Raw genomic sequence first — 113,840 nt, forward strand, 5'->3', positions numbered from 1 at the left:
CACGGATGCGGCAGGTCAGCTCTCGGCGAAGCTCGCCGACAAGGCCATCACGGATCTCTTTTCCGGTAACTTCGTGCAGGCCGGCATCGAGGGCGCGTTGGCGATCGGGACGGCGATCTTCGCGGGCGATCAGAAGGCCAAGAAGGCGCTGCAGGAGGCGCAGGACCAGTGGCGAAAGATGGCCGACCAGGTAGCCAAATTCAACGCTGCCGCGGCAGGCTTCGATGTTGGTCCTCTGACCAACGAACTGCAGTCGCTGTTCTCGACCCTGCAGCAACTGCAGGGCGCGGCCATCAAGGCCAAGGATATGGCTGGCGTGGCCAAGCTTTGGGAATCGGTGGGCCGCGGGATCGTGCGTATTGTCGACGAGTTCGGGACGGCCGATGACGCTTTGTCCCCGTTGCAGAAGGCGATCAAGGGCGTCAACGATGAAGCCCGTGGGCTCAAGGAAACCCTGGACCAGTTCTACGTCGCTGGGTTCAGGGACGAGATCGACGCCGAGGCCAAGGCGCGGATTCAGGCGCTGATCGCGCAATACACGGACGCGCTGACCTCCGGTCTCGCGGAGCGCCTCAACACGGCGCAGGGCAAGGGCTATCTCAACGATGCCACCGCGCTGCTCAAGCAGCATGCGACCGACCTCTCGAGCGCGGCCGAACTCGGCAACAATCCGGCCATCCTGGCGCAGATCTCGGCGACGTTCGGCGCCGAGGCGCAGAAGATCGTGCAGGATGCCGGCCTGGTCGGCGACCAGTTCCAGAACTTCATCAAGCTGTTTCCGGATCTCGCCGGCGTCGTCCACGAGGTGACAATCGACATCACGGACTCGATCAAGACCATCAGCGACTATCTCGCCAGTCTCCAACTGGGCTCGAACTCGATCCTGTCGCCGCAGGAGCAGCTCGCCGCCGCGCAGGCGCAGTTCAGCCAGCAGCTGGTGCTGGCCCAGGGCGGCAATGCCGACGCGATCGGGTCCATCACCAAATATGCGGATCAACTGCTCGGGCAAGCCAAGAGCTACTTCGCATCCTCGGACGGCTACACCGACATCTACAAGGCGGTGACCGCGGCGCTCTCGGGGCTCACCGGCGCCGGCGGGTCAGGCTATTCCGCGTCGGCCACGACGAGCTCGGTTGCGTCCGTCTCGAATATCCAGGCGATCACGCCGATCGTCTCCAACGGCACCGCGGCCGCCAACGACAACGGGGCGCATTTCGCGCAGCAGACCAACACGCTGGTGCAGGCGATCGCCGCGGCCGCCAGCGCCGAGGTCGCCGCGATCCAGGATCTGCGCGATGCGCTCAAGGCCGAATTGCGCGGGGTCAGGTCCGCGGTCGAGAGCAAGGGCGGCAAGCCGCTGCGGCCCGCCGACAAGACCGACAGGAAGGCCAGCTGATGAGTGCGACCTCCTATGGCCGCAGGAAGACCGTCGACGATTTGACCGGCGTCGCGCCCTATAGCCCGCCGCCGCTCTATCTGTCGGCGCACACGGCTGATCCCGGCGCCGCCGGATCGCACGCGAACGAAGTGTCGGGCGGCGGCTATGCGCGCCAGCCGCTCGCTGGCGTCATGGGTGCGGCCGATGCCAGCGGGATCAGTGTCAACACGACCGTGATCACCTTCGGCCCGGCCACCGCCGACTGGGGCACCATCAGCTATTTCGGCATCGAGGACGCCCTGAGCGGCGGCAACATGCTGTGCCCCGGCGTCCCCGCGATGCCCCGCACCATCACCGCCGGCCAGCCGCTGCAGATCCCCGTCGGCCAGCTCCGGCTTCGGCTGTCCTGATCTTCCACAACGCCGTCCGCAAGGCCTCGCGCCCGCGCGGGCCGATCTTTTCCTTTTGAAAGGAGCCCGGCATGGGCAAGTCGAACACCTTCATCAACGATTTCCTCAAGCTGATCTTCAATGCGACGGCGATCGCGAACATCGCCGACAATGCCGCGTCCTCGCCGCTGACGACCTTGTACGTGGCGCTGCACACCGCCGATCCCGGCGCGGCCGGTAACCAGAGCACTAGCGAGATCTCCTACACCAGCTATGCCCGGGTCGCGGTCACGCGCAATTCGGGTGGCTGGACGGTCACCGGGCAGACCGTATCGCCGACGCTCGACGTCGATTTTCCAATATCGAGCGGCGGTACCGGCGGCACGGCCACGCATGCCTCGATCGGCACCGCCTCGAGCGGCGCGGGCAAGATCCTCTGGAGCGGTGCCTTGTCGCCGACTATCGCGGTGAGCACCGGCGTGCCGCCGGTCCTGGTGCAGGGCTCGACCATCACCGAAACCTGATGGGCGCCCCCTAAAGTCGAGGGAGGCTGCTCATGTTCCTGAGTGGACCGTACAGCGCATTTGCCTTCTCTGAAGACGGGCTTCGTCTCGCGGCGAACCAGACGGTGCTGCAGATCGGCGGCGCCGGCACCGCCGCGTTCAAGGGCGCGCGCGGCGCGGTGCTGGCCGTCACGGGCGCAGGCACAGCCGCGTTCAAGGGCGCCGGCGCCGGCCGGCTCGGCGCCTCCGGAGGCGGCAGCTTCGTCCCGAAAGGCAGCGCCGGTGCGATTCTCTCGATCGCCGGCGGTGGCAGTTTCGCGCCCATCGGCGGCCGCGCAGCCCGGCTGTTCGCCAGCGGCACGGCGAGTGCCGTGCTCTTCACGGGCAGCAGCGCGCGCTTCCTGATCTCCAGCGGCGCCGTCGTGACGCTCGGGGGCTCGACCGCCTGGGACCGCATGCTGCGGCGAGACGAAACGCCGATGGCCTATTTCGCCGAGATCGAACCCTGGGTTTTGACGGACCGGTCATGATGTACGGCGCAGCTCCCATGTGTGCGTTGCCCTGGTCCGCCGATCGGCGCGACCTGCGCGTCTATTGCGACATGACGATGGATCTGTCGGCCGAGCTCACGCTCAAGATCTACGTCACCAGCTCCGCCGGCTACGCCACCGAGCCGACCGACACGCCGGCGAACCAGCCATTCCGCGGCGTGCTGAAGAGCTTCTCGTTCTCGCGCTCGATCATGCAGGGCGACATCGGCCGTTTCACCACCGGCACCGGCAACCTCAAGATCGACAACGCGGACGCGGAGTACGACTTCCTGCAGCTGTCCTACGCGATCGACGGCCGTCCCATCGCCATTCGCATCGGACGGCCGGACCAGCCCTATGCCGAGACCTATCCGCTCGCCAAGCTCACGGCGACGGGGTGGAACGTCGACACGGACGCAATCTCGATCGACCTGGTCGACTATTCCTACAAGCTCGAAGTGCCAATGCAGCCGCACACCTATGGCGGCACCGGCGGCGCGAACGGCGGTGCGGATCTCACCGGGAAGCGCAAGCCGCTGGTGTTCGGCAATGCGCAGAACATCTCGCCGGTGCTGCTGGTGCCGAACCTGCTGATCTACCAGGCCCATGACGGCGCGATGCAGTCGATCGACGCGGTCTACGATCGCGGCGTGCCGCTCACCGGCGCCGGCGACGTCGCCAATTACGCCGCGCTCGCGGCCGCCTCCGTGACGTCGGGCCAGTTCAAGACCTGCCTTGCCGCCGGGCTGCTCAAGCTGGGCTCGAGCGCCAACGGCACGGTGACCGCGGACGTCAAGGGCGACGCCACCGACGGCTATCTGGTCCGGACCGCGGATATCGTGCGCTGGGCGCTGCGTCACCGCACGGTGCTGTCGGATCCCGTCGATCTCAGCGTGCTCTCGTTTGATCAGGTGAACCTGGCGCAGCCAGCGCCGATCGACTATTTCATCGGACCCGACGACAACCTCACGGTCGCCGCCTTCATCGACAACATCATGGGCGGCATCGGAGGCTGGGGCGGCCACCGGCTCGACGGCACTTTCGAGGTCCGGATCTTCCAGGCTCCGTCCGGAAGCCCGGCCGACGCCTTCACGCGCGCGGACATGCTGGGCGGCGACATCAAGAAGGAACCGCTGCCGGAATCCTACCGACCGCCGCGCTGGCGCTGGCGCGTGCCCTATCAGCGTTGCTGGACGGTGCAGACCGACCTGGCCGGCGCGGTCACGGCCGCGCGCAAGGCCTTCGTGGCCGAACCGTACCGCCTGGCCGAGGCGACCTCGAGCACGATCCAGCTTGACCATCCCTTCGCCCAGGATCGCGATCCCGTGCAGTCCTACTTCTCCCAGGCGTCGGATGCCGCGGCCGAGGCGGCGCGGCTGATCGATCTGTTCAAGACCACGCGCGCGATCTACCGCATGTCGCTGCCGCGGCGCGCGCTGCGGCGCGAGATGGGCGACGTCATCAGCGTCACGCATGAGCGCTTCGACCTTCGCGCCGGCCGCCTGATGGTGGTGCTGGAATGGGACGCCAGGGTCGAGTTCGAGAACGGCGGCATGGATACCGTGGAGATCGCCGCCTATGGCTAATGCAGCTCTGCTCCTGGACAACGTCGCCGAGACGGCCGCGATCGCGGCATCGAGCCAGGTGCTGACCATGCCGGCGTCCAACCTACGGACGCCGCATCCCTCGCAGCGCTGGCGCAGCCTCAGTTCGGCCGATTATTTCGTTGCCGACAAGGGGGCGGGGATTGCCGCCGATACCGTGCTGATTTGCGGCCTTACCTGCGGAGCAAACGCGCAGCTGCGACTGCGGCTGTCCTCGATCGACGCCACCGGCGTCGCCGGCGATATCCTGGACACCGGGCCGATCGGCAGCGGCACAGTCCCGGCCTTCGACGTCGCTTATGGCGCGTTGCTATGGCTGCTCCCGACAACCGCGACCTGGCGCTTTACACGCCTCGACATCAGCGATCTGGACGCGGCCTTTGTCGAGGCGGGCTGCCTGGTCGAGGGCGTCCGCGAAAGCCTCGCCTACAACTTCGCCAGCGGTGACACCATCCAGCACGTCGATCGCAGCCGCGTGTCGCCGACCTCCTCGGGCATGACGCTGACCTGGGACGACAACACGTTCCGGCGTCTCGGCCTGTCGTTCAACGCCGTCACCACCGATCAGCGCTTCGGCCTGTTCGAGCGGCTCGACCGCGTCAAAGGCAGGAAGCGCAACGTGCTGCTGATCACCGATCCCGACAGTTCCAACCTGACGCGGGATTCGATCTACGGGCTCGTCACCGACCAGACGCCGATCGCATTCAACAATGCCTTCGCCGTCGACGGCAAGCCGCTGTTCGGCAAGCAGCTCCGCATCGACGAGAGGATTTAGATATGGCGTTCGTCCCGCCCAAGGACCGTGTGCTGGAGCAATCCAGCTCCAACAGCCAGACCGTGTTCACGGTCACCGGCGCGCTGGACCTGTCCTACAACGCCTTCAGCGCGGCGATGAGCGTCGGCGACACCACGATCGGCGCCGTCGTCGAGCCCGGTGTTGCCTTCAAAGCGGGCATGCTGACCTATAGCGCCACGAACGAAGTCACGGTTTCGAGCGCCTTCGACAGCAAGGGCACGTTCTCGTCGGGTGGCATCAAGCAAGTATTCATGGGCCTGCCCGCCGGCAGTGCGCCAAGCCTCGACGGTCCGCAAACCCTAACGGACGCCAAGAGGGCACAAGGGCGCGTCAATCTCGGGGTTGGCACTGCCACGCGCGCCATCACGGGAGCGAGCGACACACTGGTCGCCTCCGACTTCGCCAAGCTCATCAAGCTCAACCGGTCATCGGCGATCGCGCTGACCGCCACGGCCGCGGCAACGCTCGGCGACGGCTGGTATTGCGACATCATTAACGTCAACACCGGGATCGTCACGTTCGACCCGAACGGCGCGGAGACCGTCGACGCCGCTGCGACCGCGCTTATCTACCAAAGCGAAAGCATGCGCATCTGGTGCGACGGCACGGGATTCTACACCACCAGCCATGCGGGCGATTGGGTCGCATTTGCCCCCACGCTGGGGGCGTCTGGCGGCGGAAGCTTCGGCTCGGCGAGCGCGGCCGCGCGCTTCAAGAAGATCAGAACCTCAGTCCAGATCGAGATGTCGGTGACCATCACGACGGTCGGCAGCGCGACAGGCAATGTCCAGGCAACGCTTCCAGTCTCGTCGTCGGTCGGCGCACTGCTTCAGGAACTGAGCGGCGCCGAAACGGCTGTCAACGGCGCTTCGTGCCGCGCGCTGATCGCCGGCAACAGTTCGAACTGTGCGTTCGGATACTACAACAACACCAGCACCGCGACGGTGGCTGGTGCCTTGTACGTCGTCACTGGCATTTACGAAGTCGGAAAGTAGGACAAACCCGATGACCTCCGTCCGCCCCAAGGCGCGCATCCTTGAATTGTCGACCACGTCGGGCAGCGGCCCATTCGCGCTCGCCGGCGCGCCCGACGGCTCCTACAACACGTTCGCTTCCTTCATGGCGGTCGGCGATCAGACCTATGTGACCGTCGTCGAGCCGGGTGTCGCGTTTTGGAGTGGCGTTGCCACCTATAGCGCGACGAACCAGCTGACGCTGACCACGGTCGAGGAGGTTAAGGGCACCTTCGGCGCTGGCACCAAGGAGGTGATGGCGGGCTCACTGGCCTCGACGTCGATGCTGCGCGAAGACACCGCTGGGGGCATCATCACGGGTGGGACGTCGACAGCGTACACCATGTCGTCGTTTCGGAAGTTTTTATCCAAAGCCGCGATGAACGGAGCAGAGGTGGCGTTCACCGTTCACGCGACCAACGGCGCAAATCCCACACTCAATGTCGATGGCCTGGGCGGGGACACGATCATCATTGACACAGCGAGCGGCATCACGCCCGTGCCGCCAGGCACGCTGATCACCGGTGGTGTCTATAGCGCCGTCTATTACAACACCGGCAACAATTGGCGACTGAAGGATTTTTATCAGCTTCCGTTCACGGTCCCCATTGGAGGGATGATCGACTATTTCGGCATCTCTACCCCGTCAAGCAACTTCGTATTCCCGTTTGGGCAAAACGTAAGCCGGACTACCTACGCTGCATTGTTTGCGCTGTTCGGTACGGCTTTTGGCGTCGGAGATGGCTCCACGACATTTGGTCTTCCTGACTTGCGCGGGCGTGTCACGGCCGGCGCCGACAATATGGGCGGGTCCGCTGCTGGTCGCCTTACCGATGCCGTTGCGGGTATAGATAGCCTTGGCGATGCAGGAGGTGCTCAATCGCGCACTCTCATCACTGCCAATCTTCCGCCGTACACGCCTTCCGGTGCTCTCTCCATTTCGAATGGAGCTATCACGATCAACGGCGCCGTAAACTATGTCTATAGCGACTCTGGCGGTGGTGGCCTCGGTGGCGGCGGCAACTTCGGTCACGCCGGCTACAATAACCTTTCCGCATCGCAAGCTGCTTCGACGGGTACGCTGGTAGGTGTGGCGCAGGGTGGCACCAGCACGCCGGTTCTAAACGTTCAACCGACGATAGTTGTCAACAAACTCCTTAGGATTATTTAGGAAACTGGCGGTAGATCGAAGGCGGTATGGTTGAGCCGATGGCTTCAGGCGGGAAAAAAAGATAATCCCGATGGCCCTCTAGGCCAAATTTGTAGTGCTCGACGCGATCGGGATTTGAGCAAGGCAAGTAGCGATTGCCAAGAAACATGACACCTGAATATCCAAGGGCCTCGAAAAAGCTGAAGAGCTTCGCAGTTTCGGCGGGCAGGGCTTCGAATTGCACGATCGGGCGGAGAGCTCTTAATGTTAGTTCCGCTCCTGAAAAGACGTTCATCTCGTGTCCTTCAACGTCGCACTTGATGAATCTCAGATTGGGTATGCACATGCTGTCGAGCGTCGTGAGCGGGACGTTAAGTTGATCAACTTGCAATCGGCTCGGCTCCAGAGACGCGCTCCCGTCTCCAACGCGAGCTCGCGTTAACGTCGCTGTACCGGGCTCTTTCGAGAGTGCGGTGTTCATAACTCTGACGTTTACCAGTTTGAAAGTGCGCTTCCTGTCGTCGATGTAGCGCGCCATCTCCGGTTGGGGCTCGAAAGCTACGACATTGCCGGACGGTCCTACAGCGCGCGCCAGCCAGTACGAGTAGATGCCTTTGTTCGCGCCGATATCGAGAACGGTAGCGCCCTTCAATCTAAGGCCCGCCAGCGTCTTTAGCTGAAGACGTTCTGTTCTGAACCGATACCGAAGGCAGCGCGACATGAAGCGCGCATCCTCGTACGCATCTAAAAACGGCATCTAAGGGCCCCTCGAAAGGGTTCAACCTAGCATTGTGACTGCCCGACGGCGAGCGCGCTCTCATCGGTTTTCCACCCACGAAAGTATGACCTCATGACCGAAACCACTTTCGGCCAGGCGCTCGCGCGCCTGTGGCCGCATGCCACCCAGGACCTGCGCGACGGGATCACCGCCCGGGCGCCGGAGGTGTTCGCGAAATACGGCTTCACGCCGCTCGTCATCGCGATCTTCATGGGCCAGATCACGCACGAGTGCGGCGCCGGCCGCGAGCTGGTCGAGAACCTGAATTATTCGCCCGAGGGAATCGTCAAGACCTGGCCCAGCCGGTTTGCCTCGCTCGCCGAGGCGATGCCGTTCGCCCACGCGCCGCAGAAGCTCGCCAACAAGGTCTATAACGGCCGCATGGGCAACCGCCCGGGCTCGAACGACGGCTGGTCGTTCCGCGGTCGCGGCGGGACCAACACCACCGGGCACGACGGCTATTTCCGCCTGGCCCAGAAGATGGCGGTGGACCTGCTGGGCGATCCCGGCCTGGTGAACCGGCCGGATCTGTTCCTGGAATGCGCCGTGGTCGACTTCGTGCTGTGCGGCTGCGTGCCGTTTGCGCAAAGGGACGATATCCGCGGCGTCACCTACCACCTCAACGGCGGCTATATCGGGCTCGCCCAGCGCGAGGATCTGACCAAGCGCTGGAAGACCGCCCTGACGGCCGAGCATGGCCAGGCGGCGCTGTTTCCGGCCCCTGTGGCACGCCCCGCGGGCGAGCTGGGTTATGGCGACAGCGGCTTCGAGGTGAAGGGCCTCCAGGGAGAGCTGAAGGCCAAGGGCTACGGCGTCGGCAAGGACGACGGCGAATTCCACGAAAGCACAAGGGGCGCCGTAGCCAAGCTCCAGCTGGACCACGGGCTGCCTGCCACCGGGGTGGTCGACCACGCCACCCGGGAGGCCCTGGCGCGCTCCACCGGCGCGCCGGTGGGCGAGGCGCGGGCGACCGACACGGTCCAGGATCTTCGCCAAGCGGGCTCGCGGACCATCGCCGGCACCGATCGGCTCGGCTTCCTCGGCAAGCTGAAGGTCCTTCTGGGCCTGACCACGCTCGGCGGCGTCGGCGCCGACCAGGGCGGGGCGTTCGACCTCGACAGCGTGCAGGCCGGAATCGACAAGGCGCACCAGGCGGCAGGCATGCTCGACCAGGTTCGCCCGATGCTCAAAGCGCTGTTCTCGAGCTCCTGGGCGCTGCCGATCGGCGCGCTCGCGGCGGTGATCGGAATCCTGGTGCTGATCGATGCCGCGCGCATCGCCCGCATCCGGCTCGAGGACCACCGCTCCGCCGCCAACATGGGGCGCTGATCAATGCTGGCAACGATTGCGGGCGCCATCGCGCTCATCCCCGGCGGCGGTTCCGCCGCCGGCGCGGCCGTCAGCGCCGTCGGCTGGCTGCTGCGCTGTGGCACCTGCCTGAAGATCCTGGCGATGCTCGCCGCCATCAGCTTCACTGTGCTTCACGTGCACCGGGAAGAGGTCTCGCGTTGCGGCGAGCGCATCGCTGCGGATCACCGCAAGGCGGAAGCTGCGGCCGCGCAGCGCGATCGCGACGTCGCCGCGGATCTCGGCGGCTTCTTCACGCCGAAGCTCAACGCGCTGCGCGCGGAGAACGATGCCCTCCAGAAGAAGGTCAACGACTATGCGAAACGAAAGGCGCCGGCCGCCGGCGCTGGCAAGCAGGGTGCTGGCAAGCCTTCTGCTTGCCGCCTCGGCGACGCTGCTGGCCTGCTGCGGCCCCCAGCATCTCGCTGACCTGGCGCCGCCGCTGCGCGTCGAGGTCCCGACGACCTGCGAGGATCTGCTCGAGCAGATCCCGCTGCCGGCGTTCGGTCGCGACGACGATGCAGTTCAGGCGTTCCTGTGGCTTGAGGCGATCGTGATCGAGCAGCACGGCGTCATCGCGCTCGGGCGAGAATGCCTGCGCCGGCAGCGGATGGACTATGCCGGCAAGGAAAAGCACAAGGGAGCCAAGTGATGCGTTCGCTGACCTCGGTCAAACCGCCGACCCAGCTCGAGCGCATCGCCGCGCTCGAGGAGCGCGACAGGGCGCGTGAAGAGCGGGAGCAGCAGCGCGAGGCGCGCCTGGAGAGCATCGAGACCAAGCTCGGCGAGCTCGTGGATCTGCTGAGAGGCGCCAAGACCATCAAGGCTCTGATCGATGGCGGCTTCAAATATGTCGGCTACGCAGCGTCGATCGGCGCCGCCGGCGTCGGCATCTGGAAGTTCTGGCACTGATCAGTAGATACGGATCAGCTATCAACGCTGTGTTTTCATTTTGGCGGCTCACCACTGGCCGGTGGGCTCGGCGGCGGAAGGCCGTACTCCTTGGCGCGCTTAGCCGCCAGCTTCCGGTACGCCGCGGCTTGCTGCAACAGTTGGGTTTTGAAGGTGGAATCCTGTTCGCCTGCCGCCATGCTCTCGAGGCTGACCGCGCGCTCCAGATATTCTTGGAGGAGTTTCATCGAGATGGGCTGCTACTAAGGACTATACGTTCGAGTCCTATGCGCGGCGGACCGCCATCCTGTCAACAACGCCCTCAGCGCACCCACGCCGGCGGCGTTGTCATTTGGTCGTCGAGACCTTCTCGAATCGATCGCAAACGCGGCACCAATAGATCTTCAGCACCGTGGCTTCGTCTCGTCCCGAGATCTCGCCCAAGGGCGTCGTGAGGTTGCCGCACTTTTCGCAGGATACTCGTTGCTGCGGCGGTTCAGGTTTGCTGCTCATCGCGTCGAGCGTGGGACATCCTGGTCTAGGGATCAAGCCTATCGAACAGGCCGGGCTGCGCGTCGGCGCGCAAGCTCTCGATCGAGAGCAGCTCGACGTCGGCGCCGGCGTGGACGATGGCCTGGGTGACGCCGCGCGCGCGGTCCTCGAGCGTGCCGGCGATCGATCCGCGGCGGCCGCGGAGGCGGCCAGCCGTGATGATGACGGCGGTTCTCAGGCGGGAGGCGCGAAGAGCTTGACCTCTGCGCGGCCGTGATAGGCGCCCTTGATGGTCGGCTTGATCTCGACCAGGCCCTGCTCGAGCAGCTTGTCGCGGCGCGACTGGGGAAGACCCTGCCAGCTGACGATGACGAGCGCGGGCGCTTCGCCAGTGACCTGCTCCGGCGCGGCGGGGGAAACGGCGACGTAACCGAGGCCGACGAAGGTCTCGCGGAACTTACCCTCCACAAGCGCCCGGGCCTTGAGCTCGGTCTTGATGGCGTCGATCCGGTCGAAGACGGTGCGGTTGGCGAGCTGGATATCGAGCAGCTCGCGGCAAAGCTCGAGGCGGGTCTTTGGCTTCGGCGGCTTCGCCATGATTGTCCTGGGCGCGCGGAACACGGGACAAGGGCCGCGCGCTGGCGGAAATGTTCCATAATCCCGTTAACGAGAGGTTGCCGCGTCGTCGTTCCAGGCGTTCAGGGAGCAATTGGTGGCGAGTTCGGAACGTTGTCCCTCGGCCTGGGATGGACCCGGGAATCGACCAGGACCTCGGTGATCGCATCGCGCAGCCCGTCGCGATCGAGGATACGGATCAGCGCGTCGATGGTGGCCGTGGCATCGCGCTCGTGCGTGAGGTAATCGGCCAGCGCCATCATGGCGAGGTCGTAGCTCTGCTCGATCTGCTCGGCGGGGGTGAGGTGGGCCACGCTCAGAGATCCTCCCGCAGGCCTTTGAAGAACGGATGCCGCAAATGGCCATTGGCCGATTTGGCGCGGTACTCCACCTCGGCGGCGAGACGCGGCTCGACCCAGACGCCGCTGTTGCGAATGCGTTTGGCGAACGGCTGCGTCTTGCGCACCAGCTTCTGCAGCCGGCGCTGCAGATCCTTGACGGCGGCGTCCTCGAAGCCGTGCTCGACCTTGCCTGCATAGAGCAGCTGGCCGCCCTGCTGCCGGCCGACATAGATGCCGTCGAAGCGGTTGTGCTTGATCTTGAAGCCGGCGATCGCCAGCGTCTCGCGATGCTTGCACGTCGTCTTGACCCAGTAATTGCCGCGCAGACCACCATAGGGCGAATCCGCGATCTTGGAGACCACGCCCTCGAGCTCGCCGGCGCAGACACGGCGGAAGAGCTCGGCGCCGTCCATATCGAAGTGCTCGCTGTAAGCGATCGGCGTGTTGGCGATCAGCCGTTTCAGAGCGGCCTTGCGTTGGAGCAGCGGCACGCGGCGCAAATCGCGGCCGTCGAGATAGAGCAGGTCGAAGGCGATCATGCCGATATTGTCTGCGTTGCCGGCCAAGCTCTTTTGCAGGATCGCAAAGTCGGTCTTCCCGCTTTCGCCAGGCACGACGATCTCGCCGTCGATGATCGCCGAACTTGCGCTGATCAGGTCGGCGTCGTGCGCGACCTTGCGGAATTGTCGCGTCCAGTCGACGCCGTTCCGGGTGAATATCTTGATGTCGTGGTTGGCGATGTGGAGCTGGCCGCGATAGCCGTCGTATTTAATCTCATGGATCCAGCGCTCGCCGCGCGGCACGCGGCCGACCTGCTCGGCGAGCACCGGATCTATGAATCCGGGTAACGGCGCCTTTGCGCCGATCGCTTCCTTCTTTTTTCGCTGAAAAGCCACCGCTAGACCAGGCGCAGGCTGAACTGCCGCAGATCCTGCGCGGCGTAACGGTCGACGAACTCCTGCAGGTGAGAGGGGACATCGGTCAGTTGCAGATTGCAGCGGTGCTGAATTTCACGGGCGATGTCCTCGGACACGTCCTGGGACCAGCGCTCGGCGGTGTTGAATGCGACGACCCTGATCGGCCGCTTGTATTCTCCCGCCATCAGATCCTGGATAACCGTTTCCAGATCCGCAGTCTCGAGGTCGGCTTCGCGCCAGGCCCGGCCGGCGCGTCCGAAATCATCGGCGACCAGGTACACGGTGGGTTCGTCATCGGGGACGATCGACGGCATCCAGCGGGACTGACGCATACACAACTCCAACGCCACAGAACCGGGATTCAATTTGACGCGGTCTGATTCGTTCCCGATGCTCGGCAATGCCGTTTAGCAATCATGAGGAGGAACAATGGCCGTCAACAAGCCCGCCGGTGACAACGCTCGCAAAGGCGCCGTGAAGAAGCGATCGCAAACCAAATCGACGCTGGGCGGCGCATCCGCCTGGACCAAGCGCGACAAGAGCTCTGGCGAGTTTATGGCGGTGAAAAAGCCGAAGAAGGGCAAGAAGGCCGCCAAGAAGTTCAAAGGGGTTCGGGTGGAGAAGAAGGCCGCCAAGAAAGCGAAGAAGGCCAAGCGATAGCCGGGCTTCATTTGCGTTTGTTCCAGGGCCGCGTCGACTCGCGCGGATGACGCAGCTGCTCGACGTCGGCATCAGTGAGCTTCGGATGCAGAGCCGACCACGCGACCCGGAAGCGGCGCTTGCAGTCCTCGAGATCACTGCAGGTTCCGCGCATCCAATCGTGCTGGGGCTTGTTCGGCAGGATGACGCCCCAGGACCAGTTCGGCCGTCCGGACGGCATGCCGGGCTGCCTCAGGATGCGGCCGATCGAGATGCCGTTCCAGATCACCAGCCAATCATCGGGCGCGGTTTGGCCGCCGATGACGGTCTTGCGCAGGGAGAGGGGTTCGGGTGGAGCGACCATGCCGGCGTCAAAGCATGCCGACGGCCGAGAGTCGATTCTAGAGAGGCGCTGCTTTAAGTTCGACCGTAACGCCGCAGCATTTCGGCCAGCCCTCGCGCAGGCACTTTGCCGCCTCGATATGGCGCGACTTGCCGCACCGGGCGCAGTACACCTTGCCCTCGAGAAGCGAAGGATGCGACCGCGCGATCTCCTCGTAGAGCACCTGGTGCCGGGCGAAAACGTCGATGGCGGTTACGGTCACGCGGCTTCTCCTGTTTGCTTGATGACAGTTTCAAGATCGTCGGCAATACCCTGGGCGAGATCCGGAGCAGAGTTGCCGAATTGGTAGGACCGCAGCGCGCACATCGCCGCGGTGAGCGTTCTGGTGATCTGCTCGTGCGCGTTGACGTAACGGATCAGCCGATCGGCGAGATCCAGCGCGCCCTCGCACTGGATGACGATCGTCTCGTCCTCGTTGCCGTTGATGGTCAGTACGGCTTCGTCGAAGACGCAGATCTCGCCGTCCATCTTGAAGGTGGACAGGTTGTCCGGATCCGCGAGCTCGAGGCGGGGAAAGGTTGTCATGCCGCGCGGCCAGGTATGCCATTGTGCTCGATGCCGTCGAGCAGCCGGCCAGCGCGCTTCTTGCCAACCTCGAACATCAGCATCGCGCCCGAGCCGCCGGCGTACGCGAGCGGCTCGGCCGCGTCGCGGAATTGCGTTCCGTCGGCGTGCAGCACCATCTGGTCCACCTTGCAGCGGCGGCTGGCATCCGGGTTTCGCTGCGGGGCTGGGTGGTACAGGGTGTCCGTAAACTCCTCAGTGGTCGCGCAGATCGGCACCCACGCGCCCCATTGCTTGAAGTGGAATGCGACGCCGGCAACCGCGCAGTCCGCCTCGATCGCGCGCGGCCAGGCGGGATGCATCGGGCGCGCACCATCGCCGCTCTCGCCGCCCACGATCACCCAATCGAGCCCCGACCATCCGGAGAACGCCGGGTTGACCGAGAGGCCGCTAAGCGCGTCGAGGATCTGCCCGCCGCCAGGATGAAGTTCTCCGAGGTGTATCGGCCCCAGAAGCGGCTCGAGCGAAACGAAACGGACGGCCGCAGGCGTCGCGAGGAGATAGGGGATGCGCTCGTTTGCTTCCTCTTGGCGCTCGGCCGAAACGCCGAGCCAGACGTTCGACAGAGGCCACATAGTCCTTTCAAACACGATGTGGCTTGGGGCTTCGGCCTGCTCGACGATCGGGAAGCGCATAGCCTGCACGATGCGGGTCGGCGTTCGGAAATCGCCGAGATACTTGCGCATCCGCTGCGCGCGCTTTGTCAGCACCTGAAACGTGTGATGCTTCGCGAGCGCCATGACCGCAAATACCTGGTCGATCCACTCGTCGGGCACGCTTTCGTGAAAGAGATCGCCGTGGGCGCAAACGAAGATGTTGCGCGGGCGCTTCCATTCCAGCGGCTGGCATAGCCACTCCCCGTTGAAGCGCACCTGGCCGTTCCAGACAGGGCCGGTCTTGCTGCCGTTGGTAAGGCCTGCGCGCGAGGGATGGCTGCGCAGCCGCGTGCCGGCGAGCTTCATCGCATAGCAGTGCGCGCAGCCAGGCGAGAGGATGGTGCAGCCGGTGATGGGATTCCACGTCGCGTCGGTCCACTCGATCTTGGAATTGTCGCTCATGGGAAAAGGCTCTCGCCGGCGCGCACGCTTTTCGCCGCGGGATAGGTGATGAAGCCGAGCGTGCGGAGCCGGCCCAGGTTGTTTGCGAAGGCTGAGGACGTGGCGGAGGCGCCGACCTTCTCGGCCAGCTCCTCCTTGCCGAGCTCGTCGGGGAACGCCTCGGCCGCGGCCGCGAGGATCCGCATCTGTGCCGGCGGCAGCATCGCGCCGATCTTCTCCATGACGGCTTCATGCGTGGGCGCGCCGGCGGGCGAGTTGGCGGTGGCTTCGCCCTCGGGCGTGAGTGCCACCATGCCGCCACTCGGATAGTCGATCAGGCCGAAGGAACGGAGCGCTCCGAGGTTGTTCGCGAAGGCCGATGACGTCGGCGAAGCGCCGGCGAGGATGCCGACCATGTCTTTCGGTACCGCCGGTTTGCCGAGCGAGGCAGCCCACGCGATCGCGTCAAGGATCCGCTGCTTCGCGGGTGTGACGTTGCCATCGCCACCTGCAGACGCAGGCGATGGCTTGCGCGGTGCCGGCGAAGCAGCCGGCTCGCGCTTCGGAGCGCCCACGGGGGTTTGCTTTCCCGTCTGCAGGCCCGATTTCGTGATTTGCTCGATGACGATGCCGTGGCGCTTTTCGGTGTCGGCGATCGCCCGCTCGATGGGCGCCTGGATCATGGCGAGGATTTTGGTGAAGGCGCCATAGGCTGCTGCGCATTCGTTCAGTCCTCGGCGATAGCCGAGCGCTTCGCCTTCAGCCAAGCCGCGGGCATGGCCGCTGCTGTCGGCAATCTTGATCGCCGCAACACCGGCAGGCGTCTCTTTGCCGCCCTTGCGCAGTTGCTGCTCGAGCTCGGTGATGCGCTTCTGCAGGACCTTCGGGTCTCTCGCTTCGGCCTCGGTCTTGACCTTGGCGAATTTCTCCTGGAGCTGCTCGACGTCGATCGGGGAGAGGCGCCGGGCGGTCTTTCCGCCGGCCTGCGGCTTGCTCGAGTCGTACGTCGTCGGCATGGGAAACTGGACGCGCTTGAGGAAGCGCGCCTCCGGAGACCAGCACCAGGCCTCTCCAGCCTTGAGGGAGGGCAGGGAGGCGATGATCTCCTTGCCGGTTTCCTTGTCAGCCTGGTCGGCGATCCATTCCTCGATCGCCTTGCGGTCTTGGGGCGCGATCAGGCGCATGGCGACCAGCGTCTCAACCTGGGTGAGGCTGTCCTTGTGCAGCTTCGCCGGCCGCTGGCTGATCAGCACGATGCGCAGCCCGGAAGAGCGGCCGAGGCTGATCAGGTTGTTGGCCGCATGCAGCATGTCCGGCATGGCGCCGGCGCCCCGCGTGCCGGCCTGAGGCGCGAACAGATGCGCTTCGTCGATCACCAGGCGCAACGGTCCCTTGTTGGTCCGCAGGATCGCGTCGGCAAAGTCGGTGAAGAACCTCATCCGCTCGCCGGTCTTGAGCAGCTTGGTGTCGAGAATGACCGGGGTGTTTGAGCTGCCGATCGCCTCGGCCATCATCTCGCCCTGGTTGGCCGCGAGCGGGAAGTCGCCATGGTCTCCACCGAAGACGTAGATCGGGAAGCCGGGCTTCTTGCCGTCGGCTGCCAGGCGCAGGCCCCACCAGGCGCCGGTGGGATCGATGACGGCGACGCGGCCGCCGGCGGCGAGATCCGGCTCGACGATCGCGCTTTTGGTGGAGCCGGTCTTTCCGCTGCCGGTTTTGCCGAGTACCGCGACATGGTGATCGAGCGCCGATTTGGGGAGCTGGGTGCGCGTGCTCATGAAGGTTCTTTCAGTGCGAGGAGCGGCGCCGCAGATCCGGGCGCGGGAACGCTGGTGATGACGGGCAGGGTGGTGTCGCCGCGGCGGAGGAAACAAAGCTCTGGCCGGCCGACATAGCCGTGCTCCCAGACAGCCCAGGAATAGTCGGTGGTGCCGTTGCCGATCTTTTGCTTGCCGGCCATCACCACCGGGCCGGGCGGCATCGAGGGGCGCGGCGACAACTGCCAGACCCGGCGCAGCGGCGTGCGCTCGAGCCAGCGCGAACGGCCGTCGCCGCCGACCCACGCCGTCGGCACGATCATCGCGATCTTGCGCTCGGCCAGGTTCAACGCATGGCCGATGAACGCCATGGCAAAACGAAACGGCAGGTTGCAGACGATGTTGTCGACGCCGCGCGTCTGCTCGAAGAAGCTGCCGACGCGGAATCCGGGCGCGCGCAGCACGATGTCGCAGCCGGTGGCGCGCAGGCCGGCCCGCCTGGCGGCCCGGACGATGCGGCCACTGCCGCAGGCCGGATCGTGGACGCGGCCGACGAACTGCTCCACCGCGAACAGCCGGTCGTTGACCCACTCCTCCTCGATGTACCAGTCTTCGGGGTGGCGGACCCACATGCGCTTTTTGGTCGAGCGCCTGCGGGCGTGCGCGGAGGGGGCGTGCTTCTGGCTCAACTCCGCTTCCCCTTGCCGTTGGCAGGTTCAGCCTTGCCGCGCTCGCTAGGCTTGATGTGGAAGTTCAGGCCAATTCGTTTTGCTGTTGCGGCGACGTTCGGATAGGGCCGCGAGACGAGCGCGGCCGCATCCGCGAGCGATTTGCCTTCATGCCAGGCCGCCTCGAGACGCTGGAAGTCGTCATCGCTCCAGGCGGTGCGCTGCTTCAGGCCGAACTTGCTAGCATAGGCTGCCACGGCAGAACGCGTTTTGCCGAGCTCCTCGGCTATGTCCCGAGTATGCTTGCGCTCGCCGTAGAGCACCTTGAGCCGCTCGATTTCCTCGGGCGTCCACGCATCGGCGCGGCGATCGTAGCCGTGCTTTTGCGCAAACTTGGAGATTGAGGTGACGCCACGCTGATAACCGGCCGCTGCGAGGTCCTGGATGACTTCGCGGTTCGACTTGCCGGCCTCGAGGCCGGCCTTGGCGATCGCGGTCTCTTCCTCGGTGTAGTAGTTGACGCGATCGCGCGTGATGCCCAGCGCGATCGCGCGCATCTGGACGGACACGCGGCCGCGGTCGAAGCCGGCCGCCGCGAGCATGGCGACGATCTCCATAATCTTGACGTCCGGATCGGCATACGCTTCGATCAGGATCTCGTCTTCCGGAGGCGACCAGCTGCCCTTCGCGATCGGGGAATTGCTTCGGCAGCCGAGGGCGCTCGCCCGCATACTGATCGAGCCCATGGTGCGGCGGCGGTAGCCGGCTTCGGCAAGCTGACGCGCGATATCGTTGAGCTTGGTGGTGTTGGCGTAACCGTCCTTGACAATGCGATCTTCGTCCTCGCTCCAGTAGCGACCGCTGCCTCGTGTGTCGGCCTTCTCGGGAGGCGTGAACCGGGGCTCTGCGACCGCGCCTGGTACCGCACGGAGCAGCTCGGCGGCCGCCGCGGCCGATATCGCCGGCGGCGCCTCGACTTCAGGCGTCTTGCCCTTGTGCACCGAGAGCACCCCGGCGGCCTTGAAGCGAACGCGGCCGGCGCCCAGCGCAGGGCCGATGCCGATGAATTCGCCGTCGGACAGCGATCGCAGGGGGCGGCTTTGACCGACGGTAAAGCCAAGCAGATTGCCGGCGCGATCGACGTCACGATCGAACACGGTTCGCCCGACAATGATGTTCGTGGGCTTGGAGACGACCGGCGTGGAGGTCTCGGCGATCCGGCTGGTGGCGACAACGCCGGCCAGGCCGCGCTTCCGGCCCCGGTTCATCAGGTCGGCGAGGGCACGGATTGTGCGCTTCCGCGTCTCCTGGTCGACGTCGCCTGGGTCATAGCGCGGCACCAGGCGCTGGGACTCGTCGATCAGCACCAGCATCGGGTGCCAGTGCTCCGGCGGCGCCTCGATCAGCGCGGTGGCGAGATCCGCGACGATCGCGGCGCTTTCCTCCGCGGTGGCATCGGAGAGGTCGAGGACGGCGCTGTAGCGGTGCTCCCGCAGATGCGCCGCGAATGCGGCGCCGCCGATCCGGAGCACGTCGGCGGAGGTGATGACCGCCACGTCGAACTTGTCGGCGAGCGTCGAGAACTCGCCGTCGACGTCGATCAGCAGCTGCTGGACCTTCCCGTGCGCCTGCTCGAACAGGCGGCGGAGCAGCATCGACTTGCCGGCGCCGCTATTGCCCTGGATCAGGAGCCGGCCTTCGATCAGCTTACCGAGGTCGAGCCCGACCTCGTCGCGGTTGCCGGCGTGGCCAAGCAGAATCTGGCCCGCCCGGATCGATCGCGGCGGTGCCGGCGGTGGCGGCAGCGGAATTATGGAACCTGCGGCCGCGACGACGCCGCGCTGCAGGGCCTGAAGAAGTGGGTCGACGCGCGCGGGTGCGCCCATCGGATGCCTCCATTGGTTCGGGTGAGGTGGGAATAATGCGACGCAACAGACGCAACAGGACGCGCGGAGCCGTTTCGACGCCCGGTGGTTCAGGAGTCGAATCGTGGGGCTTTGCTGCCGGCGATTTCTCGCGAGGAGTCGAACCGGGTGTTGAAAGGATTAGAGGAGCACCGGCCTGACTTTCCGGCGCTCAAGCCGGTTCCGTCCTGCCAGAATCGCCGGGCTCCGGAACCCGTCAGAATCGGAGGTTGTGCCGATCCGGTCAGAATCGCCCTAAGCGATTCCAAGAAGTGGGTGCAGGTTCGAATCCAGCTGCCCCGACCAGTCCGGAGGTGGGTCGGAACGGCACCAGAGAACAACAGCCATTCGGCGAGGCGCCAGGCGATCCAGGCGAGCGCGGTTTCCAGCCGAGCGCGGCGATCCAGGCCAAGCCGACCAGCCGCGTTCGATGCAGATGCCGGAGCCGCCAAAGCCTTCCTAACCCTCGGCGCTCATTCCCTGCGCAACGCGACTTCCGCGCGATTTTTCAAGGCATTGGGCGGGTCGGACGGCGCGGAAATCGTAAAACTTTGTCGAACCTTTAGGCGTCGCCCTAGACATATAGGTGTTGGGGGATTTCAGCGCCCAATGCCTAACGGACGCCGCCAAGCGATGATATTCCGCTTGCGCGGCGTTACGCTTTTCCAACCATCAGTTCGTCGCGTACCAGCCGAACGGAAACGGCAGGAACGGCCAGGCCAGCTGATTGTCGTTCGCGACCTTCCGCGGCTCTTGCTCCGGCGTCTTGGCGGGCAGAGCAGGCGGCGTCGAATGCAGCGCCAAGCGCAGACATGCACATTGCAAATTCATCGTGGTGGCCCCCGCCCATCAATCGTTTTCAAAAATTTGCGTCAGCCTGGAAATCACCGCGCGTCCTCAAAACGACGCGCTCATTCTCAAATCGCACACAGTCTAGGAAAATCGGCGAGCGCTTTCAACCGGTCTTGCCACGCGCTCACAGGAAGTAAGGTTGACCGGTTAGGTTAAGGGCGAGCGGTTGTTGCGGCCGCTTTCGCGGCTGTTATCAGATCGGTCCGGCTCGCGATGGGCTGCCTGAATTCGTGCTCACACGACATCACAGTTCGTCGCAGTGCTCGTATCCTGTGAGTTCTGCATCATGTCTTTCGATCGCAACGTCCGAACCACCGGTCCGCAGGCGAGCTGGACCGAGATCTGGCACCTCTGGACCGTGCTCGTGCCGCGCCGCTCGATCAACGGGCAGCTGGTTTACGGCAAGGTCTGGCGCCGCCACGACGGCCGCGACTGGATCTATAAGAAATTCACCGAGTACGATAGCGAAGCGGCGGCCTGAAGCGGCGTCGCTGTCGTCCGGCGCGGTATCGCTGCTGCCCTTCAAGCGGCCTTTGCGGCCGCAGGCTTGGGCGGCGGCGGCTTCAGCGGCTTGTCCTGCTTCTTCGACCAGGAGATGTAATACGCCACCGTCGTCATGATCGCGATGCCGGCGACGCTGACGAAGATCTGCGCGAACAGCGAGCCCGAGCTCATCGACAGCTCGAAATGACCGACGAAGGACAGGAACACGCCGACGCAGAACACGGCGAGCGACTGCTGGCCGCACACGATGATGGGGTCGAACCCTTTCCATTCCAGGCCCGGCCAGTCCTTCGGCACGAAGCGGATCACCAGGATCACGATCACGACGAAGTGGATGAAGCGGTAGGGCGCGAGGTTGGTCTTGTCGTTCGGGTTGAACGCCGAGAACAGCCATTCCGGGAACATGCCGCCGAGGGTCGGGAAACGACCAGCCATGGTCATGACCAGCGCGAACAGCATGTAACCGAGACAGAGCCACAGCGTGACCGGCGCGTTGATCAGCGTCATCGAGCGCCGCGCGCCACCCATGGCGCACCAGGCGCCGAATACGAACAGCACCTGCCAGGCATACGGGTTGAAGTACCACTGGCCGGCCGGATAGGCGGTCAGGTTCAGGCCGAAATGCCGGGCGGCGAGCCACAGCACGATTGAGAGCGCCATGGTGAGGTCTGGCTTGCGCAGCATGAACCAGAGCACCGGCGGAAACAGTCCCATCAGCACGATGTAGAGTGGCAGCACGTCGAGATTGAGTGGCTTGAAGCGCAGGAACAGGCCCTGGCGCAGCGTCTCGGTGGCGTTGTCGACCAGGCCGGCGACGTTGAACTCGTTGATCATCTCTGAATCGCCGAAGCGCAGCGCCAGATAACTGATCGAGGCGATGTAGATCACGAACAGGATGATGTGAGCGACGTAGAGCTGCCAGACCCGCTTGGTTAGCCTGGTGGCGCCGACCAGGAAGCCGCGCTCGAGCATCATCCGCGCATACACGAAGGATGCGGTGTAGCCGGAGATGAAGACGAACAGATCGGCGGCGTCGGAAAAGCCGTAATTGCGGGTGGTGATCCAGTTCACCACGTTGTCGGGGATGTGGTCGAGGAAGATCGCCCAGTTCGCAATGCCGCGAAACAGGTCGAGCCTGAGGTCACGGCCCTTCTCGGGGAGCGTGGCGTTGATGTTCAGGAAGGACATGCGACGGGAGCTTTCGGAGGGGACGGACAGGGAGATGTCAACGAAGCAGGGCCGCCGGGCGAGACCCCGGCGCGGAAGGCGGGTACGCAATTGTCACGATGCAGCATAATGATTATACCCATCGGCGAGCCATCCCGGGGGCCGGAATCACCGATCAGTTCCCAAAAGGTGTCTCTATACTATGCCCGCGGTTTCCACCAACTGCTACCGTGACGCATCGAAATCGGACGAAAAGACGAACAAGAGGCCGGACCATCCATGACCGCACGCATTTTCAAGCCCGCCAAGAACGCGATGCAATCCGGCCGGTCGAAGACCAAGGAATGGCAGCTCGACTACGAGCCCGAGCAGCCGCGCGCGGTCGAGCCGCTGATGGGCTGGACCTCGTCCGGCGACATGAAGCAGCAGATCACGCTGCACTTCCACAGCAAGGAAGAGGCGGTCGCCTATTGCGAGCGCAAGGGCATCGCCTACCAGGTGATCGAGCCGAAGGAATCGGTGCGCCGTCCGGTCGCCTATGCGGACAATTTCTCGTTCCGCCGCGGCGAGCCCTGGACGCATTGAAGGCGGGCCACGCGTCGAGACTCTCGTCGCGCCCGGGCTTGCAGTCTTCGCTGAAGCTTCGCCGGCCCAACACCGAATGCCCGGCAAGCCTTGGCGGAGCCGGGTCCCGGGCATCTACGTTTTAGCCTCCGCGTGAAAAGGCGCGGACGGCCGGGACAAGCTCGGTCAATCACGCGGGTTCTTCCCATGGTCCTGCCCTTGGCAGCCATTCCGCCCCGTGCTTCGCTGCCGCGCAAGACAGGCTCATGGCGAGGTGGGGTATGGCGGGGCGTGACCAGCTCGACGGCGTCGATCTGAAAATACTCTCCGAATTGCAGCAGGACGGGCGGGTTCGCAACAACGAGCTGGCGCTGCGCGTCGGGGTGTCCGGGCCCAACTGCGTGAGGCGGCTGAGATCGCTGTTCAGTCGCGGCGTGATCCGGGCGGTGCGCGCCGTCATCGACGAGCGGCTGCTCGGCTACGAGGTGGTGTCGTTCGTCTCGATCCAGCTCGGCAGCCAGGCCCAGCCGGTGCTGGCGGCGTTCGAGAGCTCGATCGCCGCGATCCCGCGCATCCAGCAGTGCTGGCGGATTTCGGGCGACACCGACTATCTTCTCAAATGCGTGGCGCCGAGCGTCGAGAGCATGCGCCAGCAGCTCCTGCATTTCGCCGCGATGCCGAACGTGAAGAACGTCCGGAGCTTCCCGGTGCTGGGTGTGGCGAAGGACGTGCCGCTGCCGTTGCAGGAGATCGCGGCGGCAGGATAGTTCGGCGGGGACGGGTGCCAAAGCGTGGCGGGCACAACGACATCCAAAACTCCGAAGGCGCGGAGTGATCCCCTTGCCGGGATACAGGTTCGGATAAGACGGATAAAACATAAGTAACTCACCTAACTGTGACATGTGATTTGGGAAGTTCTGCAATGCGCCGAGCCGTGATTGCCGGTTCCTGGCGCCGGCCTACATGCGAGCTGTGAACCTCAGCCTGCGTCGCATGCCGAGGCCTCTTTTGTGGGACCCTGAAGCAGGAAAAGACAACATGACCCCGACCTCGAAGACGTTCGTCGCATCCGCTGCGACGCTGTTTGCATCTGCGTTTCTCATGATGACCGCGCCGGCTGCCCAGGCAGAAGACTACTGCATCACCAATGGCGCCCAGGCCGCACACGGCTGCGGCTATCCGACGATGGAGGCCTGCCGGGCCGCGGCCGGCGGCATCGGCGGCTCGTGCTCGCAGAGCGGCGGCGCGAAGACTTCGACCGACGCGCTTGCCTTCCAGCCGAAGCAGACGCAGTCGCGCACCAAGCTTCGTCCGGGTGGGCAGACCAACTCGAATTGATCGAGACCGGTTTCGAAATGTTGCGGCCTCCGAGTTGGATCTCGGAGGCTACAACAGCATGACAGCCCGCGCGTCAGCGATACCGTCAGCGATACCTGCCGCGAAACTCGCGCGGTGAGGCGCCGGCCCAGGTGCGGAAGGCGCGGGAAAAGCTCTTCTCGTTGCGGAAGCCCGCGATCTCCGCGATCCGCTTGATCGGGTTACGACCGCGCATCAGCTCCTGCTTGGCGAGCTCGAATTTTGCCTCTTCCTTGAGATCGCGCAGCGAGGTCGCTTCATCGCGCAGGCGCCGATGCATGGTGCGGGTGGAGAGCGCCAGCTCGCTCGCGACATCCTCGGCTCCGAGGCTGCGTCCGCGCGCATTGCGGAGCACGCGGCGAACGCGCTCGACCAGGAGCCGGTCGCGCCGATAGGGTAGCACGGTCAGCCGCAGCGCGCCCTTGAGCATGTTGTCGAGGTCCGCCGCGCTACGGGTGAGCGGTAGCGATAGATAATGCTTGTCGAAGGTGATGGAAGCTCGGTCCGCATCGAAGCGGATGTTTCGGCAAAAGATGGTCGGATAGACCGAGACGTGGCCGGGCTCGGGGTGCGGAAATTCCGCGGCGCGAAGCGCGATCCTGGAATCCACGGCCCAGCAGGAAAAGCCGAGAACATAGCGGAGCAGGGTGACCAGGCAGAATTCGCGTAAAGGCCCGAGGTCGCGCAGCTCGCGGATGGACACCACGGCGGTCTCCTCGCCGACGGCGAGATCGAGCAGCACGTCCTCGGTCAGCAGGCGGTGGTGCCGGCACCAGCGCTTGAGCGCGACCTCCAGCGTCGGGGCGGTGATCGAGGCGCGGCACAGCATGCCGTAGGTGCCGAAGGGCAGCCGCCGCGAGAACCAGCCGAGCGCCTCGTCGTCGAGTTCGCGCATGGCATGACCGGCCAGCGCCTCGAACTGGCCGGCCGTGACCCGCCCATCCGGAGAATTGACAAGGTCTGGCGTTACCTGACCCCGGCTCAGCGCCTCGGTCGGATCGCGGCCGTAGCGTTCGTAAGCGGCAACGACGCCGCGGACGAAGGCGGCAGGGGTCACGGCACGGCGCGGGATCGCGGTTGCGACTTGAAAAGGCATCGGACATCCTCTGGAAAAATCCTCGCCAAGTTTGGCGGAAAATGCAACCTTTTCGACCGCAGAAGGGCCCCGATGCCGCTAGGTTTGGTCCCCAAAATACGGAGGAATCGCCTTGAATATCCCGAGCATCGATTTCGATCTGGGCGAAGATATCAGCATGCTGCGCGACACGCTGCGCGCCTTCGTGGAGGCGGAGATCGCCCCGCGTGCCGCCGATATCGAGAAAGCCAATCTGTTCCCGGCGGACCTCTGGAAGCGCTTCGGCGACCTCGGCCTGCTCGGCATGACCGCGCCGGAGCAATATGGCGGCTCCAACATGGGCTATCTCGCCCATATCGTCGCGATGGAGGAGATTTCGCGCGGCTCGGCCGCGGTCGGGCTCTCCTACGGCGCGCACTCCAATCTCTGCGTCAACCAGATCCGCCGCAACGGCAATGATGCGCAGCGCGAGCGCTATCTGCCAAAGCTGATCTCCGGCGAGTTTGTCGGCGCGCTCGCGATGTCCGAGCCCGGCGCCGGCTCAGACGTCGTCTCGATGAAGCTGCGCGCCGACAAGCGCGGAGACCGCTACGTACTCAACGGCTCGAAGATGTGGATCACCAATGGCGGCGATGCCGACGTGCTGGTGGTCTACGCCAAGACCGATCCGGAAGCGGGCCCGCGCGGCATGACCGCCTTCCTGGTCGAGAAGGGGGCCAAGGGCTTCACCCACGGCCAGCATCTGGACAAGCTCGGCATGCGCGGCTCCAACACCTATCCGCTGTTTTTCGACGAATGCGAGGTGCCAGAGGAGAACGTGCTCGGCAAGGTCGGCGAGGGCGTCAGGGTGCTGATGTCCGGGCTCGACTATGAGCGCACGGTCCTCTCGGGCGGGCCACTCGGGATCATGGCGGCCTGCATGGACGCGGTGGTGCCCTACATGCACGAGCGCAAGCAGTTCGGACAGCCGATCGGCGACTTCCAGCTCATGCAGGGCAAGCTTGCCGACATGTATGCGACCTGGCAGGCCACGCGCGCCTATGTCTATGCGGTGGGGCGTGCCTGCGACCGCGCCGATCACGCGCGCAGCTTGCGCAAGGACGCCGCCGCTGCGATCCTCTATTCCGCCGAGAAGGCGACGTGGATGGCGGGTGAGGCGATTCAGGCGCTGGGCGGGGTCGGCTACACCTCCGAATTTCCGGTCGGGCGTCTGTGGCGCGATGCAAAGCTCTACGAGATCGGCGCCGGCACCTCGGAGGTCCGGCGCATGCTGATCGGTCGCGAATTGATGGCTGAGACGGCTTAAAACCTTCACGCAATTGGAATCAACATGCCGCTCCATTCCAGCATCGATACGTCTTCGTCGGACTTTGCCCGCAATTCCGAGGCCATGCGAACCCTCGTCGCGGATCTGCGCGAAAAGCTGAGCCAGGTCGCCGGCGGCGGCGGCGAGGTCTCGCGCAACCGCCACACCTCGCGCGGCAAGATGCTGGCGCGCGAGCGCGTCGACCTCTTGGTCGATCCCGGCACCGCGTTCATGGAGCTGTCGCCGCTCGCGGCCTATGGCCTTTACGGCGGCGACGTGCATTCGGCGAGCGTCGTCACCGGGGTCGGGCGCATCGCGGGCCGCGAATGCGTGATCGTCGCCAACGACGCCACCATCAAGGGCGGCACCTATTATCCCATGACCGTGAAGAAGCATCTGCGCGCGCAGGACGTGGCGCGGCAGAACAATCTTCCTTGCGTCTACATGGTGGATTCCGGCGGCGCCTTTCTGCCGCTGCAGGACGAGATCTTTCCGGACGAGCGTCACTTTGGCCGCATCTTCTACAACCAGGCCCAGATGTCCTCGCAAGGCATCCCGCAGATTGCGATCGTGATGGGCTCCTGCACGGCCGGCGGCGCCTATGTCCCCGCGATGTCGGACGAGAGCATCATCGTGCGCAACCAGGGCACGATCTTCCTCGGCGGGCCGCCGCTGGTGAAGGCGGCGACGGGCGAAGTGGTGACCGCGGAGGAGCTTGGTGGCGCCGACGTGCACTCGCGGCAATCGGGCGTGACCGATCATTATGCCCAGAACGACGCACACGCGATCGGCATCGCCCGCCGCATCGTCGGCACGCTGAAGCCATCGGTACGACCAAACCTCAACATGCATCCGCCGCGTGATCCCTTGTTCGCGGCGGAGGAGATTTACGGCGTGGTGCCCGTCGACGGGCGCAAGCCGTTCGACGTTCGCGACATCATTGCGCGCGTCGTTGATGGTTCCGAGTTCGACGAGTTCAAGAAGCTCTACGGCACGACGCTGGTCTGCGGCTTCGCCCACGTCTGGGGTTTTCCGGTCGGTATCATTGCCAACAACGGCATCCTGTTCAGCGAGAGCTCGCTGAAGGGGGCGCATTTCATCGAGCTGTGCTGCCAGCGCGGCATTCCGCTGGTGTTCCTGCAGAACATCACGGGTTTCATGGTCGGCAAGAAATACGAAGCCGGCGGCATCGCGCGGGATGGTGCGAAACTCGTGACGGCGGTCGCGACGGCGTCGGTGCCGAAATTCACCGTCGTGATCGGCGGCTCCTACGGCGCCGGCAATTACGGCATGTGCGGCCGCGCCTACTCGCCGCGCTTCCTCTGGATGTGGCCGAATGCGCGCATTTCGGTGATGGGCGGCGAGCAGGCCTCGATGGTGCTGAGCCAGGTCCGGCGCGACAATATCGAGGCCAAGGGCGACAGCTGGTCGAAGGAAGAGGAAGATAAATTCCGCGAGCCTATCCGCGCGCAATATGAGAGCCAGGGGCACCCGTATTACGCGACCGCGCGTCTCTGGGACGACGGCGTGATCGACCCGGCCGACACAAGGCTGGTGCTCGGCCTCGGCCTCTCGGCGGCGTCGAATGCGCCGATCGAGCCGACGAAATTCGGCCTGTTCAGGATGTGATGCGATGGACCGCTCAAAGCTCTACCGCCGTTTTCGCACCCTCCTGATCGCCAACCGCGGCGAGATCGCCTGCCGCGTGATCCGCACCGCGCGCGCCATGGGCCTGCGCACCGTGGCCGTCTATTCCGAGGCCGACCGCGACGCGATGCATGTCGCGCTCGCCGACGAGGCGGTGCTGCTCGGTCCCGCACGTGCCCGCGACAGCTATCTCAACGTCGAGCGGCTGATCGAGGCCGCGCGCAAGACCGGCGCGGAGGCGATACATCCCGGCTATGGCTTCCTGTCGGAGAATGCCGAATTCGCGCAGGCGTGTTTCGACGCCCGCCTGGTCTTCGTCGGCCCGACCGCGGCGATGATGACCGCGATGGGCTCGAAGTCCGGCTCCAAGGCGCTGATGGAGAAGGCCGGCGTACCGCTGGTGCCCGGCTATCACGGCGAGGCCCAGGACGATGCCACGCTGGCGAAGGCGGCCGAGAAGGTCGGTTTCCCCATTCTGGTGAAGGCGTCCGCCGGTGGTGGCGGCCGCGGTATGCGCATCGTTCGCTCGGCGGATGAACTCGCGCCTGCGATCGTCAGTGCGAAGCGCGAGGCCAAGGCCGCGTTCGGCGACGACCGCATGCTGATCGAAAAATATGTCGATAACCCCCGGCATATCGAGGTGCAGATCATCGGCGACAGCCACGGCAATCTGCTGTCGCTGTTCGAGCGCGAATGCACACTGCAGCGCCGCCACCAGAAGGTGATCGAGGAGGCGCCGTCCCCGACCCTCAATGCGGCCCAGCGCGACACGGTCTGCGCCGCCGCGCGAAAGGCGGCGGGCGCGGTGAACTATGTCGGCGCCGGCACCATCGAGTTCGTCTCCGACGGCAAGGACGTGTTCTTCATCGAGATGAACACCCGTCTCCAGGTCGAACATCCCGTGACCGAGCTGATCACCGGCATCGACCTGGTCGAGTGGCAGTTGCGCGTCGCCTTCGGCGAAGCGCTGCCACTCGAACAAGATCAGATCAAGCTCAACGGACATGCCGTCGAGGCTCGGGTCTACGCGGAGAACCCGACCAAGAACTTCATGCCCTCGGTCGGCAAGATCTCGACCTGGCGGTTGCCCGCGGAAACCGGCGGCCTGCGCATCGACGCGGGCTATCGCGAGGGCGATGCCGTCTCGCCGTACTATGATGCGATGCTAGCGAAGATGATCGCCTGGGCGCCGACGCGTGATGTCGCGATCGAGCGGCTGAACCGCGGGCTTGAGGACTCAGACGTTCGCGGCATCGTCACCAATATCCCGTTTCTCTCCGCCCTGATCACGCATCCGAAGGTGAGGGCGAATGCGATCGACACCGGCTTCATCGAGCGCGAGCTGGCGGTGCTGACGCAGGCCACGCCGGCGCCAAGCGAGCTCGAGCTCTGCGCCGCGGTGGCCGCTGTGATCAAGGACCAGCGGCAGGCCGCGCAAGGCGAGGCGAATTCGCCCTGGCAAACCTTTGGCTGGCAACCGGTCGGCCGCCGCCAGCGCGGCTTTGCGTTCCGCGTCGGCCACGGGCCGGAGCAGAAGGTTAGGCTGAACTACGGCAGCGGCCCGTCCACACTGGTGATCGGCGAGCGCGAGCTGGCGTTCACGATCGTGGTGAAGGACGGCGGCTTCGATCTGACTCTTGACGGCGTCAAAACGTCGGTCGCGGCCGTGATCGATGGCCATGAGCTGTATTTGCGCACGCGCAACGGGCGATTCGACCTGCATTGGGTCGATCCGTTCGGCGGCGAGATGGAGGAGCAGGCCGGCGCGGACAAGATCGCGGCGCCCTTGCCGGGTACCGTTGTCGCCGTGCTGGCGGAGGAGGGTGCCAAGCTCGAGAAGGGCGCGCCGATCCTGACGCTGGAAGTGATGAAGATGGAGCAGACGCTGCGCGCGCCCTATGCCGGCGTGCTGAAGTCCATCAAATGCAAGGTCGGCGACATCGTCCAGGAGGGCGTCGAGCTCGCCGTGGTCGAGCCTTCCGGAGAATGAGATGAGCGATCCCGTCCGCATCATCGAAATGGGGCCGCGCGACGGCCTGCAGAACGAGAAGACGGCGGTCGGCGTCGAGGCCCGCATCGCCTTCATCGAGGCGCTGGTCGCAGCCGGCCTCAATACAGTCGAGGTCGGCGCCTTCGTCTCGCCCAAGGCGATCCCGCAGATGGCGAGCTCGGACGCTGTGCTGCGCGGCGTCAGCCACCTGACCGGCGGCGAGTTCCACGTGCTGGTGCCGAACGAGAATGGCTATGACGCGGCGCGCGCGGCCGGCGCCAAGATCGTCTCGGTGTTCGCGGCGGCCTCCGAGGGCTTTTCGCGGGCCAACATCAATTGCACGGTCGCGGAGTCCATCGAACGGTTCAAGCCGGTGCTGGCACGCGCCAAGGCCGATGGCATCAAGGTTCGCGGCTATATCTCATGCGTGCTCGGTTGTCCGTTCGACGGCGAGATCAAGCCGAAAGCCGTCGCCGATCTCGCCACCACGCTGTGGGAGCTCGGCTGCTACGAAATCTCGCTCGGCGACACCATCGGGGTCGGCACGCCCGAAAAGGCGAAGGAGATGCTGCGCGCGGTCAGCGCCAACATCCCTCCCGCCAACCTCGCGATGCATTTCCACGACACCTACGGCCAGGCACTCGCCAATCTCTATGCCGGGCTGGAGCAGGGCGTCCGCGTCATCGACGCCGCCGCCGGCGGCCTTGGCGGCTGTCCCTACGCGCCTGGCGCGACCGGCAATGTCGCGACCGAGGATGTCGTCTATATGCTCGAGGGCATGGGGGTCAGGACGGGCGTCGACATGGATCGGTTGCTGGCGGCGACGAACGAGATGAGCGGCGTGCTGGGCAAACCGCCCGTGAGCCGCGTGGCGTCCGCGCTGAACGCTAGGAGGAAGCGCGCGACTTCCTAATTCCCGTCATAGCGAGCGCAGCGAAGCAATGACGGTGGACGCAGCAGCTACCTGCTCCCGTCCGGCCCCATCACCAGGTCCGGCAGCCCGGTCGAGATCTCCGGCACGAAGCATAGCAGCAGCACCGCGACCATCATCAGCAGCACGAACGGCAACGTGCCCCAGATCACTTCGCGCAATGGGATGTCGGGCGCGACGTTGCGGATGACGAAGATGTTGAGGCCGACGGGTGGATGGATCAGCCCCATCTCCATCACGATGGTCATGACGACGCCGAACCAGATGATGTCGAAATTGGCGGCGCGGAGCGGCGGCAGGATGATCGGCGCGGTCATGAGAATGATCGAGACCGGCGGCAGGAAGAAGCCGAGTACGACGACCATGACGAGGATCGCGAACAAGAGTCCCCAGCGCGGCAGATGCATCGCCACGACGGATTCGGCGGCCGATTGCGAGATATGGAGATAGCTCATCACGTAGGAGTAGAGCAGCGACATGCCGATGATCATCATCAGCATGGTCGATTCCCGGATCGTTGATTTCAGGATTGGAGCGAGGTCGCTCGGACGCCACACGCTGTAGATCGCCGCGATCAATGCCAGCGCCAAGAGGCCGCCGAGGCCAGCGGTCTCCGACGGCGTCGCATAGCCGCCATAGAGCGCGATCATGACGCCGGTGAGTAGCAGCACGAAGGGGATCACGCGCGGCAGCACACTGAAGCGTTCCGCGAGCGTGTATTCGTCACGGGCAAGGATCGCAGCTTCTGGGCCGCCGTTCTTGTAGATCGCTTCGGCCGCGGCATATTCCTGGCGGAAGCGGATCACGGCGTAGACGCCGAACAGCGAGACCAGCAGCAGGCCGGGCCCGATGCCGGCGAGGAACAGCCGTCCCAGCGATTTTTCGGCGGCGACCGCAAACAGGATCATGGTGATCGACGGCGGCAACAGAATGCCGAGCGTGCCGCCGGCGGCGATGATCCCGGCGGCAAAACCACCGGAATAGCCGCGCTTGCGCATCTCGGGGATGCCGGCCGAGCCGATTGCCGAGCAGGTCGCGGGCGAGGAGCCCGCCATCGCCGCAAACAACGCGCAGGCGAACACATTGGCGACGCCGAGGCCGCCGGGGACGCGGTGCAGCCAGGCGTGCAGGGCCGAGTAGAGATCCTGGCCCGCGCGCGACTTGCCGATCGCGGCGCCCTTCAGGATGAAGAGCGGAATCGACAGCAGCGTGATCGACGCCATTTCCTCGTAGACGTTCTGCGTCACCGTATCGAGGGAGGCGGCGGGCATGTAGATGCCCATGAACACGACTGCGACCGCGCCGAGCGCGAACGCAATCGGCATGCCCGAAAACATCACGACCAACGTCGCGATTCCATAGGCGAGGCCGATACCGAAAACGCTCATGAACGCCTGGCTCCAGCGAAGGGCAGCGCAAGCTGCACGAGAATCTGGACGCAGAGCAGGCTCATGCCGAACGCCATCAGCGAATAGGGGATGGCCAGCGGCGGCGACCACATCGAGTTCGAGACCTGGCCGTCGACATAGGCTTCATGCGCCAGCGTCCAGGACTTCCAGGCGAAGAAAGCGCAGAACAGAAGCGTCACGGCATCGACCAGCCAGAGCCTGATCCGGTTCGCCAGCGGTGAGAGCAGGCCGACGAACGCCTCGATGCCGATGTGACCGCGGTTCTGCTGCACGTAGGCGGCCGTCATGAAGGTGGCGCCGACCAGCAGGAACACCGCGGCCTCGTCCTGCCAGTAATTGGCGGCCTTGAACAAGGCGCGGCTGAGCACGCTGTAGCTCAGGATGGCGCAGGCCGCGATCAGCGCAATCGCTGCGAACACGACGATGATGTTGTTGAGGATGGTGAGACCGCGATCGATCGCCGCCGCAAGGCCGGTCCTTGCGGCAGCGTTTGCCTGGTCGTCACGATCCGGAAGCGGACCGTGGCTCATGCGGCGACGTCGGTCGCGAGCTTGAGCAGGTTGGCCGAGGTCGCGGTCTTGGCACCGTAGTCCTTCCAGGCGGTGTCGCGGGCGATGTCACGCCACTTGCCGACGGTCGCGGCATCGAGCGCCGAGACCTTGGCGCCGGCCTTCTCGTAGACCTTGGCGACCTCGACGTCGTCGTCCTGCGCGCCCTTGCGGCCGAAGGCTTCGAGCTCGGTGCCGACTGCGAGCAGGACGTCCTGCTGGTTCTTCGGCAGCTTGTCGAAGATCGCCTTCGACATCATCAGCGGCTCGAGCATGAACCAGTAGGACGCGCCTGCGCCCGAGGTCAGCGATTTCGCGACCTCTTCAAGCCGGAACGAGATCAGGCTGGTCGAGGAGGTGATGCCGGCATCACAGGCACCCGTCTGCATCGCCGCGTAGATTTCGTTCGAGGGCACCGACAGCACGGATGCGCCGGCGGTCTGCAGCACCATGTCCATTTCGCGCGAGCCGCCGCGCACCTTGAGACCCTTGGCATCTTCGGGGGCCACGATCGGCTTGGAGCGGCTGGCAACGCCGCCGGCCTGCCACACCCAGCTGAGCAGGATGATGCCCTTGTCGGCGAGGAAGTCGGTCAAGGCCTTGCCGACCGGCTCCTTCTTCCAGCGCATGCCCTGGTCGTAGGTGGTGACGAGGCCCGGCATCAGGCCGATATTGGTTTCCGGCAATTCGCCGCCGGCATAGGGCATCGGATAGAGGCTGATGTCGAGCGCGCCCTTGCGCATCGCGGAGAACTGCGCGTTGGTCTTGATCAGGGAGGAGTTCGGATAGATCTCGGCGGCGATGTCGCCATTGCTGCGCTTGGTGACTTCGGCGGCGAACATGCGGCAGAGCCGGTCGCGGAAATCGCCCTTATCGACGGTGCCGCCGGGGAATTGATGCGAGATCTTCAGCGTGGTCGCGGCATGCGCGGTGCCGGTGCCGAAACGGAGAATGGCGGGTGCGGCGACGGCGGTCGCAATCAGGTGGCGGCGCGTAAGCATGGCGTGATTCCCTTGGACGGTTTCTTGGACGATTTTTTGGACGATTCTTTGGAGGGCCTTGTTTGCCTTGATTTTGGGTTGGTCTTTGAGACCGTGCTGAAGCCCATCCTAGCCGGTCTTTCGGACAATGTTCTCTCATCTGATAGTTCGAGACCGAATGCCGCGGCAAGTGCCGGCCATGCTGCGTTGCACACTTCTGATTTACTGCATCAGCGGCAAGTGCCGCGGAAATTTATCAGCGGCCGCGTAACAACGCCCCGTGGCAATCCGTCGAGATCAGATAGCGGCGTCCGTCGCTGACAAACCTCATCTCGAAGGGAAGACCAGTCATGACCATTCGTACCCGCATCGCGCTCGGCGTTTCAGCGGCCATTCTCTCGCTCGGCCTCGCGCTGTCGCCGGCTGCCTTTGCCCAGGACAAGATGGGCAAGGATGACGGCATGATGAAAAAGGACACGATGTCCAAGGACGGCATGAAGAAGGACACCATGTCCAAGGACGACGGCATGAAGAAGGACACGATGTCGAAGGACGGGATGAAGAAAGACGACGGGATGATGAAGAAGCACTGATCTTCCATCGTCGAGGAGGCGCTTGCGACAGGCAGACGCGCGCCAAAAATCCGGGGGCGGTCACGTAGACCGCCCCCGGAGTATTGTTTCAGTCCAAATTCAATTGAACGTGACTTGCTAGCGTTAGACTTGCGAACGTTACTTGCGCTTCGCCTTACGGGCGGCGTAGCGGGCGTCTCGCTTGGCCTTTTGATCGGCCTCGGCTTCGGCCGCCTTCGCGACGGCTTCTTCGGCTTCGCGGGCGATCCGCGCGGCCTCGAGCGCGGCAGCCTCTTCTTGAAGGCGCTTGTGCTCGGCCTTTTCCGTCTCGCGCGCAGCCTTTGCCTCGGCGCGCTTGGCCGCAAGGGCCTCGCGCTCCGCACGCTTCGCCACAACCGCGGGATCATCCGGCCCCGGCTGCGACTTGAATTTGTTCAAAAGGTTTTTGCGTGCTTCCTGTGCCGCCTTTTGCCGGTCGGAGAAGCCTGGTTCCCTAAATCCACTCATCGGCGAACCTTGTCATCCTCGCTTTCGATCCTACATCACTGCCTGTTGGTACGTCGGCTGGGCATAGCGGGCGCCGCGCGACGCAGATGCGTGTACATCGGCGCGCGCCGTGATGCCACCTATAATCGCAGCCGATCAGGTAGACGAAAATCGCCGCCCCCGACGATCTCTCGTAGCCCCGAAAAACTGCCGAATTGTGATGTCCCTCATAAGGGGGGCACCAGGGCGGTGCCTAGCGTCCGCCCGGGTATGAGACGCGGAGCACGGGTATGACGATCTCAAGACTGAGCCTGAAGGCGCTCGCAATCGCGGTCGCGGTGGCAGCCCTGGCCGGTGCCGCGCTGCTCCTCGCTGGCCCGCAGCCGATCGAAAGTGCCGTCCTGGGTGCAGATTGGGAATGCACCCAGACCGCGTTTGTACTTACGACCTGCGCACCGCGGGTCCAGCAGGCGATCCCGGCGGTCGAAACCTCGCGCAAGGAAGCGATCCGGCCGACCCGAGGCTAACCGGGAGAAGCTTGGGCAGGATGTGACGCCGCGCCGCAGAGGTGATAAAGCCCGCTCGCCCCGTGATCGGTCAGCCATGTCCAAGTCCGAAGCCAATTCCGAGCCTAAGTCCAAAGCTAAGCCCGAACCGGGCGCTAAGCTCAAATCCCCTCCAAAACCTCAAGCCGGTGACAACCGCCGCGGTGCCATCGCCGGCTTGATCATCGCGATCGTGATCCTCGGCGTCGGCTGGTGGCTCGCCCGCGATCTCACCTCCGCGAGCAAGATGCAGGACTGCCTGATGTCCGGGCGAAGCAACTGCAATGTGATCGAGCCGGCCCGCTAGAGGCACTCCAGAGCGGCCCGGGCGGACGGAAAAATGTCGTGATCTTAATCATTTGTAACGGGACTTGGGCGACCAAAGCAGGTCAGTCATGTCAGCCGGCATCAGCTCAGCGCGAGCCGAATCGTCTATCGCGCGAGGCATCACGGCCATTGACGGCAATCGAGAGAGTAGGGGGCAAGCACGCATGAGTGCGTCCAGTCGCATCAAGATCATCATTCCCTTGGTTTCGGCCATGGCATTGCTCGCCGTCCCGGCGCAGGCTCAGGACGCCAGACCGCCGAGAGACGCCGCCCAGCCATCGGCCGGGCCGGGCGGCGGCGCGCCGCCTCAGAACATACGAAAGGGTCCGCCGCCGCAGCAGGCTGTCCGGCCCGCGCCACAGCCCGGCGGCCAGCCCCACGCTGGCGGTCCTGGTCATGCAGGTCCAGGTGCAGGTCCTGCGCCGCGCAATGCCGGCGGTCCGCCGCCCGGACGCAATTACGCCAGGGGTCCCGCGCCGCCGCGCGATTGGGGCGGACACGCCTATCGCGGCCATCTCGCCTGGGATGGCGGACGCTGGCGCCACGAAGTCCACAACGGCCGCTCCGGCTGGTGGTGGGATGTGGGCGGCGCGCGGTATTATTATCCGCAGCGGATGGAGGGGCCCCCGGCCTACATTTCGGAGGATTATTACGATGACGTGCCGGTAGCCTACGCCCCGCCCGTCGCCTACGAACCGCCTCCGCCGCCAGCCGACCCCGGCGCGAGCGCCCTTGGCGGCGCCATCGTCGGCGGTGTGCTGGGCGGCCTGATCTCGGGCAACGCCTCGGGTGCGGCCGCAGGCGCCGTGATCGGCGGTGCCACCGGTGCGATCGCCGGCGCGACGGCTGCTTCGCGCCCCGGCTACTATCTGGCCCAGGGCAACTGCTACTACCGTTATCCGAGCGGCCAGTATGTGCAGGCTGATCCCCGCGCGTGTTACTGAGCACTCCAGGCGAGAGCTGAAGCGAAGAGGCGGGCCAAGATCCCGCCTCTTTTCGTTTGGCGCTGGCCGCCAGCTGGCCGGGAATTAAAGAGGATCGGCCCGCGCCTCAGGAAACCAGCCAGCCGAAGAACGCGATCGCGGCCCAGACCAGGCCTGCGATCCAGGCCAGCATCACGATGCCGATGGTCGCAAGATATGCGATGCCGAGCGGGTCGGATCGTTCGCGCCGCGTCGGTACGGCAATTTCGGCTGCGGCTTCTTGTGTCATGACGGGAATATCTCCCAAGCCTTCTCGCTCTCTGGGAGCGCTGAGGACTGTTTAGCGGAGACGCCGGGCGCCGGCTGTGACGCACTTCACAGATCGGTGCGCGTCAAGCCCGCAATGGTTGCCGGTCGTTCGACAGATGCGTGAGTTGGATCGCGTCGCAAATCCGTGTGGGGAGGCGTTAACCCCGCAATCATACGGACGAAATTGCCACGCGCTTGTCCAGATCGTCCGGCTAGAATTGGCTTCATGTGTACTAAGTACGATCCACAGCATGAAGCCGAGGCGGCGATGAAGCGCGCCGTGGCGGCCGAAGGTCCCGACCGGCAACGTCTCATCGAGCTGGCCCTGGCCTGGCATCAACTCGCCCGCGACCGGCGCGAAGATCGAACGGACTGAGCCCACACTCTTACGAGAGAACCGGTATTCACAGAAAAACCCCGTGCTCGGGGGGACAAGCACGGGGTTCTCGAGAGCCGATCGGGGCTGGCAAATCGGCAGCACTGGATTTCGAACGCGTCGATCGCAGGTTCGTTCCGCGCCCCCTCAATTCTTTTCGCGCGAGATCAAGGACGACCGGGCGGGAGGCGCGTGCAGGTGGAACGTCGGTTCCCCCGCGACGTTGAGCCGCTATGACCGATCCCGAGTTGCGCGCACAATCCTTCGAGATTGCCTGGAAGTATCTCGACCAATCCGGCCTGCTGACTGGCGAGCGCAGGGACGCGGCCCGATTCATCCTGCACAGGATCGACCGCATGATGCTGGCTGGCGAAAGGCGACGATTGCTGCTGTCCAACGCCGCGATCGATGCCTACCGCTTCCGGCCCGTGCTCGTGACGCTCGACGCCTGACGCAAGACGCCGAAACGCGACGTTAAGACTCGTTCGGATGACGATTTCCGATCGCGATTCGTTTCGCGGAACGAAGCGGAGCAGGATCGTGAACAAACAAAAAGCCTGCAAAGGGCTGCAGTGTGTCAGGCAGCTTCCGACTTTGGCACCGCGTCGGCATTCACCGAGAGCTTGACGACATCGCCTTCGACAGCACCCACATATTTCGTGTCGATGTAATGATGATGGTCCTTGTGACCTTCCGGGCTGTCCTTCCGCGTCAGCTTGATGCGGTTGCCCTCGACGCGGTCGACGGTGCCGACAGGTGCGCCGTCCTTGCCGATGATCTTCATGTGCTCTCTGATCTCGCTCATGATGTTCTCCCTATGAAGTGTCAACGGCGAGGGCCGGTCTTTGTTGCAAGGATGAGCGGGCCCGGCTGTTGGAGCCAATGCGTTCGCCGAACGTTGAAAGGCAGTCGCAATTGCCAAGACCACCATCATCAAGATCCGCATGGAGACCTCCGAGGCCTATCTCAAACGAAAGCAAAGGGAAATCGGGCTGCTGAACGATTGCCTGAGGAGCCCGCTGCATTTGGCTCGGCCGCAATCGGTCGAGGAGGTTGTAGACTCCAAATTTCAGCTCGCCGCCGCGCTGCGCGCGGAGCATGCGCTGCAGGACTGGAAGGCGACGGAGACGGCTTGGTCGCACGCGGCGTCTCCCTCCAGCGGTCCGTTCGTGTTCAGCTACGATTATCAGCGCGCGGACCTCAAGGTGTGCGGTCCCTCGTTTTATGAACTCGAGCGGGGCTGCAGGAGCGAGGCGATCTATACCGCCTCCGGCATGGCCGCGATCTCCGCACTGCTGCTCGCGTCCGCACGAACTATCGGCAAGGCAGACGTCGTAGTGCTGCCGGGCACCTACGGCGAGACAGTGGAGCTGATCGAGAGCCTCGTCCCCCATTTGCGGCTTGTGACCGCCAGGCTGCCGCTGGGCGAAGCGTTTGATGCGGCGGCCGCGCCACGGCTTCTGCTGCTGGATTCATGCGCCCCTGCCGGGGCGTTCGAGGCGGCTCTGCGCTGCGACGGTTCGGGGCTCGACCTGTTGATCTTCGACACGACATGTTTCGCCGGCAGGTCAGGGCGCATCCGGCGCGTCCTGAGATGGGCCGCGCGATGGGACATCCCCGTCGTGTTGGTGCGAAGTCACAACAAGCTGGATTCGCTCGGCGTGGAATATGGCCGGCTGGGCTCTGCCGTCTTCGTGCATTGGAGCCGGAAGGACCTCAAGGCAGGCCAGCTGCTGTCCGAAAGCCTGGCGGCGGAAACCCGCAATGCCGTCCGGCTTCTCGGTGGCGCGGCGTTGCCGGCGCACTTCCCGCCATTCGTGGGCTCGGCGGCCTATTGGGCCCTGACGAAAAGGCGCGTCGCGGCGATCCTGCGCAACGGTCGCCACACGGCGCGATATTTCGCCTCCGAGCTCGCTTCGCTCTCGGCCGAGCTGCATTTCACCCACGGCCTCTATGTCACGCTTCGCGGCAGACGCGCCCTCGACGAGGCGACCGCGCGTCAGGCAGCCGACGACATGAGCCGCGACCTGAGCGGCAAGGGCTTCCCCATTCGCCACGCCGGCAGTTTTGGTTTTGATTTCGCGGCGACGGAGTGGTTTCACGACGCGACCACGGATCGGTACAGCGTCCGGGTCGCCGTGCCGGATCTGCCGACCGAGGTGTGGAAGGATCTCGCGGCGGCAATCGCCGGGTGGTGGGCGCGACATCAGGGCGACACTGAAGGGTGAGTGCGGTGCAAGGCCATGACAGAGCGACCGAAAGCGTTTCCTTACAGGGAATGCACGTGGCATGTTTCAGACGAACAGTCCCAGCAATGGCTTGCGGTGCTTGAAAAGACGGGTGCGGCCAACGTCCGAGCGCGCCTCGCCCAGACCGACGCGGCATCCGCAGGAGCGATCGCGATCGGAACCGCGCCCGTCATGACGATCGGGTTCGCCCAGGAATGGCTGAACTGGAAAGATAATCAAAAATCCGAGGCGGATATCGAACGGCACGAGCGGCAGATCTGGTGGACTCGGACCGCGGCAATCGCCGCATCGGTCGCCGCCTTGAGCGCACTGTTCGGCTGGATTTGGACGATCTTCATCCGGGGGAATAACGGCCTATAACAAACATGATTGTTACGTTGCGCATACATCCGCGAGACGAGAGCGGCTACAAACTGCGCTGTTTCAATCGATCGCCAGGCATTCTTCCACGGCCGGCTTCTGGTGGTCGCGACGCGCCCACGCCTGAACAGCGAACGCGAGTTGATGCTGACTCGCCGCCGCGTCCGCGATAGTGGCCCGGGCCGTCGCGATGGGCTTTGTGACCACACCGGAGTTCACGACTCCCGCGTCAACTGCCAGAAACGATATTGCCACAACCGCCACCGCAGATGCGATAGCCATTCTCGTCAAGTCGGATAGTGGCATCGAAGTCCTTATCGGGCGCACGTCGCTCGGCGGATAGATAGGGCTCGTTTGCCCGGATCAAAGCCCGGAGCGAGGCGACCCACGCGTTCGTGAAGGACAGCGGACCCTGCGGGCGCGCGTCGTAGACCGGGCTCACCATGAGCGCTTGAACCTGAAAATGGCGATCCCGGCAGAAGTGCGACCTCGCACGATCTCAATAGCTTAGTCTGTCAAACCTCTCTTAGCGTCACCATTGAGGGGCAAGCGCTTTTTCCCGCGTTGTCAAACCGGGGGCGGCCATGAATTTGCGAGGGTCTATTCGCCGGCCGCCTTCAATGCGGGGAAAGGGGGGCGAGGAGTTTGGAATCTTAAAACTTGCTTGGGCCAATGCGACGCCAGCTGCTCGCCAGCGGTTCTTGGCAGAAGTCGTCGATGAGCTTTGCCGACAGTACGCGCCGCCGCGTCAGCATCGCGGCGATCGCGATAGCCTGGTCGACGACTTCCTCGCTTCGCAAGTGATCAAGAGCCCTCACGACCAAATTCAAGCAGCCAAGCTGCTCGCTCGCTTCAACGCATACGGCGCCTCGCGTGGCGCGCCGCCTTGGACCAGCCGGCGCCTGGCTGACCAACTGAAGTTGCGCGGGCTTCGATCGGAACGGCATCACTTCGCCTGGTGGGTTGGCATGAGGCTCACTGATGTCGAGGCTGTTCCCCCGCGCCCCCCCTCCGGCGGGCAGCGGCCTCCTCCCAAACCCTCGAAAGAGGCAACACGTGTTGCACAATCGCATCCGAGGGTACGAGGGTCTGGAGATGGTTTGTAAAAACTATCGCAAACGGAATTCCTTCGAGTTCGTATGCACTTCCCGAAAGCTGGAGAGGGTTTCGAGGGTTTTCGCGCGCGCATACGCATGCGTCGCGAGAGAGAGCGCGGCTGCAGCGGCTGAAGCTTGCATGCGAAGAAGCGTGTCTTGCTTGCGCGCTATACGAGGAAAACCCTCTCTACCCTCGAATTTTCCTCTTACACAATTGAAGAAAGAAAACAAAAACCCTCGCATCTATTTTTCAAAACCCTCTCCAAACCCTCGAAACCCTCGAACAGCATTAAAAATGGGAGGATTGATCCTCCCACGCTCCAAGCTCCCGGGAGGAAGAAACGCGAGCGAAAACAAGGCGCGTGGGAGCTTGGGAGCATATCTCCCTATCTACACACATGCGTGCGCGCGCGCTGGCGTGCGCACGATGCACACGGAAACAAGGTCCCAATCTACCCACAAGCTCCCACGAGGCTTGATCTCATTGGGCTTTAGGCTTGCCATTGAGGTCTTAGCCAAGCTCCCGCTACTTCCCATCAAACTCCCACAACAGAAACGGTTCTCATTCGGAACCGTTTTCTTTCGCCGGGGAGGGGGCGGGTCAAAAGTCCAGGAAGTCTCTCGGCCCGGACCGGCGCCATACTCATTCGCGGATTTTTTTCGCGCTAACTGGTTTTTTCGGGCCGGTCGGCAGGTGTTGCGATGACTGCGCCTGATCGCTCTGAGTCAAATCAACGGGTTAGCGGCGACAAGATCGCGCCGGCCTCGAAAAGCGCTGAATTTAGACCCGAGGCGCCCGATTTATTCAATCAGCTCTCGCTGCCGCTGCCGCAGGGCGTTGAGTGCGCCGTCTGCAAAACTCCGTTCGAAATTTTCTTCAGGCGTGGGCGGCCGCAGCGGTTCTGCGGCGATGAATGCCGGCGCAGCGAGCAGCTGCGGCAGCAAGGCGAATGGAACGCCCGACAGAAACTCAACCGACAGCAAGGGAACACCTCCGATGAGTGAGCGCAGCACGATCGTCGACCTGATCCGGGCGATGAAGGGAACGCTGATGGGCAACCTGAACAATTTCTGGACCCGCTCGGCCGAGGACCTGGTCGCAGGCGGCGTGCCGAGGTCCGAAGTCGCGGAATCGTTGTTCACGGTCGGCTTGACCTACAAACTCGCTGCGGAGGGCAAGGACGCGACTGTGCGGCATCTGCACACGCTCGCGGACTTCATCGAGGACAACGCGACAGACGCGGCCGGCAAGCCCGCCGGGAGGCCCTCTTGATGACAGCGAAAGAATCAGATTGGTTCGCTTCCGTCGCCGTGCTTCGCGCCGGTTGCGGTCTATCCTTCGCATGTGCTCCGGCGCTGCCAAGGCTCAAATCTAGAACCTGCCGACCACTCCGCGTGGTTCGCATTGAGCTTTGCCGAAGGATGCGATGACCAAACTTTCCAACATTCTCCGAGTTTCCCCGCCGATCGAGTTCAAACGCGCTCCCGACAGCCGGGGCACGGTCGCCGGCTACGGCAGCACCTTCAACGGCGAGCCGGATAGCTATGGCGACGTGATCGCACCAGGCGCCTTCACCGCCTCCCTGGCACGCCACAAGGCCGAGGGCACTGCGCCGCTGATGCTGTGGGGCCACGATCCGGATCGCCCGGTTGGCCGATGGGATACGCTCCAGGAGGACGGCAAGGGCCTCTTGGTCAATGGCCGCTTCAATCTCGATACCGCTGCCGGCCACGATGCATATGCGCACGTGCTGGCCGGCGACCTGGCCGGCCTCTCGATCGGCTACCGCACGATGCCGAATGGCGCCAAGCCTGGCCCGAATGGCACAACGATCCTGACCACGCTCGACATCATGGAGGTGTCGATCGTCGGCTTCCCTGCGAACCGCTCCGCGCGGATCACAGAGGTCAAATCCTTCAGCTCGAAATCCGAGCTTGAAGCCATGCTTCGCACGATCCTGCCCGCACGGGCGGTGAAAAAGCTCATGTCTGGCGGTTGGCCGGCATTGAGCGGCGATGACTGCGACGATGAACCCGATCCGAAAATCAACGAGCTGATCGAGCTGGTCAAAGCTGCTCGATCTGATCTCAGAAAGGTCTAACCTGCTATGAAACGTTACCTGCCACTGATGGCGCTCGCCGCCATCGTCCTGATTGCCGCCGTCGCGGTTGTCGGATTCGACTATTCCGCTGTTGCGCACGCGCACAGCTTCGGCGGCGTGGTTGCCGACGCGGCCGGCGGCGCGGCTGCCACCGAGGAGCTGGTTCGCCAGTTCAAGGCGCACAGCGCCGACGTGCTTTCGAAGCTGGAAGCCGCCGGCGGCGAGACCAAGGGCCTTTCGCAGCGGATGACTGAGATCGAGCAGAAGATGACCCTGCTGCGACAGGGCGGCGGCTCGGCCGATGTCGCGGACAGCTGGGGCGCTCAGGTCATCCGAAGCGAAGTCTTCAAATCGCTCGACGGTCAGCGCTGGAAGGGCAGGGCGCGCTTCAACGTTAAGACCACGGCAACGCTCACCAGCGCCAACGGCGGCAGCGCGGGAGATTCCGGCGCTCTCGCACCTCCCGATCGCCAGGCACAGCCCATTGGGCTGGCTCGGCGGCGACTTCGAATGCGTGATGTGTTTGCGCCTGGCCGCACCGACAAAGGCACGATCGAGTGGCCCCGGCAAACGGCGCGGTCGAACAACGCTGCAACGGTTGCGGAGGGCGCGCTGAAGCCGCAAAGCGACATGAGCTTCGATCTCGTCAATTGGCCTGTCAAAACGATTGCGCATTGGTTGCTCGCCTCGCGGCAGATTCTCGACGATGCGCCGGCCCTCATGAGCTTCATCGACTCCGACCTGCTCTATGACCTGGCTTACATCGAGGAAAACCAGCTGTTGAGCGGATCCGGAGCCGGAAGCGATGTTCTGGGCGTTCTCGCGAACGCGACGTCCTATTCTCCGCCGTTTGTGCCTGCGTCGGCCGGCAACATCACCAAGATTGATGTGTTGCTGCTCGCGATCGCTCAGGTGCAGGCGATGGACTTCGAGCCGGACTTCATCGCGGTCAATCCGCTCGACTGGACCGACATCCTCGTGACGAAAAACGATGTAGGCGACTACGTCGGCAGCGGTCCGATGGCGGCACAAGCTGAACTCCTCTGGCAACTGCCGGTGGTGACGACCAAGGCCATGACCGTGGATAACTTCCTTGTCGGACCTGGCAAGCGTGGTGCGCAGATCTTCGACCGCCAAGAAGCCGCTGTGGAAGTGTCGACCGAAGACAGCGACAACTTCCGCCGCAACCTGGTCACGGTCCTGGCCGAAGAGCGCCTGGCGTTTGTGCTGAAGTACCCCGCCGCGTTCGTGAAGGGTACGTTTACGGCCGCGCTGGCGGCGTGATCGGAGCGAACGTGATCCCATACAGCGCTTACCTGGCGCTCGGAAACTTCGATGCTTCCGGGCTGGTGTTCACCGAGCTGACGATCGCCGGCGGCGCCAAGGGCTACGCCCGACAATCAATTTCCCTGGCGCCTGCGGGCGCCGGGTCTCTGGTGAATTCGGCCGCGATCGACTTTCCCGTCGCAACAAAGCCGTTCACCTGGCCGAGCTTCCGCGCCTATGCGGTCTTTGACGCGCTCACGGCCGGCAATCAGCAGATGGCTTGGAAGCTCGGCAATCCGATCGTCGTCGCTGCCGGCGATCGGCATCGCCTCAAGGCTGGCGATATCGAGCTGAACTTTCCGGTGGCCACGTCATCGCTCGGGTCGGAAGTCCTGCTCTCGCAGAGCTTCACGATATCGGCCGACAAGGTGCTCACTGGCCTGCCGAGCGTGACGCTGACGCAGGCGGCTTACGACGCTCTGGCAACCAAAGACCCGATGACGCTCTACGTCATCGTCGGTTGAGGCCGCGCTCACGGACGCACTGAGCGCGATCCCTGCGGGCGGCGGAGTTACGCTGCCGCCGCCCGCATCACCGCAATACGCTTTTTAGAAAGGGGCTGAACGATGGCTGGGAACGACACGGCGGCACTCGTGGTCGCGCTCTCGGCGCAGCTGAGTAAGTTCGAGCGCGACATGAAGCAGGCCGGCGACATCGCCGATCGCACTGCGTCTGGAATTGAGGATCGTTTCAACAGGATCAACCCGGCCGCGGCATCCTTCCTGGGCAACCTGTTTTCGAATGTAGTGACCAAGGGCATCGGCGCCGCCGAGGACGCGCTGAGAGAGTTGGTGAAGCGGTTCGAGGACCTGCAGTACACCGCGAAATATACTGAGACCGCGATCCAGTCGGTTTATGGTCTGCAGGAAGCGTTCAGAAAGTCAGGCTCGTCGGTTGACGATTTGAACAAGTCGCTTTCTAGCGTCGCATTGCAACTCGACCAGATGCAGCGAGGCAATACAGAGAACCCGTTGGCAAAGCTGTTCGCTGCCAACCCGCAAGCGTTGAAGGGCATCAAGATCGACGCTCTCGACGCTGTCGGTGCGTTGGCGAAGGTCGGCGATATCATGCAGACCTTGAGGCCGATCGAGCGGCTCGAAGTAGCCAGGGCGTTGGGCCTTCCAGAGAGTGCGGTGCAAGCACTGGAGCGGGGCGGCGTTGCGCTCAAGAAGATTGCCGACGAAGCGGCGCGTGCCGGGCCTGATCTAGAAAAGATTGGCGCTCAGGCTAAAGCACTGTCGGAATTATTTTCGGCGCTCGGCACCACGCTCAAGAATCAGCTCGTGTCAGCGGCGTTTGACATGATCAAGACCGACATCTCTGACTTGATCCAGCTGACGGCCTTGTTCCTCGGCCTGTTCAAGGGCGGGCCGTTGGAGGGCTTCACACAGGAAACCATGAAGAAGCTCACTGAGTTGCGGGATGGCTTCCAGAAGACGAAGGAGGACGCGGAGAAGCCCCCGCGCCTCCGAGTTGACAAGGCGCCGCCGAGATTTAACGGAACGGATCCTTTCGGCCTCAACAACCCCACCCAGGGCGACGCCTTCAATCGCACCGAAGAGCAAATCACCCGGCGCACGGCGGCGCTGAAGGCCGACACCATCGCAGTGGCTCAGAACAACGCAGTGCAAGCGCAGCTCCGTGCCGAGTTCGAGCTGCTGAACGCAATTCGCAAGGATGACGGCGAGGTCTCACAAAAGCAGATCGATCTCTATGAGAAATTTCGGGAGACGATGACTGCGCAGGAAGCGCTGAAGGCCGCCGACATCGAGCTAACCAAAAAGCACGCGGACGCCTTTTTTACCGCCTCACAGAACATTGGCGCTGCAACAGCCGCAATGGACCAGGCACGGGACGCGGTGAACAGGTTGAACAGTGCGAGCTCTCAAGTCGGATCTGCTCTTTCCAACGCGTTCGCCGATGCGGTTGTCGAAGGCAGGAACCTCAATGAGGTTTTGACCGGCCTGCTTAAAACTCTCGAGAAGGCCCTGATCAACTCGGCTTTCGCGTCAATCTTCAATCCGGGCGCCAGTGGTGGCTTGTCGCCTTTTGCAACATTTGGGAGGTATCCATGACTGCAATCAACATCATCGTAAAGGCAGACTGCGCCCACGTTTTTACAGATGGCGCATTCTACAGCTCCGCAGGGATCCTGACGCACGTCGGGCAAAAGTGCTTCACCCTACCGACTATGGACAGCGCGCTTGTCATCCGAGGCCGATGTGATGTCATGCCGCTCCTCATCAACGAAATCGACAAGCGTTGTTCGGATTTTGACTCTGTCGTCGAGGAAGTTGCGAGTGCTCTGCAGGCGGTGACGACCATGGCGGCGGTTGTCATGCCTGAAGTCTTGCACGCTGGCGCTTTTGATCCGGCTTTCGAACTCTGGCTCATCGGATATTCGACCTCCCGGCGCGCATTCGAAACCTACATCCTTCCAACCCATGATTATCACGCTGGACTGATCGCTTGGCAGGTCGGAAAAGTCGAAGGTTCAATCTGTGCTCCGGCGCCAACGGCCGATGCCGCCCGCGCGGCCGGGTTGACAGAGCAGGTCGGACTTGATGCATTCGATCCGGCGGTCGACGGCTTGAAGCTCCTCGAAATTCAGCGGCTGGTGCCTTCTGCGTTCGATATGCGGCATCCAGCCAAGGTGGGCTGCATCGTCGGCGGCCTGGCGCAACTCACGACGATCACGCGCGAGGGGATATTCACGAAAGTGCTCAAGCGCTGGCCCGATCGCGTCGGGCAGCGCATTGGCATCGCCGCCGTATCCGTCTAAACCGCTCAGCATTGCAGCCTAGTCGCGGCGAAACGCCATCGCGGCCATCAATGCTCCACCGAAAATTGACAGGATCGTCATGGCCGTTTTTGCCGCTGAGGTGTCCGGGGCGAAGATAGCCAAGAGGGTCATGCAAACGATCCAGACGCAGACGATGGCCGAGGTCCCGGTGGCCTGCAGGCTGAGAATAATGCTTTTGAAAGGGTTCATGAGGTTAGCGCCGCACGACGACTACTGATGGCGATGCCATCCATGCTGCCGCCGCAGCCGATTCTTGCGCACCGACCGAGCGGCTAGCAAGATTGCGGCGTTGTTCTTCTGCGGCGACATCCGACTGTATTTGGGTTGCTTCCGCATTCGCTTCAGCGAGCGTGAGTTTTCCGCCTTGCAGTCGTTCGGCTAGAACGGCGCGCTTGGCCCAATAGTTGTCGAAGAGATCCGGGTACGGAGTGAACGGTCGAATGACTGAGGCGGCGGCAGCATTGCACCTATTCTTTTCAATGTAGTTTTTAGAGCCCTCGGGGAACTGATTCTTACAATCTTCGAAACCCTGGGCCATGGACGACTTTGCCGCGTTCATTTGCTCCTGACGTTCGGCCTGCCTCGCCAAACCGCACCCGGCCAGTGCGGCACACAAAGCCACTGTCATCAATCTACGCATGTTGCTGTTCTCCCCAGGCCCCAACGGCCATTGAACCGCAACTGACGGTCGAGAGCAATCTTACGTGCACGGCCAAGGCTTGCTTTTGCCCGGCGTTGCTGCCTGGTGACGATTAGGATCGAACATGGCGCACGAAAGCCGCCCGGGAGGGCTTGGCAATCGGCTGCAAATCAGAGAGGCTGTCCGTGGGTGTGAGAACCCGGACTTGGACTAGAGCGGCCCTTGGCGGGGCCGCCGAATGCGCGCGGTGGAGACCTTGGCGGGTTTCCTATGGGCGCTTGGAAGCGCCTTGGCGGGCGCGCCACCTGGCCATTATGGCCGGGGGCGGTGCGTCATGTCCAGAGCCGAGAGGCTTAAAAGCGCTGCCGACCAGTCGTCCAGGCTGGTTCTCACCCCCCGGCTGCCGGTCTGTAACCGGCGCGGCTGTGAGAAGCCCCTAACTGGACCTGACCCCATGACCCTTCAACATCCGATGTTTCCGCCAGCTGCGGAAACGGTACCGCATAGGAACCGTTTCGCCACATCATCGCCAAAGCCGGCCACGATCGGCCGGCGCGGTCTCCTGGGCGCCTTTCTGGCCCTGGTGCCTGTTGCCGCAACGGCCGGCACCGGCGCATCCCTGCCGGCTGCTGCCGCGCCGGTGCCCCGCGAGAGCGGGCGCCTGATCTGGCTCGGCCAGCAGCTCGACCAGGTCGAGGCCGCCTTCGCTGCGGCCCTAAAGCGCAAGGCGCGCTGCCGCGACGCTGCGGAGCTGGCTTATCCAGAGCCGCCGGCGGAGATCACCTGGCTGCCCGGTCAGCATCCGCCGGCTTGGTGCGGCGTTTGCGAGGAAGCCGATTCCGAGCCTGACAAGAGATCGCAGAGCGTGCGCGATGCCAAGAGCATGCTGCCGATCGCGCGCGCTTACGAGGCGGCGATCGAGGCGGCCACGGCTGATTACAACACAGCTTGCAATGAGGCGTACGAGCTCGGCCGCCGCATCGATCGAATCGCAATCCTGATCTACAAATGCGAATGCCGAACCTTCGAGGGCGTGGCGATCAAGGCGCTCGCTCTGATGGTGGCAACGCAGGTCGACGCCGTCGACAACTATATCGCGCACCGGTCGAAACTGCTCTACGCCGAGCAGCTCGCCGCCGGCGTCCTGAAATTGCGTGCCGCCGCCCCCATGGCTGGCGGGAGGGCAGCATAGTTTTGGGAGCTTGCCCCGAAAATCTCCGCGCCGCCGTCCACAGGGGCGGCGGCGCTGTCGTGCTGCGTAAGTTGACTTTTTTTCGCTTCGGGTCCAGTTTGTGCGCAGGAGCTGATTTGCAGATGCTGGCAAGATCTGAAGCGCAAAAGGAAGTTTCGAAGGAAGTTGCGGCCGAGCTGATCGGCCGCGATCCGTTTTGGATCGGGAACGCATTGAAGCGCGTGACGCTGTCGAGTGGGTTCGATGGTGTTCAAGGCAGGACCCGCCTGATGACCAAGACCAACTTGATCGAGCTTGCCTTCCTGGCCGCGTTTGTGAGCGCCGGCGCCAAGCTCATGGACGCCGCTGCATATGCCGCGATGTACGTTCGGCAACAGCGCGCCGGCAAGGTGCGCGAATGGATCTTCTTCAGCGTCGGTTCTGGTGCGCAGAGTGCGACCGGCACCGACGAGCTGTCCGCTGACAAGCTGGCGCAGCTCGCAAGCAAGTCCAATCCCCCCGGCGTGGTCGTGATCCAGGCCGGCGAGATCGTCCGTCGCATCGATCGCTTCTTCGAGGAGGGCGCGACTAACTGACATCGGATCGGCGTTGAGCGAGGGCAACACAGACGTTCCCGCTGATCCATCCACCGCTAACCACCGGGTGCAAACGATGGTGAGCAAAGGTCGCGTTCAGTCGCGGGATCAGCACTTGTTACCAACAATCGGTGGGCATCGAATGTTGGAAAACGCCAATGAAGAGTGTTTCCCAGGGGAGGCGGCAGCCAAGCCTGTTTCGTCAGAGCGACGTGACGCGCGCCGTTCAGGGTGTGCGCGCTGCCGGAGAGAATGTTTGCCGCGTTGAAATTGAGGCCGGAAAGATCGTGGTTATCGTAGGCGATCGAGCGGCCGACGAGGGCGCGGCCGACGCCGGCGGTTGGAACACCGTTAAATGAAACTTCCCAAATACACCCATGCTTTCGTCGACCGCTTCGGCAAGGCGCGCTTCTACCTCCGCGCGCCTGGTCGGAAGCGGATCGCGTTGCCTGGCTTGCCATGGTCTCCTGAATTCATGGCGGCGCGAGAGCAGGGGTTGAAGGACGAGTGGGGTGCGCCCGCGATCGGAGCCGGCCGGACCAAGCCCGGCAGCGTGAACGCAGCGCTGATCGGCTATTATCAATCCTCGGCATTCAGGGACGGGCTTGCGAAGAATACGCAAAATTACCGACGCGCGATCCTAGAGCGGTTTCGCGAAAAGTGCGGCCATCTGCCGGTCGCGACCATGCCGAAAGACGCTCTGCAGAGGATCTTCGAAAATCTCACGCCGGCGTCCGCGCGCAACTGGAAGAACGCGCTTCGCGGCTTCCTCGATTACTGTCTAGCGAACAATCTGCTGGCGGTTGATCCTCTCGCCGGCGTGAAGCTGGTCAAGGTGAAGTCGAAGTCTCATCACCCGTGGGACGTCGAAGAGTGCGAGCACTTCGAAGCAGCTTATCCGGTGGGAACGCGGGAACGTCTGGCTTACGAATTGTTGCTGCAGGCAGGCCAAGCACGCTGCGACGTCATTCGGATGGGGCGCCAGCACGTGCGAGATGGCATGCTCTCGATGAAACGACAAAAGACCGATGTACCGTTCAATGTCCAGGTCACGCCTCGGCTGCAAGCGGCGATCGAGGCGCTACCGCCAAGCAACCAGCTCACGTTTTTGCTGACAGAGAAAAGCGAACCCTTCGCGTCGGCCGCGAGCTTTGGCAATTGGTTCAGGGGTGCGTGTCGCGAGGCAAAGATGCCGGCACGTTGCACACCTCACGGCCTCCGCGCGGCGGCCGCGATTTATTTCGCGGAGAAGGGCGCGACCGATCACCAGCTTATGGCCTGGTTTGGCTGGACCTCGATCTCTCAGGCGCAGGTCTACACCAAGGGCGCGAACCGGAAGCGCATGGCCATCGAGGCCGGCAAGCTCATTTCAGGAACAGGAATTGGCAAACCGCAAACGCAGTTTGCCAATATCGGCGGCAACCCGTTGAAATCACAGGAGGGCAAAACGTGAGTGGCGATCCCGGCAGGAATCGAACCTGCAACCCTCAGAGTAGAAATCTGATGCTCTATCCAGTTGAGCTACGGGACCGTCTTGAGCCGCCCTGGTTGGGGCCGGCTGTTCATCTACCATGCCATTATGAAAAATATCGTCTTTCGCCAAGCCTGAACCGAACCGTTTTCCGCGAAGCCGCGACAAAGCGGAACGGTGGGGTGTCAGGGTGCCGGGTTGAGCGGCAGCGGACTGGACGATGGATCACATCGCCGGGAACGCTGGCCAGCTTCCGGGACACGGCCGCCGGACGACTGGTCGGGTATTGCTGCGCCATCAGGACGGCGTGCGCGGCGGTAGCTTGATCGGTCTCCTCTGGGCCTGCCTTGTCATGGCGAATGCGACGATCTGCACCTTTGGTTCCATCGCCTTGAGTCCGTCACCTTTCCGCGCATCTCATGCGACAAGCGGCGTTCGTCCGCGATTTCCGGGAGTCCATCCATGATCGGTCTTGTTCGCGCCGTCACACTCTGCGCCACGCTGGCGTTCGGCCTTAGCGTAGCGCAGGCCGCCGACAAAGCCTTCAAGCGGGACGACCTCGCCGATTCCGCGATCAAGCTGGAGGCGCAGATCAAGGGCGAGGCGGGGCCGGTCGCCAAGACTGGCGCGAGCTTGCGCACCGACGCCGATGCTGCCTTCCGGCGCAACGACTATCGCACCGGCCTGTCGGTGCTCGGCCAGATCGCGGCGACCACGCCGGAGGATGCCGGCAACTGGCTGCGGCTGGCGAAAGTCATCTTCCAGATATCGCCGAAGAGTTCGAGCGAGCAGACGTTCCTGCTGGAGCGCGCCTCGACTGCCGCCTACATCGCCTACCAGCGTGCCGCTAATGCGGGCGAGGAGGCCGACGCGCTCGCGGTGCTCGGCAAGTCGCTGTCCGAACGCAAGCTGTGGCGGCCGGCGCTGGATGCGCTGCGGCTGTCGCTCGACATGCGCGAGGTCGCCGATGTCCGCGGCCAATATGAGAAGATGCGTGACGAGCACGGTTTTCGGCTGCTCGACTACACCGTGGACTCGGACTCCGCCAGTCCGCGCGCCTGCTTCCAGTTCTCGGAGGAGCTGGCGAAACGCACCGATTTCGCGCCGTACCTCGCGCTGGCGGGCCAGGACAAGCCGGCCCTGTCGGCCGAGGGCAAGCAGCTCTGCGTCGACGGGCTGAAGCATGGCGAGCGCTACAACATCAATCTGCGCGCCGGCCTGCCGTCCACCGTGAAGGAGGGCCTGCCGAAATCGGCCGAGTTCAACGTCTATGTGCGCGACCGCAAGCCGTTCGTGCGCTTCACCAGCCGCGCCTATGTGCTGCCGAGGACCGGCCAGCGCGGCATTCCCGTGGTCAGCGTCAACACGCCAGCCGTCAACATCAACGTGTTCCGGATCGGCGACCGCAATTTGATCAACACGGTGGTCGACAGCGATTTCCAGAAGACTCTGTCGAAATACCAGCTCAGCGATCTCGGCGGCGAGCGCGGCGTGAAAGTCTGGACCGGCGAGCTCGCGACCGCGATGACGCTGAACCAGGACGTCACCACCGCATTCCCGGTCGACCAGGCGCTCGGCGAACTGCAGCCCGGCGTTTATGTGATGACGGCCGCGGCCAAGGGGCCGGGCTCGGACGACGACTACCAGCTCGCCACCCAATGGTTCATCGTGTCCGATCTCGGCGTCACGGCCTATTCTGGCAATGACGGCATCCATGTCTTCGTGAATTCGCTGGCCTCGACCGATCCGGTCGGCAAGGCCGAGGTGCGGCTGGTCGCGCGCAACAACGAGATCCTGGCCACCCGCAAGACCGATGAGAGCGGCCATTTGCTGTTCGAGGCGGGGCTTGCGCGCGGCGAGGGCGGTCTGTCGCCGGCGATGCTCATCGTGACCGGTGAGAAGGCCGACTATGCCTTCCTCAGCCTCAAGTCCTCCGCCTTCGACCTGTCGGACCGTGGCGTTTCGGGCAGGGCCGTGCCTGCGGGCGCCGACGCCTTCGTCTATGCCGAGCGCGGCGTCTACCGCTCCAGCGAGACCGTCTATCTGACCGCGCTGTTGCGCGACGGGCAGGGCAACGCCGTCACCGGCGGGCCGATGACCCTGGTGATCGAGCGCCCCGACGGCGTCGAATACCGCCGCGCCGTGCTGGCCGACCAGGGCGCCGGCGGGCGCACCCTGTCCGTGCCGCTCAACTCGGCCGTCCCGACCGGGACCTGGCGGGTGCGCGCCTTCACCGATCCGAAGGGCTCTTCGGTGGGCGAAACTACCTTCATGGTCGAGGACTACGTCCCTGATCGGATCGAATTCGACTTGTCTGCCAAGGACAAGCTGATCAAAGCTAACGCTCCAGTGGAGCTTAAGGCGGACGGTCATTTCCTCTATGGCGCGCCGGCCTCCGGGCTGGCGCTCGAAGGCGACATGCTGGTCGCGCCCGCGTCGGAGCGGCCGGGCTTTGCCGGCTACCAGTTCGGCGTTGCCGACGAGGAGACCACCTCGAACGAGCGCACGCCGCTGGAGAACCTGCCGGAAGCTGACGCCAACGGCGTTGCCACCTTCCCGGTCACGCTCGACAAGCAGTCGGCCTCGACGCGACCGCAGGAGGCGCAGATCTTCGTCCGCATGGTCGAGACCGGCGGCCGCGCCGTCGAACGCAAGATCGTGCTGCCGGTCGCGCCTGCTGCTGCCATGATCGGCATCAAGCCGCTGTTCGGCGACAAGAACGTCGCCGAGGGCGACAAGGCCGAGTTCGATGTCGTGTTCGTCTCGCCCGAGGGTGAGAGGCTTCGCCGCGACGGCCTGCGCTACGAGCTCCTGAAGATGGAGTCGCGCTACCAGTGGTATCGCCAGAGCAATTACTGGGAGTACGAGCCGGTCAAATCGACCTCGCGCGTCTCCGATGGCGACGTGACCGTTGCCGCGGACAAGCCGTCGCGGATTGCGCTGACCCCACGGCCCGGCCGCTACCGGTTGGATGTGAAGTCGAACGACGCCGACGGCCCGGTTACCTCGGTGCAGTTCGACGTCGGCTGGTATTCCGACGGCAGCGCCGACACACCGGACCTCCTGGAGACCTCGATCGACAAGCCGCAATACGCCTCGGGCGACACGATGACCGTGTCGGTCAACGTCCGCAGCGCCGGCAAGCTGACGGTCAACGTGCTCGGCGATCGCCTGCTGACGACGCAGACCATCGACGTCAAGGAAGGCACCGCCCAGGTGAAGCTCCCGGTCGGCAAGGACTGGGGCACCGGCGCCTATGTGGTGGCGACGCTGCGCCGTCCGCTCGATGCGGCCGCGCAACGCATGCCGGGCCGTGCCATCGGCCTCAAGTGGTTCGGCATCGACAAGCAGACCCGCACGCTCCAGGTGAAGCTGACGCCGCCGGCTCTGATCCGGCCGAATGCGATGTTGAAGATCCCGGTCAAGCTCGACGGGCTCAATCCGGGCGAGGACGCCAAGATCGTCATCGCCGCGGTCGACGTCGGCATCCTCAATCTCACCAATTACAAGCCACCCGCGCCGGACGACTATTATCTCGGTCAGCGCCGCCTGAGCGCGGAGATCCGCGATCTCTATGGGCAACTCATCGACGGCATGTCGGGCACGCGCGGGCAGATCAAGTCCGGCGGCGACGCTGGTGCCGCCGAGCTCCAGGGCTCGCCGCCCGCGCAAAAGCCGCTCGCGCTCTATTCGGGCATCGTCACCGTTGCCGCCGACGGCACGGCAGAAGTGAGCTTCGATATTCCGGAGTTCGCCGGCACCGCGCGCGTGATGGCGGTGGCGTGGACCGCGACCAAGCTCGGTCGCGCCAACATCGACGTCGTGATCCGCGATCCCGTGGTGCTGACCACGACCCTGCCGCGCTTCCTGCTCAACGGCGACCACGGCACGGTCAATCTCGAGATCGACAATGTCGAAGGGCAGGCCGGCGATTACGTCATCAACGTGAAGACGGGCGGGCCGGTGAAGATGACCGGCAATCCCGCAACCACGGTCAAGCTCGCCGCCAAGCAGCGCAACTCCTTCTCGCTCGCTATCGACGCGACGGCGGCGGGGCAGGCGACGCTCGACATCGACATCAAGGGGCCGAATGGCCTGGCGCTGGCGCGCCATTATGCGCTCGACGTCAAGGCGGCGACGCAAGTCCTGGCGCGGCGCTCGATCCGGACGCTCGCGAAGGGCGAGAGCCTGACGTTGACCTCGGATATGTTCGCCGATCTCGTGCCGGGAACCGGCAGCGTCTCGGTCTCAGCCAGCCTGTCGACTGCGCTCGATGCAGCGACGATCCTCAAAGCGCTCGACCGCTATCCCTATGGCTGCTCGGAACAGATCACCAGCCGGGCGATGCCGTTGCTCTATGTCAACGAGCTCGCTGTCGGCGCGCATCTGGCCATGGACACCGAGGTCGACCAGCGCATCCGCGACGCCATCGAGCGGCTGCTGGCTCGCCAGGGCTCGAACGGCTCGTTTGGGCTGTGGTCGGCCGGTGGTGACGATGCCTGGCTCGATGCGTATGTGACGGACTTCCTGACCCGCGCCCGCGAAAAGGGTTTTGTGGTGCCGGATGTGCTGTTCAAGACTGCGCTGGATCGTATCCGCAACTCCGTCGTCAACGGCAACGAGCCGGACAAGGACGGCGGCCGCGATCTCGCCTACGGCCTCTATGTGCTTGCGCGAAACGGCGCGGCGCCAATCGGCGACCTCCGCTATCTCGCCGACACCAAGCTGAGCAACCTCGCAACTCCCATCGCGAAATCGCAGCTCGCCGCGGCGCTCGCGCTGGTCGGCGACCGCAACCGTGCGGAGCGGGTCTATGGCGCAGCCCTCGACAGTCTCGCCCCAAAGCCGGTGCTGGAGTTCGGCCGCACCGACTATGGCTCGCAGCTCCGCGATGCCGCAGCGCTGGTGTCGCTTGCCAGTGAAGGCAATGCCCCGAAGGCGACGCTGACGCAGGCGGTGTCGCGGGTCGAGACCGCGCGCGGGCTGACGCCCTACACCTCCACGCAGGAGAATGCGTGGCTGGTGCTGGCGGCGCGCGCGCTCGCCAAGGAGAACCTGTCGATGGAGGTGGACGGCCAGCCGGTCAAGACCGCGCTGTACCGCAGCTACAAGGCTGCGACCCTGGAAGGCAAGCCGCTGAAGATCACCAACACCGGTGATGCGCCGGTGCAGGCGGTGGTCTCGGTGTCGGGCTCGCCGGTGACGCCGGAGCCCGCGGCATCGAACGGCTTCAAGATCGAGCGCAGTTTCTTCACGCTCGACGGCAAGCCCGCCGATATCAGCAAGGTCAAGCAGAACGACCGCTTCGCCGTGGTGCTCAAGATCACCGAGGCCAAGCCCGAGTACGGCCACATCATGGTGTCCGACTATCTGCCGGCCGGCCTGGAGATCGACAATCCAAAACTGGTGTCGTCGGGTGACAGCGGCACGCTGGGCTGGATCGAGGATGGCGAAGAGCCCGAGGATACCGAGTTCCGCGACGACCGCTTCACGGCTGCCGTCGACCGGGCCTCGGATTCCAAGGCGGTGTTCACGGTGGCCTATGTCGTGCGTGTGGTCTCGCCCGGCAAATACGTGCTGCCGCAAGCCTATGTCGAGGACATGTACAATCCCTCGCGCTACGGCCGCACCGGGACCGGCACGGTCGAGGTGCGGGCGGCGAAGTGAGTGATGGCAAGATGAGCGGGAGAGAAAATCTGGATGGCCGGGATGAGCCCGGCCATGATGGAGCAAGGGGCAGGGGCCATCGCCTCCTCTCCGGCCTCGCGCTCACGCTCATCCTCACCATCGTCGGCTTCGTCGCGTGGGTTTACTCCCTCGGCCCGCTGCCTTTCGACGAAGCCCGCCAGGTCTCCACTACCATCGTCGATCGCAACGGCAAGCTGCTGCGCGCCTATGCGATGGCGGACGGGCGCTGGCGGTTGCCGGTCGAGACAAAGGCGAATGTCGATCCGACCTACCTCAAGCTGCTGCTCGCTTATGAAGACCAGCGCTTTTACGCACATGACGGCATCGACCCGCTGGCGCTGGGGCGCGCTGCGTTTCAGCTTGGGACCCGCGGCCACATCGTCTCGGGCGGCTCGACCATCTCGATGCAGCTGGCGCGGCTGATGGAGCCGCGGCGGCAGCGCTCGCTTTATGCAAAGCTGCGGCAGATGGTGCGTGCGATCGAGATCGAGCGCAGCTTGAGCAAGGAGCAGATTCTCGATCTGTATCTCGCGCTCGCGCCTTACGGCGGCAACCTCGAAGGCATTCGCGCCGCCTCGATCGCCTATCTCGGCAAGGAGCCGAAGCGGTTGTCGCTGGCTGAAGCCGCGTTGCTGGTCGCGCTGCCGCAATCCCCGGAGACCCGCAGGCTCGATCGCTATCCCGATGCGGCGCGCAAAGCGCGCGACCGCGTGCTCGACCGCATGGTCGAGGAGCAACAGATCAGCCGCGACGATGCCAAGCAGGCCAAAGCCGTTCCCGTGCCGAAACTGCGCAAGCCGATGCCGATCCTGGCGCCGCATGCCTCCGATGCGGCGCTCGCGACGGTCAAGGACGCCCCCGTCATCAAGCTGACGCTGGATGCCAACCTGCAGAAGGTGCTGGAGCCGCTGGCGCGCGATCGTGCCATTGCGTTGGGGCCGAACATCTCGGTCGGCATCATCGTCCTCGACAATGAGAGCGGCGACGTGCTCGCGCGCGTCGGCTCAGCGGATTATTTCGACGAGCGCCGGGCAGGGCAGGTCGACATGACCCGCGCGGTCCGCTCGCCGGGCTCGACGCTGAAGCCTTTCATCTACGGGCTCGCTTTCGAGGACGGCTTCGTTCATCCCGACAGTCTGATCGACGATCGACCCGTGCGCTTCGGCTCCTACGCGCCGGAGAATTTCGACATGACGTTCCAAGGCACGGTGCCGGTAAAGAAGGCGCTGCAGCTGTCGCTGAACGTGCCCGCGATCGTCCTGCTCGACCGCGTCGGCGCGAGCCGGCTGGCCTCGCGGCTGCGCCAGGCCGGTGGCAATCTGGTTCTGCCCAAAGACGAGGCGCCGGGACTTGCCATGGGCCTTGGCGGCGTCGGCGTGACGCTGCAGGACCTCGCCCAGCTCTATGCGGGCTTCGCCCGGCTCGGCACCACCAGGCCGCTGCGCGAGATCATAACTGACAGGGACGACCGCGAGCCGCTGCGGCTGCTCGATCAGGTCGCGGCCTGGCAGGTCGGCAATGTGCTGCTCGGCACCCCGCCGCCGGAGAACGCAGCTCACAACCGCATCGCCTTCAAGACCGGCACCTCCTACGGCTACCGCGACGCCTGGTCGATGGGCTTTGACGGGCGCATGACCATCGGCGTCTGGGTCGGCCGGCCCGATGGTGCGCCGGTTCCAGGCCTGATCGGTCGGGTTGCCGCCGCACCGATCCTGTTCGACGCCTTCGCCCGGACCGGCAAGACGCTCCTGCCGTTGCCGAAGCCACCGAAGGGGACCCTGGTTGCCAGCAACGCCAAGCTGCCGTTGCCCTTGAGGCGGTTCCGCCCGGTCGGGGATCTGGTGCGGACCGGGGGCGAACAGGCCCTGCACATCCAGTTTCCGCTGAACGGCTCGCGGATCGACGTCGATCGCTCAGGTGGCGAGGCGGGCGCAGCCATGCCAGTCAAAGTCGCCGGCGGCGTCCTGCCCATGACCGTCATGGTTAACGGAACGGCGCAGGGCGAGATAGACGGACGGCGCCAGCGGCTGATCGATCCGCCCGGTCCCGGCTTTGCGCGGCTGACCGTCATCGACGCCACGGGCGCCGCGGACACAGTTGTCATTCGAATTCAATGACCCTGCCTCAAGCGGTTGTGGCGATGGCGGTTTCAGCGTAAGCGGAACCGATGGCCGAGACCTACCCAGCACCCCGTTTTGGAGCTCCGCGCGAGCCGAAATCCCCGGTGAATCCGGGCAGCCGGCTCGTGTCCATGTTCGATATCGCCACGGCCAGCCACGTCCGCGCGGTGAGCTTCCTGCTGCTGTGCGCGCTGCTGCTATTCCTGCCGGGCTTCTTTACGATTCCGCCGGTTGACCGCGACGAGGCGCGCTTTGCGCAGGCCACCAAGCAGATGGTCGAGAGCGGCGATTATGTCGACATCCGCTTTCAGGAGGACGTCCGCTACAAGAAGCCGGTCGGGATCTACTGGCTGCAAGCGGCCGCGGTCGAGACGGCATCGGCGCTCGGTCTGCCGAAGGCCGAGTTGCGAATCTGGGTCTACCGGCTGCCCTCGCTGATCGGCGCCATCGGTGCCGTGCTCATGACTTATTGGACGGCGCTCGGCTTCGTCACGCGGCGCGCCGCGGTGCTTGCAGCGCTTCTGATGTGCGCCTCCGTGCTGCTCGGCGTCGAGGCGCGGCTTGCGAAGACCGACGCGATGCTGCTGTTCTGCGTGGTCGCCGCGATGGGCGCGATGGCGCGGGCCTATCTGTCGTGGCAGCGCGCCGAGGACGAGACGCATCCGCCATGGAGCTGGCCCGCGATCTTCTGGACGGCTCTCGCTGTCGGCATCCTGATCAAGGGTCCGCTGATCCTGATGTTCGCAGGCCTCACCATCGTCGCGCTCGCGATCCAGGACCGCGATGCCTCCTGGCTATGGAAGCTGCGCCCGCTCTGGGGCCTGATGTGGATGCTGGTGCTGGTGCTGCCCTGGTTCGTCGCGATCTTCTGGCGCGCGGGCGATGCCTTCTTCGCCGATTCCGTCGGCGGCGACATGTTGAGCAAGTTGGGCGCGCAGGAATCCCACGGCGCGCCGCCCGGACTGTACCTGGTGCTGTTCTGGATCACGTTCTGGCCCGGCGCGCCGCTCGCCGCGATGGCCGCGCCCGCGGTCTGGCGCGCGCGGCGCGAGCCCGGCGCGCAGTTCCTGCTGGCCTGGCTGGTCCCGTCCTGGATCGTGTTCGAGGTGGTGTTGACCAAGCTGCCGCATTACGTGCTGCCGCTGTACCCTGCGATCGCGATCCTCACCGCGGGCGCGCTCGAGCGGCGCGTGCTGTCGTGGTCCTGGCTGATGCGCGGCTCCGCCTGGTGGTTCGCGATCCCCGTTGGCGGCTCGATCATCGCGGTCGTCGGCGCGGTGATGCTGACGCGGCAGCCTGCTTTCGTGGCGTGGCCGTTCATCGCGGCCTCGCTGATCTTCGGCCTGTTCGCCTGGTGGCTCCACGACAACAATCACGCCGAGCGCTCGCTGCTCAACGCGCTGGTCGCAGCCCTGATGCTCGCGGTGACAGTCTACGGCATCGTGCTGCCGTCGCTGACGCCGCTGTTTCCGAGCATCGAGATCGCACGCGCGCTTCGCAACGTCACCTGCGTCGGCCCGAAGGCGGCCGCGGCCGGCTATCACGAGCCAAGCCTCGTCTTCCTGACCGGCACGCAGACGGTGCTCACCGACGGTTCGGGCGCGGCGGATTTCCTGCGGCAGGGGAGTTGCCGTTTCGCGCTGATCGAGCAGCGTTCGGAGCGCGGCTTCGTGCAGCGCGCCGAGGCGATCGGGCTGCGCTACAAGGTTGGTACGCGCATCGACGGCTACAATTTCTCCCAAGGGCGTGCGATCTCGATCTCGATCTTCCGCTCGGAAGGCACCGAGTAGGATGTCGGCACCCACCGACATCGCGCCGCGCGCGAGCTATCCCGCGCAATTGCTCACGCTGTCGGGGCGCGCCCTGGCGCAGCTCGTGCGTACGCCCTCGCATTCGCGCCGCGCCGAGGCCGCGCGAAAGCTGGCGCGGCATTCGCTGTGGCTCAGTGCGGCAGGTGCAGCCCTGGTCATCGCGCTGATGGTCGTGTTCGACCTGACCGAGATCCAGCTGATGCCGGCGCGCGGCACGCCGGGCCTGTGGCCGATCCGCATCCTGACCGATTTCGGCAAGGACGAGTATGTGCTCTCCGTGCTCGGGGGCGGGCTGGTGGTGCTGGCGCTGGTTGCGGCGGGATTGCGCGGCACAAGCCGCACGTTGCTGCTCGGCCTCGGCACGCGGCTGCAGTTCATGTTTCTGTCTGTTGCCGTGCCGATATTCGTCGCCGAGATCCTGAAATATCTCATCGGTCGAGGACGTCCGTTCGTCGGCGGCAAGGCCAATCCGTTCAACTTCATCCCATTCGAGGGGACGGGGGCCTATGCCAGTCTGCCGTCGGGTCATGCGGTGACGGCGTTCGCACTGGCGTTCGCCGTCTCGGCGCTATGGCCGCGCCTGCGCGTATTCATGTTCACTTACGCGATCGTGATCCTGCTGACGCGACTGGTGCTGCTCGCGCACCACCCGAGCGACGTGGTGGCCGGCGCCCTGGTCGGCATGGTCGGCGCCATGGCGGTGCGCTACTGGTTCGCGGCCCGCAGGCTCGGCTTTGCCATCCGTGCCGACGGCACCATTGTGCCTCTTGCAGGGGCGGTCTCGGGCCGCCTCAAAAGGGTTGCCCACGGGGCATCCGCCCCATAAAAGCGGCTGCCTGCCGGGCCCGCCGGTTCCCGAGCCAAGCCAATTCCAACCACGAGCTTCGATTTGTCGTCCCAGCCTTCGGTTTTCCAGCCCTCGGTTTCCATCGTCGTTCCCGTGCGCAACGAAGCCGACAACATTGTGCCGCTGATCGAGGAGATCGGCGCGGCGCTCGACGGCCGCTGGGCCTATGAGATCATCTACGTCAATGACGGTTCGACCGACGCGACCGGCGAACGGCTCGGCGCGGTCATGAAGCAGCGGGACAATCTGCGCCAACTGCGCCATGCCAAATCAGGCGGCCAATCCGCGGCCGTGCGCAGCGGCGTGCGTGCGGCACGCGGCGCGATCGTGGCGACGCTCGACGGCGACGGGCAGAACAATCCGGCCTTCCTGCCGGACTTGATCGCGGCCGTCGAGAACGGAAGCAAGGTCGGACTCGCCGCCGGACAACGCGTCGGCCGCAAGGATACCGGCTTCAAGAAATTCCAGTCGCGCGTCGCCAACGGCGTCCGCAACGCGATCCTGAAGGACGGTACGCGCGACACCGGCTGCGGCCTGAAGGCGTTCCGGCGCGAGGTGTTCCTGATGATGCCCTATTTCGACGGGCTGCATCGCTTTTTGCCGGCGCTGGTGCGCCGCGAGGGCTACGAGATCGCCTATGTCGACGTGATCGACCGGCCGCGCCGCTCCGGCGTGTCAAACTACGGTTTCTTCGACCGGCTGTGGATCGGCATAATGGATCTCGTGGGCGTGTGGTGGCTGATCCGCCGCAAGAAGCCGACGCCGGATGTGACTGAGGTGAAGGCATGATCATCCAATACGGTCAGGCGCTGAGCAACTATTTCTACGACGTCTTCGTGGCCAAGTTCGACTTCTGGCTCGCGTTCGGCCTCGTCGCGCAGCTGTTCTTTACCGCACGCTTCCTGGTGCAGTGGATCGCGAGCGAGCGCGCCGGCAACAGCGTGGTGCCGATGGCGTTCTGGTTCTGCTCCATGGGCGGCGGGCTGATGACGCTGGTCTATGGCGTCGTCAAGCGCGAGCCCGTCATTATCCTCGGCCAGGCGCTGGCGACCGTCATCTATATTCGCAACATCATGCTGATCGTGAAGAACCGCGGCCGGGCGTCAAAGACGCTGGAGCGCTGATCCAAGGCGACTAGCGCGGCAGCGCTGACGCCGCGCCTGTCGCAGGCAGGGCAGCGGTCTCCGTCTCGGTTCTGCGATGGGGCTCGCCGGCCGCGTCGAGCACGGGATAGGCGACCGAGCAGATATGCGAGTGGATGCGGCGCAGGTCCCGCAGCACGTCGAGATGCAGCGACGTGGTTTCGATGGTCTCGGGACGGCCCTCGCGCAGGCGGTCGAGGTGGCGCTCGACGGCGGCAAGCTCGGTATTGCGCAGTGCCGTTTTCTCCACCAGCAGCTTGCGTGCCTCGTTGGCGTCGCCCGACATGAAGACGCCGAAGGCGATGCGCAGCGAATCCATCGTGCGCTTGTGGAAGGCGGCGAGCTCCTCGGCGCCCTCGGGCGAGAACTGGAAGCGACGCTTGATCTTCTTGGTCGCGAGCTCGCTCAGGCTCTTGTCGATGATATCGCCGATATGTTCCAGATTGATGGCGAAGGAAATGATCTCCATCGCGCGCCGGCCCTCGCTCTCGTCGAGGCTGCCCCGCATGAGTTTCGTCACGTAGAGCTTGATGGCTTCGTCGAGGCCGTCGACGATGTTGTCCATCTTCGAGACCTGGTCGACCAGCGCGCGGTCGCCGCTCATCATCGCCGCCATCACCTTGCGCAGCATGATCTCGACGAGATCGCCCATGCGCAGGGTTTCGCGGCCGGCATCGGCCAGCGCCAGCGACGGCGATTCTAGCGCTGTCTCGTCGAGATAGCGCGGCCGGGCCGGATCGGCCTCCTGCACACGATCGGGCAGGAGCCGGGTCAACAGGCGCGACATGGTGTCGAGCAGGCCGATGAAGATGATGGCGGTGCCGACGTTGAAGGCGATATGGAACGCCGCAGTCATCCTGGCGAGATCCGGCTGCCAGGCGTGCATGTGCTCGGCGATCGGGCCCTGGAAGGGTAGGACCAGGGCGATCCCGATCACGCGATTGACGAGATTGCCCACCGGCAGGCGATAGCTGGCGGGATCGTCACGCTTGGCGCCTTCGAACACGGGATTGATGGCGCTGCCGAGATTGGCGCCAAGCACCAGTGCGAGCGCCGCGTAAGGCGAGATGAACTGCGAATAGGCGAGTGACATGATCAGCAGCACGCTGGCGACGCTCGAATGCACCGCCCAGGTGACGAGCGCCGCGATCACGATGCACAGAACGGGATCGCCCGTGATGGAGGACATCACGACGCGGACGCCCGGTGCGTTCTCGGCCGGCGCCAGCGTGTCGAGCAGGATGTGCAGCGACAGCAGCATCAGTCCGAGACCGATCAAGACACGGCCGACGTCCTTGATCCGCGAGCGCGGACCCACGCGGAAGGCGACCAGTCCGAGCACGAACAAGACCGGCGCGACGGCGGCGATGTTGAACGACAGCACCTGCACGATCAACGTCGTGCCGACATTGGCGCCGAGCATGATGGCGAGCGCGGTGACCAGGCTGAGCAGGCCTTCGGCTGCGAACGAGCTCGTGAGCAGCGCGGTCGCCGTGCTGCTCTGGAGCAGCGCTGTCAGCCCGAGACCGGCGGCAAACGCGTTGAAGCGATTGCCAAGCGCCTTGCCGAGCAGCCGTCGCAGGTCGGGGCCAAAGGCGCGCAGAATCCCGCTGTGGACCATGTGCAGGCCCCACAGCAACAGCGCCACGCCGCCCATCAGATCGAGCAGTACCAACGTTCCCATGCTCCGAGTCCGGATTGGAGTCGATTGGTGAGGCTAGCGCCAAATGCTTGAGGTTCAAACCATTTGTTGGCGCGTCGGCGTTAACGTTTGCGGGTTCTGCACGTTCCCCCGGCGCGCGTTGGCGCGTCCCGCGGCGCGATGCCTTGTGAGCAGGCTCACATTGCTGCCTTGAGGGCAGCGAAGCCGCGATCGAGGTCGGCCTTGAGGTCGTCGACGCTTTCGAGCCCGATATGCAGACGCAGCGTGGGGCCGCCCGGCGCCCACTTGGTCGCAGTGCGATAGGCGTCGCAATCGAAGGGAATCACCAGGCTCTCGAAGCCGCCCCAGGAGAAACCCATGCCGAACAGTTTGAGCGTATCGAGCATGGTGTCGACCGCCTTCTGCGGCGCCGGCTTCAGGACGATGCTGAACAGGCCCGACGCGCCCGTGAAGTCGCGCTTCCAGATGGCATAGCCCGGATCGGTCTCGAGCGCCGGATGCAGCACGCGCGCGACCTCGGGACGGCTCGCAAGCCAGTGCGCCATGTCGAGCCCGGAGCGATGATGCTGCGCCAGCCGCACCGATAGCGTGCGCAGGCCGCGCAGTGCCAGGAAAACGTCATCGGGACCGGCGCAAACGCCGAGCAGGCGGATGCCTTCGGCGATCTGCGGCCAGGCCTTGGCATTAGCCGAGATGGTGCCGAACATGATGTCGGAATGGCCGCCGATATATTTGGTGGCGGCCTGCATGCTGATGTCGACGCCCTGTTCGAGCGAGCGGTGATAGAGCGGCGTGGCCCAGGTGTTGTCGTCGATGACGAGCGCGCCGCGCCCATGCGCGACCTCGGCGATGGCGCGGATGTCCGGCATCTCGAACGACTGCGAGCCGGGCGCCTCGACCAGAACGGCGCATGTGTTGGGCCTGAACAGCTTGTCGATGCCGGCGCCGATCATCGGATCGAAGTAGGTGGTCTCGACGCCGTAGCGGGTGAGCATGCCGTTGCAGAAATTGCGCGAGGGCCGATAGACGTTGTCGCAGACCAGGATGTGGTCGCCGGCCTTCAGCACCGAGAGCAGGGTGGTCGAGATCGCCGACAGCCCCGACGGCACGATGCCGACGCCGGCGCATTGCGGCCCCTCCAGCGCCATCAGGGTCTCCTGGAACGCACGGGTCGTCGGCGTGCCGTGCCGGCCGTACTGGAACTCGCCGCGATGGGCGTGCAGGTCCTCGGCGGTCGGATAGAGCACGGTCGAGCCGTGGAAGACGGGCGGGTTGACGAACCCCTTCTGCGCCTTGGTGTCGCGGCCGGAGGTGACCAGTCGGGTCTCGGCGTGCTGCTCGGAGGGGTGTGAGGAATCCATGCGTCTGCTTTCAAAAGCGCGTTTCCACGAGGCGCGCTGCGCCCGCGGGCTGGCCGAAAGGCCGCTGTCGTTAATAACAGAACACAGAAGAGTCCCGTCAACCCCTTGACCCGGCACGCCAGTCGTTCTGTTATCGCAGGTGCTATTCAGTCGCCGCATGTTGAGGGGCCTGCCGCGACCTTCGATCCATCGCCTGACCGGACCTAGCGCCACAGCCATAACGGCGGGCGCCTTTCGGCGAGGATTAAGGCAAGGCCTCCCGGGATCGGCGGGTGATCGGCAAGGTTTTCCAGCATGACTCTTGCAGGGCTGGTCTTGATACGGCTAGCCCTGGCAGAGACGATCGCAAAGACAACGTTCCTGACCTTGAGACGACTTTGAAAGGCCCAAAGCCCATGAAACGCGTAACCCTGGCTCTCACTCTCGCTCTCGCCGCCGGCCTGACTGCCCAAGCCGCCCATGCGCAAACGCTCAAGACCGTCAAGGACCGGGGCATGCTGTCCTGCGGTGTCAGTCAGGGTCTGCCCGGCTTCTCCTCGCCGGACGACAAGGGCAACTGGACCGGGCTTGACGTCGATGTTTGCCGCGCGATCGCCGGGGCGATCTTCAACGATCCGACCAAGGTCAAATACGTGCCGCTCTCCGCCAAGGACCGCTTCACGGCGCTGCAATCCGGCGAAGTCGACGTGCTGTCGCGCAACACCACCTGGACCATCTCGCGCGATACCTCGCTCGGCGCCAACTTCACCGGCGTGACTTATTATGACGGGCAAGGTTTCATGGTGAAGAAGTCGCTCAAGGTGAACTCGGCGCTCGAGCTCAACAGCGCCTCGGTCTGCGTCCAGACCGGCACCACCACCGAGCAGAATCTCGCCGACTACTTCAAGGCCAACAACATGAAGTACGAGGTGATCGCGTTCGGCACCAACGACGAAACGGTCAAGGCCTACGAGGCAGGGCGCTGCGACGTCTTCACCACCGACCAGTCGGGCCTGTACGCCAACCGCCTGAAGCTTGCCAATCCCGGCGATCACATGGTGCTGCCGGAAATCATCTCGAAGGAGCCGCTCGGACCAATGGTGCGCCACGGCGACGACCAATGGTTCGACATCGTGAAATGGACGCTGTTTGCCATGATCACCGCCGAAGAGCTCGGCGTGACCGCGAAGAACGTCGACGAGAAGACGAAACAGGAAAATCCGGAGTTGAAGCGCGTCCTCGGTACCGACGGCAATTTCGGTGAACAGCTCGGCCTGAGCAAGGACTGGGTGGTGCGCATCGTGAAGGCCGTCGGCAATTACGGCGAGGTGTTCGACCGCAACGTCGGCGCAGGCTCGCCGCTTGGTATCAGTCGGGGTCTCAACAATCTCTGGAACAAGGGCGGTCTCCAGTACGCGCCGCCGATCCGCTGACCCCGCCTGATCCGCGCTCGCGGCGATGAGCATCGAGGCTCGCAAACCCCCGCCCCAGATCGCGCTGAAGATCAGGCGCGTGCTGGGAGGCAAGACAGGCTGGAACGGCATCGCCGTCCAGTTTGCCTTCGCTGCGGTCCTGGGCTGGATTGCCTATGAAATCGTCTCCAACGCCCGCGCCAACCTCGAGAACCAGCACATTGCGGCCGGCTTCGGCTTCCTCGCGAACAACGCCGGTTTCGACGTCAATCAGACGCTGATCTCGTATACCGGCTCAGACACGTTCCTGCGCGTATTCCTGGTCGGGCTCCTCAACACGCTCGTGGTCTCGGTGGTGGGCATCGTGTTCGCCACCGTGATCGGCTTCATTGTCGCGCTGTGCCGGCTGTCGCCCAACTGGCTGCTCGCGCGCATTGGCGAAATCTATGTCGAGATCATCCGCAACCTACCGGTGCTGTTTCAGATCCTGTTCTGGTACCTGGCGGTGCTCGCGGCCTTGCCCAATCCACGACAAAGCATTTCGCTGCTCGGCATCGCTTTCGTCAGCAATCGCGGTCTCGTCATTCCCCGCCCGATCGGCGAGAGCGGATTCGAGGCGTTTCTTGTGGTGCTGGCGCTCGGCATCGTGGCTTCGGTGGCGCTGCGCATCCATGCGCGCCGGGCGCTGTTCCAGCGCGGTCAGGTGATCCGGATCTGGCCCTATGTGCTGGGGCTGCTGTTCGGACTGCCGCTCGTCACCATGCTGGTAGCGGGTCTGCCCTTCACCTTCGAGCTGCCGCAGCTCAAGGGCTTCAATTTCGCCGGCGGCTCGCGCATCATCCCGGAGTTCGTGGCGCTCACGTTGGCCTTGTCGACCTATACGGCCGCCTTCATCGCCGAGATCGTGCGCGCGGGCATCCTCTCCGTCCACAGCGGACAGATGGAGGCGGGATCGTCGCTGGGCCTGAGCCGCGGCACTACGCTGCGCTTGGTCGTCGTGCCGCAGGCGATGCGCGTCATCGTTCCGCCGCTGACCAACCAGTACCTCAACCTCACCAAGAATTCGTCGCTGGCCGTCGCGATCGGCTATCCCGACCTCGTCTCCGTGTTCGCCGGCACGTCGCTGAGTCAGACCGGGCAGGCCATCGAGATCATCGCCATGACGATGGGCGTCTATCTCCTGATCTCGCTGATCACCAGCGCCGTCATGAGCGTCTACGGTTGGCGCATCAGCCGGAGTCTCGGCGCATGAGCGATATCAGCTCGTCCAGTTTCGTCCGCCAGGATCTTCTCGATGAGCGTCCCGCGCCGGTGAAGACCACGGGCTTCGTCGGCCTGGTACGGACGCGCCTGTTCAACTCGCCGACCAACATCCTGCTCACGATGGTCGGCGCCTTGCTGCTGTGGTTCACCGTCATTCCTTCCGTCAAATTCCTGATGGTCGACGCAGTCTGGACCGGCAAGGATCGCACCGCCTGCCTCGCCGAGAACGCCGGCTTTGCGGTCGGTGCCTGCTGGCCCTACATCCAGGCCAAGCTGCCGCAACTGATCTACGGCTTCTACCCCGAAGCCGAACGCTGGCGGGTCGACCTCACGCTCGTCCTGTCAGTGATTCTGTTGGTGCCGTTGCTCATTCCGCGGCTGCCCTCGAAAGGATTGAACGCAGGCCTGTTCTTTTTTGCGTTTCCAGTGGTTGCATTCTTTCTGCTGCATGGCGGCGGCATCAAGGGATTTGGCCTGAGCTGGACCGCTGACCTGCTGCAATTATTCGACGACAGCATCATCGGCGCCGGGCAGGCTCTGCTCAGTCTCGGCAAGACGTCCTCTGCCGCACCGGTGTTGTGGGTCGTCGGCAATGTCATCGTGCTCGTGGGTAACCTGATCTACTGGCTGATCTTTCCGCTGACCTGGCTGCGAGATCAGCTGCACGGGACAGGCCAGTCGATCTGGGCCGATTTCGCCATCACCGCCGCGATCGTCTCCCTGATCGCCTTCGTTCTCGGCGGCGGCCTCCGCACCGGGGGGCGGGCCCTGACGTCCAGCATCGCCACCTTCGTCGCCATCGCAATCGTGATCAAGCTGATGGGGCTCGATCACGGCGGACTGCCGATCGTGCAGACCAACCTGTGGGGCGGGCTTCTGGTGACGCTGGTGGTCTCTGTTACCGGCATTGTCACCTCGCTGCCGATCGGCATTGCGCTGGCGCTTGGCCGCCGCTCGACCATTCCGCTGATCCGGATCTTCTCGATAGCCTTCATCGAGTTCTGGCGCGGCGTGCCGCTGATCACCGTCCTGTTCTTCGCCACTTACATGCTGCCGCTGTTTCTCCCGGGCAATTTCACGGTCGACGGGTTGGTGCGTGCGCTGATTGGAATTTCGCTGTTCACCGGCGCCTATCAGGCCGAGAACGTCCGCGGCGGGCTGGCCGCCATCCCGCGCGGGCAGGGCGAGGCGGCCGCGGCATTGGGGCTGTCCTGGTGGAAGACGACCTCGCTGATCGTTCTGCCGCAGGCGCTGCGCCACGTCATTCCGAACCTCGTCAACAGCTTCATCTCGCTGTTCAAGGACACATCGCTGGTCTCGATCGTGGCGCTGTTTGATCTCTTGGGCTCGCTGCGGGCGTCGTTCTCGGATCCTAAATGGTCGTCGCCGTCGACCGCGTTCACCGGGTTCGCCTTCGCCGGGATCATCTACTTCATCTTCTGCTTTGGAATGTCGCGCTACTCGCTCTTCGTCGAGCACCGCCTCAACGCTCACCGCCGCAACTGATCGAGGTCACCATGTCCGACCCCATCGTCAAGATATCCGGCCTGAACAAATGGTACGGCGAGTTTCACGTGCTGCGCGACATCGACCTTGCGGTCGAGAAGGGCGAGCGCATCGTGATCTGCGGCCCCTCCGGCTCCGGCAAGTCGACGCTGATCCGCTGTATCAACGCGCTCGAGGAGTTTCAGGAAGGCGAGATCGTCGTTGATGGCATCGAGCTCGGGCCGAACCTGAAGCACGTCGACGCGGTGCGGCGCGAAGTCGGCATGGTGTTCCAGAGCTTCAACCTGTTTCCGCACCTCTCTGTGCTGGACAATTGCACGTTGGCGCCGATCTGGGTGCGCAACATCCCCAAGAAGGACGCCGAGGCAGCGGCAATGAAGTTTCTGGAGCGGGTCAAGATCCCGCACCAGGCCAACAAATTTCCGGGACAGATGTCCGGCGGTCAGCAGCAGCGCGTCGCGATCGCCCGCGCGCTGACGATGAACCCGAAGGTGATGCTGTTCGACGAGCCGACCTCGGCGCTCGACCCCGAAATGGTCAAGGAGGTGCTGGACACCATGGTCGACCTCGCCGAGGAGGGCATGACCATGCTGGTGGTCACCCACGAGATGGGCTTTGCCCGCGAGGTCGCCAACCGCGTGGTATTCATGGACGCGGGCCAGATCATCGAAGCCAACACGCCCAAAGAGTTCTTCGCGGCCCCGCAGCACGCCCGCACGAAACTGTTTCTGAGCCAGATCCTGCGCTGAGCGTCTGCAATCCGTTGGCGTCGCGGGTCCAGCCGATCCGCCAGCTTGGCACCATGCGAATCGGCCAACCTCTTTTCGGGCCATCCTCCGGAGAGAGACTTTGCAGAGCAGCGCCGGCGCGCGCGCATTCCAGAACGCGCGGTTGCAAAAGAAATTGAAGAAGCAGGCGGACGCGCTTATGTCGGCCGCGGTTCAGGCACTCGGGCAGGGCCGATACGCGGAAGTCGAGACACTCTGCCGCCGGATTTTGACGGAGGTTCCGGATCATTTCGACGCCGCTCACCTGCTCGGCCTGCGCGCGTATGATGGCGGGCGGCTGGACGAGGCGCAACAACTGCTCGAGCGCGCGACGGCGCTCGATCCGCGTTCGCCTGATGCCCATGGTAATCTCGGGGCAGTGTATTTCACCCTCCAGAAGTTTCAGGACGCTCGCGCATGCCAGGAGAAGGCGATTGCGCTGAAGCCGAATTCTCCGATCGCCTTGATCAATCTGGGCAATACGCTGCTGCACATGGGCCTCGCCGAGCAGGCTATCGAGCTGCACGAACGCGCTATCAGGCTGAAGCCGGACTATGCCGATGCATTTTGCAATCGGGGCATGGCGGAGCTGATCGAAGGTCAGTTCCAGCGCGCCAAGGGGAGTTTCGATCGCGCCCTCGCTTTTCAGCCGCGCCACGCGGAAGCGATCGCGGGCAAGGGCATGGTATGCATCGAGCTCCGGCACTACGAAGAGGCGGCCGCGGCGATCGCGGCAGGGCTCGCGATCAAGCCGGATTCGCCGAAGATTCTGGTGCAGCGCGGACGGCTCAATCTCGATCTGTCGCGGCTGGAGCAGGCGCTCGCGGACTTTGATGGGGCGCTGGAGCTTTCGCCAAGGCTCGAAGTGGCCTTGCAGGGAAAGGCGCAAGTCAACCTTGTCAGGGGCAACACGGCCGGAGCGATTGCGGCGGTCAAGACGTTGCTCGAGGAAAATCCGCGGTCCGACATCGGAATTGCGCTTCTGGCTTCCTGCTATGCGAGCCAGGGAGACATCGCGACTGCGCTCGAACATCTCGACGCGGGGCTGGCAATCGCGCCTGATTATGCGGACTTGATCGGGCGCAAGATCTTCTTTCTGGACTATCTCCCCGACGCCGATTTTGCGGTTCAGCAGGCCGCACGAAAGCAGTGGTGGGACGCGATCGGCGCCAGATTGCCGCAAAGCGCGTTGTCGTCCCGCAAGCTCGATCGGGACAAGCGAATATTGATCGGATACGTCGCTTCCGAATTCAGGAACCACTCCGCAGCATTCGCTCTGTTACCGGTACTGCGCCATCATGATCATGCCAGGTTCGAGATCGTCTGCTATTCGTGCTCGCCGTTACGAGATGAGATAACCGACGAATTCAGGTCCATGGCGGACGTCTGGGTCGATGCCTGGCAGCTTTCGGACGACGAGCTGGCCGATCGCATTCAGGCCGACGGAATCGATATCCTGATCGATGTGTCCGGGCATTCGACCGGCAACAGGCTCCATGTCTTCGCCCGCAAGCCGGCCCCGATCCAGGTCACGGGGTTTGGTCACGCCACTGGTACGGGCCTTCAGACCATGGACCATGTGCTCGCCGATCCCATCTTCATTCCGCAATCGGCGCGACATCTGCTGGCTGAAAAGGTTTACGACCTGCCGTGCCTGATCACGATCGATCCCATCCTGGATGTGCCGCCCTCGGAGCTTCCCATGCTCCGCAACGGCCATGTGACCTTCGGCGTATTCAACCGCATCTACAAGATCTCGGATGGAGCCATCCGAGTCTGGTCGAAAGTGATGCGGAAAGTGACGGGTTCGAAGATCATCATCAAGCATACCCTGCTCGACGATCCCATGCTGCGCGACAGCCTGGTCGCGCGGTTCGTAGCACAGGGCATTGCCGAGGAGAATGTCACCTGCCTGGGCTCGTCGCCGCGCCACGAGCATCTGCTGGCGTTTGCGAACATCGACATATCGCTCGACACGTTCCCGCAAAACGGCGGCGTCAGCACCTGGGAATCGCTCTATGCGGGCGTGCCGGTCGTAGCCAAGCTCGGCAACGGTGCATCGTCGCGCGCCGGCGGGTCGATCGTGGCTGCGGTCGGTCTCGATGACTGGGTCGCCGATAATGACGAGGGCTATGCCGCGATCGCATCCAAATATGCGGCACAGCCGGCGCATCTGGCGAAGCTGCGCGCGGACTTGCCGGCTCGGATCGCGGCTTCGCCCGCCGGCAACGTCGAAATTTACACGCGCGAGGTCGAAGCGGCTTATCGCCAGTTCTGGCGCGACTATTGCGCCGCGGCTTCGAAGGGCGGCGACGTGCGTAGGAGGCCAGCGGCGCCGGGCCGCTGGGCCCCGGGAAATCCCGGGGTATCACCGCGCCGGCTGACCGGCCGGCCAGGCCTGCGAATCAGTTAGACTCTCGCCGGGCTATCCCTCGGAGAGACACCTTGCAGACCAGCGGCGCCGGCGCGCGCGCATTTCAGAACGCGCGATTGCAGAAGAAATTGATGAAGCAGGCCGACGCCGTCCTCTCCGCCGCGGCTAGCGCCTATGGCCGGGGTCGATATGCCGAGACCGAAGCACTCTGCCGGGATATCCTGAAGGCGCTGCCCGATCATGTCGACGCGATGCACCTGCTCGGCATGTGCGCGCATGACGGTCGCCGCCTGGAGGAGGCGCAACAGCTGCTCGAGCGCGTGATTGCACTCGATCCGCGACTGCATGATGCCCACAACAACCTCGCCACCGTGCATTTCGACCTCGGCAATTACGAGGAGGCGCGGCGGTGCCAGGAGAGGGCCATCGCGCTAAAGCCGAATTTTGCGGTCGCGCTGACCAACCTCGGCAACACGCTGATGCATCTGGGGCAGTACGAACAGGCGCTCGAGCTGCATGAGCGCGCCATCAAGATCAAGCCGGATTATGCCGATGCATTCTGCAATCGCGGCATGGTCGAAGTTGTGCTTGGACAGATCATGCGCGCCAAGGAAAGCTTCGACAGGGCCCTGCTGTTTCAGCCCCGTCACGCCGAGGCCATCGTCGGCAGCGGCATGGTCGCCATGGAGCTGCGGCACCACGACGAGGCGGCCGCCAAGTTTGCCATGGCGCTCGCGATCAAGCCCGGCTCGCCGAGGATCGTAGCCCAACGCGGGCGGCTCAGTTACGAGTTGCAGCGCCTGGAGCCCGCGCTTGCGGATTTCGAGGCGGCGCTTGCGATCTCGCCCAAGCTCGAGCTGGCTCTGCGCGGCAAGGCCCAGACCTGCCTCGTCATGGGAAAGACCGCGCAGGCGATGGCGGCCGCAGCGGCCCTGATCGAGCAAAATCCGCGCTCCGAGATGGGGTTGGCGCTGATGGGCTTCTCGTATTCGAACCAGGGGGACATGGACGCCGCGATCGAATATCTCGATCGTGCGCTGGCGCTCCGGCCGGATTATGGGGATGCGATCAGAGGAAAGATCTTCCTGGAGGACTACCGCGCCGAGGCCGATTTCGTGGTCCAGCAGGCGGTGCGAAAATCCTGGTGGGACCAGATCGGCTCCAAACAGCCGCGAAGGGAGCTGCCGAAGCGGCCGCTGGATCCGGAGAAGCGGATCGTGGTCGGCTATGTCGCTGCCGAATTCCGGCAGCACTCCGCGGGGCTCACGCTGCTGCCGGTGCTGCGCCATCACGATCACACCAAATTCGAAATCATCTGCTACTATTCCTGGCCGGGCGGGGACGAGTACACCGCCATGTTCAAATCGTTGGCGGACGTCTGGGTCGAAGCCTGGGGGCTTTCGGATGACGAGCTCGCCGATCGTATCCAGGCGGACAATGTCGACATCCTGATCGACGTTTCGGGGCACACGACCGGAAACAGGCTGCTGACTTTCGCTCGGAAGCCGGCCCCGATCCAGGCCACTGGCTTCGGACACGCGACAGGCACGGGCATGCCGACCATGGACTACGTGCTCGCGGATCCCATTTTCATTCCGCCGTCGGTTCGGCATCTGTTTGCCGAGAAAATCTACGATCTGCCGTGCCTGATCACGATTGAACCAGTCTCGGATCTGCAGCCCTCAGAGCTGCCGATGCTCCGCAACGGCTACGTCACTTTCGGTGTGTTCAACCGCATTTACAAAATCTCGGATGATGCGATCCGTGTTTGGTCGCGCATCATGCGGGAGCTGCCGGGATCGAAGATCATCCTCAAGCATGGTCTGCTCGATGATCCGCTGCTGCGCGATAGCCTGATCGCGCGTTTCCTGGCGCAGGGTGTTGTCGAAGAGAGCCTCACCTGCCTCGGCACCACCTCGCGCGACGACCATCTGGCGGCTTTCGCCCAAGTCGATATTTCCTTCGACACGTTCCCGCAAAATGGCGGCATCAGCACCTGGGAATCTCTCTACAAGGGCGTTCCCGTCGTTGCCAAGCTCGGCAACGGTGCCTCCTCGCGTGCTGGCGCCTCCATCGTGACCGCCGTCGGCCTCGGCGACTGGGTCGCGGAAGATGACGATGGCTATGTCGAGATCGCCCGCAAATTTGCGTCACAGCCCGAGTATCTGGCGAGATTGCGCGCGGATTTGCCGGCTCGGATCGCGGTTTCGCCCGCGGGCAATGTCGAGACCTACACGCGCGAGCTCGAGGTGGGTTACCGAAAGTTCTGGCGCGACTATTGTGCCGCCACCTCGAGTGACGGCGGCGTTGCGTAGGCGAGGCCTGCGTTGAGCACCGGCATCTTCCGGAGATTGCCGGGCCGCCTAAACCGGACGGCCTTGGCCGCGAATCAGCTAGAATCCTCCCGGGCATCCTCCGGAGAGAATCCTTGCAGAGCAGCGGCGCCGGCGCACGCGCGTTCCAGAACGCGCGGTTGCAGAAGAAATTGAAAAAGCAGGCGGACGCGATCATTTCGACCGCGGATACGGCCTATGGCCAGGGCCGGTATGCGGAGACCGAGGCGCTCTGCCGCCAGATCCTCAATGAACTTCCGGAGCATTTCGGCGCCTTGCACCTGCTTGGCTTGGGCGCATTCGCGAGCCGACACTTCGAGGCAGCGAAACAGGCGCTCAAATATGCCGTGACGGTCGACCCACGCTCGGCACAGGCATTTTCCGATTTGGGAGCCACGCATTTCGCGCTTGGGGAGTATGAGGAAGCGCGTACGTCCTTGGAGAGGGCCATCGCGTTGAAGCCGAGCTTCCCCATGGCCTTGGCCAACCTCGGCAATACCTTGTTGCATCTCAACCGCGTCGAGCAGGCTATCGAATCGTACGATCGCGCGATCGGGCTGAAGCCCGATCATGCCGATGCGCTCTGCAATCGCGGCCTGGCAGAGCTTGCGCTGCGCCAGCTTGATCGCGCCAAACAGAGCTTCGAGCGCGCACTGTTGTTTCAGCCGCGAAACGTGGAGGCGCTCGTCGGCAAAGGTTTGGTCAATATCGAGCTCAAAAACTTCGACGAGGCCAAGGGCGCGCTGGAGGCGGCGCTCGCGATCAGGCCGGGTTCGGCGAAGATCTTGGCGAATCGTGGACGGCTCAATCTTGAGGCGTCGAGCCTGGAACAGGCGGCGGCGGACTTTGATGCGGCCCTTGCGCTTGCGCCCAAGCTCGAGGTGGCCCTGCAGGGGAAGGCACAAGTCGCGCTTGCCATGGGAAACACGGCGCAAGCGATTCTGGCGTGCACCACGTTGCTGGAGGAATATCCACGCTCCGCGATCGCGATGGCGCTGCTGAGCGCTTGTTTTGCCAACCAGGGCGAGATCGCATCGGCGATCGAGCTACTCGATGCGGCGCTGGCCATTGTACCGGATGCGTCCTTGATCGGCCGGAAGATCTTCTTTCTCGACTATCTTTCCGACGCCGATTTCGCGGTTCAGCAGGCCGCACGAAAGCAGTGGTGGGACGCGATCGGCTCGAAGTTGCCGCGAAGGATTCTTGCCCCCCGGCAGCTTGATCCCGACAAGCGGATCGTGGTCGGCTATGTTGCTGCCGAATTTTGGCATCACTCGGCAGCGTTCGCTCTGTTGCCAGTGCTGCGCCACCATGACCACGCCAGGTTCGAGATCGTCTGCTATTCGTGCTCGCCGGTAAGAGATGAGATCACCGCCGCATTCAGATCCTCGGCGGACGTCTGGGTCGACGCCTGGCAGATGTCGGACGACGAACTGGCCGATCGCATTCAGGCTGACAAGGTCGATATCCTGATCGACGTGTCCGGGCACACGACCGGCAACAGGCTCCATGTCTTCGCCCGCAAGCCGGCCCCGATCCAGGTCTCGGGGTTTGGTCACGCCACGGGCACGGGCCTTCAGACTATGGACTACGTGCTCGCGGATCCGGTCTTCATTCCGCAATCGGCGCGCCATCTGCTGGCTGAAAAGGTCTACGACCTGCCGTGCCTGATCACGATCGATCCCATTTTGGATCTACCTGCATCGGAGCCGCCCATGCTCCGCAACGGCCATGTGACCTTCGGCGTGTTCAACCGCATCTACAAGATCTCGGACGAGGCCATCCGGGTGTGGTCGAAAGTGATGCGCGAGGTGACGGGTTCGAAGATCATCATCAAGCATACCCTGCTTGACGATCCCATGCTGCGCGACAATTTGGTCGCGCGGTTCGTGGCACAGGGCGTTGCCGAGGAGAATGTCACCTGCCTGGGCTCGTCGCCGCGCCACGAGCACCTGCTGGCGTTTGCGAACATCGACATATCGCTCGACACGTTCCCGCAAAACGGCGGCGTCAGCACCTGGGAATCGCTCTATGCGGGCGTGCCGGTCGTAGCCAAGCTCGGCAACGGTGCATCGTCGCGCGCCGGCGGGTCGATCGTGGCTGCGGTCGGTCTCAATGACTGGGTCGCCGATAATGACGAGGGCTATGCCGCGATCGCATCCAAATATGCGGCACAGCCGGCGCATCTGGCGAAGCTGCGCGCGGACTTGCCGGCTCGGATCGCGGCTTCGCCTGCCGGCAATGTCGAAATCTACACGGCCAGGGTCGAGGCGGGTTACCGCCAGTTCTGGCGCAACTATTGTGCTGCGGCCTCGGAAGGCGGCGAGGGCGCCTGACCGTGCCGGGTGGAGCGAAGCCTCGAATCGCGCCGGCCACCTTAGTCCTCCGGAAACCATGCGGCGCTGCGCGACCGTGCAGGTTCATGGCTCCGAAAGCTATCTCTGGGCATGTGGCGCCAAAAAGGGTGCGCTAATGCTCGGTTTCGTCTTCGGCTTGAACGCCCGGCTCGGGCGATTGCATTTCTTCCTCGCGACGGTCGCGCTTGCGATCGTGATGACGGCGATCTGCTTTGCAATCGCAATGGCCGTGCTGAACAACACCTCGCCCGGCGCGATCCGACCCGAAGACCTCACCAAGAGCTGGGCGATGATGGTCGCAATCGTGTTCTTCGGAGTTGCGACCGTCACGCTGCAATCGATGCGCATCCGCGACATCGGCTGGGATCCGGTCTGCGTGGTGCCTGCCTGGTTCGCGCTCATGATCGTCGACCATGTCGTCGCGGGCCGGTTTCCGGCCTGGGCAATTGGGCAGGAGCACCAGGCAACGGCGATCGGCGCGCTCGTCAACCTCGCGCTGATGCTCGCGCTCATGTTCTGGCCGAGCGGCGACAGCGAAGGCTCCTACGGCGCTCCCCTCCCGCCGCGCACGCGCGCGAACAAGCCTTCGCTATCGAACGAGCGCCTCGCGCGGGTGTCGCAGGGATCGTCGCGGCCGACTTGGGGCTAGACGAACGGCAGCTTGATGTTGCTGCGCTTCTCCAGCCATTCAGGCACCGGAAGGCTCTTGGCGCGCATGAAGTCGGCGTTGAACAGCTTCGACTGGTAACGGCTGCCAGAATCGCAGAGCACGGTGACGATCGTCTTGCCGGGCCCGAGCTGTTTTGCGAGACGCATCGCGCCGGCAACGTTGATGCCGGTCGAGCCGCCGAGGCACAAGCCTTCGTGCTGGAGCAGTTCGTAGATCACCGTAACTGCTTCCGCATCGGGAATGAGATAAGCGTCATCGACCTTTGCGCTCTCGACGATTGCGGTCGCGCGGTTGAGGCCGATGCCCTCGGTGATCGAGCCGCCCGGCGTCGCCTTGGCATCGCCCGTTCTGAAATATTCATACATGCCGGCGCCGTGCGGGTCGGCGCAGGCGATCCTGACATCTTTGCTCTTCTCTTTCAGGAAGCGGCTGGTGCCGGCGAGCGTGCCGCCGCTGCCGACCGAGCAGACGAAACCGTCGATCTTGCCGCCGGTCTGCTCCCAGATCTCGGGACCTGTGGACTCGTAATGCGCCTTCGCATTGTCGAGGTTGTTCCACTGGTCGGCGAACAGCACGCCGTTCGGCTCGGTCTTGCGCAGCTCGTCAGCAAGACGGCGGCCGACATGCTGGTAGTTGTTCGGATTGGAATAGGGCAGTGCCGGTGATTCCAGCAGCTCGGCGCCGCACAGCTTCAGGAAATCCTTCTTCTCCTGGCTCTGCGTCTCCGGGATCACGATCAGCGTGCGGTAACCGCGCGCGCTGGCCACGACCGCAAGGCCGATGCCGGTATTGCCGGCGGTCGATTCCACGACGAGACCGCCGGGCTTGAGCTCGCCGCGCTTCTCGGCCTCCAGGATCATCCATTTGCCGGCGCGATCCTTCACCGACTGGCCGGGATTCATGAACTCGGCCTTGCCCAGGATGGTGCAGCCGGTCAGTTCGGAAGCGCGCTTAAGCTTGATCAGCGGGGTGTTGCCGATGGCTTCGACAACGTCGTTGTTGATGGTCATGTCTGGGCAAATCACTGGCAAAGGGGTTGATCAGGCTGGCCAGAACCTAGTGCTTGGGAGGCCAAAGGGGAAGGCTTTTGCGCTGCGGCGAAACCGGCGGAAGTGCCCGTCGAAGCAGTGAAATTCTTGCGAGGGACGATGGCCGATGATGCTGGGCTACGCGGCGCCGACAACAGAGGAAGATCGGGTCGGACTCTGCCAAAACATGGAAGATTACGGCCGTCGTCAGCGCACTCGCGACAATTCATCGCCTTTGGGCGGGACGCGTCGATAACGACGCGCATGGATAGCCTGCAGAAGCCGGCAGACATATCGGCACGACGAATGCCGGTTTATTTTCGACGCTAAACGACCTCGTGGACCGGCGCGGCCGGCTTCGCGACCAGCCCTGAAGCCGGATCGCGAGCGGTACGGACGAATTAAAGCCACTGGCGTTGGTGTGGCGGCAATATCACATGAAATGTTGGTAAGCTTGAATGCACTCCGGAGCGGCTTCGAGATTCAAGAACGCACTGCAGGACAGTGATCTTTTGCAATTTGTTCGCCTTGGGGATCGTCCCACTCTGGCGGCCATCTCGCAACTGCGGGACTGTCCCGCTGTTCCGCACCCGGCTAGTATGGGTGTCCGGTTCCGTAGAAAGCACCATCGCTGTGAACGAGTTATCCAACGCCCGCCGACTGTCCAGCCGCGAATCGGTTAATCCGGCTTCGCGGCGGCGGCTCGATCTGCCCGGCGGGGGGTGGATGTGACACAGGATGATCCTGCCATCGCGGTGCCGCGGTCCCGAGGTTCCGCGTCCCGGACGCGACGTGCGGCGCGCTGGCTTGCGGTCGCTGGCCTCGCCGCCGGTTCGGGCGCGTGCGTGCTGACACAGGATCTTCCTGATCCCACGCTCGACGTTCCCACGCAGTACAAATACGCGGGCAAGGCGGATGCCCCGCCGTCGCTGGATTGGTGGCGCAGCTTCCGCTCGGCGGAGCTGACACAGCTGATGGAAGAGGCGCAGACCGTCAACCTCGACATTGCCGCCGCCGTTTCGCGCATCGTCCAGGCCGACGCCCAGGCGCGGCAGGCGGGTGCGGCGCTGCTGCCGAGCCTTTCCGGCACCGGGCAGGAGGCCTATTCGCGCACCTCCGGCTCCTCCGCCTCGGGGCTCACCAATGGCGGCCGTGAGGTCGTCAACTACCAGGCTTCGCTGAGCGCAAGCTACCAGCTCGATTTCTGGGGCCAGAACCGGGACGCCCTGCAAACGGCGGAAGAGACGGCAAATGCCAACCGCTTCGATCGCGACGTCGTTGCGCTGACCACGCTCGCAGGCGTCGCTAACGCTTACTTCCAGGTGCTGGCCTCGCAGGATCGCATCCGGACGTCACAGCGCAACATCGCGAGCGCGCAGCGCATCCTCGATGCCGTCAGGGAACGGCGCAAGGCCGGCACCGGCACCGATCTCGACGTCGCCCAGCAGGAGAGCGTGCTCGCAAACCAGAAGGCACTGGTGCCGCCGCTGCGCCAGACGCTCGACCAGAACGTCAATGCGCTTGCAGTCCTGGTGTCGCGGCCGCCGGAGAGCGTGCGCGTGCTCGGGGGCTCGCTGAACCGGATCGCGATTCCCCGCGTGACGCCCGGCCTGCCGTCGGAGCTCTTGACGCAGCGCCCCGACATTCGCCGGCAGGAGGCCCAGCTCGCCTCCGCCACCGCGAACGTCGGCAATGCCCGCGCGCAGTTCTTTCCGACCATCCAGCTCACCGGCAATGGCGGCTATCAGAGCTCAGCCCTGGTCTCGCTATTCCAGCCGCATGCGGCCTTCTTCCAGCTCGTCGGCAGCGCGACGCAGCCGATCTTCGACGGTGGCAAGATCCTCGGCAATTTCGAGTTTGCCAAGGCGCGGCAGGACGAACTGCTCCAGACCTACCGCAAGACCATCATCCAATCGTTCGCCGATGTCGACAATGCGCTGTTCTCGATCAAGCAGACCACGATCAGGCTGCAATTGCAGCGCGATGTCCTCAACGCCTCCCGCCGCGCATTCGATCTCTCCGAACAGCAATTGCGCGCCGGCACCGCCGACATCGTCACCGTGCTCAACACGCAACTGACCCTGTTCCAGGCGGAAGACGCGCTGTCGCAGGCGCAACTTGCCCGCCTTCTTGCTATCGTCAGCCTGTATCAGGCGCTCGGCGGCGGCTGGGAGCCGAGGATGGAGAAACCGGTCAATGCTCTTTAAGCCGGATACGAAGCAAGGCGCGAAGGAGGGTACGGCGAAGAAGTCGCGCGGGCGCGGCTTCATCATGACCCTGATCACGCTGGCGATCCTCGGCGGGCTCGGCTACTACGGCTGGACCACTTGGCATCAGCAGCCGCAGCAGGCGAACGGTCGCAATCAACGACCCGATCTCCCGGTCCCGGTGCTGGCGGCGACGCCGCGCATCCAGGACGTTCCCGTTTATCTCGACGGCGTCGGTGCGATCCGCGCACTCAACACCGTGACCGTCCGCTCACAGGTCGACGGCAAGCTGATCGCGGTGAATTTCACCGAGGGACAGGACGTCAAGAAAGGCGATGTGGTCGGCGAGATCGACCCGGCGCTCTATCAGGCGACGTACGATCAGGCCGTCGCGAAGAAGGCCCAGGACCAGGCCCAGCTCGCCAACCAGCGTATCGACCTCACGCGCTACGAGCAGTTAGCTGCCTCCAATGCCGGATCCAAGCAGCAGGCCGACACCCAGCGCGCGCTGGTCGCGCAGACGGAGGCGCTGGTGAAGGCCGATCAGGCCGCGATCGACAATGCGGCGGCGACGCTGAGCTACACCAAGATCGTGGCGCCGATCTCGGGCCGCGCCGGCCTGCGCCAGGTCGACCAAGGCAACATCATCCACGCCTCCGACACCACCGGCCTCGTGGTGATCACGCAATTGCAGCCGATCGCGGTGTGGTTCAGCCTGCCGCAGCAGCAGATCATGCGGGTCAACGCCGCGGCGGCGAAGGGCGCGCTCGCGGTCGACGTGTTCGGCAATGACGGACTCACCGTGATCGACACCGGCAAGCTCACCGGCATCGACAACCAGGTCGACCAGACCACGGGAACGCTCAGGCTCAAGGCCGAATTCCCCAACGCCAATTACCAGCTCTGGCCCGGCCAGTTCGTCAATGTCCGCCTCAAGGTCGAGACCTTGACGCAGGCGCTGGTGGTGCCGACCTCGGCCGTGCAGCGCGGACCGATCGGCACCTTCAGCTATGTCATCGGCGAGGACAACGTGGTTGCGGCCAAGCCGGTGACGGTGACGCAGCAGAACGAGCATGACGCCGTGATCGCCAGCGGCCTGTCGGCGACCGACAAGGTCGTCACCACCGGCTTTGCCAATCTGTCCGATGGCTCCAAGGTGGTCATCGGGCGCGACGACCAGACCCCGTCGGCCGATCTGGCGCCGCGCAAGCGCTCGCGCGGGCCGGATGGTCAGAAGAAGGACGGCGCAAAAGACGGCCAGAAGGACGGACAAGACAAGGACGGCGAGTTCCGCGCCAAGCGCAAGAGCAGCGAAGGCGACCAGAAGGGCCAGACCGGACCGGCACCAGGGCCTCCGTCAAGTCCGGGTGCATCGGGAAGTGGAGCCAAGCAGCCATGATCCCGACAACAGCCGCCTGAGCGGCAGGCGCATCCCATGGGCGTCTCCGAACCCTTCATCCGACGGCCGATCGCGACCTCGTTGCTCGGCATCGCGCTTCTGATCGGCGGGCTGCTCGGCTATTTCGCGCTGCCGGTGTCCGCGCTGCCGCAGGTCGATTTCCCGACCGTGCAGGTGACGACGCAATTGCCCGGCGCGAGCCCCGACGTGATCGCCTCGCTGATCACCGCGCCGCTGGAGCGGCAACTCGGCCAGATCCCGTCGCTGTCGGCGATGAACTCGACGAGCTCGTTCGGCGTCAGCCAGATCTCGCTCCAGTTCGATCTCAACCGCGATATCGACGGCGCGACCCAGGACGTCCAGGCCGCGATCAACGCCGCGGCCGGCGTGCTGCCCAAGACGCTGCCTTATCCGCCGACCTACGCCAAGGTGAACCCGGCAGATGCGCCGGTGATGACTTTGGCGCTGCGCTCCGACACGATCTCGTTGCGGGCGATGAGCGACATCGCCGACACGCTTCTGGCGCAGCGGCTGAGCCAGATTTCCGGCGTCGGGCGCGTCTCTGTGCTCGGCGGACTGAAGCCAGCCGTCCGCATCCAGGCGGATCTCGCGCGGCTGGCCGCCTATGGCATCGCCATGGAAGACCTGCGCACCGCGATCGCCAATGCCAACGTCTCCGGGCCGAAAGGCTCGCTCGACGGCGCGCAGCAATCCTACATCATCGCCGCCAACGACCAGATCGCCGCCGCCGACGCCTACAAGCCCGTCATCATCGCCTACCGCAACGGCTCCCCCGTCACCATCGCCGACGTGGCGCAGATCGTCGATGGGCTCGAGAACGACCGCACCGGCGGCTGGTACCAGGGCTCGCCCGCCGTCATCATCGACATCCAGCGTCAGCCGGGCGCCAATGTGATCGACGTCGTCAGCCAGATCCGCGCGGAAATCCCAAAGGTTCAACGCGCTATTCCGGCCGGCGTGAACCTCACCATCGTCTCCGACCGCACCGTCACCATCCGTGCCTCGGTCCGCGACGTGCAGTTCACGCTGATCCTGAGCGTCGTGCTGGTGACGCTGGTGGTGCTGCTGTTCCTGCGTTCGCTGCGGGCCACGCTGATCGCCGGCGTGGCGCTGCCGCTGTCGCTGATCACCAGCTTCGGCATCATGTATTTCGCCGGCTTCAGCCTCGACAATCTATCGCTGATGGCGCTCACCATCGGCACCGGCTTCGTCGTCGACGACGCCATCGTCATGATCGAGAACATCGTCCGCCACATGGAAAACGGCGATAGCGCGATGGAGGCTTCGCTAAAGGGCGCCAGCGAGATCGGCTTCACCGTGATCTCGCTGACGGTGTCGCTGATCGCGGTGTTCATCCCGCTGCTGTTCATGTCGGGCCTTGTCGGCCGCATGTTCCGCGAATTCGCGCTGACGCTGACGATCGCGGTCGTGACTTCGGCCGTCGTCTCGCTGACGCTGACGCCGATGATGTGCTCGCGCCTGCTGAAGCATGCCCATGAAGAGCTGGCAGTGCCGGGTCTTGCCGCGGTCAGCCGCTTCATCGACCGCACCGTCGAATTCTATCACCGCACGCTGCTCTGGGTGCTGGAGCGCCAGCGCGCGACGCTGGTCGTGACCTTCGCCACGCTGATTGCGACCCTGGCGCTCTATGTCGTCGCGCCAAAGGGCTTCCTGCCGCTGCAGGACACCGCCTCGATCACGGCGGTGACGGAAGCCGGTCCGGACGTGTCCTTCGCGGAGATGCAGAAGCGGCAGGCCGCGGCGGCCGACGCCATCAAGGCCGACCCCGATGTGACAGGCGTGGTCTCGGTGATTGGTGCAGGCTCGGTCAATCCGACCACCAATGTTGGCCGTCTTGTCATGACGCTGAAACCTCGCGGCGAGCGGCGCGATGATGTCAGCGTGGTCATCACCCGGCTGAAGGAGCGAGTGGCCGCCATCCCCGGCATGACCGTCTATTTCCAGCCGGTGCAGGACGTGCAGATCTCGACCCAGTCGAGCCGCTCGCAATACCAGTACACGCTGACCGGCACCGACGCTGCCCTGGTGTCGGAATGGGCGCGCAAGCTGGTTGCCGAGATGCGGCGCGATCCACTGTTCCGCGACGTCTCCTCGGAGGCCCAGGAAGGCGGTCTGCGGGCGCAGCTCACGGTCGATCGCACCCGCGCCGGCCAGCTCGGCGTCAGCCTCCAGGGCATCACCGACACGCTCAACGACGCCTTCGCGCAGCGGCAGATCTCGACCATCTACGGCCAGGCCAACCAGTACCGCGTGGTGCTGGAAGCGCTGCCGATGTACCAGCGCGATCCCTCGATCCTGTCGAAGCTCTATCTGCCGGGCGCGGCGAGCGCGACTGCCGGCGCACCCAACGCACAGGTGCCGCTCTCCGCCGTGGCGACGCTGACCCGCACCACCGCGCCGCTCGCGATTTCGCACCAGGCGCAATTCCCGTCGATCTCGCTCAGCTTCAATCTCGCCCCGGGCGCGGCGCTCGGCGACGCCGTCGAGGCCGTGAAGACCATCGAGACCCGGATCGAGATGCCCAACAGCATCGTCGGCGTCTATGCCGGCGACGCCGCCGAATTCGCCAAGGCGTTGGCGGGCCAGCCTTGGCTGCTGCTCGCCGCCGTCATCACGATCTACATCGTGCTCGGCGTGCTCTACGAGAGCTACATCCACCCGATCACGATCCTCTCGACGCTGCCCTCGGCCGGCGTCGGCGCGATCCTGGCGCTGATGCTGTGCGGGCAGGATCTCTCGGTGATCGGGTTGATCGGCATCATCCTGTTGATGGGCATCGTCAAGAAGAACGCGATCATGATGATCGATTTCGCGCTCGAGGCCGAGCGCGGGCAGGGGATGCCGGCGCATGAGGCGATCGTGCAGGCCTGCCTCTTGCGCTTCCGCCCGATCATGATGACGACGCTGGCCGCGCTGTTCGGAGCGCTGCCGCTGGCGATCGAGAGCGGCACCGGCGCCGAGCTGCGCTTTCCGCTCGGCATCTCCATCATCGGCGGCCTGCTGCTCAGCCAATTGCTCACGCTCTACACCACGCCGGTGATCTATCTCGCACTCGACCGCATCAACCGCCGCCTCGAGCAGGCGCTGCCGCCGGCGGAGTCCGGCGGGCCGCCCGTCGCGGGCGCGACCGAGGGGATGCAGTGATGGCATCGATCTCGGAGCCCTTCATCCGCCGCCCGGTCGCGACCACGCTGCTGTCGATCGGGTTGTTCCTGCTGGGTATCGTGGCCTACGAGTTCCTCCCGGTCGCCTCGGTTCCGAACGTCGATTTCCCCGCCATCTTCGTTTCCGCCAGCCGTCCCGGCGCCGACCCGTCCGTGATGGCCGCGACGGTCGCCTCGCCATTGGAGCGGCGGCTCGGCGAGATCGCGGGCATCAACCAGATCACCTCCACCTCGTCGCTCGGCACGACCAACATCCAGCTCCAGTTCGACATCGGCCGCAACATCGACAAGGCCGCACGTGACGTGCAGGCGGCGATCAACGCGTCGCTGGTCGACCTGCCCAGCGATTTGCCGACGCTGCCGCGCTTCCGCAAGGCCAACACTGCCGGCGCTCCCGTGTTCGTGCTGGCGCTGACCTCGAAGACGCTGTCCGCAAGCGCAATCTACGACGTCGCCGATACGGTTTTGGCGCAGCGCATCTCGCAGGTGCCGGGCGTCGGCGACGTCACGGTGTCCGGCGCCGATCAGCCGGCGGTGCGGGTGCAGCTCAATCCCGTTGCGCTGTCGAACGCCGGCATCGCCACCGACGACGTGCGGACTGCGATCATCAACGCCAACCCGCTCGGTCCGGTCGGCATCTTCAACGGCGAGCGCCAGAGTGAAACGCTGTCGCTCAACAGGCAGATGCGGACCGCGAAAGAGTTCCGCGACATCGTCATCAAGAGCTCGAACGGCAATTTCGTCCGGCTGGCCGACGTCGCCGACATCGAGGACTCCGTCCGCAACGCCCGTTCCATCGCCTGGTTCAACAAGCAGCCGGCGGTGCTGATCCAGATCACCAAGCAGGGCGATGCCAATGTCATCGACACCGTCGACCGGGTGAAGGCGTTGATCCCCGCGCTGAAGCAGTGGATTCCGGCCGGCGTCGATATCTCCACCTTGGTCGACCGCACCAGCACGATTCGCGCCAGCGTGCTCGACATGCAGTGGACCTTGTTCGCGACGGCCATTCTCGTGATGGTCGTCGTGTTCGTATTCCTGCGGCGGCTCACGCCGACGATCGCGGCCGGAATCTCCGTGCCGCTGGCGCTGGCCGGGACCTGCGCCGGCATGTGGGTCGCGGGCTTCTCGATCGACAATCTGTCGCTGATGGCGCTGGCGATCTCCGTCGGCTTCGTGGTCGATGACGCCATCGTCATGATCGAGAACATGTACCGCAATCTCGAGCACGGCATGCGGCCGCTCCAGGCGGCATTGGACGGCGCCCGGCAGATCGGCTTCACCGTGGTGTCGATCAGCCTGTCGCTGATCGCGGCGTTCACGCCGCTGATCTTCATGGACGGCATCGTCGGCCGGCTGCTGCGCGAGTTCTCGCTGACGCTGACCTTCGCGATCCTGGTCTCGACCCTGGTGTCGCTCACGGTGACGCCGATGATCTGCGCGCACTACATCCGGCAGACCACGTCCGGCACGGCGACCCTGTTCGACCGGATCATCGAGGGCTCGCTGTCGCGCATCGTCGCTTTCTACACCCGCACCTTGCGCACCGTGCTGGAATATCCGCTGCTGACGCTGCTGGTGTTCTTCGCCACCATCGCGTTGACGGTGACGCTCTACATCAAGATTCCCAAGGGCTATTTCCCGACCGACGATTCCGGCTTCGTTATCGGGGCGACGCGCGCCTCGGCCGACATCTCGTTTCAGTCGATGTTGAGCCTGCAGCAGCGGCTCGCCGACATCGTAATGCAGGATCCTGCCGTGGCCGGCATCGGCTCCACCGTCGGCAGCGGCGGCGGACCGGGCGGCGCGACCTCCAATCGCGGCACCATGTTCATCAGCCTGAAGCCGCCGGAGGAGCGCGACCACGTCTCGACCCAGGTGGTGATCGACCGTCTCAGGCGAGCGTTATACCCGGTGCCCGGCATCCGCCTGTTCATGTTCGCCGCCCAGGACGTGCGCGCCGGCGGACGGCAGAGCGATTCCGACTACCAGTACACGCTGACCAGCACCGATCTCGGGTTGCTCCAAAAGTGGGCGCCGATCGTGGCCAAGCGCATGGAGAGCGTCGAGGGCATCACCGACATCTCCAGCGACCGCGATCCCGGCGGGCTTCAACTGACCTTGTCGATCGACCGCCAGAAGGCCTCGGCGCTCGGCGTCCGCGTCCAGGATATCGACAACGCGCTCAACAACGCGTTCTCGCAGCGGCAGATCGGGATCATTTACACCCAGCGCAACCAGTACATGACCGTGCTGGAGATCGACCCGAAATTCCAGGTCGACCCGTCCAATCTCGAACGCATCTATGTCGCCGGCGCGGGCGACGCGCAGGTGCCGCTGTCGGCCGTGGTGCATGCGACGCGCGGGCTGGCCGCGCTCGCGGTCTATCATTCGCAATCGTTCCCATCGACCACCGTGTCGTTCAATCTGTTGCCGGACGTGCAGATCCAGGCCGCAACGCAGAACATCCAGCGCGCGGTCGAGGAGCTGCACATGCCGGAAGGCATCCGCGGCAGCTTTGACGGCAATGCCGGGGATTTCGCCAAGACCAGCGGCCGCCAGCCGCTCCTGATCCTCGGCGCGCTGGTGGCGATGTATATCGTGCTCGGCGTGCTCTATGAGAGCCTCGCCCATCCGCTCACGATCATCTCGACGCTGCCCTCGGCGGGTCTGGGCGCGCTGCTGGCCTTGCAGCTCACCAACACGCCACTGACGGTGATCGCCTTCGTCGGCATCATCCTGTTGATCGGCATCGTCAAGAAGAACGGCATCATGATGGTGGATTTCGCGCTCGATGCCGAGCGCCAGCGCGGCCTGTCTTCGGCGGAGGCGATCTTCGAGGCCTGCCAGGCGCGCTTCCGGCCGATCCTGATGACGACGATGGCGGCGCTGTTCGCCGGCATTCCACTGGTGGTCGCGACCGGGCCCGGCACGGAGCTCCGCCGACCTCTTGGCATCACCATCATCGGTGGGCTGTTCGTGTCGCAGATCCTGACGCTCTACACCACGCCCGTGATCTACCTGCTGATCGACCGCCTGCGCCGACGGCGCGAGCCGCGCCCGCTGGCCGCGCCGGCGGAATAGGCGGGTTGTTGAACCGCCCTGCAAAGCGTATAGCGGCGACCATGTCGCACCCCACCGCCGCCGCGCCGGCCGATCCGATCCCCGAATGCCCGCACTGCCAAAAGCCGATGCCGCTGTGCATCTGCGACAGCGTCACGCCGCTCAAAAACCGCCTTGGACTCCTGATCCTTCAGCATCCGCAGGAGCAGGACAGGGCGCTCGGCACCGCCCGGCTGCTTGCGAAGCATTTCGCCGGTGCCACGCTGCGGGTCGGCTTGTCCTGGCCGAGCCTGTCCAAGGCGCTGGGGCAGCCGATCGAGAACGCCTCGCACTGGGCCGTGCTCTATCTCGGCTCCGCGCACGCCGCCGATCTCGAGGCCGAGGGCGAAATCCTGGCCCTCAACCGCAAGGGCGAGGTCGCGGACAACCAGCGCGCGCGCCTCGGCAAGCTCGAAGGTGTGGTGCTGCTCGACGGCACCTGGAGCCAAGCCAAGGCCCTGTGGTGGCGCAATCCCTGGATGCTGAAATGCCAGCGCGTCATCCTCAATCCGGCCGCGCCATCGCGCTACGGGCGCCTGCGCAAGGAGCCTCGGAAGGACGGACTGTCGACCATCGAGGCCGCAGCGACGATCCTCTCCGTTCTGGAGAAGCGCCCGGACATCGCCGAGACGCTGAATGCCTGTTTCGAACGGATGTTAACCCGCTACCGCGAGGTTCAGACCGAGATGCCCGAATTGGCGCCAAAGCCGCCGGTCAAGGACCGCCGGCGCGGTGTGCGGCGGGGCAAGCGAGCCTGAGTCCGGTCCGGATCATCCGTACGGCCGATTGTCCCGCGAGAGGCGGGCGAATAGAGACCATCGGCCAACAGGCCGCGATCTGCTATCCTGTGGCACCATCGGAACGCCGGAAGCGGAAAGGGCCGTCGCATTCAGCTTGCAGCCAAGGAGATCCTTGCCCAGGCGGCGCGGTTCGATCGTTGGGGCACGCTTGCCCTGATGGACATTTCGCTGCGCTACCGGCGCACTGTGATCGGCCCGCTCTGGATTACGCTGACGCTCGCTGCGACCATTGCCAGCGTCGGCACGGTCTATGCGGCACTGTTCAGGCAGGACATCGCGAGCTTTCTGCCGACCTTCGCTGTCGGCCTGATTGTCTGGACGCTGATCGCGACGACGCTGCAGGAAGGTTCCAACATCTTCGTGGCTTCAGGCCATTTGATCAAGGCCGTGCCGGCGCCGCTGATCGTGCATGTGCTCCAGATGATGGCGCGCAACGTCCTCATCTTTGCGCATCATCTGGTGATCGTCGTCCTGCTCTATCTCGTGACGCCGTGGCCGCTGCATGCGAGCATGCTGCTCGCGGTGCCGGGCATTGCGATCCTGCTCGTCGTGCTGCTCGGCGGCTCGGTTGCGCTCGGCATGCTCTGCGCGCGGTTTCGTGACATCGGCTCGGCGATCGTCAGCGGCCTGCAATTCGTATTCTTCCTGACGCCGATCATCTGGACCGAGGACACCGTGCGCGGCACCGCGTTTTATTGGCTGATCCGCGCCAATCCGTTTGCAACGCTGCTCGATCTAGTCCGCAGGCCGCTGCTGTCGCAGCCGACCGATGCGGAGCAGTGGCTGCTCGGGATCATCTATGCGGCCGTCGTGGCCGTCATCGGCCTCGGCTGCTACGCGAAATACCGCCATCGCGTGGCGTATTGGCTGTGAGGCGCGAGATATGACCCCCGCAGCTCATATCGCGCTTCGCAACGTCTCGGTGAGGTTTCCGGTGCTGTCGTTCCGCGACCGCTCGCTGCGCAGCCGGTTCGTCAGCGCCGTGACGCTGCGGCGGAACACAGCGGTCCCGCACATCGTCTCGGCGTTGAACGACGTCAGCCTCGATATCCGTGCCGGCGACCGCGTCGCCATCATCGGCGCCAATGGCGCCGGCAAGACCACGCTGCTTCGGGTGCTCGCCGGCATCTACCATCCGACGTCCGGCAGCGTGGACGTGCTGGGCCGCTGCCAGCCGCTGTTCGATCTCTCGGCCGGGTTCGACGAGGAAGCGACCGGCTACGAGAACATCATGCGGCGCGGGCTCGTGATCGGCGCACGGCGCTCCGAGATCGATGCCCGGCGCGCGGAGATCGCCGAATTCACCGAGCTCGGCGACCGGCTCGACCTGCCGCTGCGCACCTATTCCAGCGGCATGATGCTGCGCCTGATCTTTGCGGTCGCAACCGCCGTCGAGGGCGAGATCGTGTTGCTCGACGAATGGATCGGCGTCGGCGACCAGCAGTTCCGCAAGAAGGCGCGGCAGAGGCTCGACGAGATCATCGTGCGCGCCGGCATTCTGGTGCTCGCCTCGCACGACGTCGCGCTGATCAAGAGCACCTGCAACCGCGCGATCCTGCTGGAGGAGGGGCGGATCGTGGCGGCCGGCGCAACCGATGAGATTCTCGGCCAATATCTCGGCGGCGCGAAGGCGTAGCTGCCCGGTCGGGGTTGCCTAAACCCGTGATCCCCTATATTGCTCCGCCCTCGTTGGGGCCACGTGGCGGAGTGGTTACGCGCCGGTCTGCAAAACCGTTTACTCGGGTTCGAGTCCCGACGTGGCCTCCATCACAACCTCCTGATATTTCAGCAATATTCGATCGGGTCGCGCCTGCTATGGGCCCGCGCGAGCGATGCATGCTGGCCGCGCACACCGGGTTTGCCCGGGGCCCGGCGGAAACCCGTCATTCAGCCTGCTGGCATAGTCTTCGCATCTGCGAAGTCATGCATCCCAACGATCGAGCGCTGGAGAGCACGTGAGCGAAATCGTCCGATTTGTCCCGAAATCCGAGCTGGAGCGGGCTCGCCTCATTCGCGAGGCCCGCGCGATCTATGACGGCATCTTTCCGCCGGCCGCACCCGACCAGACGCCGCAGGACGGCGGAGAGCGCGTCAAGACCTGATCGGGGGCATGCCGAATCTCGCGGCGTAGGGCCCATAGCAAAACGCCCGCAGAGCGCGGGCGCATCGGCTCACGGTGAAATTGGCCTTAGCAGGCCGCGTACCAGCCGTCGGGAAACGGCAGCAGGGGCCATGCGCCCTCGTTGTCATTGGCGGCTTTGGGCTTCGCGTAATAGGTCCACGAGCGCGGCACGAAATCCTCCCCCGGCACGACCGCCAGATCGTCATGGACTATGGCGTCCTGGACGGCATCCAGCAGCAAGTTGAATTCGGCTTCGCTCATCACACCCTCCGGACCGGATGGCGCAATGTCGCAAAGCCGGCTTGTTTCCCGATTGAGCCGATCGTTCGCATTTTAACGATCGGCCAATCGGGTCCCGATTGGTTAGCGATTGATGAAATCCCGTTGGGAAACTTAGGTTCCTACCGGATGCCCGCAGTGTGAAGGAGGTCACATCTTCGGCTGTTTATTTCTCCTACCCGTTCGTACACCAGCCAACACAGGCCGGCGGGCAGGGCAGAACGGGAGACTGGTCATGAAGGCGAGGTTCTTGCGGTTTGCGGGTGTGAAAAGCCGGGCGCGTCGCGCCTCGACGGTCGGGCTGTTCCTGACGCTGTTTGCCTCCGCCGCCCATGCGCAGCAGGGAACGCCCGAGCAGCGCCGGGCCTGTACCCCCGACGTCTACCGGCTCTGTGCCGGCGAAATCCCCAACGTTCGCGCCATCACAGCCTGCCTGCGCCGCAATAGGCCAAGCTTGAGTGAGGCTTGCCGCACCGTGTTCGATCAGGCCGGCGGCTAACATACCGGCCCTGTGGGCCTGTGCGCAGCAAGTGGCTAGCGCGGGCTCGCGAATCCGGCATAGTCGGCCTGTGGATATACCTGTGGGTATGCTGCGGACAGGCTGTGGAACAGCGAAGATGTGCTTCGGATGCCGCCCACAGATGCGTCCTTCGATTGTCATATCTCTGTCAAATGACCTCACCGCATGATTCCCTGATCGTGCAGATCGCGGCGTCGCGCACGATCATGTGGTTTCCCCGAATTCGGAATTGCGCGCTGCGGCGTCCGCATTCACGAACAGTTTTTGTGCAGCCGCCTGCCCAAATGGCGGGCTCCCTCCATCCAATTTTTTGTACGCCCGCGGACAAGCTTTCCGGTCCGCTCTCCTCCTAGGCTCGCTTCCGAGATCTGGAACATGGCCATTGCCATGACAATTCGAAGGAGCTGGAGATGGAGAGACCGGTATTGCCCCAGGCGCGGGGGAACGCGCGTGCATCGCTGTCTTGGCGCAAGGCCGCGGTCGGCGCCGCGGTCACTTTCGGCGCGCTGGCAGCCGCGCCCCTGAGCGCGCAGGCTGCGGCGCCTGCGGCCTGCGCCGCGCTCCAGGACAAATATCCGGACTGGAAGGGCAAGACCCTCGTCAACGCCATCAACCCGCACACGCCGGGCTATGAGACCATCGATCCGAAGGATCCGAGCAAATATATCGGCTTCGACATCGATCTCGGCGAAGCCGTCGGTGAATGCCTCGGCTTCAAGCTGACCTACAAGCCGGTGACGTTCGCGGCGCTCCTGACCACGCTGGCCGCGGGACAAGCCGACATCGTCATTTCCGATATCTACGCCACCAAGGAGCGCGCCAAGGCCGCCGACTTCATCACCTATTCGAAAGTGTTCGACGGCGTACTGGTGGCCAAGGGCAATCCGAAGGGCATCAACGGCATCAACATGTCGATGTGCGGCGCCGCTGCCGCAGAAAACACCGGTTATGTCGAGGTGCCCCTGATCCAGGCGCTGATGCCCGAGTGCAAGAAGGCCGGCAAGGCCGAGCCGACCGTCCAGCTCTACGACAACAACGCCAACTGCATCCAGGCGATCCTCGCCGGTCGTGCCGACACCTATGTCAACGACGTCAACACCGTCGACAGCGCGGTCAAAGCCTATCCGGACAAGCTGGAGAAGGCGACCGCGGTGACGATCCCATATTCCGTCGGCATCGCCGTTCCGAAGGACAAGCCGAAATTCCGCGACGCCGTGCTCGCAGCCCTGATCGAGGTGCAGAAGGCCGGAACGCATATGGAGCTTCTGAAGAAGCATGGGCTCGACGTGAACAACTTCAAGGAGCCTGACATTCTGACGGCCGACTGATGTCGCTGTTCCTCCATTACCTGAGCATGCCGTATCTGCTCGAGGGCATCGAGCTCACCCTCGAGGTGACTGCCCTCGGGCTCGGCGGAGGATTGATCCTCGGATTGATCCTCGCCGGCATGCAGCTCTCCCGCTTCTGGCTGCTGGCGGCGATCGCCAGGGCCTACACCGTGATCTTCCGCGGCACGCCGCTGATCCTGCAAATGGTGTTCGCCTACGACGCGTTGCCGCATATCGGCATCAAGCTGCCGGCGGTGCTGGCCGCCGGCCTTGCGCTGGCCTGCAACGAGGCGCCCTTCATCGCCGAGATGCTGCGTGCCGGCGTGCTCGGCGTCGATCGCGGGCAGGTGACGGCGGGCCAGGCGCTCGGCATGACGCCGCGGATCCTGATGTGGCGGGTGATCGCGCCCCAGGCGATCCGCACCATGATCCCGGCCTTCGGCAACGAGGCCGTGAGTGCGCTGAAGAATTCGTCGCTCGCCTCCGTGGTCGCGGTCCAGGAGCTGACCTTGCGCTCGACCCAGCTTGCGTCCTCGACCTTCGACTTCTTCTCGATCTTCTTCGCCTCGGGCTTGCTGTATCTCGTGCTGACCTTTGCCATCAGCATCATCCAGCTTTTTGTCGAATGGCTGCTCGATCTCGACCGCGCCAAAGGTCGCCAGCGCAAGCTCGCCGATTATCTGCCCTGGCGCCGCGTCGATCTCGCCACCAAGCTCGAACTTGCCGCAGCGACCGTCGACGTCCCGGTGTCCGCACAGGCAGAGCTCACCGACACGCCCCCGCGGGCGCTGACCCGCGAGGAGCGCACCCGGCGTGCGGCAACGATCTCTCGAAACAACATCGCGGTCGAGACCAGGGACCTCACCAAGAGCTACGGCACGCAAAAGGTGCTTGGCGGCCTCGATTTTACGGTGCGTGTCGGCGAGGTCGTCGCACTGCTCGGGCCCAGCGGCTCCGGCAAGAGCACGCTGCTCCGCTGCATCAATCATCTCGAAAGCTGGGACGGGGGCACCGTGCGCGTCGGGGGACGCCGTCTCGGTTTCGACGACAACGGCAAGCTGCTGCCGCCCCGCGCGATCGCCAATGAGCGGGCAAGCGTGGGCGTCGGGATGGTGTTCCAGCAATTCAACCTGTTCGCCCATCTCTCGGCGAAGGAGAACATTGCCGGTCCCTTGCGCTGGGTGCACGGCATGACCCGCATCGATGCCGATCGCCGCGCCGCCGAGCTGCTCGACCGGGTCGGGCTGTCGCACCGCGCCGACGCGCTGCCGCGGCATCTCTCCGGCGGTCAGCAGCAGCGCGTCGCGATCGCCCGAGCGCTCGCACCGAACCCCAGCGTGCTGCTCCTGGACGAGCCGACCTCGGCGCTCGATCCCGAGCTCGTCAGCGAGGTCCTGGAGGTGATCCGGCGGCTCGCCATCGATGATGGCCTCACCATGATCATCTCGACGCACCAGGTCCGCTTCGCGGACGAGGTCGCCGACCGTGTCGCTTTCCTGAGCGGCGGCACGATCATCGAGGAGGGGCCCGCGCATGAGGTTCTCTCCAGCCCCCGCAATCCGCTGACTGCGCGTTTCCTCAGCGTGATGGAAACCGACAAGACTCCGGAGGCGGTGCGATGAGAGCCGCACCCGCAACGTTCAAGACCGCGTTTTCAGAAGAGGCCACCTCATGAAGCATTTCACGCTGCCGGTTTCGCCGAAAACCGTCCACTGGGGCTATTTCTCCAAGAAGGTCGCGCCGGCCCTGACGCTGTGCTCGGGCGATCGCGCCACTATCGAGACGCTGACCCACCACGCCAACGACGATTACGAGCGCATGATCCAGGGCGATCCCGGCGCCGAGAGCGTGTTCCAGTGGACGCGCGAGCACAAGGCAGTCGCGCGGCGCGGCTCGGGTCCTGTCGAAGGCCCATTCATTCGTGGCGCAGGCGAGGGGATCGGCGTGCATCTCCTCACCGGTCCCGTCGCGATCGATGGCGCCGAGCCCGGCGATATCCTCGAAGTGCGCATCCTCGATATCAGGCCGCGGCCGAGCTGCAGCGCCTGTCATGCCGGGCGCTGCTTCGGCTCCAACGTCGCCGCGAATTGGGGGTTTCACTATCACGATCTGATCGAGGAGCCGAAGCCGCGCGAGGTCGTCACCATCTTCGAGCTCGACACCTCCGGCGAGCCCTGCGCCAAGGCGGTCTACAACTATGTTTGGACGCCGCAGACCGATCCTGACGGCATCGTGCATCCGACCATCGATTATCCCGGCGTGCGCGTCGATCACGCCACCATCACGAAGCGGGAGAACATTCTCGCGAGCGTCAAGGTGCCGGCACGGCTGCATTTCGGCACCATGGGGCTCGCACCGTCGGAGGCCGATTTCGTCAGCTCGATCCCGCCGAGCTATACCGGCGGCAACATCGACGACTGGCGCATCGGCAAGGGGGCGCGGATGTTCTATCCGGTCGCGGTCCCCGGCGCCTATTTCTCGGTCGGGGATCCCCATGCAGCCCAAGGCGACAGCGAGCTTGGCGGCACCGCGATTGAGACCTCGCTGACCGGCGATTTCGAGTTCGTTCTGCACAAGAAAGCCGATCTCGCCGGCACCAGCCTCGAAGGTCTCGACCATCCGATGCTGGAGACTGATCAGGCCTGGTCATTCTACGGCTTCACCTATCCGAACTACCTTGCCGCGCTCGGCGTCGACGCACAAACCGAAATTGCCAATCACTCGAGTCTCGACCGTGCGATGCGCGACGCGTTCAGAAAACTGCGCCGTTTCCTGATGACCGTGCAGGGCCTCAGCGAGGACGAGGCGATTTCGCTGCTATCGGTCGGCGCCGATTTCGGCGTCACCCAGGTGGTCGACGCCAATTGGGGCGTTCACGGCACGATCCGCAAGAACATCTTCCGATGTGACTAATGCTTTGAGAGGTAATCCGTTTCCGGGACGAGGACGTGACCAAAGACCGTCATTTGCGGCCCGTCGCTGCGACGGATGACCAATTGCGTCTGGCACAGAGGTTGCTTCGATCCACTGCAATCTGGGTCGATCCGATGAGCTTCCGTCCCTTCACGAGCGAGTCCTACGCGCAAGACGACCGGCCCGAAGCCTGGCGGGACGTGCTCGCCGCGGTCGGCCTGCAGCCGGCGGCAGGCCATTCCTTCCTGGATGGGCACGCAACGGCGTCACATCGCCACGCCGCAGGCGTTGCGCTGACGCGCATGGCGGCCGGCGCCCAGACCATTGGTCCGCGTTCGCAGGCCAACGAAGACCTGCCGATTGCGCTGATGCCGGTCGAAGACGGCATGGTGCTCAACAGTGCCGGCGGCCATCGCATCGTTCCGGTGGGCCATCTCGTGCTGCTGCCGCGGAGCGGGGACTGGAGTATCGTGTTCCAGCGCGACATGCGCGCCATCGTGCTGTCGGTGACGTCGGACGCGCTGCACGGCCGCCTCTCGGCCAGGCCGCGGCTCGGCGAACCCAGGGTCGTTCCGCCCAGCGGCTTTGCCGACGTCTTCGCGCGCTTGATGGACGCGACCGCGCGCACGCTCGACACCCTGAGCGATGCCGAATGGAATGCGGTCACGCAGTCGCTCGTCGATCTCCTGCTGACACTCGCCCATCAATTGGCGGCTTCGACGTCCGACGCCGGATCGAGCGCGACGCAGTCGGCACTCCTGCACCGGATCTGCCAGAGCATCGAACGCCGCCTCGACGATCCCGAGCTGGTGCCCGCGCGCGTCGCGCAGGCCGAAGGAATCTCCGAGCGCTATCTGCAAAAGCTGTTCGAGACGGTCGGCGACAACTTTACTCACTACGTGCGCGAGCGACGGCTGCAGCGCGCCTGGGCCGATTTGTCCAATCCGTCCGAGGCGCATCGTTCGATCTCGGAGATCGCCTACGCCTATGGCTTCGGCGATTCCGCGCATTTCAGCCGCGCCTTCCGCCATCGCTTCGGACTGCCGCCGCGCGAGTTTCGCCAGCAGGAGGCGGAGCGGGCGACGACGCAGCATGGGATAACCGGTCAGCGCGGCTGGCCGCAGGATGCGCTGGCGCAGCTTCGCGTGCACCAGGCGAGTGCCGAGGCGCGCGGCAATCTCGCCCGTACCGACATCGATGAGCCGAGGACGGCCGAGCGCAAGCATCATCATCTTCCGGTCGAAGCCGACCGTGTTCATTGGGGATATTTCAGTCGCTCGTTACAGCCGCAGCTCGAGATCGCCTCGGGTGATACCATCACCATCGAAACCCTGACGCAGCACGCCTCCGACGATCCTGAGCTGATGATCGCGGGCGATGCCGCCGCCGAAGACGTATTCGGCTGGACCAAGGCGAGGAAGAACGTGGATCGCCGCGGCGCGGGTCCGATGGATGCCAGCATATTCGGGCGCGGCGCCGGCGAAGGCTTTGGCGTACACATCTGCACCGGGCCGGTGTCGGTGAAGGACGCCCAGCCCGGCGACGTGCTGGAAGTGCGGATCCTCGACATCGTGGCGCGCACAAGTCGCCATCCGAAACATTCAGGCCGCGTGTTCGGCTCCTCGGTCGCGGCCTGGTGGGGCTATCATTACGACGAATTTCTGTCAGGGCCGAAGCCGCGCGAGGTCGTGACGATCTACGAAATCTTCGACGACACCGATGCGCCGCACGCCCGCGCGCTGTATTCCTATCGCTGGGAGCCGCAGACCGACCCGTTTGGCGTGGTGCACTCCACTTACGACTATCCCGGCGTTCCCGTCCTGCCCGGCACGGTAAAGCGCCGCCACGCCGTGCTCGACGGCATCCGCATTCCCTTGCGCCCCCATTTCGGTGTGATCGCGGTGGCGCCGCGCGAGGTGGATTTCATCGACTCCGTGCCGCCGTCCTATTTCGGCGGCAATCTCGACAATTGGCGCCTGGGGAAGGGGGCGACCGTCTATCTTCCGGTGTCCGTCCCCGGCGCATTGCTGTCAGTCGGCGATCCCCATGCCACGCAAGGCGACGGCGAATTGAGCGGCACCGCGATCGAATGCTCGATGACCGGAACGTTCGAGGTGATCCTGCACAAGAAGGCCGATCTCGCCGGCCGGCCCTTCGCCGATCTCTCTTATCCCTTGATCGAGACCGAGACCGACTGGGTCCTGACCGGATTCAGCCATCCCAACTACCTCGCCGAGTTCGGCGCTCAGGGCCAGAGCGAGGTCTACGCAAAATCCTCGCTCGACCTCGCCATGAAAGATGCGTTCCGCAAGATGCGGCGCTTCCTGATGAACGTGAAGGGCCTCAGCGAGGACGAGGCGATCGCGCTGATATCGGCCGCCGTCGACTTCGGCGTCACGCAGGTGGTCGACGGCAATTGGGGCGTGCACGCGATCATCAGCAAGCGCCTGTTTCAAACCTTCCCCTAGACAAGCCCTCCCTTGAAAGAAGCGCCGTAACAAGGAACCCCAGTGAAATTCCACATGATCAGCGGCGGACCGAAGCCGGTCGCGCCCTTCAGCCACGCGGTGGAGACCGACGGTTTTGTCTTCGTCACCGGCCAGATGCCGGACACGCCGCAAACACCGGGCGTGTTGCCCGACGGCATCGTCGCGCAGACGGGGGCGGTGATGGAGAATTTGAAGGTCGTATTGGCGGGCGTCGATCTCGGTCTCGAACACGTCGTGGTGACACGCATTTATCTCACACGTTTCAAGGAAGACTACACCGCAATGAACGAGACTTATCGCGGGTTCTTTCCGCCCGACCGCCTGCCGGCACGCACCTGCGTCGGTGTCACCGGGCTTGCCTACGACGCGCTGATCGAGATTGACCTGGTCTGCCGCCGACCGTGAGGCGACAGCCCGTAGCCCGGATGGAGCGAAGCGCAATCCGGAATTCGTTCCGCGGATACAGGGCCCCGGATTACGCTTCACTCCATCCGGGCTACAAGACCTTGCGTTGCCCGTCCGCATGCGGCGCCCGCGCCGGAGACTGCAAGCCGCGCCGATCTATGAATGCCGGTTCATTGCTGCGGAGAATTCGAATCGGTAAGAATTAGCTCGTTGCGCGTCTCGCGTCGTGCAACGCGCCGGAGGCGGATTGATCGCGTCTTGAACCTTTCGATTGCGCCTCCGACGAATCCTTCGAGGCAACGCCATTGGTTGCCGCGGCGCCTGCGCTGATCGACGTCAGGCACCGAAAGCCCGTTTCGATCGGGGGAATTTCATATGAAGTATTTTCTATCTGCACTGATTGCGATCGGTCTATCGATTGCCGCCGCGCCGTCTTTCGCGGCTGACGCGCGCAACGTCACTGTCGTCAACGAGACCGGCTATGCGATCAAATTCCTGGGCTTCAACGCCCCGGATGACGGCATGGACGAATGGGACAACGAGCTGGACAAGGTTTTGCAGAACCAGGCGAGCACTTATGTCGAGTTCGACGATGACGACGAAGGATGCGTCTGGAACGTCCGCGTCGACTGGCAGAACTATGACGAGACCGTGCTCTGGAAGAACGTCAACCTCTGCAAGTTCACCGCGCTTCGGCTGCGCTACGATTCCGGCACCAAGACCACTTCGTTCGTCGCCGAGTAACTTGACCTGAGGCCAGGCGGAGGAGGGGCCAAGCGCCCTTCCTCGCCGCAATGTGCGAGATGGCGAATTCGTCCTTTGCAAGCGCAAGCGGCTTTGTTATACGCAGCCGCGCGCGAACGACGGGTTCGCCCTTTTCCTCGGTAGCTCAGCGGTAGAGCATCCGACTGTTAATCGGATGGTCGCTGGTTCGAATCCAGCCCGGGGAGCCAACAATTTCAGGGACTTAGTCAGCTTTCCCGGCGCTTTTCAGACGCACATGTCGCCCCGGGGGCCACTCTAGGGGCCACAGGTGTCGCAGCTGCGAATGTTTCCCCGGAAGGCCTTGGTCCAGTTTCCGAAGCTCGAGCCGAGCGCCGACAGCTTGGGTGAAGTCGAGGCCGACGACCACTTCCTCTATTACGTCAAAGGTGATCTAGCCGGGATAGCGATTCGGGCCAACGAGTGGCTTGGAACCCACATCGCGGAAGCTGTCGGGCTGGCTGATTCAGCCCCCTGTGTTATCGAGCTTCAGGACGGCAGCACGGTGTTTGGCTCGCGCCGAATCGCCGGCGTGGCGCATGCGACGGTGACGACCACCTTCCTAACAGCGCCGACAGCATCGAATCTCTCGGGGCCTGTGGTCGGAATTTCGGCTCTGCTATCCAAGATTTACGCCTTTGACATGTTCTTCCACAATGACCACCGCCATCTGGGTAACTTTCTCTCGGTCGACGACAGGGGGCGTCGTCGGCTCTACGCCTTCGATTTCAGCAGAGCGCTCTTTTGGACTTGGCCTTGGAACGGCGGTTACCCGGGGCCACTCTCGAATGCTCGCCGATGGGGATCGGTTCTTCGACAATTGCACTGGTTACGGTCCCCCAGAAATTCCGCGACATCAGGTCGAGATCGAGAACGATGAATGCTACGCCGATAAAAAGCAGGATGAGAACAATTTTGGCGTAGGTCGCAACCGCATTGAGCGTGGCGGCCTCCTTGATGCCTCGCAGAACAAGAAAATGGACGCTCCACAGCAGGACGGACGCCGATGCGATGGCTACCAGCGTCGTGCCGTCGCCAGACGGGAAAGAACTGGCCGATCGTCGCCTTGATCACGGGGAATTTCTCGCGCTGGACAGTTTTGATTTTCTGCCACGCTTCTACCCGGTCTGACCGGTACGGCGCATCGACGCGCTTCGACACGATCCCCTCATAGTTCAGCCGGCCCGCGGCGTCGAACAGCGCTTGTCCGTCCCCGTCGTGGTGGTCGCTGTAGAGAACCGGCGGATCCAGCATATCGATTAGTTCTTTCAGCCGCTCCTTACGATGGATCTGAGGTTTGCTCCGAAGGTCCTCTCCGTTGGCTGGTTCATGAAGACCGAATACCGCTCGACCTTCTACAACCGTATTTCGCTGCCGACCACTTTCGCTGCCGGTAACGTGTTTGGCGCCACCGCCGGGTCTCTGGCGAGGCGGTCACCTTCAAGCCTTGGACCCAGACCATCTCAACCTCGCTGGTCTATCGCTTCAACTGGAGCGGCCCGCTCGTCGCCAAGTACTGATCTGATCTCACGATCAAAGGTCAAAGCCCCGGTATCGTCCGGGGTTTTTTCTTTAGCGCAGCCGCGCCGAGCACATCCGCACCGTCCAAGATGCGGCAGAGCAACGCCGCCTGTCTATTTGATCAGGCGCCCCAGCATTCAGCCATTGTTCAATCCAATCACTAACCGTCATACGCCGTCAGCTCGAGCGCCGCTTCGTGCTGTACTTCTTTGAGAAGTTGCCGCCGTGTCTAGTTGGATCGAGGCTTGCGCTTCATCGCACCATTAATCTCGCGAGCTGCAGGCGTTGGGGCATACGGTGCGTCTGATGCCTCCGGCCTATGTGAAGCCCTACGTCAAGCGGCAGAAGAACGACAGCACCGACGCGGAGGCTATTTGCGAGGCGGTCACAAGGCCCAACATGCGGTTCGTGCCGACCAAGACGAACGAGCAACAGAGCTGTCTGATGCTTCATCGCGTACGCCATCTCTTCATTCGCCAGCAGACTGCTGTCATCAACTCGATCCGTGCATATCTGGCCGAGTTCGGGATTGTTGCTCCCGTCGGGCGCAGGGGTGTCGAACAGCTGTTGGAAGTCGTCGCCGATCCAGCTGACCGCCGGGTCCCGGAGGTGGCCCGCGCGTGTCTTGCGGCTCTCGGTGGTCAGTTGCGGGTACTGAAGGCTCAGATCCTGGAGTTCGACAAGCGCATTATTGCCTGGCATCGATCAAACGCGACGAGCAGGCGACTGGATGTGATCCCTGGCGTCGGTCCAGCACTGGCAACGGCGCTAGTCGCAAGCGTTGCCGATGCCACAACCTTCCGATCGGGGCGGGACTTCTCGGCCTGGGTCGGGCTCGTGCCGAAGCAGAACTCTAGTGGGGCAAGGACAAGCTTGACCGTATCAGCAAGCAAGGCGATCGCTATTTAAGCAGCCTGTTCACAGCGGGCGCACTCGCCGTGATCCGCTATGCCAAGATCCATGGCACGAGCCATCGGCCTTGGCTCACTGCGTTGTTGGCACGCCGCCCCACCAAGGTCGCAGCCATCGCACTCGCCAATAAGCTCGCCAGGATAGCATGGGCGATGATGGCCAGGAACGAACCCTATAAGGAACCCGCCGGCCTTACGGCGTGAACGAGATCACGGCCGGTCACCGGCTGTAACCCAACGGTTGGAAGGGCGAACAGCACTAATGCAGCGCCAGTCGATCCAGCGATCAGGACAACCCACATGGGCCATAGCATCTTCGAATGGTGCTTTTGATCGGGACCTGATCCGCGGAGGGCATTATGGCCAGCGGTCATGAGTACCGCACAAGAAGGCCGAACACATGGCTGCTCCGACCAACGCCGCAAGTGAGATTCTCCTTGCCAACCCGGAGCCAATGGTATGGACCCCGCCCTTGCGGCGGTGGAATCTCAAGCGTCAACTGCAGCGAAGGAGGATGTTATGCAGGTCGTTCGGATAGGTCTAGATCTGGCGAAGTATGTCTTCGAAGTTCACGGCGTCGACAACCACGGGAAAGTCGTTGTGCGAAAGAGGTTACGTCGCGATGCGGTGGCCGGCTTTTTCGCCAATTTACCGGCCTGCCTGGTCGGCATGGAGGCTTCCAACGGGGCACACTATTGGGCTCGCGTGCTCACGGAGCTTGGCCATCAGGTCCGACTAATCAGCCCTCAGTTCGTGACACCATACGTCAAGTCGAACAAAAACGACCAGAACGATGCGGAAGCCATCTGCGAAGCGGTCGGTCGTCCGTCCATGCGCTTCGTGCCACCGAAATCAACCGATCAGCTGGCGGTACAGGCCGTCCACCGCATTCGCCGGCGCCTGGTCGCCGATCGAGTCAGGCTCGTCAATCAAATTCGCGGTCTTCTGTCCGAGCATGGGATTGTCATTGCCCGTGACATCGCGCAGCTGCGGCGTGGCCTCGCGGTCATCGTAGGAAACATCAATGACGACCTCAGCGAGATGCTCCGAGCGCTCATGAGGGAACTGCAAGAGGAGCTGTCCGAGCTTGATACCCGCATTGCAGCCTATGACCGGCGGATAAGGGAAATCTTCCGTACGAGTGAGCAGTGCCAGCGGCTCGGCAAAATCGAAGGCGTCGGACCTGTGACAGCAACAGCCTTGGTCGCCGCCGTGGGCGATAGAAGCTGTTTCAAGAACGGCCGACAGTTCGCGGCTTGGCTTGGTCTGGTACCCAAGCAGCGATCCAGTGGAGGGCGGGCCCGCTTGTTCGGCATCAGCAAACGGGGGGATCGATACCTGCGGACGCTGATGATTCACGGAGCTCGCGCCGCTTTAAGCCGTGCTAATGGCAAGCAGGATCCGCGAAGCCTATGGCTCGGCAAGATGCGGCAACGGCGCCATCCCAATGTCGCGGCCGTGGCTCTTGCCAACAAGAACGCGCGGATCGTGTGGGCTATGCTCACAGGCGGCGCGGCTTATGAGCCGGCGCTTTCGGTGAAGGCGGCCTGAAGCGAAGCGGCAATCAAGGAAAGGAGGTCTCACCGGCAATTGCAACAAATGGCAGGAGATGGCGAAACGGTCACCCCGTCGCTTCCCGAACCTGATGTGTGGACCGGCACGGCTTGCGCCGATGTCTCGGGGCCGTTGAGGTGGAAGCGGGCGAAAACCATCGAGGCTCGCGGCGGAGACGTTGTCCAGCCGCATCAAGAAGCCGGATATACGTCAGCAGTTGTGGCCGTCGATCCTGATCAAGCCAGTCGTTGCAATCGGGCGGGGTCCATATACGTCCACACATGGCCCAGCGCGGGTAGGTTCCCAGATGTGATTTTTTGATGTCGACCGTACGCGCACAAGGCTGCCCCGCACCAGCGGTCCTCCTAGCGCCTCGAAGCGGTTGTGGTCACCGCCGAACTACATCGCGCTTGATAGAGGTCCGCTCACTGCTCCGAAGCTAACCCGAATCACCAACCCTCAGGGGTCAATGTTGGAAGCCGATGGGGGTGAAAGTTCGCCGCTTATTCACAATGCTAGTTCGCGCGGGCACCACCTTTTTTGCCGCTGCACCGGAAGACGCCGTCCGCTGCGACCGGTGACTGGCACAGCTCGTTCAATTGCGCGGGATAAGCCGAGCGCGACCATCGCGGCAGCGATCGCAAGCGCACCATCTCGCGCAATTGCGTGGACGCGTCCGGAACGGGCAGGACGACGTTGTAGCGAGTGCTGTTGGCCCACTGGTAGATCGCGGGAGCGCCTAGGCCGGAGAGGCCGCTGGCGGCGACGCGCGCGCTCTCAGCCTTCGCCGCTTGCAGGCTGTCCGACGAGCTCAGCACCACGATCGGATCGGTCGCGCCCGGCGAAGGGGAGCCCGGCGGAAGTCTGATCGGTGCCATCTCAGGCATATCCGGGCCGGACGGAAGATCATGCAGCGGCCAACGCCCGACTTGCCGAGCGCGCGGGAGGTCGATAAGACGCAGCCGGCCGTCGACGCTGAGCGAAGCGAGGTAGCGGCCGTCCGGAGATATCGAAAGCCGGGTGATGACGTCGCCATGACCGCGAATCCGCAAGGATTGGGCATTCGGCAGGTCCCGGAGATCCCTTGGCAGCGTCACGATCCGGATCACACCGTCATTGCCGGCGATGGCGAAGGCCTCGCCTGACGGGGACAGGGCGGCCGCGCTGACCCGGGACTGCGGACAGGCTAGCAGCAGGCTGCACAGCGCCAATGCATCGCCGAGCGAGGTCGTGGCCTTGAAGCTCTCCAGCGCGCGCAGCGTGGTCGGACCGAGCAAACCGTCGCGCGGGCCGGGATCGAAGCCACGCGCCGCAAGCGCCTGCTGCAGTCGCACCACTTCGCCACTGGCCAGCTCGACGGGCGTGGCGGCGAGTTCCTCCGGTAGATAGCGCCGGAAGATCCGCGCCACGTCGCCGGCCGGCACATCACTGAGCCGTGCCAGCGCGAGGCCGCCGCGGCCATAGATCATCAACACGTCGCCGTCGGCAGACAGGGAAAGCCCGTCCCGTCCGGCATGGATCGGCACCGGTCGGCTCACCGAAGGAGCCGCCGCTTGCCCCGTCGTGGTGGTGGCACCTTCAGCCATCTCGACACGCTGGATGCGCGGCGGATTGCTTCCGGCGCCGCGACGAAAGACGCGGATGTCGCCATTGGCCGTGGCCCAGGCGAAAGCTGCATGCGCGGTGACGGCAGCCTGCGATCCTGATCGCGGCGCGATGGCGACTACCGACCGGCCGGCCGGCGGATCGGCGTTCGCGGCCGGCACGCTCGCGTTAGCGCGCAGCGTCCAGAGCGGGCGGGAACTGGAGCTGTCGGTCACCCGCATCGATCCATCGCGATACCCGATGATGACGGTTTCGTCCGTGCTGGCGTCAGCGACGAGATCGAACAGATCGCGCCTGCGTGCCGATCCGACCGCACTGACGATGCCGTCGGCGGACCTCGCATCGATGTCGAACACATTCAATGCAGGCGCCTGACTCGGAGCTTGAACGGCCTGCTTGGATGTTGGGGACTTGCTGCGCCTGTTCGACGCGCCGCCGGCGTTCGGCGCCAGCACGGCCGCAGGCAAATCGACGACGGGCAAGAGTTGTGATCCAACGGACGCGGCGAGACCGGCGAAGGTGGGCTCGTCGTCGGCACGGAATGGCGTGTCTCCGTCTGCCGTCGGGTCCAGCCAGACCACATGGGCATCGGCGTCGAGAGTGTTGGCTCGTCCGACGTCGCGGCGGTTGGACCCCGTCGAGGGGACCGCAGCATTGCCATCACCATCGGAGTTCCGCACCCGAAGTGGAAAGATGGTCACGATGGGGCCTTTTGCCCGGGTGAGCACTGCCTCCGGCGTCCCCGAAGCCCTGACCCGATAGAGCTGGCCGGAACTGGTGCCGGCCAGCAGCGTTGCCGCATCGCCAGGCGACCACGCGACAGTGGTGACACGATCGCCCTCGGCCAGTGGAATCTCGGCGGTCAGATCGCGCGAGGCTCCGGCGAGATAGAAGCGCAGGCCGAGTGCGACGACGATGCAGAACGCGAGGCCGCAGAGCAGCCCGGCGGTGGTCAGTAACCGCGCGCGGCGATCGGCCCTCGCTCCGATGAGACTCAACCTAACCTCTTGGGACGGACTTTCCGTCGGATCTGGCTGCACCTGACCGGTCTCGGACGGCGCGTCCGGCGCCTGGTCATTCTGTGACGTGTTGGAGGCTTGCGGTGTCGCCGGATCACCCATCCATTTCCGAAACGGGCCCATCTCAGGTTCGATCGGAGCGGACATCGCACTCTCCCGCTACTTGAAGGCCGGTGCGGCGGAGGCCGGCGGCGCGGCGTCCGACGCGGCCTCGGCGTGCTCGCGGCGCCAGAGGCGGACGCGCTCGACGACGAACGCGGTCCCGAACCACGCTAGCGTCGCGGCCCCGAAGCCGAGCACCGGCCACCACGCGCCGTCCGGCAGGGGAGCCGCGCCGAACGCCGGCATCAGCCAGACCGCAACGCCCGCCCATGCCGCGATGAGGACGAGACGGCCCAAGCCCCGCATCAGCCAGGTGCGCCGGGCATCGCTCGCCGCAGCGGCCTCTTGTCGAGGCCTGTCCGATGGCGCTGCGTCCGACTTGAAGGCGATCATCACGTTGTCGGGTGCCAGCGGCTGGCCGCGCCAGTCCGCCTGCCAGACCTGCAGGCCGAGCCGCACCTCGCCGCTCTCGCCGGCTTTGCCGGCGGCGAGCTCGTCGACGACGTCGCGCAACATCTGCTTCTCACGGTCGCTGAGCGCGCTGAACGCGGCGGTGCGCAGCCATTCCGGCATGTGGCAGACGCGCAGCCATGGCAGCAGGCAGAGCCGCGCGAACAATTCCTCGGAAAAGATGACCGGATTGGCGGGATGGCCATAGCGGTGCAATCGCGCGCCGAGCCACAGGGTGAGGTCGACGCGCAGCGTGGGATAGACGCCGCAGGCGGCGAGCCAGAAGAAGCCGTGGCCTAGCCAGGTCTCGAGATCCTCGATCAGCGCTTTTTGTTCGGGGTCCGGCGGTGCCAGATCCTGCAGCAGCGACAGGCCAAGCCGCTCGATCGATGGCGGACGTGGCACGGTCTCCTCGGGCGCCAGCAGTGTCCCTGCAAGCAGGCTCCAGGTCGCGATGCCCTCGAGCAGGCCGACTCTGCGCATCGCCTGGTCGAGCGCGCGGCGCGGACCGGACTGGACCTCATCCGGCGCAAGGCCAAGGGCGAGATCGCCGAACCCAGCCATGGTCGCGCGTCCGATCGGCGCATCGAGCGCTGCGGCCAGCCTGAACTCGCGCTCGCCCCATTCGCCGCGCGGCACCGGCGTCAGCAGCATGCGCCGCCGCCACGAGGCCAGCTCGGTTTTGAGGAACGGGTGCGGCTGCTGACTGAACGGATCGATCAGCTCGTCGCCGTCGCTGACGATCACCAGCAGCGAATCGCCGTGCAGCTCGCGCAGCCCGCGCAGATCAAGCGTGCGCAGCCGGCCGCGCGGATTGAGCGCGTCGGCGCGCGAGGTCCCCGTCAGCGTGCGCGGGTCGGGAGCATAGTCATAGGCAGTCAGTGAGACGCCGCTGCGGGACAGCGCATCGAGAAGGCGCAGCACGCGCGCGCGCTCGTGGTCGTGGCGGTGGCGGCGGTGCACCAGCACGACGATGTCGACCGCCCGGCTGCCGTCGCGCATCACCGTCACAATGTCTCCGGCGGAGGCAAGGCTGGCGCGGACGCTGCGCGGCAGGTCGAGCCGGCTGCCCGGCAGCGGCTCACGTAGGCGCATCAGCCGGCGCGCGGTCTGCGACGCCGAGGGCAATGGCGGCAGGGCCGCGAAAGATTGCAGGATCCGGCTCGTGCCCCACGCGCCCGCCTCCGCCCGTCGAAACGTCGCGTGAGCGACCCGGGTCCGCCGCAGCGCCTCCGCCGCCGCCTCCCGCCGTTTGTTGGACTTGCCCCAGAACGCGAACACCGATCCGGGCAGCAGTACGAGGAGCGGCAGATAGCGCAGCCATGAGGGCCACGTCTCGCGCACCAACGCGGCCGGCGGGAGCGGGTTGGTGGCGATCTGGAAGTTGCGCAGCCAGGCGGGGGGATCGATCGCGGGATCCGGGCTGATCTGCCCGTCGTCCATAATGAAATCGTCGAACGCCGCCAGGCTGGCGCCGGCAGACTGCGCGGCGGCCACCGCCGCATAGTGTCGTAGCGCCATCGCGCCGAACGCGCTGTGCGGGATCGAATTGGCCGAATCGATCGGGTAGACCCGCATCATCTCGGCAAGAACATAGGACGGCGGGCCGAGCTCTGGCGCGGCGCCGCAGAGCGCGGCGGCCAGCGCGTAAGGTGTGATCTCGTTGCCGTAGCGCGCTGCGGCTACGAGCGTCAGCTTCAGGAAGCGCTCATAGCGCGGCTTCAAGCCGGCATCGGGCAGCGCCGACTGTGCGCCATTCCCGGCGGGAAGGGACGCGTCCGTCGCATCGGCGCTCGCCACCTGCCGCTGCGGCGATTGCGATGTCAGCGATAGCCACAGAATGACGGCTCCGACCAAGAGGGCAGCGCCGACCGCCGCCAGCGTGGTAACGCTCGGCCAGCGGCGCAGTTTCCTCACGGTCGCAACGGATGTCGCGACGATCCGTTGCGTCAAGGGCGGCGTCTCCGGCTTGCCGATATCCGCAAAGGCTTCCTTCAGCAGCTCGGCTGCCTCGCGCGTCTCGGCGAGAACGGGACGCAGATGCGGCAGCCAGAACTCGCGCTGGTCGCCGTCGGGCACCGCGCCGGCCGCGCAAATGGTGGCGTAGATCTGCAGCGCATCGATCCTTTGTCCTGGTGTCACCCGGTACAGCATCGATCCCATGCCGCTGCGATTGCGCAGCTCCTGATAGCGGCCGATCAGCCGGATCAGTGTTGCCGGATCGAGGCGCAGCTCGGCCATGTCAGCTCGCGACCATTCGCATGGCATCCTGGAACAGCGCGCCGTCGCGCTTCAACTTGACCAGCGCCGGCCTGACCACCGCCAGATCGTTGCTGCCTGCGCCAACCAGCAGGGCGGCGGCGTCCATCAACTCGGCGATACCAGGCTTCTTATCGGGCTGGGCGTCGCGGAATTTGAGCGTCAGATCGACCAGCCGCGCAGCGGTGCCGTCGCCGAGCTTGGGCGGCTCGCCGTCGATCTTGACGCCCATCCCCTGCAGGCGGTTGGTAAGCCCGGCATTGACGATCGCCTCGAGCCGCTTCTCATCCGGGAACGGGATCTCGTGAAACACGCAGCGGCGCAGGAAGGCATCGGGCAATTGCCGCTCCTCGTTCGAGGTGATCACCACCAGCGGGCGCAGCGATCGCTCGATCTTGTCGAGTGACGGCGTCTCTGGCGGCGGATTGCCGGGGTATTCCTTGACGCGGAAACTCATCGTCTCGATCTCGTGCAAAAGATCGTTGGGGAAATCCTTCGGCGCCTTGTCGATCTCGTCGATCACAACCGCTGAGCGGCGCGGCGCCGCGTTGCCATCCCACGCCTCGGCGTGCTTGCCGCGCAGCAGCGGCGCTACTGCGCTGCGCGGATGGGCGCTCAGGATCGCGCGTCCCATAGCCTGGAACTCGACATAGTCGCCGACATCGCCGGCCTTGCTGAGCTGCGAGTCGCGCAACCGCTGCAACGCGTCGTAGGTGTAGAACAGCTCGCCCGCGTCGGATGTCGACTTCACGTTGTGCAGATAGAGGTCCGGGATCTGCAGCATCCGCGCCACCGCGTAGCCGAGCTCGGTCTTGCCGACGCCGGGCTCGCCCGAGACCAGGAGCGGCCGGCTGAGCTCGATTGCGACATCGACCGCCGCGACGGCCTCGTCCTCGAGCAAATAGCCCGCGCCGCGGGCCGTCTTCCTGCCGTTCTCGTTCAGGGCGGCTGCGGGCTTCGCACCATTCTTCAGCGCAGACGCCAATTCGCCAAATGTCTTGGTCATAGTCACGGTCTTGGCTCCCCAGTCTTGCCGCTCCGATCGAGCGTGCCGGCGATGTAGTTGCAGAGGCTGACGTCGAGGCCCTTTGCGACGATGTCGAGCGGCTTGAGCTGCGTGCCGTTGAACTGGCTGGCGATCGCTGCGTTGAATGTGTCATTGGCGGCCCAGGCGGTTTCGAGCACCGCACGCCATTCGTCGAGTTCGTTGAAGCCGACTTGGGAAAGCCTGACGCACACGCCGCAATGCGGCGGCGCGCCGGCGCTCCACAGCCCGGCGAATTGCCGGAGCAGGGCGTCGCTGTCCTCGCCGTCCGCGACGATAAAACAGACCACCGCTTGGATACCGTCTCGGTTGTCACCGAAATGGTTCGCAAGCATCGCGGCGAACTCGGTCAGCAGCGGCTCCTCGGTCGCAAGACTCCAGGCGGCATCGATGGTGCGGCTCAGCAACAGCAAATATCGGCCTCGCGGATCGAGCAGTTGGACAATGTCGGACAGCTCCTGACGTCGCTGTGCGACGTCATCCTGCTGCGGCCAGACCGCGGGCTGCGGCGTTCGGCTCGGCGCGCTGAGGCCCTTGGTCAGCGCCATCAACCGCAACTGGCCGATGCGATCCGGCGGGCTCTCGAACGACAGGAATTTGAGCCGCTTGACGAAGTGGGAATGGGCGTCGTCAGTGCGGCAGATAACGACGTGCAGCAGCGGGCGCGCGGCCTGCGGAGTGGAGGCCGCGAACAGCCGTGCGAGAAACCTGCGCTCCTCGCGCGAGCGGTCCATCAGGCAGAGCGCAGCCTCTTTACGTCGCTCGATCGACTCCGCCCGCTGCCGGGCCAGCACATCCTTGCCGGGGTTTTGCGGCGGCGCCAAGCCGAGGATGCTGGCGGGCCGCTCGTACCTCCGCTCGATGAACCCAGAGATCCGTCGCAGCGGAATCGCCTGGCCGCGGCTTTGTTCGTCGGTCGTTTCGCCAAGGCTGGCATTGTGCAACGCGATGAAGGCAAACTGGAAGGTGGTAGCGAAGCACGGTCCGCCGGACGATCCCCTTCTTGTGATGCCGTTGTGGATGTAGCGTGCAGGCTGCCCGGCCGCGCCGCGGACATCTGTAAATTCTGCGGTATCGCTCTTCAACGGCTGGAGGATGAACGCGCCGCCGATCTCGTAGGGATATTGCAGGATCATGAACTCCTGCCCGATATCGGGATCGGGCCGCTCCCCCGACCTTGCCAGCGGGATCCATCCGCGCGTGGTTCCGTTGTAGTCGGGAAATCGGCCCGCCTGGGCGTCGAGCCGGATGATGGCGAAATCGAGCTTGTCGTCATCAAATGCGTCGCCCCCGTCGCGGACGTCGCCAGGCGATGGCTCGCTGGCAACGACAATTTCGCGGATATTGAAGATCGTTTGGGTGTTGCCGACATCGAGCGGGCCGCCGTCTTCGCCGAGGCGATAGTCGAACCGGCACTCGGCGCCTTCGAAATCGGCACCCTTCGCCATCAGTTGCTCGACGACGTGATAGTTCGTAAGCACGAGATCCGGACCGATCAGGGTGCCGGTGCCGGCCTGCGAGCCGGGGGCGCTGACCGCACAGACGCAGCGCATCGCGCGCTCGAGGCCCTTGGCGATCGTTTCCGGCTCGGCGCGTTTGTTATTCCCGGTCGCAATCATCACGGGCGGCGGCATGCCATTTAGTATCCTGACATTCGGGGTCTCACTCGCAAGAGGACTCTTCTCAAGAGTATTGTTCGCAAATATTCCGATCGTCCGTTCTTGACCCGATCGGACGGCGCGCGGGACCGACCGCGCCCCCTCCTATTCGTCGATGATGATCCCGATCCGTTCATGGCCCTGGCTCGCCTCGAACTCGGTCGCGCCGATCGCGCCGGCCATCGATCGGGCCTCGATCCGGAAATGACCCGGCGGCAGCGCCAGACGGAAGTGGCCGGCTTCATCGCATTTGACCGCGATTTCCGGCGTGCCCGCCGTGCCCTGGACGACATAGACGAGCGCATTCCCGACACCGGCGCCGTGCCGATTGGTGACGCGGCCATGGTGAAGGATCCTCTCATCCGACATGCATCGTTGCGCCCTCAGTCCGCAGGCCCGGCGAGCCAGGCCTGAATCTGCGTCACGACTTCTGGAATGATGCGCGGCGCCGAATTGACTCGGAGA

General features: G+C 64.4%; 104 protein-coding genes, 3 tRNA genes and 2 pseudogenes (2 of these 109 cut by a window edge). 72 read left to right on the forward strand and 37 right to left on the reverse strand.

Annotated elements, in window-relative coordinates:
- The 8 genes from IVB45_RS17740 to IVB45_RS17775 all read left to right on the forward strand — a co-directional run.
- Positions 1–1,396: the end of a hypothetical protein gene (locus tag IVB45_RS17740; protein ID WP_247361039.1), read on the forward strand. The gene continues 2,159 nt to the left of window position 1, outside the view; 1,396 of the gene's 3,555 nt are visible here — the last part of the coding sequence; its start codon lies beyond the left edge, outside the window; the stop codon is at positions 1,394–1,396.
- Positions 1,396–1,788 (forward strand): hypothetical protein, encoded by a 393-nt coding sequence (locus IVB45_RS17745; protein WP_247361037.1) that lies wholly within the window; start codon positions 1,396–1,398, stop codon positions 1,786–1,788. Before IVB45_RS17740 ends, IVB45_RS17745 begins: the two co-directional genes overlap by 1 nt.
- Before the next feature lie 71 nt (positions 1,789–1,859).
- Positions 1,860–2,291, forward strand: coding sequence for a hypothetical protein (locus IVB45_RS17750; RefSeq protein WP_247361034.1), 432 nt, complete (start codon positions 1,860–1,862; stop codon positions 2,289–2,291).
- A 32-nt stretch (positions 2,292–2,323) separates the two neighbouring features.
- On the forward strand, positions 2,324–2,800 hold the full coding sequence (locus tag IVB45_RS17755) for a hypothetical protein (RefSeq protein WP_247361032.1): 477 nt from the start codon (positions 2,324–2,326) through the stop codon (positions 2,798–2,800).
- On the forward strand, positions 2,797–4,386 hold the full coding sequence (locus tag IVB45_RS17760; protein ID WP_247361029.1) for a hypothetical protein: 1,590 nt from the start codon (positions 2,797–2,799) through the stop codon (positions 4,384–4,386). Before IVB45_RS17755 ends, IVB45_RS17760 begins: the two co-directional genes overlap by 4 nt.
- Entirely contained in the window at positions 4,379–5,179 is an 801-nt protein-coding gene (locus IVB45_RS17765) for a hypothetical protein (protein ID WP_247361026.1), read from the forward strand. Before IVB45_RS17760 ends, IVB45_RS17765 begins: the two co-directional genes overlap by 8 nt.
- Positions 5,180–5,181: 2 nt before the next feature.
- Positions 5,182–6,195 carry a hypothetical protein gene (locus tag IVB45_RS17770; protein ID WP_247361024.1) on the forward strand — a complete coding sequence of 338 codons (1,014 nt, stop codon included), beginning with the start codon at positions 5,182–5,184 and terminating at the stop codon, positions 6,193–6,195.
- A 10-nt stretch (positions 6,196–6,205) separates the two neighbouring features.
- Complete coding sequence (locus IVB45_RS17775) at positions 6,206–7,384, forward strand: tail fiber protein (protein ID WP_247361023.1); 1,179 nt, start codon at positions 6,206–6,208, stop codon at positions 7,382–7,384.
- Here the strand turns inward: IVB45_RS17775 and IVB45_RS17780 are convergent.
- Positions 7,377–8,120 carry an FkbM family methyltransferase gene (locus IVB45_RS17780; RefSeq protein ID WP_247361020.1) on the reverse strand — a complete coding sequence of 248 codons (744 nt, stop codon included), beginning with the start codon at positions 8,118–8,120 and terminating at the stop codon, positions 7,377–7,379. The two genes, IVB45_RS17775 and IVB45_RS17780, sit on opposite strands and share 8 nt — an antisense overlap.
- Positions 8,121–8,213: 93 nt before the next feature.
- Here IVB45_RS17780 and IVB45_RS17785 point away from each other — a divergent pair, with 93 nt between their 5' ends.
- The 4 genes from IVB45_RS17785 to IVB45_RS17800 are packed head-to-tail and all read left to right on the forward strand — an operon-like array spanning position 8,214 to position 10,400.
- Positions 8,214–9,470 (forward strand): peptidoglycan-binding protein, encoded by a 1,257-nt coding sequence (locus IVB45_RS17785; protein ID WP_247361017.1) that lies wholly within the window; start codon positions 8,214–8,216, stop codon positions 9,468–9,470.
- A gap of 3 nt (positions 9,471–9,473) precedes the next feature.
- Positions 9,474–9,917, forward strand: coding sequence for a hypothetical protein (locus tag IVB45_RS17790; protein ID WP_247361016.1), 444 nt, complete (start codon positions 9,474–9,476; stop codon positions 9,915–9,917).
- On the forward strand, positions 9,847–10,140 hold the full coding sequence (locus IVB45_RS17795; RefSeq protein WP_247361013.1) for a hypothetical protein: 294 nt from the start codon (positions 9,847–9,849) through the stop codon (positions 10,138–10,140). Before IVB45_RS17790 ends, IVB45_RS17795 begins: the two co-directional genes overlap by 71 nt.
- Positions 10,140–10,400 carry a hypothetical protein gene (locus IVB45_RS17800; RefSeq protein ID WP_247361011.1) on the forward strand — a complete coding sequence of 87 codons (261 nt, stop codon included), beginning with the start codon at positions 10,140–10,142 and terminating at the stop codon, positions 10,398–10,400. The genes IVB45_RS17795 and IVB45_RS17800 overlap by 1 nt, the downstream gene beginning before the upstream one ends.
- Before the next feature lie 35 nt (positions 10,401–10,435).
- Here IVB45_RS17800 and IVB45_RS17805 read toward each other — a convergent pair whose 3' ends face one another.
- From IVB45_RS17805 to IVB45_RS17825, 5 genes are all read right to left on the reverse strand, one after another.
- Positions 10,436–10,627, reverse strand: a complete 192-nt coding sequence (locus IVB45_RS17805) for a hypothetical protein (RefSeq protein ID WP_247361009.1) — start codon at positions 10,625–10,627, stop codon at positions 10,436–10,438.
- 478 nt (positions 10,628–11,105) lie between these two features.
- Positions 11,106–11,468, reverse strand: coding sequence for a hypothetical protein (locus IVB45_RS17810; protein WP_247361007.1), 363 nt, complete (start codon positions 11,466–11,468; stop codon positions 11,106–11,108).
- A gap of 101 nt (positions 11,469–11,569) precedes the next feature.
- On the reverse strand, positions 11,570–11,800 hold the full coding sequence (locus IVB45_RS17815; protein WP_247361006.1) for a hypothetical protein: 231 nt from the start codon (positions 11,798–11,800) through the stop codon (positions 11,570–11,572).
- Positions 11,801–11,802: 2 nt separating this feature from the next.
- Positions 11,803–12,723: a non-homologous end-joining DNA ligase gene (ligD, locus tag IVB45_RS17820; RefSeq protein WP_247361005.1), complete on the reverse strand. Its 921-nt coding sequence runs from the start codon at positions 12,721–12,723 to the stop codon at positions 11,803–11,805.
- Between the two features lie 2 nt (positions 12,724–12,725).
- Entirely contained in the window at positions 12,726–13,076 is a 351-nt protein-coding gene (locus IVB45_RS17825) for a hypothetical protein (RefSeq protein ID WP_247361003.1), read from the reverse strand.
- Positions 13,077–13,173: 97 nt separating this feature from the next.
- On the opposite strand from IVB45_RS17825, the gene IVB45_RS17830 reads away from it, so the two are divergent.
- Positions 13,174–13,404, forward strand: a complete 231-nt coding sequence (locus IVB45_RS17830; RefSeq protein ID WP_247361001.1) for a hypothetical protein — start codon at positions 13,174–13,176, stop codon at positions 13,402–13,404.
- A gap of 7 nt (positions 13,405–13,411) precedes the next feature.
- On the opposite strand, the gene IVB45_RS17835 is transcribed toward IVB45_RS17830, so the two are convergent.
- From IVB45_RS17835 to IVB45_RS38925, 8 genes are all read right to left on the reverse strand, one after another.
- Positions 13,412–13,747 carry a hypothetical protein gene (locus tag IVB45_RS17835; protein ID WP_247360999.1) on the reverse strand — a complete coding sequence of 112 codons (336 nt, stop codon included), beginning with the start codon at positions 13,745–13,747 and terminating at the stop codon, positions 13,412–13,414.
- A gap of 37 nt (positions 13,748–13,784) precedes the next feature.
- Positions 13,785–13,988: a hypothetical protein gene (locus IVB45_RS17840; RefSeq protein ID WP_247360998.1), complete on the reverse strand. Its 204-nt coding sequence runs from the start codon at positions 13,986–13,988 to the stop codon at positions 13,785–13,787.
- Entirely contained in the window at positions 13,985–14,311 is a 327-nt protein-coding gene (locus tag IVB45_RS17845; RefSeq protein WP_247360996.1) for a hypothetical protein, read from the reverse strand. Before IVB45_RS17845 ends, IVB45_RS17840 begins: the two co-directional genes overlap by 4 nt.
- Positions 14,308–15,408, reverse strand: a complete 1,101-nt coding sequence (locus IVB45_RS17850; RefSeq protein WP_247360995.1) for a phage Gp37/Gp68 family protein — start codon at positions 15,406–15,408, stop codon at positions 14,308–14,310. The genes IVB45_RS17845 and IVB45_RS17850 overlap by 4 nt, the downstream gene beginning before the upstream one ends.
- Positions 15,405–17,165 carry a type IV secretory system conjugative DNA transfer family protein gene (locus tag IVB45_RS17855; protein ID WP_247360994.1) on the reverse strand — a complete coding sequence of 587 codons (1,761 nt, stop codon included), beginning with the start codon at positions 17,163–17,165 and terminating at the stop codon, positions 15,405–15,407. The genes IVB45_RS17850 and IVB45_RS17855 overlap by 4 nt, the downstream gene beginning before the upstream one ends.
- Positions 17,162–17,833 carry a hypothetical protein gene (locus tag IVB45_RS17860; RefSeq protein WP_247360992.1) on the reverse strand — a complete coding sequence of 224 codons (672 nt, stop codon included), beginning with the start codon at positions 17,831–17,833 and terminating at the stop codon, positions 17,162–17,164. The genes IVB45_RS17855 and IVB45_RS17860 overlap by 4 nt, the downstream gene beginning before the upstream one ends.
- On the reverse strand, positions 17,830–19,698 hold the full coding sequence (locus tag IVB45_RS17865; protein ID WP_247360991.1) for an AAA family ATPase: 1,869 nt from the start codon (positions 19,696–19,698) through the stop codon (positions 17,830–17,832). The genes IVB45_RS17860 and IVB45_RS17865 overlap by 4 nt, the downstream gene beginning before the upstream one ends.
- A gap of 690 nt (positions 19,699–20,388) precedes the next feature.
- Positions 20,389–20,520: a hypothetical protein gene (locus tag IVB45_RS38925; protein ID WP_256374433.1), complete on the reverse strand. Its 132-nt coding sequence runs from the start codon at positions 20,518–20,520 to the stop codon at positions 20,389–20,391.
- A gap of 334 nt (positions 20,521–20,854) precedes the next feature.
- On the opposite strand from IVB45_RS38925, the gene IVB45_RS17870 reads away from it, so the two are divergent.
- Positions 20,855–21,049: a hypothetical protein gene (locus IVB45_RS17870; RefSeq protein WP_027569933.1), complete on the forward strand. Its 195-nt coding sequence runs from the start codon at positions 20,855–20,857 to the stop codon at positions 21,047–21,049.
- A gap of 41 nt (positions 21,050–21,090) precedes the next feature.
- On the opposite strand, the gene IVB45_RS17875 is transcribed toward IVB45_RS17870, so the two are convergent.
- The gene (locus IVB45_RS17875) at positions 21,091–22,260 is read right to left on the reverse strand and encodes an OpgC domain-containing protein (RefSeq protein WP_027569934.1); all 1,170 of its coding nucleotides are present in this window, start codon (positions 22,258–22,260) and stop codon (positions 21,091–21,093) included.
- Positions 22,261–22,518: 258 nt separating this feature from the next.
- On the opposite strand from IVB45_RS17875, the gene IVB45_RS17880 reads away from it, so the two are divergent.
- The 3 genes from IVB45_RS17880 to IVB45_RS17890 all read left to right on the forward strand — a co-directional run bounded on the left by IVB45_RS17880 (position 22,519) and on the right by IVB45_RS17890 (position 24,141).
- A complete protein-coding gene (locus tag IVB45_RS17880; RefSeq protein ID WP_007591346.1) occupies positions 22,519–22,824 on the forward strand; it encodes an ETC complex I subunit in 306 nt (101 codons plus the stop codon).
- Positions 22,825–23,084: 260 nt separating this feature from the next.
- Positions 23,085–23,570 (forward strand): Lrp/AsnC family transcriptional regulator, encoded by a 486-nt coding sequence (locus IVB45_RS17885; RefSeq protein WP_247286141.1) that lies wholly within the window; start codon positions 23,085–23,087, stop codon positions 23,568–23,570.
- Positions 23,571–23,841: 271 nt separating this feature from the next.
- The gene (locus IVB45_RS17890) at positions 23,842–24,141 is read left to right on the forward strand and encodes a DUF3551 domain-containing protein (protein ID WP_027569935.1); all 300 of its coding nucleotides are present in this window, start codon (positions 23,842–23,844) and stop codon (positions 24,139–24,141) included.
- Between the two features lie 85 nt (positions 24,142–24,226).
- Here IVB45_RS17890 and IVB45_RS17895 read toward each other — a convergent pair whose 3' ends face one another.
- A complete protein-coding gene (locus tag IVB45_RS17895; protein WP_027569936.1) occupies positions 24,227–25,255 on the reverse strand; it encodes an AraC family transcriptional regulator in 1,029 nt (342 codons plus the stop codon).
- Positions 25,256–25,367: 112 nt separating this feature from the next.
- Between IVB45_RS17895 and IVB45_RS17900 the strand changes: the two genes are divergently transcribed.
- From IVB45_RS17900 to IVB45_RS17915, 4 genes are read left to right on the forward strand one after another with little or no spacing between them, the layout of a single operon-like run.
- On the forward strand, positions 25,368–26,540 hold the full coding sequence (locus IVB45_RS17900; RefSeq protein ID WP_027569937.1) for an isovaleryl-CoA dehydrogenase: 1,173 nt from the start codon (positions 25,368–25,370) through the stop codon (positions 26,538–26,540).
- Positions 26,541–26,564: 24 nt separating this feature from the next.
- Positions 26,565–28,169 (forward strand): carboxyl transferase domain-containing protein, encoded by a 1,605-nt coding sequence (locus tag IVB45_RS17905; RefSeq protein WP_247360988.1) that lies wholly within the window; start codon positions 26,565–26,567, stop codon positions 28,167–28,169.
- A gap of 4 nt (positions 28,170–28,173) precedes the next feature.
- Entirely contained in the window at positions 28,174–30,177 is a 2,004-nt protein-coding gene (locus IVB45_RS17910) for an acetyl/propionyl/methylcrotonyl-CoA carboxylase subunit alpha (RefSeq protein ID WP_247360986.1), read from the forward strand.
- 1 nt (position 30,178) lies between these two features.
- The gene (locus IVB45_RS17915) at positions 30,179–31,090 is read left to right on the forward strand and encodes a hydroxymethylglutaryl-CoA lyase (RefSeq protein WP_247360983.1); all 912 of its coding nucleotides are present in this window, start codon (positions 30,179–30,181) and stop codon (positions 31,088–31,090) included.
- Positions 31,091–31,137: 47 nt separating this feature from the next.
- On the opposite strand, the gene IVB45_RS17920 is transcribed toward IVB45_RS17915, so the two are convergent.
- From IVB45_RS17920 to dctP, 3 genes are read right to left on the reverse strand one after another with little or no spacing between them, the layout of a single operon-like run.
- Positions 31,138–32,496 carry a TRAP transporter large permease gene (locus IVB45_RS17920; protein WP_027569941.1) on the reverse strand — a complete coding sequence of 453 codons (1,359 nt, stop codon included), beginning with the start codon at positions 32,494–32,496 and terminating at the stop codon, positions 31,138–31,140.
- Positions 32,493–33,047 (reverse strand): TRAP transporter small permease, encoded by a 555-nt coding sequence (locus IVB45_RS17925; RefSeq protein WP_247360981.1) that lies wholly within the window; start codon positions 33,045–33,047, stop codon positions 32,493–32,495. Before IVB45_RS17925 ends, IVB45_RS17920 begins: the two co-directional genes overlap by 4 nt.
- On the reverse strand, positions 33,044–34,066 hold the full coding sequence (gene dctP, locus IVB45_RS17930; protein WP_211395902.1) for a TRAP transporter substrate-binding protein DctP: 1,023 nt from the start codon (positions 34,064–34,066) through the stop codon (positions 33,044–33,046). The genes IVB45_RS17925 and dctP overlap by 4 nt, the downstream gene beginning before the upstream one ends.
- Positions 34,067–34,395: 329 nt before the next feature.
- On the opposite strand from dctP, the gene IVB45_RS17935 reads away from it, so the two are divergent.
- Positions 34,396–34,638: a pentapeptide MXKDX repeat protein gene (locus tag IVB45_RS17935; protein WP_007610178.1), complete on the forward strand. Its 243-nt coding sequence runs from the start codon at positions 34,396–34,398 to the stop codon at positions 34,636–34,638.
- Between the two features lie 138 nt (positions 34,639–34,776).
- Here the strand turns inward: IVB45_RS17935 and IVB45_RS17940 are convergent, their stop codons facing one another.
- Positions 34,777–35,124 (reverse strand): DUF6481 family protein, encoded by a 348-nt coding sequence (locus IVB45_RS17940; RefSeq protein WP_027569943.1) that lies wholly within the window; start codon positions 35,122–35,124, stop codon positions 34,777–34,779.
- Between the two features lie 269 nt (positions 35,125–35,393).
- On the opposite strand from IVB45_RS17940, the gene IVB45_RS17945 reads away from it, so the two are divergent.
- The 3 genes from IVB45_RS17945 (at position 35,394) to IVB45_RS17955 (ending at position 36,919) form a co-directional block, all read left to right on the forward strand.
- Positions 35,394–35,630 (forward strand): hypothetical protein, encoded by a 237-nt coding sequence (locus tag IVB45_RS17945; protein ID WP_247286132.1) that lies wholly within the window; start codon positions 35,394–35,396, stop codon positions 35,628–35,630.
- Positions 35,631–35,706: 76 nt separating this feature from the next.
- Positions 35,707–35,955, forward strand: coding sequence for a hypothetical protein (locus tag IVB45_RS17950; RefSeq protein WP_027569945.1), 249 nt, complete (start codon positions 35,707–35,709; stop codon positions 35,953–35,955).
- A 184-nt stretch (positions 35,956–36,139) separates the two neighbouring features.
- The gene (locus tag IVB45_RS17955) at positions 36,140–36,919 is read left to right on the forward strand and encodes a hypothetical protein (RefSeq protein ID WP_027569946.1); all 780 of its coding nucleotides are present in this window, start codon (positions 36,140–36,142) and stop codon (positions 36,917–36,919) included.
- Positions 36,920–37,025: 106 nt separating this feature from the next.
- On the opposite strand, the gene IVB45_RS17960 is transcribed toward IVB45_RS17955, so the two are convergent.
- Positions 37,026–37,187, reverse strand: coding sequence for a hypothetical protein (locus tag IVB45_RS17960; RefSeq protein WP_199198412.1), 162 nt, complete (start codon positions 37,185–37,187; stop codon positions 37,026–37,028).
- 629 nt (positions 37,188–37,816) lie between these two features.
- Here IVB45_RS17960 and IVB45_RS17965 point away from each other — a divergent pair.
- Positions 37,817–38,035 carry a hypothetical protein gene (locus tag IVB45_RS17965; protein WP_027569948.1) on the forward strand — a complete coding sequence of 73 codons (219 nt, stop codon included), beginning with the start codon at positions 37,817–37,819 and terminating at the stop codon, positions 38,033–38,035.
- A gap of 125 nt (positions 38,036–38,160) precedes the next feature.
- On the opposite strand, the gene IVB45_RS17970 is transcribed toward IVB45_RS17965, so the two are convergent.
- Entirely contained in the window at positions 38,161–38,388 is a 228-nt protein-coding gene (locus tag IVB45_RS17970) for a DUF2171 domain-containing protein (RefSeq protein ID WP_063994351.1), read from the reverse strand.
- 139 nt (positions 38,389–38,527) lie between these two features.
- Here IVB45_RS17970 and IVB45_RS17975 point away from each other — a divergent pair, with 139 nt between their 5' ends.
- Complete coding sequence (locus tag IVB45_RS17975; protein ID WP_247360979.1) at positions 38,528–39,811, forward strand: hypothetical protein; 1,284 nt, start codon at positions 38,528–38,530, stop codon at positions 39,809–39,811.
- A 15-nt stretch (positions 39,812–39,826) separates the two neighbouring features.
- A complete protein-coding gene (locus IVB45_RS17980; protein WP_007610194.1) occupies positions 39,827–40,192 on the forward strand; it encodes a hypothetical protein in 366 nt (121 codons plus the stop codon).
- 1,898 nt (positions 40,193–42,090) lie between these two features.
- Here the strand turns inward: IVB45_RS17980 and IVB45_RS17985 are convergent.
- The gene (locus IVB45_RS17985) at positions 42,091–42,273 is read right to left on the reverse strand and encodes a hypothetical protein (protein WP_247360977.1); all 183 of its coding nucleotides are present in this window, start codon (positions 42,271–42,273) and stop codon (positions 42,091–42,093) included.
- Positions 42,274–42,286: 13 nt separating this feature from the next.
- On the opposite strand from IVB45_RS17985, the gene IVB45_RS17990 reads away from it, so the two are divergent.
- The 6 genes from IVB45_RS17990 (at position 42,287) to IVB45_RS18015 (ending at position 47,499) form a co-directional block, all read left to right on the forward strand.
- Complete coding sequence (locus tag IVB45_RS17990; RefSeq protein ID WP_247360975.1) at positions 42,287–42,562, forward strand: hypothetical protein; 276 nt, start codon at positions 42,287–42,289, stop codon at positions 42,560–42,562.
- Between the two features lie 139 nt (positions 42,563–42,701).
- The gene (locus tag IVB45_RS17995) at positions 42,702–43,391 is read left to right on the forward strand and encodes an HK97 family phage prohead protease (protein WP_247360973.1); all 690 of its coding nucleotides are present in this window, start codon (positions 42,702–42,704) and stop codon (positions 43,389–43,391) included.
- Between the two features lie 6 nt (positions 43,392–43,397).
- Positions 43,398–44,675, forward strand: coding sequence for a phage major capsid protein (locus IVB45_RS18000; protein WP_247360971.1), 1,278 nt, complete (start codon positions 43,398–43,400; stop codon positions 44,673–44,675).
- Between the two features lie 11 nt (positions 44,676–44,686).
- Positions 44,687–45,181 carry a hypothetical protein gene (locus tag IVB45_RS18005; protein ID WP_247360969.1) on the forward strand — a complete coding sequence of 165 codons (495 nt, stop codon included), beginning with the start codon at positions 44,687–44,689 and terminating at the stop codon, positions 45,179–45,181.
- A 102-nt stretch (positions 45,182–45,283) separates the two neighbouring features.
- Complete coding sequence (locus tag IVB45_RS18010) at positions 45,284–46,792, forward strand: hypothetical protein (protein ID WP_247360966.1); 1,509 nt, start codon at positions 45,284–45,286, stop codon at positions 46,790–46,792.
- A complete protein-coding gene (locus tag IVB45_RS18015) occupies positions 46,789–47,499 on the forward strand; it encodes a hypothetical protein (protein WP_247360963.1) in 711 nt (236 codons plus the stop codon). Before IVB45_RS18010 ends, IVB45_RS18015 begins: the two co-directional genes overlap by 4 nt.
- 18 nt (positions 47,500–47,517) lie before the next feature.
- Here IVB45_RS18015 and IVB45_RS18020 read toward each other — a convergent pair whose 3' ends face one another.
- Positions 47,518–47,709, reverse strand: a complete 192-nt coding sequence (locus IVB45_RS18020) for a hypothetical protein (protein ID WP_247360960.1) — start codon at positions 47,707–47,709, stop codon at positions 47,518–47,520.
- A 4-nt stretch (positions 47,710–47,713) separates the two neighbouring features.
- Positions 47,714–48,160, reverse strand: a complete 447-nt coding sequence (locus IVB45_RS18025; protein WP_247360956.1) for a hypothetical protein — start codon at positions 48,158–48,160, stop codon at positions 47,714–47,716.
- A 454-nt stretch (positions 48,161–48,614) separates the two neighbouring features.
- On the opposite strand from IVB45_RS18025, the gene IVB45_RS18030 reads away from it, so the two are divergent.
- From IVB45_RS18030 to IVB45_RS18045, 4 genes are all read left to right on the forward strand, one after another.
- Positions 48,615–49,352, forward strand: coding sequence for a hypothetical protein (locus IVB45_RS18030; RefSeq protein ID WP_247360953.1), 738 nt, complete (start codon positions 48,615–48,617; stop codon positions 49,350–49,352).
- Positions 49,353–49,411: 59 nt separating this feature from the next.
- A complete protein-coding gene (locus tag IVB45_RS18035) occupies positions 49,412–49,927 on the forward strand; it encodes a hypothetical protein (RefSeq protein WP_247360950.1) in 516 nt (171 codons plus the stop codon).
- 158 nt (positions 49,928–50,085) lie between these two features.
- Positions 50,086–50,286: a hypothetical protein gene (locus IVB45_RS18040; RefSeq protein WP_247360947.1), complete on the forward strand. Its 201-nt coding sequence runs from the start codon at positions 50,086–50,088 to the stop codon at positions 50,284–50,286.
- Positions 50,283–51,380 carry a tyrosine-type recombinase/integrase gene (locus tag IVB45_RS18045; protein ID WP_247360944.1) on the forward strand — a complete coding sequence of 366 codons (1,098 nt, stop codon included), beginning with the start codon at positions 50,283–50,285 and terminating at the stop codon, positions 51,378–51,380. Before IVB45_RS18040 ends, IVB45_RS18045 begins: the two co-directional genes overlap by 4 nt.
- A 1-nt stretch (position 51,381) precedes the next feature.
- On the opposite strand, the gene IVB45_RS18050 is transcribed toward IVB45_RS18045, so the two are convergent.
- A tRNA-Arg gene (locus IVB45_RS18050) sits at positions 51,382–51,458 on the reverse strand.
- 402 nt (positions 51,459–51,860) lie between these two features.
- Here IVB45_RS18050 and IVB45_RS18055 point away from each other — a divergent pair.
- The 6 genes from IVB45_RS18055 (at position 51,861) to IVB45_RS18080 (ending at position 62,988) form a co-directional block, all read left to right on the forward strand.
- Entirely contained in the window at positions 51,861–57,065 is a 5,205-nt protein-coding gene (locus IVB45_RS18055) for an alpha-2-macroglobulin (protein ID WP_247360942.1), read from the forward strand.
- An 11-nt stretch (positions 57,066–57,076) separates the two neighbouring features.
- Positions 57,077–59,203, forward strand: a complete 2,127-nt coding sequence (gene pbpC / locus IVB45_RS18060; protein ID WP_247360940.1) for a penicillin-binding protein 1C — start codon at positions 57,077–57,079, stop codon at positions 59,201–59,203.
- Between the two features lie 50 nt (positions 59,204–59,253).
- On the forward strand, positions 59,254–60,996 hold the full coding sequence (locus IVB45_RS18065; protein WP_247360938.1) for a glycosyltransferase family 39 protein: 1,743 nt from the start codon (positions 59,254–59,256) through the stop codon (positions 60,994–60,996).
- Between the two features lies 1 nt (position 60,997).
- Complete coding sequence (locus tag IVB45_RS18070) at positions 60,998–61,843, forward strand: phosphatase PAP2 family protein (protein WP_247360936.1); 846 nt, start codon at positions 60,998–61,000, stop codon at positions 61,841–61,843.
- Positions 61,844–61,906: 63 nt separating this feature from the next.
- A complete protein-coding gene (locus IVB45_RS18075; protein ID WP_247360934.1) occupies positions 61,907–62,653 on the forward strand; it encodes a glycosyltransferase family 2 protein in 747 nt (248 codons plus the stop codon).
- Positions 62,650–62,988, forward strand: a complete 339-nt coding sequence (locus IVB45_RS18080) for a lipid-A-disaccharide synthase N-terminal domain-containing protein (RefSeq protein ID WP_027517911.1) — start codon at positions 62,650–62,652, stop codon at positions 62,986–62,988. Before IVB45_RS18075 ends, IVB45_RS18080 begins: the two co-directional genes overlap by 4 nt.
- 10 nt (positions 62,989–62,998) lie before the next feature.
- Here IVB45_RS18080 and IVB45_RS18085 read toward each other — a convergent pair whose 3' ends face one another.
- A complete protein-coding gene (locus IVB45_RS18085) occupies positions 62,999–64,690 on the reverse strand; it encodes a Na/Pi cotransporter family protein (protein WP_247360933.1) in 1,692 nt (563 codons plus the stop codon).
- Positions 64,691–64,845: 155 nt separating this feature from the next.
- Positions 64,846–66,030 carry a cystathionine beta-lyase gene (gene metC / locus IVB45_RS18090; RefSeq protein WP_247360931.1) on the reverse strand — a complete coding sequence of 395 codons (1,185 nt, stop codon included), beginning with the start codon at positions 66,028–66,030 and terminating at the stop codon, positions 64,846–64,848.
- 395 nt (positions 66,031–66,425) lie between these two features.
- Here metC and IVB45_RS18095 point away from each other — a divergent pair, with 395 nt between their 5' ends.
- The 8 genes from IVB45_RS18095 to IVB45_RS18130 all read left to right on the forward strand — a co-directional run bounded on the left by IVB45_RS18095 (position 66,426) and on the right by IVB45_RS18130 (position 78,670).
- Positions 66,426–67,442, forward strand: a complete 1,017-nt coding sequence (locus tag IVB45_RS18095) for an amino acid ABC transporter substrate-binding protein (protein ID WP_027569961.1) — start codon at positions 66,426–66,428, stop codon at positions 67,440–67,442.
- Between the two features lie 25 nt (positions 67,443–67,467).
- On the forward strand, positions 67,468–68,673 hold the full coding sequence (locus IVB45_RS18100; RefSeq protein ID WP_247286121.1) for an ABC transporter permease subunit: 1,206 nt from the start codon (positions 67,468–67,470) through the stop codon (positions 68,671–68,673).
- Entirely contained in the window at positions 68,670–70,190 is a 1,521-nt protein-coding gene (locus tag IVB45_RS18105; RefSeq protein ID WP_247360929.1) for an amino acid ABC transporter permease, read from the forward strand. The genes IVB45_RS18100 and IVB45_RS18105 overlap by 4 nt, the downstream gene beginning before the upstream one ends.
- Positions 70,191–70,201: 11 nt before the next feature.
- Positions 70,202–70,939 carry an amino acid ABC transporter ATP-binding protein gene (locus IVB45_RS18110; protein WP_247286117.1) on the forward strand — a complete coding sequence of 246 codons (738 nt, stop codon included), beginning with the start codon at positions 70,202–70,204 and terminating at the stop codon, positions 70,937–70,939.
- Between the two features lie 100 nt (positions 70,940–71,039).
- On the forward strand, positions 71,040–73,370 hold the full coding sequence (locus tag IVB45_RS18115) for a tetratricopeptide repeat protein (RefSeq protein WP_247360927.1): 2,331 nt from the start codon (positions 71,040–71,042) through the stop codon (positions 73,368–73,370).
- A 32-nt stretch (positions 73,371–73,402) separates the two neighbouring features.
- Positions 73,403–75,646, forward strand: a complete 2,244-nt coding sequence (locus tag IVB45_RS18120) for a tetratricopeptide repeat protein (RefSeq protein ID WP_247360925.1) — start codon at positions 73,403–73,405, stop codon at positions 75,644–75,646.
- 113 nt (positions 75,647–75,759) lie between these two features.
- Positions 75,760–78,000 (forward strand): glycosyltransferase family 41 protein, encoded by a 2,241-nt coding sequence (locus tag IVB45_RS18125; protein WP_247360923.1) that lies wholly within the window; start codon positions 75,760–75,762, stop codon positions 77,998–78,000.
- Between the two features lie 136 nt (positions 78,001–78,136).
- Positions 78,137–78,670 carry a DUF805 domain-containing protein gene (locus IVB45_RS18130; RefSeq protein ID WP_247360921.1) on the forward strand — a complete coding sequence of 178 codons (534 nt, stop codon included), beginning with the start codon at positions 78,137–78,139 and terminating at the stop codon, positions 78,668–78,670.
- On the opposite strand, the gene IVB45_RS18135 is transcribed toward IVB45_RS18130, so the two are convergent.
- Complete coding sequence (locus IVB45_RS18135; RefSeq protein ID WP_027566889.1) at positions 78,667–79,701, reverse strand: cysteine synthase A; 1,035 nt, start codon at positions 79,699–79,701, stop codon at positions 78,667–78,669. The genes IVB45_RS18130 and IVB45_RS18135 overlap by 4 nt on opposite strands.
- 740 nt (positions 79,702–80,441) lie before the next feature.
- On the opposite strand from IVB45_RS18135, the gene IVB45_RS18140 reads away from it, so the two are divergent.
- The 9 genes from IVB45_RS18140 to IVB45_RS18180 all read left to right on the forward strand — a co-directional run bounded on the left by IVB45_RS18140 (position 80,442) and on the right by IVB45_RS18180 (position 92,535).
- The gene (locus IVB45_RS18140) at positions 80,442–81,926 is read left to right on the forward strand and encodes an efflux transporter outer membrane subunit (RefSeq protein WP_247360920.1); all 1,485 of its coding nucleotides are present in this window, start codon (positions 80,442–80,444) and stop codon (positions 81,924–81,926) included.
- The gene (locus IVB45_RS18145; protein WP_247360918.1) at positions 81,916–83,325 is read left to right on the forward strand and encodes an efflux RND transporter periplasmic adaptor subunit; all 1,410 of its coding nucleotides are present in this window, start codon (positions 81,916–81,918) and stop codon (positions 83,323–83,325) included. Before IVB45_RS18140 ends, IVB45_RS18145 begins: the two co-directional genes overlap by 11 nt.
- Positions 83,326–83,361: 36 nt before the next feature.
- The gene (locus IVB45_RS18150; RefSeq protein ID WP_027566892.1) at positions 83,362–86,511 is read left to right on the forward strand and encodes an efflux RND transporter permease subunit; all 3,150 of its coding nucleotides are present in this window, start codon (positions 83,362–83,364) and stop codon (positions 86,509–86,511) included.
- On the forward strand, positions 86,511–89,615 hold the full coding sequence (locus IVB45_RS18155) for an efflux RND transporter permease subunit (protein WP_247360916.1): 3,105 nt from the start codon (positions 86,511–86,513) through the stop codon (positions 89,613–89,615). The genes IVB45_RS18150 and IVB45_RS18155 overlap by 1 nt, the downstream gene beginning before the upstream one ends.
- A 41-nt stretch (positions 89,616–89,656) precedes the next feature.
- Complete coding sequence (locus IVB45_RS18160) at positions 89,657–90,391, forward strand: tRNA-uridine aminocarboxypropyltransferase (RefSeq protein WP_027566894.1); 735 nt, start codon at positions 89,657–89,659, stop codon at positions 90,389–90,391.
- A gap of 198 nt (positions 90,392–90,589) precedes the next feature.
- Positions 90,590–91,306, forward strand: coding sequence for an ABC transporter permease (locus tag IVB45_RS18165; RefSeq protein WP_247360914.1), 717 nt, complete (start codon positions 90,590–90,592; stop codon positions 91,304–91,306).
- A 10-nt stretch (positions 91,307–91,316) separates the two neighbouring features.
- Positions 91,317–92,069, forward strand: coding sequence for an ABC transporter ATP-binding protein (locus IVB45_RS18170; RefSeq protein ID WP_247360912.1), 753 nt, complete (start codon positions 91,317–91,319; stop codon positions 92,067–92,069).
- Positions 92,070–92,126: 57 nt separating this feature from the next.
- Positions 92,127–92,200, forward strand: a tRNA-Cys gene (locus IVB45_RS18175).
- 188 nt (positions 92,201–92,388) lie between these two features.
- On the forward strand, positions 92,389–92,535 hold the full coding sequence (locus IVB45_RS18180; protein ID WP_247360910.1) for a hypothetical protein: 147 nt from the start codon (positions 92,389–92,391) through the stop codon (positions 92,533–92,535).
- 86 nt (positions 92,536–92,621) lie between these two features.
- Here IVB45_RS18180 and IVB45_RS18185 read toward each other — a convergent pair whose 3' ends face one another.
- Positions 92,622–92,816 (reverse strand): hypothetical protein, encoded by a 195-nt coding sequence (locus IVB45_RS18185; protein ID WP_027566897.1) that lies wholly within the window; start codon positions 92,814–92,816, stop codon positions 92,622–92,624.
- 253 nt (positions 92,817–93,069) lie between these two features.
- On the opposite strand from IVB45_RS18185, the gene IVB45_RS18190 reads away from it, so the two are divergent.
- From IVB45_RS18190 to IVB45_RS18230, 9 genes are all read left to right on the forward strand, one after another.
- A complete protein-coding gene (locus IVB45_RS18190) occupies positions 93,070–93,333 on the forward strand; it encodes a hypothetical protein (RefSeq protein ID WP_247286100.1) in 264 nt (87 codons plus the stop codon).
- 431 nt (positions 93,334–93,764) lie between these two features.
- Entirely contained in the window at positions 93,765–94,682 is a 918-nt protein-coding gene (locus IVB45_RS18195) for an ABC transporter substrate-binding protein (RefSeq protein WP_247360908.1), read from the forward strand.
- Positions 94,682–96,304: an amino acid ABC transporter permease/ATP-binding protein gene (locus tag IVB45_RS18200; RefSeq protein WP_247360906.1), complete on the forward strand. Its 1,623-nt coding sequence runs from the start codon at positions 94,682–94,684 to the stop codon at positions 96,302–96,304. The genes IVB45_RS18195 and IVB45_RS18200 overlap by 1 nt, the downstream gene beginning before the upstream one ends.
- A gap of 49 nt (positions 96,305–96,353) precedes the next feature.
- Positions 96,354–97,595: an acetamidase/formamidase family protein gene (locus tag IVB45_RS18205; protein WP_247360904.1), complete on the forward strand. Its 1,242-nt coding sequence runs from the start codon at positions 96,354–96,356 to the stop codon at positions 97,593–97,595.
- 134 nt (positions 97,596–97,729) lie between these two features.
- The gene (locus IVB45_RS18210; RefSeq protein WP_247360902.1) at positions 97,730–100,063 is read left to right on the forward strand and encodes an acetamidase/formamidase family protein; all 2,334 of its coding nucleotides are present in this window, start codon (positions 97,730–97,732) and stop codon (positions 100,061–100,063) included.
- A gap of 42 nt (positions 100,064–100,105) precedes the next feature.
- Positions 100,106–100,489: a RidA family protein gene (locus IVB45_RS18215; protein WP_247360900.1), complete on the forward strand. Its 384-nt coding sequence runs from the start codon at positions 100,106–100,108 to the stop codon at positions 100,487–100,489.
- 375 nt (positions 100,490–100,864) lie between these two features.
- Positions 100,865–101,233, forward strand: coding sequence for a hypothetical protein (locus IVB45_RS18220; protein ID WP_007591185.1), 369 nt, complete (start codon positions 100,865–100,867; stop codon positions 101,231–101,233).
- Positions 101,234–101,367: 134 nt separating this feature from the next.
- Positions 101,368–101,442, forward strand: a tRNA-Asn gene (locus tag IVB45_RS18225).
- Positions 101,443–101,522: 80 nt separating this feature from the next.
- Complete coding sequence (locus tag IVB45_RS18230; RefSeq protein WP_247501293.1) at positions 101,523–102,131, forward strand: HipA family kinase; 609 nt, start codon at positions 101,523–101,525, stop codon at positions 102,129–102,131.
- 7 nt (positions 102,132–102,138) lie between these two features.
- On the opposite strand, the pseudogene IVB45_RS18235 reads toward IVB45_RS18230, so the two are convergent.
- Positions 102,139–102,273 (reverse strand): annotated as a pseudogene (locus tag IVB45_RS18235) (hypothetical protein); the annotation flags it as partial.
- A 650-nt stretch (positions 102,274–102,923) separates the two neighbouring features.
- Between IVB45_RS18235 and IVB45_RS18245 the strand changes: the two are divergent.
- Positions 102,924–103,887 (forward strand): annotated as a pseudogene (locus tag IVB45_RS18245) (IS110 family transposase).
- Positions 103,888–104,202: 315 nt separating this feature from the next.
- On the forward strand, positions 104,203–105,234 hold the full coding sequence (locus IVB45_RS18250; RefSeq protein ID WP_247296495.1) for an IS110 family transposase: 1,032 nt from the start codon (positions 104,203–104,205) through the stop codon (positions 105,232–105,234).
- Between the two features lie 518 nt (positions 105,235–105,752).
- On the opposite strand, the gene IVB45_RS18255 is transcribed toward IVB45_RS18250, so the two are convergent.
- From IVB45_RS18255 to IVB45_RS18280, 6 genes are all read right to left on the reverse strand, one after another.
- Positions 105,753–108,008 carry a hypothetical protein gene (locus IVB45_RS18255; protein ID WP_247807519.1) on the reverse strand — a complete coding sequence of 752 codons (2,256 nt, stop codon included), beginning with the start codon at positions 108,006–108,008 and terminating at the stop codon, positions 105,753–105,755.
- A gap of 12 nt (positions 108,009–108,020) precedes the next feature.
- Positions 108,021–110,654: a hypothetical protein gene (locus IVB45_RS18260; RefSeq protein WP_247359242.1), complete on the reverse strand. Its 2,634-nt coding sequence runs from the start codon at positions 110,652–110,654 to the stop codon at positions 108,021–108,023.
- Position 110,655: 1 nt separating this feature from the next.
- Positions 110,656–111,678, reverse strand: a complete 1,023-nt coding sequence (locus IVB45_RS18265) for a MoxR family ATPase (RefSeq protein WP_247359244.1) — start codon at positions 111,676–111,678, stop codon at positions 110,656–110,658.
- Between the two features lie 2 nt (positions 111,679–111,680).
- The gene (locus tag IVB45_RS18270) at positions 111,681–113,351 is read right to left on the reverse strand and encodes a serine protease (protein WP_247359247.1); all 1,671 of its coding nucleotides are present in this window, start codon (positions 113,349–113,351) and stop codon (positions 111,681–111,683) included.
- Between the two features lie 129 nt (positions 113,352–113,480).
- Positions 113,481–113,744, reverse strand: a complete 264-nt coding sequence (locus IVB45_RS18275) for a carboxypeptidase-like regulatory domain-containing protein (protein ID WP_247359249.1) — start codon at positions 113,742–113,744, stop codon at positions 113,481–113,483.
- Positions 113,745–113,758: 14 nt separating this feature from the next.
- A protein-coding gene (locus tag IVB45_RS18280; protein WP_247359251.1) for a trypsin-like peptidase domain-containing protein crosses the window boundary here: on the reverse strand, positions 113,759–113,840 show its end. It continues 773 nt past the right edge of the window; only the last 82 of its 855 coding nucleotides appear in the window; its start codon lies beyond the right edge, outside the window; it ends in the stop codon at positions 113,759–113,761.

It is taken from the genome of Bradyrhizobium sp. 4, from assembly GCF_023100905.1.
GTDB lineage: Bacteria > Pseudomonadota > Alphaproteobacteria > Rhizobiales > Xanthobacteraceae > Bradyrhizobium.

Excerpts from the sequence above, each read along its gene's own strand:
- IVB45_RS17745 (WP_247361037.1), top strand. The coding sequence starts at position 1,396 with ATGAGTGCGACCTCCTATGGCCGCAGGAAGACCGTCGACGATTTGACC.
- IVB45_RS17750 (WP_247361034.1), top strand. The coding sequence starts at position 1,860 with ATGGGCAAGTCGAACACCTTCATCAACGATTTCCTCAAGCTGATCTTC.
- IVB45_RS17755 (WP_247361032.1), top strand. The coding sequence starts at position 2,324 with ATGTTCCTGAGTGGACCGTACAGCGCATTTGCCTTCTCTGAAGACGGG.
- IVB45_RS17760 (WP_247361029.1), top strand. The coding sequence starts at position 2,797 with ATGATGTACGGCGCAGCTCCCATGTGTGCGTTGCCCTGGTCCGCCGAT.
- IVB45_RS17765 (WP_247361026.1), top strand. The coding sequence starts at position 4,379 with ATGGCTAATGCAGCTCTGCTCCTGGACAACGTCGCCGAGACGGCCGCG.
- IVB45_RS17770 (WP_247361024.1), top strand. The coding sequence starts at position 5,182 with ATGGCGTTCGTCCCGCCCAAGGACCGTGTGCTGGAGCAATCCAGCTCC.
- IVB45_RS17775 (WP_247361023.1), top strand. The coding sequence starts at position 6,206 with ATGACCTCCGTCCGCCCCAAGGCGCGCATCCTTGAATTGTCGACCACG.
- IVB45_RS17780 (WP_247361020.1), bottom strand. The coding sequence starts at position 8,120 with ATGCCGTTTTTAGATGCGTACGAGGATGCGCGCTTCATGTCGCGCTGC.
- IVB45_RS17785 (WP_247361017.1), top strand. The coding sequence starts at position 8,214 with ATGACCGAAACCACTTTCGGCCAGGCGCTCGCGCGCCTGTGGCCGCAT.
- IVB45_RS17790 (WP_247361016.1), top strand. The coding sequence starts at position 9,474 with ATGCTGGCAACGATTGCGGGCGCCATCGCGCTCATCCCCGGCGGCGGT.
- IVB45_RS17800 (WP_247361011.1), top strand. The coding sequence starts at position 10,140 with ATGCGTTCGCTGACCTCGGTCAAACCGCCGACCCAGCTCGAGCGCATC.
- IVB45_RS17805 (WP_247361009.1), bottom strand. The coding sequence starts at position 10,627 with ATGAAACTCCTCCAAGAATATCTGGAGCGCGCGGTCAGCCTCGAGAGC.
- IVB45_RS17810 (WP_247361007.1), bottom strand. The coding sequence starts at position 11,468 with ATGGCGAAGCCGCCGAAGCCAAAGACCCGCCTCGAGCTTTGCCGCGAG.
- IVB45_RS17825 (WP_247361003.1), bottom strand. The coding sequence starts at position 13,076 with ATGCGTCAGTCCCGCTGGATGCCGTCGATCGTCCCCGATGACGAACCC.
- IVB45_RS17830 (WP_247361001.1), top strand. The coding sequence starts at position 13,174 with ATGGCCGTCAACAAGCCCGCCGGTGACAACGCTCGCAAAGGCGCCGTG.
- IVB45_RS17835 (WP_247360999.1), bottom strand. The coding sequence starts at position 13,747 with ATGGTCGCTCCACCCGAACCCCTCTCCCTGCGCAAGACCGTCATCGGC.
- IVB45_RS17845 (WP_247360996.1), bottom strand. The coding sequence starts at position 14,311 with ATGACAACCTTTCCCCGCCTCGAGCTCGCGGATCCGGACAACCTGTCC.
- IVB45_RS17850 (WP_247360995.1), bottom strand. The coding sequence starts at position 15,408 with ATGAGCGACAATTCCAAGATCGAGTGGACCGACGCGACGTGGAATCCC.
- IVB45_RS17855 (WP_247360994.1), bottom strand. The coding sequence starts at position 17,165 with ATGAGCACGCGCACCCAGCTCCCCAAATCGGCGCTCGATCACCATGTC.
- IVB45_RS17865 (WP_247360991.1), bottom strand. The coding sequence starts at position 19,698 with ATGGGCGCACCCGCGCGCGTCGACCCACTTCTTCAGGCCCTGCAGCGC.
- IVB45_RS17870 (WP_027569933.1), top strand. The coding sequence starts at position 20,855 with ATGTCTTTCGATCGCAACGTCCGAACCACCGGTCCGCAGGCGAGCTGG.
- IVB45_RS17875 (WP_027569934.1), bottom strand. The coding sequence starts at position 22,260 with ATGTCCTTCCTGAACATCAACGCCACGCTCCCCGAGAAGGGCCGTGAC.
- IVB45_RS17880 (WP_007591346.1), top strand. The coding sequence starts at position 22,519 with ATGACCGCACGCATTTTCAAGCCCGCCAAGAACGCGATGCAATCCGGC.
- IVB45_RS17885 (WP_247286141.1), top strand. The coding sequence starts at position 23,085 with ATGGCGGGGCGTGACCAGCTCGACGGCGTCGATCTGAAAATACTCTCC.
- IVB45_RS17890 (WP_027569935.1), top strand. The coding sequence starts at position 23,842 with ATGACCCCGACCTCGAAGACGTTCGTCGCATCCGCTGCGACGCTGTTT.
- IVB45_RS17895 (WP_027569936.1), bottom strand. The coding sequence starts at position 25,255 with ATGCCTTTTCAAGTCGCAACCGCGATCCCGCGCCGTGCCGTGACCCCT.
- IVB45_RS17905 (WP_247360988.1), top strand. The coding sequence starts at position 26,565 with ATGCCGCTCCATTCCAGCATCGATACGTCTTCGTCGGACTTTGCCCGC.
- IVB45_RS17910 (WP_247360986.1), top strand. The coding sequence starts at position 28,174 with ATGGACCGCTCAAAGCTCTACCGCCGTTTTCGCACCCTCCTGATCGCC.
- IVB45_RS17915 (WP_247360983.1), top strand. The coding sequence starts at position 30,179 with ATGAGCGATCCCGTCCGCATCATCGAAATGGGGCCGCGCGACGGCCTG.
- IVB45_RS17920 (WP_027569941.1), bottom strand. The coding sequence starts at position 32,496 with ATGAGCGTTTTCGGTATCGGCCTCGCCTATGGAATCGCGACGTTGGTC.
- IVB45_RS17925 (WP_247360981.1), bottom strand. The coding sequence starts at position 33,047 with ATGAGCCACGGTCCGCTTCCGGATCGTGACGACCAGGCAAACGCTGCC.
- dctP (WP_211395902.1), bottom strand. The coding sequence starts at position 34,066 with ATGCTTACGCGCCGCCACCTGATTGCGACCGCCGTCGCCGCACCCGCC.
- IVB45_RS17935 (WP_007610178.1), top strand. The coding sequence starts at position 34,396 with ATGACCATTCGTACCCGCATCGCGCTCGGCGTTTCAGCGGCCATTCTC.
- IVB45_RS17940 (WP_027569943.1), bottom strand. The coding sequence starts at position 35,124 with ATGAGTGGATTTAGGGAACCAGGCTTCTCCGACCGGCAAAAGGCGGCA.
- IVB45_RS17945 (WP_247286132.1), top strand. The coding sequence starts at position 35,394 with ATGACGATCTCAAGACTGAGCCTGAAGGCGCTCGCAATCGCGGTCGCG.
- IVB45_RS17950 (WP_027569945.1), top strand. The coding sequence starts at position 35,707 with ATGTCCAAGTCCGAAGCCAATTCCGAGCCTAAGTCCAAAGCTAAGCCC.
- IVB45_RS17955 (WP_027569946.1), top strand. The coding sequence starts at position 36,140 with ATGAGTGCGTCCAGTCGCATCAAGATCATCATTCCCTTGGTTTCGGCC.
- IVB45_RS17960 (WP_199198412.1), bottom strand. The coding sequence starts at position 37,187 with ATGACACAAGAAGCCGCAGCCGAAATTGCCGTACCGACGCGGCGCGAA.
- IVB45_RS17965 (WP_027569948.1), top strand. The coding sequence starts at position 37,817 with ATGACCGATCCCGAGTTGCGCGCACAATCCTTCGAGATTGCCTGGAAG.
- IVB45_RS17970 (WP_063994351.1), bottom strand. The coding sequence starts at position 38,388 with ATGAGCGAGATCAGAGAGCACATGAAGATCATCGGCAAGGACGGCGCA.
- IVB45_RS17975 (WP_247360979.1), top strand. The coding sequence starts at position 38,528 with ATGGAGACCTCCGAGGCCTATCTCAAACGAAAGCAAAGGGAAATCGGG.
- IVB45_RS17980 (WP_007610194.1), top strand. The coding sequence starts at position 39,827 with ATGACAGAGCGACCGAAAGCGTTTCCTTACAGGGAATGCACGTGGCAT.
- IVB45_RS17990 (WP_247360975.1), top strand. The coding sequence starts at position 42,287 with ATGAGTGAGCGCAGCACGATCGTCGACCTGATCCGGGCGATGAAGGGA.
- IVB45_RS18000 (WP_247360971.1), top strand. The coding sequence starts at position 43,398 with ATGAAACGTTACCTGCCACTGATGGCGCTCGCCGCCATCGTCCTGATT.
- IVB45_RS18010 (WP_247360966.1), top strand. The coding sequence starts at position 45,284 with ATGGCTGGGAACGACACGGCGGCACTCGTGGTCGCGCTCTCGGCGCAG.
- IVB45_RS18015 (WP_247360963.1), top strand. The coding sequence starts at position 46,789 with ATGACTGCAATCAACATCATCGTAAAGGCAGACTGCGCCCACGTTTTT.
- IVB45_RS18020 (WP_247360960.1), bottom strand. The coding sequence starts at position 47,709 with ATGAACCCTTTCAAAAGCATTATTCTCAGCCTGCAGGCCACCGGGACC.
- IVB45_RS18025 (WP_247360956.1), bottom strand. The coding sequence starts at position 48,160 with ATGCGTAGATTGATGACAGTGGCTTTGTGTGCCGCACTGGCCGGGTGC.
- IVB45_RS18030 (WP_247360953.1), top strand. The coding sequence starts at position 48,615 with ATGACCCTTCAACATCCGATGTTTCCGCCAGCTGCGGAAACGGTACCG.
- IVB45_RS18040 (WP_247360947.1), top strand. The coding sequence starts at position 50,086 with ATGAAGAGTGTTTCCCAGGGGAGGCGGCAGCCAAGCCTGTTTCGTCAG.
- IVB45_RS18045 (WP_247360944.1), top strand. The coding sequence starts at position 50,283 with ATGAAACTTCCCAAATACACCCATGCTTTCGTCGACCGCTTCGGCAAG.
- IVB45_RS18055 (WP_247360942.1), top strand. The coding sequence starts at position 51,861 with ATGATCGGTCTTGTTCGCGCCGTCACACTCTGCGCCACGCTGGCGTTC.
- pbpC (WP_247360940.1), top strand. The coding sequence starts at position 57,077 with ATGAGCGGGAGAGAAAATCTGGATGGCCGGGATGAGCCCGGCCATGAT.
- IVB45_RS18065 (WP_247360938.1), top strand. The coding sequence starts at position 59,254 with ATGGCCGAGACCTACCCAGCACCCCGTTTTGGAGCTCCGCGCGAGCCG.
- IVB45_RS18070 (WP_247360936.1), top strand. The coding sequence starts at position 60,998 with ATGTCGGCACCCACCGACATCGCGCCGCGCGCGAGCTATCCCGCGCAA.
- IVB45_RS18080 (WP_027517911.1), top strand. The coding sequence starts at position 62,650 with ATGATCATCCAATACGGTCAGGCGCTGAGCAACTATTTCTACGACGTC.
- IVB45_RS18085 (WP_247360933.1), bottom strand. The coding sequence starts at position 64,690 with ATGGGAACGTTGGTACTGCTCGATCTGATGGGCGGCGTGGCGCTGTTG.
- metC (WP_247360931.1), bottom strand. The coding sequence starts at position 66,030 with ATGGATTCCTCACACCCCTCCGAGCAGCACGCCGAGACCCGACTGGTC.
- IVB45_RS18095 (WP_027569961.1), top strand. The coding sequence starts at position 66,426 with ATGAAACGCGTAACCCTGGCTCTCACTCTCGCTCTCGCCGCCGGCCTG.
- IVB45_RS18100 (WP_247286121.1), top strand. The coding sequence starts at position 67,468 with ATGAGCATCGAGGCTCGCAAACCCCCGCCCCAGATCGCGCTGAAGATC.
- IVB45_RS18105 (WP_247360929.1), top strand. The coding sequence starts at position 68,670 with ATGAGCGATATCAGCTCGTCCAGTTTCGTCCGCCAGGATCTTCTCGAT.
- IVB45_RS18110 (WP_247286117.1), top strand. The coding sequence starts at position 70,202 with ATGTCCGACCCCATCGTCAAGATATCCGGCCTGAACAAATGGTACGGC.
- IVB45_RS18130 (WP_247360921.1), top strand. The coding sequence starts at position 78,137 with ATGCTCGGTTTCGTCTTCGGCTTGAACGCCCGGCTCGGGCGATTGCAT.
- IVB45_RS18135 (WP_027566889.1), bottom strand. The coding sequence starts at position 79,701 with ATGACCATCAACAACGACGTTGTCGAAGCCATCGGCAACACCCCGCTG.
- IVB45_RS18145 (WP_247360918.1), top strand. The coding sequence starts at position 81,916 with ATGCTCTTTAAGCCGGATACGAAGCAAGGCGCGAAGGAGGGTACGGCG.
- IVB45_RS18150 (WP_027566892.1), top strand. The coding sequence starts at position 83,362 with ATGGGCGTCTCCGAACCCTTCATCCGACGGCCGATCGCGACCTCGTTG.
- IVB45_RS18155 (WP_247360916.1), top strand. The coding sequence starts at position 86,511 with ATGGCATCGATCTCGGAGCCCTTCATCCGCCGCCCGGTCGCGACCACG.
- IVB45_RS18160 (WP_027566894.1), top strand. The coding sequence starts at position 89,657 with ATGTCGCACCCCACCGCCGCCGCGCCGGCCGATCCGATCCCCGAATGC.
- IVB45_RS18165 (WP_247360914.1), top strand. The coding sequence starts at position 90,590 with ATGGACATTTCGCTGCGCTACCGGCGCACTGTGATCGGCCCGCTCTGG.
- IVB45_RS18170 (WP_247360912.1), top strand. The coding sequence starts at position 91,317 with ATGACCCCCGCAGCTCATATCGCGCTTCGCAACGTCTCGGTGAGGTTT.
- IVB45_RS18185 (WP_027566897.1), bottom strand. The coding sequence starts at position 92,816 with ATGAGCGAAGCCGAATTCAACTTGCTGCTGGATGCCGTCCAGGACGCC.
- IVB45_RS18190 (WP_247286100.1), top strand. The coding sequence starts at position 93,070 with ATGAAGGCGAGGTTCTTGCGGTTTGCGGGTGTGAAAAGCCGGGCGCGT.
- IVB45_RS18195 (WP_247360908.1), top strand. The coding sequence starts at position 93,765 with ATGGAGAGACCGGTATTGCCCCAGGCGCGGGGGAACGCGCGTGCATCG.
- IVB45_RS18200 (WP_247360906.1), top strand. The coding sequence starts at position 94,682 with ATGTCGCTGTTCCTCCATTACCTGAGCATGCCGTATCTGCTCGAGGGC.
- IVB45_RS18205 (WP_247360904.1), top strand. The coding sequence starts at position 96,354 with ATGAAGCATTTCACGCTGCCGGTTTCGCCGAAAACCGTCCACTGGGGC.
- IVB45_RS18210 (WP_247360902.1), top strand. The coding sequence starts at position 97,730 with ATGAGCTTCCGTCCCTTCACGAGCGAGTCCTACGCGCAAGACGACCGG.
- IVB45_RS18220 (WP_007591185.1), top strand. The coding sequence starts at position 100,865 with ATGAAGTATTTTCTATCTGCACTGATTGCGATCGGTCTATCGATTGCC.
- IVB45_RS18250 (WP_247296495.1), top strand. The coding sequence starts at position 104,203 with ATGCAGGTCGTTCGGATAGGTCTAGATCTGGCGAAGTATGTCTTCGAA.
- IVB45_RS18255 (WP_247807519.1), bottom strand. The coding sequence starts at position 108,008 with ATGTCCGCTCCGATCGAACCTGAGATGGGCCCGTTTCGGAAATGGATG.
- IVB45_RS18260 (WP_247359242.1), bottom strand. The coding sequence starts at position 110,654 with ATGGCCGAGCTGCGCCTCGATCCGGCAACACTGATCCGGCTGATCGGC.
- IVB45_RS18265 (WP_247359244.1), bottom strand. The coding sequence starts at position 111,678 with ATGACCAAGACATTTGGCGAATTGGCGTCTGCGCTGAAGAATGGTGCG.
- IVB45_RS18270 (WP_247359247.1), bottom strand. The coding sequence starts at position 113,351 with ATGCCGCCGCCCGTGATGATTGCGACCGGGAATAACAAACGCGCCGAG.
- IVB45_RS18275 (WP_247359249.1), bottom strand. The coding sequence starts at position 113,744 with ATGTCGGATGAGAGGATCCTTCACCATGGCCGCGTCACCAATCGGCAC.